The organism is Prosthecobacter gellanilyticus, from assembly GCF_007992435.1.
Lineage (GTDB): Bacteria > Verrucomicrobiota > Verrucomicrobiia > Verrucomicrobiales > Verrucomicrobiaceae > Prosthecobacter > Prosthecobacter gellanilyticus.
On record NZ_BKAG01000006.1, the window covers coordinates 114681 to 217320 of the forward strand.

Genomic DNA, 102640 nt, shown 5'->3' on the forward strand with positions numbered 1-102640 from the left:
TGTGCCCGCGAAGGCGCCGAAGCTGGATGATCCCGAGCTGCCCGGCCTGAGCGTAGAGCGCACGACCTGGAGTGTGTGGACGCCGAAGGGCATGGTCGTCCATGACTTCGACGGCAACATGGAGGAGGTGGACGAGGAGGGCCGCGACCTGCAGAAGCTGGAGGGCATGCTCTCTGAACTGGGCGATGTGAACCGCGAGCTGGCCAGCGGCAAGCTGAGCTATGATGACGCCAAGGATGCCTACTCGCGCGCCAACAGGCTGGCGGACCAAGTGTCCAGGGCCAAGGAGGCGGTGATCAACCGGGCCTCGAAGTTCGGCTCTGCCCTGCTGGGCAAGGATCGTTATGAAAAGAAGCCCTCCGCCAGCCGCAAAGACTATGCCGAGGACGAGATGGACCAGGAAGTCACCAAGCAGCGCGATCTGCTGGATAAGAACTGGTCAGGCTATGTGGGGAAGACTTCCAAGTCCGAGCCTAGTGCCAAACCAACTTTGAAACCGAAGACGGACTGGAATGCGAACTATGCCATCAAGGGTGACGAAGGCACGCTGAAGTTTAACAACACCTTTACCGGCAACACCATCGTGGCGAACGGTGGTGCGGTGCTGAATGACAACGTGATCGTGAGCAACGGTTTCTTCGGCAACGGGACCGCGCAGCAGTCGATCGCCGGGAACGGGGGCTTTGTGGCGAACAATGCCCAGAGCAGCCTGGTGCAGAACGGGTCGAACACCATCGCCCTGGGCAATGCGCGTGCGAACAACCTGAGCAGTCCGAGGTATGTTGACATGAATGAGCCTGCTCTGGGAGTGGGGAACAAGGGGGAGAAGAAAAGCCAGCGGGAGATGCAGCAAGGAACTCTTTCAGGAACGGGCGCTGTTTCGAGCGCTGGCAGCACAGCAACACTCGGTGGCATTGCCGTGCCGGTGCCGCCTGAGGGATTGCAGCATCTGCGGAACGAGAAGAGGAGGATCCTGGCAGAGGAGTTTCCCAAGGCGGCCCCGGCCCCGGCGCCTGCAACTTCTCCTGCGGCAGGCGTTGCTCCTATGGAAGGCTTTGCGTATAACGGCGCGGCGATGTCGTCGAGCGGTCGGCTCCAGGTTGTGCCTCCACCGCCTCCTGGAGTCATCAATGTCGATCCTTTTGGTTCGGCGCCTGCTCCAGCGCTTGCGCCCGCTGCTGCTGCGGATCCTTTTGCGGCGCCTGCTTTGCGTTCACCTTCATTGCCTGATGCTCCTGCCAGTGAACTGGCCAGCAGGACTCGCGCCCGAGCGGACAGCGCGCTCGACAAGAGTTCACTCTCAGAAGATGACATGCGCCGCCTCCAGGCACAGACGGCGGAGTTTCTGCGCCCCACGGGCCGCCGCTCCCTCCTGGTGGAGATTCCTGAGGACGGGGAGGTGCGCCACTTCACGAAGCTGAAGGACCACGCCGTGCTGGACCTGGATCTGCGCCGCACCTGGAAGCCTGGCACGGCCTCTCATCTCATCTGGCTTGCCTTCGCGCTGGCCGCGTGGGCTGTCTCCATGCGGTGGAAGAGGGTGGCGTGAAGGTGAGTTCTAACCTTGAAACGATGTTCAATGCGCCATCTCATTTTGTGCTTTTCAAGGCTGGGGCGATTCCTGCATCTTGAGGCTTTATGAGAAATTTGTTCCCCGTTTTCATTGCCCTTCTGCTGCTCACCTCTGCTTCCGAACTGCGTGCCGAGGATTTTGATCTCGGGAAGAACGGGCAGCTCTCGGTGGCGGTGCCGGAGGGATGGGAGGGGAAGGCCAAGGAAATTCCGGGAGTGGGTGTGGACATCACGGTGCGGCCGAAGACTCCGCGGAACATGGCCTGCAAACTGACCGTGCTGTTCATTCCCGCCGAACAAGAATTGACGCCTGAGCAGGTGATCGAGCGCTGGAAAGGCACGCTGGGGCAGTTCGCGGAAGGGTCCGTGGAAAAAGAGGCGAAGGTGGAGAAGCTGAATCTGAAATCAGGCGTGGGTGTGTATGCGTCTTTCACGGATCCCTCCCTGGTGGGCAAGCCCTCCGAGCCGGGGAACTACAAGGTCATGTCTCCCGGCATGATCCATCTGAAGAAGGAGCTGGTGATCGCCACGACGATTTTCGCGGATGACAAGGCAGCGCCTGAGTTTGCGGTCCTGGTGAAGATGCTGGAGTCTGTGACTCTGAAGGAAGCGGGTGAGAAGTCGATTTGAGGCCGGCCTACATCGCGAGTTCTTCTGGCCACTCGATCTCGGTCTCGCCGTGCATGATCTCGGCGAGGACGGGGACGTCTAGAAAGTTCTCGAGCACCATGCGGTTGGAGATGCTGGCGGCGTCACGCTCGTCATGGGCGTAGTTCAGCAGCACACCGGCGCAGGTGAGGCCGCGCTGCTGGATGTTTCGCACGGTGAGCAGAGTGTGGTTCAGGCAGCCTAACTTATTATTCACCACGACGATCACAGGCAGCTCGAGCTTGGCGGCGAAGTCGGCCATGGTCTCTTTTCCTGCGAGCGGCACTTCCCAGCCTCCGGCGCCTTCGACGATGACATGCTGATGGCGTGCGGCGAGGGAGTAGAAGCCCTGGCGTCCGGCTTCGACATCGACGCTGCGGTTTTCCAGAAGGGCGGCGGCATAGGGTGATGCGGGCACCTTTAAAAACACGGGATTGATCTCCTCCACGCTCAAGACACCGCCGCTGGCCTGCTGGATGGCGATGGGGTCACGACGGTCCCCGCAGGCAAAGGGTTTGTAACCGACGGCATCCCGGCCGGCACGGCGCAGCGCATCGATAAGCAGGCAGGTGACGTAGGTTTTGCCTGAGTCGGTGTCAGTGCCGGTGATGAAGTAATGCATGGGGGGAAGGGAAGCCATCAAAAAGGGGGCAACGGGTCAGGAGGTCAAGGAGTGATGGAGTGGCCTGCGATTCCCAGAGCGGCTAAAGCCTGGACTCCAACGTGTGTGAGCGCAGCTGGTGGGAGGTGCGATGGCTGGTGTTGGAGTGAAGCCTTTAGGCGATCTGGGGCACTGGAGGTGGAGTGGCCGAGCCATCACAGATCACAGCGGCAGTTCCGAAGCGTGAACTTCGGACTCTTGACTCGTTGACCGCGCAGGATGGAGATCACGCCCAGCCCATCCATTCTTTCAGGACCTTGAAGTCGCGCAGGTGGGCTTCGCGGAAGCCTTTGAGCACGGCGGGGTCCTTGGGATCGCCGGTGAGATACTCGACGTGGAGGGAGATGGGGCCGGCGTATTTGTTTTTCTTCAGGAGCTTGGCGAAGTCCGGGCTGACCTGGCCCTGGCCGAGCGGGCAGCCTTCGGCTTTGCGGCCTTCCCACTTGAAGTCTTTGAAGTAGATGGCGCCCCAATGATCGGAAGTGAGCGCGGCGCTGAGCGGCCACTGCAGGCCGCCCTCGACGGTGGAGTGGAAGATGTCATAGCAGAAGCTGAACTGCTCCGCCTTGTATTCCTGCATGAGGCTGTAGATGTCCCAGATCGGCGCGCCAAAATAGTCCTTGCCGCTGTGGTTCTGGAAGAGGGGCTGGATGCCGATCTCCTGGCAGAGCTGGATGAGGTCTTTCAGTTTTGGCTTCACGGCCTGGAGCTGCGGCCAGATGGGCTGCGTGAGATCATACTTGTAATACAGCATGCGGAAGCGCTTCACGCCGAGCTTGGCGGCGGTGCGCAGCACGGCCTCCGTGCGCTGCTCCTGGCTGACTTCATTGATGCCGGAGGTGAGGATGGTCATCTCCAGGTTCTGCTTCTTCAGTGCCTCGATGTATTTCGGCAGTTCGTCCTCCACTTTCTCGGGCTCGATGTGGCCTTTCGGGCGGATGGGTGACTCGACACCGTCCACTCCCATTTCCGACGCGAGGCCGGCGATGTCGTCATAGCTCAAGCCCTGCAGATGCTTCGTGAAGAAGCAAAGTTTGTTCGTCTTGGCGTCAGCGGCGAAGGCCGGTGTGCTGGTGCTGGCGGCACCTGCGGCGATGGAGCCCGCGAGGAGGGAGGCATTTTGCAGGAAGCTGCGGCGTGAGGAGAGGGACATAGTGGAGGGGGTGGAGTGATGGGTTGGACGTGGATGCCGGTTGAAACTCTGGTAACTTACTCTTTCACACGCTTGGTCACATCGAGCTCGATCTCGCCATACTTCTTTTCATAAGCCTGCAGGGTCTGGGTGAGGTGGGCCCAGAGGCGCTTGGCTCCGTCATAGGAGCTGATGACGCGGCTGACGATGCGCGCGTCTTCCTCGATCATGGGGCCGAAGGCATTCAAGTTCAGCGCGAAGTCGATGACGATCTCGTTCGGCGTGGCGAAGATGCGGCTGACGTTCGAATACACGGCCTCGGGCGCAGGCGTGGCTTTGGTGGCAGGGGCGGAGGGAGCTTCCTCAGGGGCGACGATTTTGACGGTGTTGGACATGGTGCGCGGAGCATGAGTGCTCACGCGACCGCTGCCAAGACTCAAAATGTGTCCGTTATCCTTTTCGAAATCTCGCTCAGTTCGCGGCTAGGCCGCCGCTTTTGGCGCGGGCGAGGCCCCAGTTCATGAGGATGCGGCCGTCGGTCCAGATGTATTTGGTGCGGGTGCCGAGCTGGACGAGGATGACATTGCGACCGCCGCGGCTGGCGGTGGAGATGAGGCAGCGGCCGGCGGCATTGGTGTAGCCGGTTTTCATGCCGTTGCACTCGGGCATGGAGCCGAGGAGGTCGTTGGTGCTTTTCAGGGTAGTGGTGCGGCCGTCCTGACGGGTGAAGGTGTAGTATTTCCGGCGCACCACGTCACGAATGATGGGGTTCCGATAAGCGGCCATGGCGATGCGGGCCATATCGCGCGCGGTGGAATATTGTCCGGGGGCGCTGAGGCCGTGGGGATTCCGGAAGCTGCTGTTGGTGCAGCCTAGCGAACGCGCTTTGGCGGTCATTTTGGAGGCAAAGGCGCTGATGCTGCCGGCATTGTCGCGAGCAAGCACGTTGGCCACGTCGTTGCAGCTTTTCACCAGGAAGGCGTAGAGCAGGTGGCGGCGGGTGTAGCTTTCACCGGGGCGCAGGCCGAGCACGGTGGGCTCCACGCGCACGTCCGAGGCCTGCACGGTGACTTTTTTGTCCAGGTTTCCGGCATCCAGCACGACCAGGGCGGTGAGGATTTTCTGCGTGCTGGCGACTCCGCGCGGCACCTCGGCACCACGGCTGGCGAGGTGCTTGCCGGTGTTGGCATCGATCAAGATGTAAGACGCTGCGCGGATGGAAGGCACGCCCGAGGCGGCAAACATGGGCTCTGCACCGACCTCCGGGCCGCCATCATAGACCACGGGGGCGGCCACAGGGTAGGAGGCCACTGTGGCGGGGGCATAGTAGTCACCACTGGGGTTTCCGCCCATCCTCACACCGGTCGGCTGGGCGGCACAGGCGGAGAGCAGGGTGGCGCAGATGCAGAGGGGGAGGGAGAGGAGGCGATTCCAGGACAACATGATCGACAGCAGAATGGGGGGAGGGGTATCAGAACGCAGAAATCATGCCGCTCTGACAAACTCTCATCTAGACGGCTGAGAGTGAGGATGTCAACCCCGCCAGCCAGCCCGGCATACTCAAGAAGTCGTAGGTGAAAAAGTGGGCGTGGAGGTTGGCAAAGGGGGCCGTAGCAGCCATAGTCGCGCGCATGAACTACGCCTGGGCTCGTCTCGTCCTCCCCACCTTGCTGCTCGCGGCTGTCCTCATCACGGCCTGCAGTGCTCCCATCACGGCGGGTCGGTCCCGCATCGCCACCTGGGAGTCCCGGTATCATGATGCGGCTCTGCCGCGTGTGACCCCGGAGCAGCTCCTGCGGGAGGTCGGGGTGCGTCCGGACCTGATCAAGTCCGGCACGGCGGGACGGAAGATTTACCGGCCCATGAAGCCGAAATACATCACGATCCACAGCACGCAGAACTACACGGGCGATGCGTATAACCACGCGCTGGCGCTGAAGCGCGGAGCGCTGCGTGCCACGAAGCGGAAGGGTGGAAACCGCATCGGCTACCTGACCTGGCACTTCACGGTGCAGTCCAATGTGGCCATCCAGCACCTGCCCTGCCGTGAGCAGGGCGAGCACGCGGACTTTGACGGCCCGGGGAACAACTACAGCATCGGCATCGAGATGTGCGAGCACCACGGCAACGACCTCGGCCTGACGATCGACAAGACCGCGCGCCTGGCTGCCTACCTGATGTACACATATAACATCCCTCTCAGCGGTGTGGTGCCGCACTACCACTGGCCGCGCCGCAGCCCTTACATCAAGGATCCGCACAAAAACTGCCCGCATTTCCTGCTGGATGGCGGCCGCCCTGGTAGCACCTGGCGCTGGTTTCAGAACCGTGTGAACTTCCATTACAGCCGTCTCATTCCGGGTCCGGTGCGTAGTCTAGGATGACGTGAAGACAGCCGCTTTCATCTTCGGTCTCGCCCTCTCCCTTGTTTGCGTGGTGCACGCGCAGGAGACCGGGAAAACACAGGCTGAGCGTGTGGCCGTGCTGAAGGACAAGCGCATCAACGAAAGCTCCGGACTCGCCGTCAGTTTGCGCGAGCCCGGTGTCTTCTGGACCTTGAACGACTCCTCCGGCGAGCCCTGCGTCTACGCGATCGACCAGACTGGGAAGACGCGGGGCAAGATCCGCATCCCGAACGCGGTGAACTTTGACTGGGAGGACCTGGCCTCCGCGAAGGCAGAGGACGGCACGCCGCATCTCTACATCGCGGACATTGGCGACAACCTGGGCGTGCGCCCCACGATCACTGTCTATGAGATTGCCGAACCTTCTTTGCCGAAAGATGCTGGCAAGGAGGAGCTTTCTGCCGAACCGAAAGTTTGGCACGTAAAGTATCCGGACGGTCATCACAATGCGGAGACGCTGCTGGTGCATCCGCTGACGCACCGGATTTACGTGCTCACGAAGCGTGAAGATGGTCACAGCGCCCTCTATCTCTTTCCGGAGAAGCTGGTGAGTGGTGTGCCTGGGCTTCTGCAAAAGATCGCCGCGGTGGAGTTTCCGAACCGTCACCGGCTGGGCAAGCGGCCGCTGGATGCGAGCCAGACCACGGGCGGTGCGTTTTCACAGGATGGGCGGCGCATCGCAATCGCCACCTACAGTGACATCCATGAGTGGACTCTGAAGGCGGATGACAAGGTCGAGACAGTGTTGCCGACTGAGTCTCGGATCATTGAGGTGCCGCTGACCTCGCAGATGGAGGCAGTGTGCTATGACGCGGGCAACGAGACGCTCTGGTTCACCAGCGAGCGCCTGCCGACGCCGCTTTGGAGAATCAAACGTTAGGCGGGGAAACAGCAGAAACCGTTGACGGTTGTTTACAGTGGTTGACGATTGTTGACAGTCGTTTTTCAGAAGGGTTTGGAAGCGGTTTGGCAAACAACTGTCAACCACGGTCAACAACCGTAAACCATCGTCAACTTCAGGCGGTGCGGGATGTCGAAAACAAGGAAAGCCAAAGATTTTTGTTGCCAGTGTAACAATCGTGCTGTTACACTAATGACACCTAGCCCATGCTGCCCTTTTTCATCCAGCTCCAAGATGGCACGCCTGTGTCCGACCAGATCCTTCTGGCCGTGCGCAAGGCGCTCCTCACGGGGCAGATGAAGGCGGGGGACAGCTTTCCCAGTGTGCGCACGCTCAGCCAGGAGCTGCGCATCAGCCCCACCACCGCGCACAAGGTGGTGCTGCAACTGAAGGACGCGGGCTGGCTGGCCTCACGCCCGGGCATTGGCATGGTGGTCACCATGCCGGAGCAGCCGGATGTGACGGAGCGGCTCGCGCAGATCACGCCGGAGTGCCAGGCGCTGCTGAAGGAAGCCGCAGATCTGAATCTCACGCTGAACCAAGTCATCCAGCATCTCAAAAGCCTCACCAAACCATGATCACCATCACCGATCTGCATAAACGCTTTCGCAAGACTGAAGCCGTGGCGGGCCTGAGCCTGCAGGTGCCGGAAGGGCAGGTGACTGCCTTCCTGGGACCGAATGGCGCGGGCAAGAGCACGACCATCAAATGTCTCCTAAACCTGCATCGCCCAGACAGCGGTCATGCCGAAGTGCTGGGCTGTGATTCACGCAAGCTCGGCCCCGCGCAGTTCACTCAAATGGGGTATGTCTCCGAGAACATGGAGCTGCCGCTGTGGATGACGGTGGCGCAGTTTCTGGACTACTGCCGCCCGCTGTATCCAAACTGGGACCGCGCCTTTGAGAAGCAGCTGCTCACGCAGTTTGACATTCCCCTGACCACGAAGCTGAAGGATCTCTCACGCGGCATGCGCATGAAGGCGGCGCTGCTCAGCAGCCTGGCCTATCGCCCGAAGCTGGTGGTGCTGGATGAACCTTTCAGCGGCCTGGATCCGCTGGTGCGTGATGAGTTCATCCGCGGCCTGCTGGAGCTCACCGAACAAGAAGGATGGACGGTTTTTGTGTCCTCGCATGACATCGAGGAAGTGCAGCGGCTGGCTGACCGCATCGCCATCATCAACCGTGGCAAGCTGGCGCTGGATGAGACGAGCGAGAGCCTGCAAAGCCGCTTCCGGGCGATTGAGGCGGTGCTGCCTGATGAGGTCCGCATGCCTGCGAATCTTCCCGTGGACTGGCTGCACGCGGAGCAGGCGGGACGCACCCTGCGCTTTACGGCGAGCCGCTTCGCCGATGACGAGTCCATGGCCGCGATGCTGCGCAACGCGATCCCCGGGAGCCAGGCTCCGCAGATCCGCCCGATGAGTTTGCGGGAGATCTTTGTGGCGCTGGCGAGAGCGTATCGGCTGGAAGGGAAGTGAACCTAACCAATTTATGATTTACGATTTATGATTTATGATTTGGGGGGCCGGAAGCGAGCGCGAGGTCTCCCTTATGCCTGATCAAGTGCTTCTGCTCTATGAGGGCTCCATGGGATGCCTCAATCACGAGCATGAGCTTCCCGAAAGATATGCGGTCTACTCATTCACGTCACGACCTGACCCAGCACACCCGAGCCACGGCAAATCATAAATCGTAAATCATCCATCATAAATGCTCCGGCCATGAACCTCATCCTGCATCATTTCCAAAAGGAGTTCCGCTACCTGCGGGCGCGCTGGTTTGGGTTTCTGGCGCTGCTGGTCCTGGACCTGGCGGTGAACCTGGAGTGGCTGTTTCCGCTGACGGCGGGCTATGTGGATCCTGTCTGGCTTGGCTGGATCCCTCGTGTGCTGCTGCTGGCGGGGCTTTCACTGCTCATTTCCTGTCCTGAGGACAGCCCGGGGAGTGATCGCAGCTTCATCAGCACGCGGCCGCTCTCTTGGAAGCAATATTGGTTGGCGAAAGGGCTGCTCTGGCTGGTGCTGGTGGTGCTGCCGGCGGTGCTGCAGGGCACGCTGTATCTGCTGCTTTCCGGGAGCCCCTGGCAGGATGTGCTGCGCGGCACGTTTGAGCGCGGGTTCATGGTCGTGGCACTCTCCGCCTGGCTGCTGCCGGCGTCCGTGCTGTGGCGGCGCGGGGAGCGCTGGTGGGTCATCATCAGCGTGGCGGGCATTGTGTTCCTGTTTTCCTGGATCATGAACGTGATCGTGATGACGCATCCTGTGGCCGAGTGGCTCTGGCCGCTCTCCTGGAGAGCTTTCGCGACAGGGTGGCTGCTCTTCAGCCTGCTCACGGCCCTCCTGGCCTGGTGGCATCTGCGCGCGCCCCAGACTCTGCGCCGCCGCTTCATCCTCGCGGCTGTGTTTGGCTGCCTGTCCCTGGCGGGAGCACGGCACGCGCCATGGGGAGGTGCCGGGGCACGCCCGGCCGACCCTGCCTGGGTGCGGAAGAATGCTCCCCAGGCGAAGGTCAGCCTGGATCTGGATGGAACGAACTTCGGCGGTTTTGAGCGCGAAAGCGGCCGCCGCTTTTGGGCCAAGGCCGACATCAAAACAGGGCAACCCAGCGTGAATGCCGCCTTGCGACAGCTTGGCTCGAAGGTGACCCAGGAAGGCAAGACTTTCGGCAGTCATGTCCCGGTCACTCATGAGACCATGATCTCCGCGCAGACGCTGGACATGCATCTCCATGGTGCGGACACGGTGCTGCGGGACTTCTTCCCTCCAGGCACGCTTTTTGTCATCGGCGGGGAGCGCAATTTCCAGTGGCAGGTCATGAGCGATAACGAAGTGCGGCTCGCGACCTTCGAGGTCCCTTTTCCCGACCCGGCCAAGCCGCTGCAGATCAAGTCTGACTACGCGCTGGACTGGTTTCAGCGGGAGGTTGCGATCAATCTGCCGCTGGTGGAGGGAAGCGGTGGCCGGTGTGACAGCCATTCGTGGAGGGTCACCCGTGTTTTCAGGCCTGCGGAGGGCAATCACAAGCCTGGAGACGCAGCGCTGGGCAGCCTCTCCGTGAGCCTGCATGTCGAGTCACGGAATCACTGGGATGCGCGGCCTGCCACGCTGGTGCTCCTGCACTCCCCGCAGCGCCGCATGGCATGGCTGCAGCCTCTGGAGCAGGTGGTCACTGCCTATCGCGGCGGTCACACCGGCGTGATGCGGCACACTGTGGATCTTCAGTGGCAGGGTGTCTTCAATCACGCGGATGGCGAGAGCACGGGTGTGGAGGCATCACAGCTCCGGCTCATCCTGCTGCGTAACCAATATTTAGGCAGCAGCGACTGGTCCTGGCAGTCTCCGGACATCCGTCTGGCGGACTATCCCAGCCCGTATGCCCCCAGCCGCCTGGAGAGTGCCCAGGCGCTGTATGCAGGTCGTGAGCAAAAGGCCTTCCAGGAGCGCTTGGCCACCCTCACCGTGCCCACGGCAGACAGCCCGGAGCCTGTGGCGCGGCGCTACCTCTATGATCTGCTCGCCACCGCCACCGCCACCTATGTGGCCTACAAACCGGCTGCTTTTGATGACATCACCAAGGCCTTTGCGCCGCTGGGAGAGCACCATCTGCCGCTGCTGCTGGACCTTCAGTCTGGTCTTTGGCCCGGCTGGTCCAACAGGCCTCCGCGCACCGTGCTGGACAAATACCTCACGTCAGAGCATCGCGAAGCGGTCATCGACCGCGTGATGACGAACGAGACCCTGGCCTCCGTGGTCATGCGCAAAGGCTGGACGGAGGATGCGAAGCGCCTGCGGCCCAAGCTGCTCTCCATGCCCAGCCTTCCGCGCGGAACGGAGAACCTTCTGCTGGCCTGGGGAGATGAGGCCTCGATCCAAAAACTCTTCCAGCAGATGCCGCGCAATCCGCATGATGACATGATCGAGCAGATGGGCGGCATGCCTGCCTATCAGGAGCGGGTCAAGGCCATCATCATGCAGCAGTATGAGCAGAGCGTGCCCCTGATGGCTGAGAACTTTATTGATACCTCCTCCTGGGTGACCCACGCCTGCAACATGGGTTCCAGGGAGGCGCTGGATCTCTGCCTGCGCTGGCAGGCCCTGCGGGCGGAGCCGGAGGGAGAGCGCGCCTCCACGCCCTATCCAAATATGCTCAATGCCGAGGGCAAGGAACTCTGGGACCGGAATGTGGACGTGGTCACCAATGCCGTGCGCGTCCGCCATCTGAAGGCGGACCAGTTTGACTACCTGCCTGAAAAACGCGCCTGGAAACTACGCCAGCCATGAGAGCCACCCCCTTCATCTCACGTGTCCTGCACCAGCTCCGCACGGAGTGGATGCATCAATCTTGGTTAGTCATTGGCTGGCTGGTCTGGCTGGGCATGCGGCACTGGCTGTTCCATGCCTCCGTGAGCGAGGGGCTGATGTCCGGCATTTACATCGGCCAGCTGACCGGCCCTGTCACGGCGCTGCTGGCCGCCCTCCTCGCCTGGCGCTGCATCAGCGCGGACTCGCCCTCCAACACGGACAGCTTCAGCCTGGCGCGGCCTGTGGGCCAGCAGGCGCTTTTCTTTGGGAAGCTGCTTTACCTAACAATGAGTGTGTTTATTCCTCTGTGGCTGCTGAAGAGCAGAGGGTGGACGGGCTTCGGCCTCGGGGCCGGGCAGTGGCTGGCGCTCTCCGGGGGTGTCATGCTTTCGGTGGGGCTGGGCATCGGGCTGCTCGCGGGCATCACCGCTCTGGCGGCCAGCCCGAGGCAGGTCATCGCCATCGCCATTCTCGGCGCGGTGGCTGGTGGAGCCTGGCTGGTGGTCAGCGAGGCGCTGCGGGGGCTGGTGGATCCCCAGCACAGGCCTGCGCTGGAGCAGGTGAACCAGCAGATCTGCGGAAGCTTTGTCGGCAGTGTGGTGGTGTTTGCCGGCTCATGGGCTGCCTGGTGGAGCGCCACGGTGCTGCGTCGACGTGGCAGGGCGCTCGGACTTCTGCTCGGCGCCCTGGCATTCGCGCCGCTGCTGAGTGCCATGTCACGCCTGGACTGGATCACGCCGCCTAACCAACACTATGCAAACTCGGCGAAGCTGAGCCTGAAGACGGGCAGGGCGGATCCTGAGGACAAGACGCCGGGGCGCGGCCTGTGGCCCACGCTGCGGATCGTGGGACTGGGCAGGGATGAGGTGGCGAGCATCATCGACTTCGCCCCGATCAAGGAGGAGGCCGAGTGGCCGCCGCTGGGCAGCTACACGGATCTCCCGGCGAACACGCGCGGCTGGACGAGCTGGATCCATCACGAGCATACGAAGGCGCTCTTTAAACACAGCCCTCCCACCACGCTGTGGAATGATTCAATCAACTCCGGCGCTCTCTACAATGGCCGCAAGGCTTTGAAGGAGGCCATCAAGCCTCTCCGCCTGACCCGCGAGAGCGCCGTCTCCACGCGCTGGCGCTTGCGCCTGGCGATCCATGAGATGAAGCGCCTTGCCACCATGCCCTTCCGCCAGCTCTGGACGCAGCCTAACCAATACCTCGTCCGTCCCGGTCTGCGCCTGGAGATGAAGCCCTTTGCCTGGAAGCAGGATGCCTGGGTGCTGGGTGGAGGCATGCACAGCATGTCCGCCATGCTGCTGCCAGAGCGGCCGCAGCGCGCGGCTCATGCCCGCGGACGTGACCTGGAGGACAATTTCTTCCTGGTGCTGGAGGATCCCGAGCTGCGTGAGAACAAGGCCCAGGACCTGGCCGTCTCCGCTTATCGCTTTGATCTGAGTGACAGTCCCCTCACCGCCTCCTGGGAGCGAGAGCAGGTCTGGAGGCGCGAGACCCGCCTGTGGACTCCGCAGGTACAGCACGAGATGCTGAAGACCACGCATGAGCAGTGGGTGGACCGCCTGAACGCCAGCCTCTGGCATGCCGAGGAGCGCGGGACGGTGGAGTTTGAGCTCAGCACCGAGCAGATGGCCCAGGTGCTGCCTGAGGAAACCCCGGTCGCGAAAAAGCCATGAACCTCACCCTCCATCAGTTTAACAAAGAGTTTCGCTACCTCAGGCCGCGCTGGCTGGTGTTCCTGGCGGCGCTTTTGGTCGATCTGGCTTTCAACATGGAGTGGATCCTGGCGCTGAACACGGAAGGCGTGACGATGATCGCAGACATGCTGTTCAGCGCGGGACTGTGGATCATCGGCTGGTGGCTGGCGCTCAGCACGGCACCGGAGGATGAGGCGGAAGGTGGAGCGGCCTTTGTGCGCACTCGTCCGTTGCCGCGCCATGCCTTTGTGGCCTCTCGTGGACTGGTCTGGCTGCTGCTCATCATGCTGCCGATGACGCTTGAGGTAGGCCTGTATCTGACGCTGCAGCATCGTCCGTGGTCGGACGTGGGCCTGGGCATGGCGGAGGAGCTCTGGGCCACGTCATCCATGGCGTTCTGGGTGATCTCCGCCGCGCTTCTTTTTCGCGGCTGGGAGATCTACCTGGCGCTCGTCGTCTTCCTCGCCGTGTGGGGCGCGAACTATGGCCGCACCGTGGTGGACTTTGTGTTTGAGCACCTTTCCATCGAGTCCTCCTGGCGCACGCTGCCGGTGCTGGAGCCGGCGCGTTTCATCCAGGCCGCCTGGTGGATCGGGCCTGCGATGGTCCTGCTGCTCCTCTGGCATCAGCGCCATCACTGGCATGTGGTGAAAAGGCTGTCCGCATTCGCGCTGCTGCTGCTCATCACGTATGGGCTGGCTGCCTCCCCGCTGGTGAAGAACCCGTTTGATGAGCCTTTGGAACAGGCGCAGATCCAGCAGCTGGCGCAGGCGCAGCCAGTGGTGATGCGCGCGGATAGCTTCCGCTTCACGGAAGGCGTGGATGACCAGCTCCGGAGCCTCCTGAATGTGTCTGCCGTTGCTGAGATGGATGGACTGCCCCGGGATGTGATGCCGTTTTGGACCAGCAACAAGACGGTCATCAGACAGAACGGGCATGAGCTCCCCATGCTGCCGCCAGAGAGGACACGGACCAGCGGGCCTGGCATGATCAACCTTTGGTTATTCGAGCATTCGCTGTCAGGCGCGCTGAATGCAGGCGGGCCGGAGAAGATTCTTGCCATGAATTCGGCGCCCGAGCACGGACGCTTCCCGTTTTCCAGGATGCAGATTCCTCAAGATCTGAAGACGCCGGTGGATGTGGACATGCACCTGACCGCCGTGTGGGCGCGGCTGCGCGAACTGGGGCGCGCGCCTCTGCAGGCGGGTGCGCGCATCCATTCCCCCGAGGCTGAGCTGGAGGTGCTGGAGGTGAGGAAGAATGTGGGAGCAAGGGGAGAGCCAGCGCCCGGTCAGGTGACCCTGCTCGTCCGCCAGTCTTTGCGCACGCTCAGCGACCGTCATGCCATGTGGCCTGCGCAGCCGCTGCTCTCCCTCCATGCTCCGGGGAAAAAGCTGCTCTGGCAGAACTCAATGCAGGGTGGGAATGACTGGCGTGCCATGCGCCTGGGCTGGGTGCAGATGATCATGGAGATGACTTTCGGAGAGGTGATGAATGCCGGCACGGGAGTGACGGAGCAGAACCTGGGAAGCCAGCAGCTTGTCTGGATCAAGCCGGACTACCTGGGCACCTCCCGGCATCATGTGCAGGTGAGGGACGTGAGCCTGCAAGGGAATGGTTCCATCTCCCTGGGCGGTCTTCACAGCGTCACGGCCCTGCATCAGCGGGAGAATCCGCGCACCCGCTTTCTGGCTGCGGTGAGGCAAGGCCGGGTGCCCTTAGCCGATGCACCGATCGAGGAGGCCGCGCGCTATGTGGCCTCTGTCTACACTGCCTCAGCCGCCTATGAGCAGCGCCGGCAGCAGGATCCTCCGGGCCAGCTCGTGTGGCCGGGAGATGACCGCGAGGTGGCGGATCTCGTGGCGCCGTTTCTTTTGAAGCATCCTGAGTTAGTCCAGCGGCTCAATTTCGTCACGGAAAGCGCCCTTAGCTATGAGATCATGAACTCCGCGCTGGTGCAGGCTGGTGTGCCTGGTTTTGAGCGGCGGCCGGGGCAGCCCATCTACCGGCGCACTGTGTCGCTGCCGGAATGGCCGGGCGCGACTCAGAAGTTCGAGTCGGATCTCTGGCTCACGGATGTGGGGAATGAGCGGATCACCAGCGCCGTGGTGCAGATGCTGAAGACACGATCTGATGATCCCATGCGCGCGCTGCTGGCATCCCGGGTGCCGTCTTTGGGAAAGGCCTGGCGCGATTTCTCTGCGCGGCCTGCCGGGAAAGCTCTCCGCTATCTTTGCAAGGATCCCGCGTATCGTGAAAAAGCCGGGGCGGAGGTGAGCCGCCAATATGGCGGGCTCGGTCTCACCGTCCGCTTTTCGGATCGTGAGCTGCGCATCATCATCGCACAGGCTTTGATGGGAGACAGCGCTGCCTTGAGCTGGGCTCTGCGCGCCATCGGCCTGAGCCGTGAGGTAAATCCCTGGGAGGCCCACGCGCTGCTGGAGTCTCACGAAAGCCTCTTTGGTCAGAAGATCACGCACCGCCAGCTTGCCCAGTTCATCCGCGACTGCCGTGTCTGGACTGCTGAGAGCTTCCGCTATGACGCGGAGAAGATGCTCTGGGTGCCGCAGGCTAACCAATAATCATTTCATCCACTTCCTGCCATGATCTCCGACACTCCAGCCATGACAGCCGGTGGCATGCACGGCCTGAGCTCAGTGCGTGAGCGCACAGCCCGCGCCCTTTTAGGCGAGAGGCCCCTGGCACGCCTCTGGCATCAGATCAGGCACGAGTGGCAGTTTCAGCGCTGGCTTGTGCTGGTGGAATGGCTGCTGCTGGGTGGTGCCGCGCTGGCATCCCTGGAGGAAAAGCCCGGAACGCTGGCAGATCTCACCCTCACGCCTGCGTTTTTTCTGGCGCTGCTCATCACCGGCCGCTCTGTGCGCGCAGATGCACCGTGCAACACCGACGTCATGTCCCACACACGTCCGGTGGGGCGGGCCACGGTGTGGGGCGCGAAAGTGCTTTTCTTCACCTTCACGCTGCTGCTGCCTTTTGTGGTCCAGGCACTGCCGCAGTTCCGGGGCTTCAGCTTTGGCGCGGTGGAGTGGTTCGGCGTGGTCATGGGCACGCTGCTTCCTGCGGCGGTGCTGGGCACGCTCACCGCAGTGCTGCTCAGCCATGCTCGGAGCATGCGCGAGAGCACGGCGCTGGGCTTCCTGGCACTGGTCCTGATCACCGGCCTGGTGGTGGCGATGGCAAATCTGAGCGACGACAATGACAAGATGCTCTGCGGTGCCGGCGTGGCCGCGGTGATGCTGATCTTCTCAGCCCTGACTTCGTGGTGGCTGCTGAGTGTGCGGACAAGCCGCTGCCTTTCGTTGGCATGTCTTTTGTTAGGCGGCGCGACGGCGTGTGCACTGCCGTTTGCCTGGGGCTGGGGCTGGGACTGGCGGCAGGTGCCGAGGCTGGCTTACACGGCCACACCCCTTTCCCTGCACATCGGCAGCGCGCCCGCGTCCGGCGGGCAGGTGCTGTGGCCCTCGCTGCATCTCGTGGGCCTGCCTCCGGATCATGTGGCCTCCGTCATTGCCCTGGCACCGGTCAGCCTGGAAAAAGCCCCGTGGCCTCCCAAGGGCGTGATCTCCTCTGACTACACCTCGGTCAACACCACCACGGGCATGGAGTCCCAGCTCCCACGCTGGATGACGGAGAACCACACCGAGGCGCTGGCCGCACACTACCCGCCTGGGAGCCTCTGGCTGGGCTATCCTGTGGATGATCCGCGCGGTCCGAGCCTGGCTGGAGTCCTCAAGCACACCCTGAAGACTGAGCCCAAGGCCGCCGAAAAGCCCTGGCGGCTCAGAGTGGCCATCTCACGCATGCATCGTGTCTTCTCCAGGCCCCTGGGAGAGGCCATCCGCGAACCGATGCGAGTCGCGTCTCCGACACCGGGATGCCGGTTGGACTTTCGGTTAGGCATGCTGGATGTGCCGTCCTACGGCGGGCAGATCCTTTTCGCAGGCAGGCTGGAGCATCGTTTCCCGCTGCTGGTGCCGGAGGGCAGCCATGCGCGGATTCGTCCACTGGGTTATCTGCCGCAGCAAAACTTCATGGCCGTGCTCCACAGTCCAGCCTTGGGGGAGGTGCGCGTGGGCCAGGAGACGGAGGATCCAAGCTCCCCTGATGAGCCCGCTGTTTTCTTCAGTGGCCATTCTCGCCGTGCCAACTTCACCCTGCCGCACCCCCGGGCGCAGATGGACATGACAGGCCTCACTTTGGAGAAATGGGTGGCGGAATCCACCCTGGACCTCTGGTGGCCGGAGGAGAAAGGCACCCTCGACCTTGAAATCACCGCTGAACAGATGGCTGAAGCTCTGGCTGCTGAAAATAAATTGCGGCCTATATCTCGTTGATAATGAGTTTGTTACTTGGGGTGGGTGATTGTTTGTGACAAAAAAACTTCCAATTGTTTGAACCGTTTTTCCGCCCAGGGGTCTGACATTTCAGGTCGCTTTTCACAAAGATTTGTTTTGAGCCATCTGCCTCCTCTTGCCGGGAGCCTGAGGAGGCAGAACTCAAGACTAAACCGCAGCGGGCCGGGATGACGGAATCCCGGCCCGTTCTGTTTTTACAGGGGACGGTTTTTGGGGGCGAACGCGGGTTGTGGGAGGTTCGGGGGTGTTTTTTGACAGGATTAACACGATTCCAGGATTTCAGGATTGGATCCCTCTCAGACACAAAGCCTTCTGGAATCCTGTCATCCTGAAATCCTGTGAATCTTGTCTAAAAAAGCCCGCTTCACAGGAGTGAGCCGAGCCCTGCACACAGACCTTTGATTGCGGCGGACCCAAAATGATGCCAAGTCCGCCCTTCCCATGATGTACCGACTGCTTTCCCTGTTCCTGCTTTCCCTCACCCTCGCCGCTTGCGGCCCGGTGGACCGGGAGGGGCATTCGCTGGCGGATTACGAGACGGCAGGGACGGAAGCCCTGGTGCGTGAGGTGATCCGCACCCTGCCAGACCCCAATCCCGGCGTGCAGAAGAGCTACTCGATTACTCTGGGAGAGATCGTGCGAGGACGTGACTTCTCGCCGGCCAGCGTGCCTTTCATGCAGCGCTTCGCCGACACGAAGCTGCGTATCATCAGCCCGACCGTGATCACCACGGCTCCGCCCGAGGGAACGCTGATCGATCCGGACCTGCGCGTGCCCATTTATCTGCTCCAGATCCGCGGGATGACGCAGACCAGCGGCAGCACCTGGGATTACGAAGTGGGCTGGGGCTACAAAAAGCATTTCCAGCGCCAGAAGTGGAAGGTCACCAGCGATAACGGCGCCTGGAAAGTCGAACCTGGAGCCGTGATCGAGGGAAACTGGCCGCCTGAAGCACCCGCACCCGCAGCCGCACCTGCCGCCCCGAACCAATGATGTGGAAAGATTAGGCGCAGAAAAATGCCAGAAGTCCGGCTGCCCTCCTTTTTCCCATAATCTCCTCTTTGCTCCTTGCTCCAGGCCTCTGGCCTGCTTGAACTGAAGCCCTTCCTCACTTTTCCATTCCCGTCCAATGTCCAAAGGTCTCGGCGAAACCAGCACCCAGTTTTTTCATCTCGGCAGCGCTGCTGAGCCGTTTGTGTTTGCCAACGGCCAGTCCCTCCCGGGAGTGACCGTGGCCTACGAGACCTATGGCAAGCTGAACGCGAAGAAGACGAACGCCATCCTGCTCTTCCACGCGCTCTCCGGCAGTCAGCACGCAGCCGGCCACACCCCCGAGGTTCCAGGGCTCTTCGGCCGTTGGACGGATGATGTGAAGCACGGCTGGTGGGACCTTTTCATCGGCCCCGGCAAGGCGCTGGACACGAACCGCTACTTCATCATCTGCGCGAACTACCTGGGCGGCTGCTATGGCAGCAGCGGACCTGCGTCCCTGGATCCTGAGACCGGCAAACCCTATGGCGCGGACTTCCCGCCCGTGCTCAGCATTGACGTGGTGCGCAGCCAGGCCGCCTTATTGGATCATCTGGGCATCAAGACGCTTCACGCCATCATTGGTTCGTCTGTGGGCGGCCTGCTGGCCATCAACTTTGCCACCCTCTACCCGGAACGCGTGAAGATCATCATGCCCGTGGCCACCGGCCTGCGCACGACGGTGCTCACCCGCCTGACCTTGTTTGAGCAGGTGCTGGCGATCGAGAACGATCCGCACTTTCACGGCGGCCAGTATTATGATGGACCTGCGCCTGAATACGGCCTGGCCCTGGCGCGCATGATCTCGCACAAGACCTTTGTGCATCTGGACGCCATCGAGACCCGCGCGCGCCAGACCGTGTCCCAGCCAAACGGCCAGCTCTCCTGGTATAAGGTGGGTCACAATGTGGAGAGCTACATGCTGCATCAGGGGAAGAAGTTCGTGAAGCGTTTTGATGCGAACGCCTACCTCCGCATCATCAACATGTGGCTGCGCTATGACCCGCTGGCAGACGCCGGTGTGGACAGCTATGACGAACTCTTTGCCCGCAGCAAGGCCGCCGGTCATCACTACCTCGTCTTCAGCATCGACAGTGACTTCTGCTTTTACCCTGAGGAGCAGGCGGAGATGGTGTCCGCGCTCGAGCGCTCCGGCGTCTCCAGCATGCACATCACCGTGCATTCGGACAAAGGGCACGACTCCTTCCTCCTCGAGCCGCAGCTCTACACCCCGCATCTCGTCTACACTCTCGAAGGCCGCTGGCAAAAGCTCTCCTTCGACGAGCCGGTGAATGATGTGGAGTGAGTCTTCGAAGGTTGAGCGAACTTTGGCTTTCCACTGATGGGCAAAACATCCGTCCTTGGATCGACGTTAATGGCCTCTCCATGAGGTTCTTTTGTCCTGCTCTATTATTCGCGACCGCATTGAATGCTGCGGACATCCACGTCGGCAAGGATGCAAATGCGCCCACCATTGCGCATGCGATCAAGGCGGCGCTGCCAGGGGACACCATCCATCTGGAGCCAAAAGTGTATGAAGACTATGTGGGCTTCTACGGGAAGAAGGGTGAGCCGGGGAAGCCGATCACGGTGGATGGACATGGGGCCACGCTGGATGGGAGTGATGCGCTGGATCCGGCGAAGTGGAAGGCGGTCTCGCCAGGGCTCTTTGCGGCGGAGGAGTTGCTGCCGCGGCTGGATGACGCGATGATCGGACGATGGTTCTTCCTCTTTGATGGAAAGATGCAGCTCATGGGGCGCACGTCCAAAGGCCGCAGCGCGGCGCTGAAGAAGCCTGAGGAGCTGCAGCCGGGTGAGTGGACCTTTATTAAAGACCCGTCCCGGGAGAAACCGCCGTCCAAGAACATCTACGGGACCTTTTACATCAAGCTTGAAGCCGGGAGGACTCTGGCACACGCCAACATCCGTGTGCCGGTGCGTAGCGCAGGTGTGCAGATGAGCGGAGACAATGTGCATCTTGTGATCAAGAACGTGACCGCCACTCACCCATACAATGACGGGTTTAACATCCATGGGGACTGCCGTGATGTGGTGTTTGAAAACATCCGCGCCATCGAGTGCGGGGATGATGGCATCAGCGCGCATGAGTCGGCGCAGTATCGCGTGGACGGGTTTGTGAGCATCGGCAACAGCACGGGCATTTGTGACACGGGTACGGCGCAGACGAGCTATAACCGTGTGTTCATCGCGGGGTGTGTGGGTTTCGACCTCTACTTCCTGGATGCGGGTCGGTATAAGGTGACAAACGCAATCGTGCTTTCATCTTCCTACAATCCGTTCTTCGTCACCAACCGGGCGAATGACACCGTGGAGATGGACATCGACAACGTCTTGATCGAGCGCATCGGGCCACCCACGAAGGCTTTCATTGCGGCAGGCTCCACGGTGCGGGCGAAGCGCTTCACCACGAAGGGGCTGGAGTTCACGACGCGCGGGACGTTCACGCGCGATGGAGAAGCGGACGATGAAAAGATCATCAGTTTGTTAGGCGAGGATGTGCGCAAGATGGTGGTAGAGAGGAAGAAGTAGTTCCCTGTTCGAGGTGGTGTGACGGGTAGCAGCGATTTGGCAGAAAAATTAGGGCAGAAAGATTTCTGCGCCTTGGGCTTCTGAAATTTTTCTGCCATAATCTTTCTGCCCAAACTTCTTTGGGGCATCCCCATCTCTCATCCCTGATCTCATTTCTCATGTCCACAATACCTCGCATCCTTGTGTTTGGCGGCAGCCTTCGCCGCGGCTCTTTCAATCAGCAACTGGCTCAGCTGGCCGCAGAAGGCGCTCGTGAGGCTGGGGCGGAGGTCACGCTCATCGCGCTGCGGGATTTTCCCATGCCGGTCTATGATGGCGATTTGGAGGAGGCCGAGGGCAAGCCGGAGCATGCGGCTCGGCTGAAGAAGCTTTTCAGCGAGTATCATGGGCTCATCATCGCCTCACCGGAATACAACAGCAGCATCTCAGCAGCGCTGAAGAATGCCATCGACTGGGTTTCGCGTGCGGACAGTGATGATGAGAAGCCTCTGTCGGCGATGAGCGGCAAAACCGCGGTGCTTTGCGCGGCCTCGCCAGGTGCGCTGGGTGGTTTGCGCGGGCTGGTGCACCTGCGCGCCATTTTGGGGAACATCGGCATCAATGTGCTGCCGCCGCAGGTGGCAGTTTCGAAGGCGCATGAGTTCTTCAAGGCGGATGGCACGCACTCAGATGAGAAGCAGGCGAATGCAGTGAAGGAACTGGGGCGGACGCTGGCGGGGCATTTGAAGAAGGTGCTGTAGTCGTAGCCTAGCGAGCTGCGCGACTTCCACACCTCTGGTCCTCAAACCGAACCAGGAGACAGCGCTGGTCGGCGGGTTTTGTGCCTTCAGAATTTGGGGCATGAGCTCGCTCACCCATTGCCTCTCCCTTGCTGTTGCTTTGACGATGACTCTGCCTCTTCAGGCGGCGGAGCAGGTGCTGTTCTCCTTTGATGATCACAGCATCCCCTGGCATCACAATCTGAAGCTGACGCTGGAGACGGTGCAGAAGCATCCGGACAATCCCGTGCTTCGTCGCGGGCCTCCAGGATCTGCCGATCATGGGCATGCCATTCTCTACGGCACCGTGATGAAGCAGGGGGACACCTTCCGCATGTGGTATCTGGGCATGCATGAGACAGAGATCAAGGCCGGGCAGGCACCGGGCTGGTGGCGGCCGATGTGCTACGCGGAAAGCAAAGACGGTGTGCACTGGACGAAGCCGGACCTGGGTCTGGTGGAACTGAATGGCAACACGAAGAACAATGTCTGCCTCATCGAGGGCGAGGTCTTCTCCTCCACGCGCGTGAATGACTTCCTGTCCGTGCTGCATGAGCCGGAGGACCCGGATCCGGAGAGGCGATACAAGTGCGCCTACATCGCCCACATGCCGTTTGACGAGGTGAAGGGCGGTCGCACCAAGATTGGGCCTAACGAAAAGCGATGGGGCGCGATGGTATGCGCGACGAGCGCGGATGGCCTCAAATGGAAGGTGGTGGGGGATCACCCGGCGAACGCGGGTGGCGAGCGCTTTGAAGTCAGCAGCTTGTACAAGTTTGGTGATTTCTACTATGGCACGGGCCAGCTCATCAGCCCGTGGTCTTGGCGGCCGGATGGCAGTGACATCGGTCGAGACATGCTGGCGTATCGTTCATCCGATTTCGTCAACTGGTCGAAGGCGAAGGCCTTCTCCTTTGCGCGTGCGGGGCAGATGGCGAACCCGCCGGTGAAGGGGCAGCAGATGCACATGGGCGCGGGGATTTGGAACCGGGGCAATGTGCTGGTGGGCCTGCATGGCATGTGGCAGGACGCGGAGCAGACGCCGCCGAAGGGCGAGAGCTGGAACTACGGCGTGCGGGTCGATCTCGGCCTGCTGGTGAGCAATGACGGCATTCATTTTCGCGAGCCGGTGTCCGGTTTCAAAGTGATCCCGCGCGGCAAGGATGGCGAATGGGATGACATCGCCATCCTTCAGGGGCATGCCTTTGTGAATGAAGGTGACAAGACCATGATCTGGTATTCGCACTGGGACACCGGCAGCAAGCTCAAGGGCATGGAGATCGGCTTGGCCACGCTACGTCGCGATGGTTTTGGTTATCTCAGCCGGAAGGTGCCGGAAAATGACGGGCACTTTGTGACGAGCAACTTTGATGGATCCCAGGAGATCGCGCTAAATGTGGATGGCGTGACGGCGGAGGTTCCTTTGAAGGTGCAGCTCATGGATCATCTGGACAAGCCGCTGGAAGGCTATGAAGTGGCGATCACGAAGAACGGGCTGGATGAGGTGATCGCCTGGCCGAAGCCACTGCCGCAGGGGAAGAAACTGGCGCTGCGGGTGTTCTTCCCGGAGAAGTGCGAGGCGAAGGTTTATGCGGTGTATGTGCGATGACAGGTGATGTTACACTCTGATCCAAACCATCGCCTGAAGGCTTGACTCCAACATGTGCAGACGCGGCATCTCACGTTGGAGTGAAGGCTTTAGCCGATCTGGGATGGTGGACAAAATCTAACGTGCCCAGATCGCCTAAAGGCTAGACTCCAACATTTGTATTCAACATGTCTCTTACCCTCGTCACGGAACTCAATGACACGGACCGTCGTTTGCGGGACCGTGTGCTGAACGGCTTCGTTCCCGATGAAGTCTACGACATTCACACCCACCTCTTCCACACGCGCAGCTTCGCGGAGGGAAGGCGGCCGACGTTCCTGGATGAAGATCGCGGTTATGGCATGGCGGATTTCCAAGCGGCGATGCAGCTGTGGATGCCGGACCGGAAGGTGGAAGGTCTCTTTTTTGGTTATCCCAGCGCCGGGAATGATCGTGTGGGTGAGAACGCGTGGGTGGGCTCTCAGATCGACGCGAGCAGGAACTCGCGGGCGCTGGTGCTTGTGGCACCCACGGATGATCCGGCGGAGGTGCGGCGGCTGATGAGCACGGGCGTGTTCATCGGCATCAAGCCGTATCGGCTGTATGCGGATGTGCCGGACACGAAGGAGGCGGAGATCGAGTCCTACACTCCGGAGTGGATGTGGGAGATCTGCCACGAGCATGATGGCATCCTGATGCTGCACATCATGCTGGCGGATGGCATCACGGATCCGCGCAATGTGGAGGCGATCCGCCGGCTGTGCCGCCGCTATCCGCGCTGCCGGCTGGTGCTGGCGCATGTGGCGCGGTCGTTTAACTACCGCCATGCTCGTGAAGGTCTGCAGGCGCTAGTGGATGTGGATAATGTGGTGGTGGACACTTCCGCAGTCACGCAAGCGGGCGCCTTTCGCGCCGCGCTGGAGATCCTGGGGCCGCGCCGTGTGCTCTGGGGCAGTGACTACATGGTCAGTGAGTTTCGCGGGTCATGCATCTCGCAGGGCGATGGGTTCTCCTGGATTCATCCGGAGCTGGCGAGCGGCCTAACGACTTTTGGTCAATACACCACGGTGGGGATTGAGTCGCTCATGTGCCTGCGAGAAGCCTGTGAGGACACGGGAATGACTCAAGGAGATCTGGCCGATGTGTTTCGGGAGAATGCGCTGAGGTTGATTCGTAGACCGAACTTTCCAGTTCGGTCCTTGGACGAAAATGAGAGCCCCAATTTGGAAACTCGGACCACGGGGAAACCGAACTGGAAAGTTCGGTCTACGACAGGCCCCAACCTCTGGGAAGTCGCCAAGACGAAGATCTCGTGTGGCACGGGGCTGCTTTCGAAGCGAGCGCATCTGTTTGATCCGCAGACCTGGCCTTCGTATTTCTCGCGGGCGAAGGGCGCGAATGTCTGGGATCTGGATGACCGGCGCTACACGGACTTCACCGGAGGTGTGGGGGCAATCTTGCTCGGCCATGCGGATGATGAGGTGAACGCGGCGGTGAAGCGACGCGTGAACCTGGGCAGCTACAGCACGCTAGCCTCGCCAGACGAGGTGATCTTGGCGGATGTCTTGTTAGGCCTGCATCCCTGGGCAGGGAAGGTGCGTTATGCGCGTGGAGGTGGCGAGGCGCTGAACCTGGCAGTGCGGATCGCGAGAGCGGCCACGGGGAAGAGCGGTGTGGCATTCTGCGGGTATCATGGCTGGAGTGACTGGTATCTCGCCGCGAACCTCGGTGATGATGCGGCGCTGGATGGTCATCTGCTGCCGGGCCTGCAACCGCTGGGTGTGCCGCGTGAGCTGGCGGGGACCGCGGTACCGTTTCGCTACAATGATCCAGACTCATTCCATGCCGCGACGCAGAGGCTGGAGGGCAGGCTCGCGGCGGTCGTGATGGAGCCGATGAGGTCGGAGCATCCGCGTGATGGTTTTCTGCAAACTGTGATCAGCGCCACGCATGAGGCAGGTGCGGTGTTTGTGCTGGATGAGGTGACGAGCGGCTGGCGCTATGGGTTTCCGGGCGCGGCGCAGGTGCTAGGCATCCAGCCAGATCTGGCGGTGTATGCGAAGGCGATGTCCAACGGCTTTCCGTGCGGAGCTATCGTGGGTGGGGAGGCCGTGATGAGCGCGGCAAATGACAGTTTCATTTCCAGCAGCTACTGGACAGATGGCGTGGGCACGGCGGCGGCGCTGGCCTGCATCAGCAAGATGCAGCGTGAAGGCGTGCAGCAGCACGTGTGGGAGCTGGGAGGCAGGCTGCAGGCCGGTTTGCGTGAGGTGGCGCAGAGGCACGAATCTCTGCAGGTGAAGGTGGGGGGCATGCCGTGTGCTCCCTCACTTGCTTTCGGGCTTGGTGGTGATGCTGCGGCAGCGAAGGCGCTGATGATCCGGCACATGCTGGAGCGCGGCTTTTTGATATCGAGCCAGCTCTATGTCACATGGAGCCATACACCAGGGATGGTGGATGACATGCTGAGTGCGCTGGATGCTTCACTGGCGCTAGTGGTGGCTTCTCAGGAACGTGGGGGATTGAAGTCGGAGTCTGGGGTGGGGGATGTGCAGCAGGGGTTCGCGAGGCTAGTCTAAGCCAAGATCATTTTAACCGCTGATTAGACGCTCATGGGACGCTAATATCAGAAGGATTTATTAGCGTCTGATTAGCGTCCTATTAGCGGTTAGAAATGGTTCAAGGAGCGGTGGCAAGGTGGCGTGATTGTAAGAAGTTTTTCATGAACAGGCAGATGTCACTGCGGGAAGGGCGAGAAGTCAGCGGAAGTTAAAGAATGAGGCTGGAAATGGGGGCGGGGACGTAGAGACTGCTGACGATTCCGCCAGCCTCCCTCCCAGCCACGCATGAAGCTTCTGACCTCCCGTTTTCCATTTCCGATCTGTTTGTTAGCCGCCCTGACCATGGGCAGCGCCCGCTCTAAAGCGGCGGTTTATGAGGTGGGGCCGGGGAAGGAGCATCCGAGCATCGGCTCGGTGCCTTGGGAGGCGCTGGGGGCGGGGGACACGGTGCGCATTCACTGGCGGTCGAAGCCTTATCAGGAGAAGTTCATCGTGTTTGGCCGTGGGACGGCGGAGAAGCCGATCACGATCAGCGGTGTGCCGGGGCCGAAGGGGCAGTTGCCGGTGATCGACGGGCGGGATGCGAGCACGCGGCCGCAGCTCAAGTACTGGGGGCAGGAGCGTGGTGTGTTTAAGATCGGTGGGTCCAACCACAGCACCACCACGCCGGGGCACATCATCGTGGAGAATCTGGAGATCCGTAGCGCGCGGCGGCCCTACACGTTTAGCGGACGTCGTGGAGCCGAGGTGTATAAGAAGGACGCGGCGAGCCTGAATGTGGAGATCGTGGAGCATCTGGTGCTGCGCAATCTAACGCTGCACGACAGCAGCAACGGGCTGATGGTAAGCCCGCAGTCCAAGGATGTGCGCGTGGAAGGCTGCCACATCTATGACAACGGGAATCCGGACAGCATCAGCGAGCACAACGCGTACAGCGAGGCGATCGGCATGGTGTATGAGGGGAATCACTTTGGCCCGCTGCGTGAAGGCTGCCGGGGCAACAATTTGAAGGACCGCTCCGCCGGCCTGGTGGTGAAGAACAACTGGATCGAGGGAGGGAATCGCCAGCTCGATCTGGTGGAGGCGATGGGGAACTCGGCGATCCTGTATGCGCCGGAGTATCGCCTAACCAAGGTTTACGGAAATGTGCTGATCGAGCTGGAGGGGCCGGGCAACAATCAGGTGGTGCATTACGGCGGGGACATGGGAGATGCGAGCCAGTATCGCAAAGGGGTGCTGCAGTTTTATAACAACACGGTGGTGTCATATCGTGTGAAGCCGACGGCGCTTTTCCGCGTGTCCAGCGAGGATGAGACGGTGGAGTGCTGGAATAACATTGTGTATGCCAAATCAGGGAAGGGTGCGCTCTCGCTGATGGTGACGGTGGGCACACTGAAGCTCGGGAAGAACTGGCTGAGCAGCGGCTGGGCGAAGAGTCATGAGGACTTTAAAGGCAGCGTGGATGTGCTGGAGCCTGCGCTGGAGGGTGAGGAGCCCGGATTTGTGGACCTGGAGCAGCGGGACTTCTTACTGAAGCCTGGTTCACCCTGTCTAAATGCCGCCGCCACCCTGCCAAAGGGCTGGACGCTGCCTGACAGCCGTTATCTGAAGCATCAGAAGGTGGAGAAGCTGCCTGAGGGGGCTCCACGCAGCCTCGGTGCGCCTTGAGTCTGGCCGGTTGATTCCGTTTGTCTTTTTATTGGTTAGCCCATGCATTCCCCCCGCGTCATGCGCACACGCCTTCTCTCCACACTTTCCCTCCTGATGCTGGCTGGCATCAGCCATGCCGCGCCACCTTTGCAAGACGGCTGGGAGGAGGGGTATGTGAATGGGGGTGCCACGGGCGCGCATGTGCTGGGCTGCTGGAAGTTTGATGACATGCCGCTGGTGGATGCCTCCGGACATGGGGCGCAGCTCATGATCGCCGGAGCGGCGCCCAATGCGAAGGGGCGCTTTGGTGGCGGGCTCTCATGCCGGATCTCGCCAGTGGCCACGCGCTACTCCGTGGTCACGGCGCCTTCACTGGCGAGGCTTTCGCCAGCGGGTGCCTTCTCCGCCGATCTGTGGGCGCGTGTGACGATGGACCAGTTTCCACAGGATCCGGCGCATCTGCTGGACAAGATGGACAAGACGCAGAATGACTACAAATGGAGCTTGCAGCCGGTGGATGCAGGTGGGCGTCGGCGCATGGTGGTGACGCTGGGCTTCGGCACGTTTGTGAAAGAGTTTCGCTCTGAGCCGGTGCTGCTGCCGGTGGGTGAATGGCGGCATCTGGCCTTCAGCTATGACGGGACAGGGCGCGTGGAGTTCTTCATCGGCTCAGACTCGGCAGGTGGCGAGCTGGCGGAGCGCTGCGGTCCGGTCACGGCAGGCGCGCTGCCGCTGAGCATCGGGGATGGATTGTACAACCACTACGGGTTTCCGGGCGAGATCGATGAAGTGCGGCTTTGTGATGGTGTGCGCGGCTTCGCGGCCTTTGCACTGGAGGTCATCGGGCCGCGCAAGATCTGGGAGCGCTATGAGCGCGGCACGCCACTGAAGGTGGTGTGCACGAACCTCATGCCTAACAAACTTAAGGGAGCAGGTCTGAGCTACTCGCTCGGCGGCGGGACGCAGTCCTTCATCCTGCCTGATCTGGCGCCCGGAGAAAAATACGGGACTGAGTACGGGCCGGACACGGGGTTGAAGCCTGGAGACTACCTGCTGGAGGTGGTGATGAGCAGCGGCGGGAGGAAGCTGAGCCAGAAGACGACTCTGAAGATCATGCCGCGCCAGCCTGCGGTGATGCCGGTGATCCTGCGTGAGGCCAAGGCGGAGGATCTGCCGCGTCTGCGCGAGCTGGGTGCCACGCACTGGACAGGCCTGACCAATGAGAATGACACGCTGGTGGGTTTGTATGGGCGGCGCACGGCGGAGGTTTCCCAGCCGCTTCTGGAGGCCGGAGTGGCCTCGGGGCTGCATGCTGTGGCAGCGCTGGAACTCTGGCGCCATGCGGATGAGAAAGTGCACGTCTGGCGCATGGACCGGGACGGCAAGCCCCATGAGCCGCATGTGGTGGATGCCGCGAGTTCGATCATGCTCGCGCTGAACGTGAACTCCGCACAGCGTTTCACCACAGCCTTTCGTGAATGCATGACCTGGTCCGGCACCTGGCTGAACGCGGAGCCGGTGAGCAGGGCGCGCCCAGGCTTCAGCAGGGAGGAGCGTGAGTCCTATCGAAAAGCATCGCAACGAGAGATCCCGGACGAGGTGCAGGATGGCGGCGGTGTGGACTGGAGGAAGCTGGCGGGCTTCCCGCAGAATCGTGTGGTGCCGGATGATCATCCTGTCCTCGGTTACTACCGCTGGTTCTGGAGCGGCGGGCATGGCTGGAAGGCTGCGAACGACGGCTGGTGTCAGGGGCTGGAGAAGAAGCGCCAGGAACGGACGGATGTGTGGACGCTGAGCGAGCCTGCGGTGCGCCAGCCATCCGTCGGCGGAGCCCTTGGCCGTGTGACCTATCTCGCGGACCGGGCGCTGGACAACCGTCAGCCTCTCCAGTCGGGATTGTGCGTGGACCAGCTGCTGGCGATGAGCCATGCGAGCGGCCTGGGGCAGGGGGTGTTTGGCATGGTGCCGCTGAGCTGGGAACGCGGCGCTGTATCTCCCCCGGGCGCGAAGGGCACCGCGGCGGAGATTCATGTGCAGGAGAATGGCGGCGGACCGGTGGCACGGGTGACGCTCTCGCCCTCCATCTTGAAGGAGTCATTGTGGATGACGCTCGCGCGGCCGGTGAAGGGCATGATCTTTCCTGGCTGGCAGGCACTGATTCCAGCGCAGGGTGGATCAAGCGCGGAGCGGCCTACCCATTTGTATGCTTACACTGCGTTTCGTGATCTTGCAGATCGCGTGATGCGGCCTCTCGGCCCCATGCTGACGAAACGGGAGCCGCTGCGCTCGCAGGTGGCCTTTCTGGAGAGCTTCACCTCGCAGGTGTTCGCCGGGCGCGGGCTGTATCGGGGGGCATCACCGCGCTCGCTGGAGATCTGGCAGGCTCTGCAACGCGGGCATGTGCAGACGGATATTGTTTACGAGGAGATGCTGGGCAATGGCGGTCTCGATGGCCGCAAGGTGCTGGTCATGACGGAGTGTGATGTGCTGCCTGCCAGTGTGGTGGAGCATTTGATCAAGTGGCAGCAAGGGGGAGGCAAGATCCTGGCAGATGAGAATCTGTGTCCGGGACTGAAGGCGGACGCGCTGCTCTCCAAGACAGGAGAAATCAGCGCGCAAGACACTGGCCTAACAAGGAGGGCGGAAGAACCGAAGGTGCGCAGGGATGCTCCCGCAGGCGCGGCGGAGAACGCCGGGCAGGCTGTCTTCCAGGATTTGGACAAAAAAGCGGAGCTCGAGGCCGTGAAAGCGGCGGCATCTGCGGCGACTTCCGCGGATTCACTGCCCAAGGCACTGGCACGGCTGTGCGAAGGGCTCGGCTGGGCACCGCAGTTCCGCTGTGACAATGACGACATCATCCTGCATGCGAGCCGCAATGGCGAGGCGACCTGTCTCTTTGTGGTGAATGATCGCCGGGAGGCAGGGAACTATGTGGGTCAGCATGGGCTGGTTTTGGAGAATGGCGTGCCATCGCTCGGCACGCTGAATCTCGGCACAGAGACGGTGAATGTGTATGACCTCACGCGGGCTGCCTTCATGCTACCCAAGCGCGAGGACAGCGGGCTGACGATACCGCTGCGGCTCGGTCCCGGCGAAGGCCGTGTGTTCATGATCTCTCCCGCGCCGATTCTGGATGTGACGCTGGATCTGCCGGAGACCGCGATGTGTGGCAATGTGGCCGAGGCGGTGATCAAAGTCACGACCACCGGCGGCAAGCCCATGCCGGCCGCCATCCCGGTGCAGGTGCGCATTCGCGATGCCGAAGGCGCCACGGCTGAGTGGGATGGCGCGTATGTGGTGGAGAATGGATCTCTCACGTTGAAACTGCAGCTCGCCAGCAATGAGACACCGGGGACCTGGGAAGTGCATGTGCGTGACCTCGCGTCGGGGATCGAGACGGCGAAGTGGATGAAAGTCAGTAAGTGATTCCTGATTTTGGATTCCTGAATCCTGATTCATTCCCAGACCGGGTTAACCGCTGTAAACTCCATCTCATGTTTTGTGCTTCCCAGATGGAGAAGCGCTGGCAGAATGACGTTTCACTTTCTCCAGCCATGACCACTCTTTCCAGCCGCCGTCAGTTTCTTTCCACGTTTGCGATGGGGGCGCTCGGTGCGCGTGCCAGTGCGCAGGAGGAAGGCGTCCCGCTGCCGAAGTTTCCGCCGACGCGGATGATCACGAAGGGGCCGGGGTATCATTGGTTCGCTTACTATGACAAGCTGCAGTTCTCGCCAGACAATCGCTTTGTGCTCAGCCACAAGGTGAACTTCGAGCATCGCTCCCCGACGGCGGATGATGTGATCGAGGTGGGCATGGTGGACCTGCAGGAAAATGACAAATGGATCCCGCTGGGCAAGTCCAGCGCGTGGTGCTGGCAGCAGGGCTGCATGCTGCAGTGGATCCCGGGCACGGAGTCTAAAGTGATCTGGAATGACCGCGAGAAGGACAAGTTTGTGAGCCACATTCTGGATGTGAAGACGGGTGAGAAGCACACGCTGCCCGCGCCCATCTATGCACTGGCCCCGAATGGCAAGGAGGCGGTGAGCTGTGACTTCTCCCGCGTGGCGGACTGTCGTCCAGGGTATGGTTATGCAGGCATCCGGGATCGTTTCTTTGATGACATGGCTCCAGAGGGGAGCGGAGTCACGCATGTGAATCTGGAGACCGGGGCGGAGAAACTGATCGTGAGTCATGCGCTGCTGGCGAAGACGGGCACGGTGATGGACAATCATCCGGACTCGAAGCACCACGCCTATCATTTGCTCGTGGGCCCGGATGGGAAGCGCTTCATCATGCTGCACCGCTGGACCCAGCCGAAGGGCGGGCACCTCACCCGCCTCATCACGGCGAACATGGATGGCAGTGATCTGCGCATCGTGATTCCGAACGGCTACGCCTCCCACTTCATCTGGAGGGATGCCGCGCACATTCTATCCCAGGGTAAAAATTGGTTAGGCAATCCCGAGTGGGGTGATTTCCTCTTTGAGGACAAGGACAGCGGCATCGTGGCAGAGATCGGCCATGGTGTGCTGGATGGCAGCGGCCACCTCACCTACCTGAAGAACAACGAGTGGATCCTGAACGACACGTATCCCAAAGGCGTGCGTCGCATCCAGACGCCACATTTGTATCACATCGCCACGAACAAGCGGATTGATCTCGGTTACTTCCCGCAGCCGCCGGAGTATAAGGGTGAGTGGCGCTGCGACTGCCATCCGCGATCCAGCCGGGATGAGCGCTGGGTGTGCGTCGATGCCCCAGATGGGGCGAACGGGAGGCAGCTGCACCTCATCGATATTCAAGGGCTGATGGACGTGTGATGCGCGAAAGCGCGGAGCGTCCTGGTGTGCGCCGGTCCTCCGGCGCTTTCCGACGAAGCGAGTGATCAGCCAACTTCCAGTCGACGAAATAACCTCACCAGACGTTCGACGATAGCCTGCGCGAAGCTTCTCGCTAGGCCTTCAAGAGCGCCAGAGGAAAGGCGCAGTCCAGGACGCTGGAGCGATGTTCACGGTACCATCGTCATCAAGATTGAATGTTACTTCGTCACCTTGGCCACACCGGTTTCGGTGACTTCGACCACGCCTTTGTTGTAGAGCACGGAGCTCCAGGTTGAGCCGCTGTCAGAATGGGTTTCGGTGCTGAGCTGGTCGGTTTCGGAACGGACCATGTGCCTGGTCAGATCGATCCAGGCGATGGCGCGGGTGTCGGGGCAGCGGACGCCCTCGCGGTAGCCGCTGAGCTTGCCCTCCATGAGGAGGTATTTGCGGTAGCGCTGTGACTCCGGGTCAAACTCCACCACCATGGCAAACTTCTCCTCCTGGTCTTCGGCCTGCGCCTCGGAGACGATATACTTTCCAGCTACCCGTTTCTCCGTGGCCGTGGCTTTGGCGACGATGGTGCGGCCATCATGGGTGGTGCTGATGGTGATGTCATAGGCGCGTGCTTTGGGGTAAATCTCAAGCGCGGGCTCCTTGAGCTTGTCGTCATGCGGCATGGCGACGATCTGCTGGAGGCGCTTTTCGGAGAGGCGATCGCCAGCGGTGGCCAGGAGAGGAAGCAGCGGGATGGCGATGAGAAGAGGAAGCCGCAATTTCATGAGGGGGGAGGTGTTTCGTGATGTTGAATGAGCCTATCTGCGATGGCGAGCTTTTTGGTTGGCATCGACTTCGCGAGATTGCGAGAGATGCGGCGTTATAGGGGGACAAAATCTCTGGATGAAACGGCTCTTTCTCACTCTCCTGCCTCTGCCCCTGGGCCTTGCGACGCTGCATGCTGCGGAATCTGCGCGCGTTGGGGCGGTTCAGTTTAACCGGGATGTGAGGCCGATTTTGTCGGAGAACTGCTTTGCGTGTCATGGGTTTGATCCGAAGCATCGCGAGGGCGGCCTGCGGCTGGATACGTTTGATGGAGCGACGGAGGATCGCGATGGAGCGCGTGGGCTGGTGCCCGGAGACTTGGCGAAGTCGGATGCGTGGCAGCGGATCATCAGTGATGACAAGGATGAGGTGATGCCTCCGCCGAAGTCGCACAAGGCTCCGCTCACGGTGGCTCAACGAGAAGTGTTGAAAAAGTGGATCGAGCAGGGGGCGAAGTATGAGAAACACTGGTCCTTCATTCCGCCAAAGGTGAGCGCTTTGCCGGTTGCTCCTGCGGGGGAAGACAGGGGCAAGCTTTCGCCGATTGATCAGTTCATCCTGGCGCGGCTGGATGAGGAGGGGCTAAAGCCTTCGCCGCAAGCCGAGGCGACGACGCTGATCCGCCGTGTGTCCCTGGATCTCACGGGGCTGCCGCCGACGACGAAAGAGGTGGATGAGTTTATGAAGGCTTTCGCGAAGAATGAAGAAGCGGCGTACCGTGCGCTGGTTGAACGTTTGTTAGGTAGCAAGCACTATGGCGAGCGCTGGGGACGGTGGTGGCTGGACCAGGCGCGGTATGCTGACTCAAACGGCTACTCTATTGATGCGCCGCGGCAGATCTGGAAGTTTCGTGACTGGGTGATCAGCGCTCTGAACGCTGACATGCCATTTGATGAGTTCACGATCGAGCAGATGGCCGGGGATCTTTTGCCCAAGGCCACGGAGGCGCAGAAGATCGCCACCGGGTTTCATCGGAACACGCAAATCAATCAAGAGGGCGGGATTGATAAGGAGCAGTTCCGGATCGACAGCGTGTTTGACCGTGTAGCCACAACGGGGACGGTGTGGCTGGGGCTGAGCATCGGCTGCGCGCAGTGCCATGACCACAAGTTCGACCCGATCGAGCAGAAGGAGTATTACCAGATGTTTGCCTTCCTGAACAACCAGGATGAGCCGACGCTGAAGGTCTTTGACCCCAATGTGGATGTAGGTGCGATGACGGCGGAGTTTAAAGAGATCACGGCGAAGCTCGAGGCGATGGTGAAGGCCCGCCAGGATGAGGTGGCGGCGTGGGAGAAGGAGATGTCTGCCGAGTTCCGCGAGAAGCTGACGGGCAGTGTGAAGAAGGCGGTGGCCAAGCCTGTGGTGAAGCGCACGCTGGCAGAGAATCTGGCGCTGTTTGCCATCATCGCCCCGCCGAGTGATGAGCTGCGGATCCTGAGCGACCGGCACAAGGAGCTAGACACGCTGCTGAATCAAGGCACGACGACCCTCGTGATGAAAGAGTTGGCGCAGCCGCGCAAGACGACTGTTTTCATCAAAGGGGACTTCACACGTCCGGCGGATGAAGTGAAGCCTGGCACGCCGAAGGTGCTGCATGCGATGAAGGCGGGATCTGCGCAGCCTAACCGAATGGATCTGGCGAAGTGGATCGTGAGTCCGGAGAATCCACTGACGGTACGGGTGATGGTGAACCGTCTCTGGCAGCAGTATTTCGGGCGTGGGATCGTGGAGACGGAGAATGACTTTGGCATGCAGGGCACGGTGCCATCGCACCCGGAGCTGCTGGACTGGCTGGCGGTGGAGTTCATGGCGAAGAAATGGAGCCTGAAGGAGATGCACCGGCTCATCGTGAGCTCACGCACCTACAAGCAGAGCAGCAGCGCCACGCCGCAGCTGGCCGAGGCGGACCCGCAAAACTATCTGTTAGGTCGTCAATCGAGACTGCGCCTGGATGCGGAGGTGGTGCGGGATGTGTGTCTCGCGGCCAGCGGGCTGCTTTCGCCCAAGGTGGGCGGGCCGCCGGTGTATCCGCCGATTCCGGATGGTGTGATGGGCCAGGGGCAGGTGAAGCGTGTGTGGACGGTGAGCAAGGGCGCGGACCGGTATCGGCGCGGGCTCTATACCTTTGTGTACAGGGCATCTCCACCGCCCTCCCTGACGGTGTTTGATGCGCCGGAGGGATTCAGCACCTGCACGCGCCGGATCCGCAGCAACACGCCACTGCAGGCGCTGACGCTGATGAATGACGGGGGCTTCTTTGAGTTCGCGACGGCGCTGGCGAAGATCATTCAGAAGGAGGGGCTGGAGGTTGCTTTCCGCCGCTGCACCACGCGGGCTCCGAAGGCGGATGAGCTGGCGGTTTTGCAGAAGCTGGATGCGCTGAACGCGGCGCGGGTCTTGTTGAACCTGGATGAGACGGTGACGCGCGAATGAGTTCGGAGTTGTAGGCCAGAGGCCGGAGTTGGGCGTTCGGCCTTGTGGCGGCATTTTCACCCTTAATCCTTCTACCGAAACCGCTGTGGCGAAGGCCGATGGCAGAGGAGGCTTGCCATGGGGGCGGGGTGCGGCTCAAATGGGCATTATGTCTGACAATGTGACCGTGACCGAGCCAACCGCTGCCGCTGAACCTTTCCGCATTCTTTTCCTGGGTGATGTGGTGGGGGAGCCTGGACGCAAGGGGGTGGCGACGCTGCTGCCGCTGCTGAAGGAGGAACTGAAGGTGGACTTCGCGATCGTGAATGGTGAGAACGCGGCGGGTGGACGTGGCATTACGCCGAAGATCGCCATCGGGCTGATGCGCGCGGGTGCGGCGGTGATCACCACCGGAGATCATATCTGGGACCAGAAGGAGATCCTGCCTTTCATGCAAGATGAGCCGCGACTGCTGCGGCCGATCAACTACCCCTCCAATGCGCCAGGGCAGGGAACGGTGGTGCTGGAGACGAAGCGCGGGAAGGTGGGTGTGATCAATCTGCAGGGCCGTGTGTTCATGAAGGAGGGCATGGAAAACCCCTTCACGGCCATCACCGAAGCGGTGACGGAGATGCGCAAGGAGACGCCGATCATCTTTGTGGATTTCCACGCTGAGGCCACCAGTGAGAAGGTGGCCATGGGCTGGCATCTGGATGGGCTTGTGAGCGCGGTGGTGGGTACGCACACGCATGTACCGACGGCGGATGAGCGCGTGCTTCCAAAGGGCACGGCGTATCAAAGTGATGCCGGGATGTGCGGGCCGATGGAGTCAGTGATCGGCAGTGAGATCCAGCCGGTGCTGGAGAGATTTCACACCGCCATGCCAGCTCGGTTTGGCATCGGCAAAGGTGCGGTGAGGCTGAACGGCGTGCTGGTGACCGTGGACCCGACGACGGGGAAGGCCATGGCGATCGAGCGCGTGGCGCGGACGTGGCATGAATGAGTGAGGTGTGACCTCACTCATTGAGCAAGTGCATGCTTATGCCTTTGGCTTGATGTCCAGACCGTTGAGCCAAGGGGCTGTGATGGGTGGCGGCATGCCACCAAAGGGCTGATAGGCCGGGAGCTGGATGACGCTCATGCTGTGCGCCTGAGATGCAATGAAGAAGAGCGTGTCCGCGCAGTCGCCGGTGGAGATCATCTTGGCCTTGTGCTCTTCCGTGGGCTGCACGGGGCGCAGCTTGACAAGCGGTGTCAGGGCCTCGCCAGGCGCATACTCAGAAAGGACAATGTTGTGCGCATTGAGTTGCATGCGCGCGGTGAGCAGCAGGCCATGCACGGCCCATTTGCTGGCGGTGTAAGGCACGCCAGCATAGGAGTCGTAGCCATGACCAGCGGTGGATGAGACGACCACGATCTTGCCGCCGCCATTTTCGGCCATGGGGCCGGAGACAGCCTGGATCATGTTCACCACGCCGAGCACATTGATGTCGATCACTTTGCGCCAGCTTTCCTCAGAGGCAATGCGTGCAGGATCTGCATGCGCCATGAAGCGGTCCGGGGTGTTGATGCCGGCGGTGTGGATGAGCACGTCAGGCGTGCCGTGCTTCAGCACCTCGGCCATCGCAGCGGCAATGCTGCCGGTGTCCGCCACATCACAGACGATGGGCACGATGCGAGACGAGAGGGCTGTGGTTTCCTGGAGAGATGCCAGCGTGCGGCCGAAGATGAATGTGCGCGCTCCGGCCTCGGCGAAGCGCTTCGCCGCTGCCTGTCCCATGCCGCCGCCACCGCCGGTGACGATGACGCTCTTGTCTGTCCAGTTTTGTTCCATGCGCCGATGGCTAGCGAGCATGCGCGCCGCGTCCAGAGCGTGAACGATAAAATCATCTTCGGGCTCATCTGCCTCCATTTTCCTGCTTGAGATGCGGCGGGTTGAGCGTTGGCTCCCTCTCATGCGTATTCTTCTGCCCCTTCTCTTTCTTCCGTGCCTTGCCCTGGCTCAAAACTCCGTCAATCCACCGAAGGGTGAGCCGACGAATGCTGCCGAGGCTGCCGTGCAAAAAGCGAAGGCGGATGCCGAAGTGGATGCAAAGTATCAAGAGCTGGTGGCCAAGCTGCCGCCGGACCAGCAGGCTTGGGAAAAGGTGCTGCAGGACCAACTCGGCGGCTTCTACCTGCCTATCCACAAGCGTGAAAAGATCATGGGGCGCTCCAGCGCCTGGGATTTTGTTCAGGATGATCCGAAACTGCCGCGCGTGCTCTTGATCGGCGACTCGGTATCGCGTGGTTACACGCAGGCCGTGCGCAAAGCGCTGGCTGGGAAGGTGAACGTGCATCGTGCTCCGGCGAACTGCGGGCCGACGGCCACGGGCCTGAAGAACATTGATGTCTGGCTCGGCGATGGGAAGTGGGACCTCATTCATTTTAACTTCGGCATCCATGATCGGAACACGCCGATCCCCGATTATGAGCAGCGCCTCACGCAACTGGTCGAGCGGTTGCAGAAGACCGGTGCGAAGCTCATGTGGGCCAGCAGCACGCCCTGCCCGGACACGAAGGACGGTAAATACAAAGCCGCGCCGATCCCGGAGCGCAATACCGCGGCGGCTGAGGTGATGAAAAAGCATGAGATTCCGGTCGATGACCTCTTCACGGCCATCACCCCGCACCTCGCCGCGATGCAGAATCCTGATGATGTGCACTTCAATGCCAAGGGGTATGATTTCCTTGGCGAGAACGTGGCGAAGGCTATTGAGGCGCAACTGAAGTAAGCAAGACTCCAATACTCCATCACTCCGCTGCCATGCGCTCCATTCTCTCCACGCTTCTTCTGTTCGCCACAGCAGCCTTCGCGGCTGACGACGGTTTCACACCTCTCTTCAATGGCAAGGACCTCACGGGTTGGGATGGGGATCCGAGGCTGTGGAAGGTGGAGAATGGCATTGTCATCGGCACCTGTGCGGGGCCGGAGGATCTGCCTAACAACACGTTTCTCATCTGGCGAGGTGGCAAGGTGAAGGATTTTGAGCTGCGTGCGACGGTGCGCGTGATTGGCGATAACAACAGCGGCATCCAGTACCGCAGCCGTGAGGTTCCTGAGGTCGCGCCGTGGGTGATCACGGGTTATCAGTCGGACATTCATCCTGCGATCGAGCACACGGGCATGACGTATGAGGAACGTGGGCGTGGGATCTTCGGGCTCAATGGTAAGAACGTCCTGCTGGATCCTGAGGGCGTGCTCTGGCAGCTCAGCGAGCACCCGCCGGTGAAGGTGGATGTGAGCCAATGGAATGAGTATGTCATCATCGCAAAAGGCAACCATCTGTCGCATCAGATCAACGGGCTGACGACGTCTGAGCTGATCGATCACGATGCGAAGAAGCGGGCTCTTGAGGGGCTGCTTGCCATCCAGCTTCATCGTGGCAATGCGAACCGGGTGGAGATCAAGGACCTGCGTCTGAAGGTGCTGCCGGAGGCGCCGCTGATCCCCTTTGATGCTGCGAAGCTGAGCGGTGCCACGAAGATTGAGAAGCCGAAGACGAGTCGCCCTCAAGGGACTGGGCCGGTGGTGCCAGCGAAGAAGTGATTTGGTAGAAAGATTTCAATCTTTTACCCTTCGGTTTTGTTCTGACTCAGGCGGAAGCGTGCTCCTTGGCCGGGCCACGTGAGCATGCCAGGCCCACGATCATGGTGAGCAGGCAGCCGAGGAGGGTGAACCAGAGGAAGGAGACAAGCTGCTCGGGCTTCTGGGCGGTGAAGATGCCGTTTTGATAGAGGTAGAGGCTGAGGATGCCGACAAAGCCGGCGAAGCAGCCGGTGAGGGCTCCTCTTGTGGTGGCGCGTTTCGTGAACATGCCGAGGAAGAAGAGTCCGAGGAGCGGGCCACCGATGAGGCCGATGATGGTGTTCACGGACTCGACGAGATTTCCAGGCATCTTGGCGACGGCAAAGGCGAGGAGCATGACCAGGATGCCATAACCCACGGTGATGCGGCGCGCATTGCTGACCTGGGTGCTGGCGGAGCCGTCCTTCACGCCGGAGAGGCGCTGCTGGAAATCGACGACGGTGGCGGAGGCGAGGGAGTTCAAGCCAGAGGAGATGACGGACATGCTGGCCGCGTAGATGGCTGCGATGAGCAGGCCTGGTAGGCCCGCTGGAAGCTGGGTGACGACGAAGTAGGGAAGGATCTGATCGGGCTTCTCGATCAAGCCTGCAGCGATTGGATCGCCATGCACTTTGTAGAAGGCGTAGAGCACGAGGCCGGTGCCGTAAAAGAGTGCGAGCACGACGGGGACAGACCAGAGTTTGATCCAAAGGGAGCGCTGGGAGTCCTTCAGGCTGCCTGCGGTGAGATAGCGCTGCACGCTGACTTGGTCCGTGGCCATCTGCACCAGATGCAGGAACCCTGCAGCAATGAGCACGCCGCCAAGGTTCACGCGTTCGGAAAGGGAGAAGGACAGGCTGAGGTCCATGCGGCCGTCTGCTACAACGGTTTCCCACATGCCGCCGAAGCCGCCGGGGATCTTTCCGAGAGCGACAATGACGATGATGAGTTGGCCGCCGAAGAGCACACAGAGCTGCATGAGGTCCGTCCAGATCACGGCGCGCATGCCGCCAAGCGCGGTGTAGGTGGTGGTGATGGCGCCGAAACTGAGGATGGTGACCCAGAGCGGGAGCCCGGTGACCTTCTCCAACGCCAGTGCCGGAGCATAGGTGGCGGCTGCGAGCCATAGCACCACGCGGAAGATGAAGAGCCCGGAGGCCAGCAGGCGTGCGGACAGGGAGAAGCGTTCCTCTAAAATTTGGTAGGCCGTGAAGTAGCGCGACTGGTAGAACTTCGGCAGCATCCAAATCGCGGTGAAGGGTGTGGCGATGAAGAAGGCCAGCATGGCATAGGCAAAGCCGAAGCCGTTCCGGTAGACCTCCGCAGGTCCGGCCAGATAACTGATGCCGGAGAAGAGGGCTGCCAGGATGGACATGGCCACGAGCACGCTGTTCATGCCGCGTCCCGCGAGGAAGTATTCGCCTAACGATGTTTTAGGGCCGCGAGCGGCGAACAGTCCCACCCCCACGGAGATTGCGAGGTAGACGCCGAAGATCGTGTAGTCGATCCAGGAGAAGTGATTCATCGGCGTCGGGAGTTGGAGGTGCGTCTATTTGGCCGTGTAGCCACCATCCACCGGCAAATTGGCGCCCGTGATGTAGCGTGAGGCATCGCTGAGCAGGAAGATTACGGAGCCGCCGAGATCATCATCATCCGCCATGCGGCCGAGCATGGTGTGCTCACAGTAGCGCTCGAGGAAGGGCTCCGGCTGGTTGTTGAAGAAACCGCCGGGAGAGAGGCAGTTCACGCGCACGCTCTGCGGGCCATAGAGCGAGGCGTAGAAGCGGGTGAGGTTCAGCATGCCGCCTTTGTGGAAGAAGTAGTCCGGCGGCATGTCACCCATGTTCGTGCCGGTGTAGAGCTCATAGCTCGGGCCGATCATGCCCTGGATGCTGCCGATGTTCACGATGCTGCCGCGTCCGGCATCTGCCATGGGTTTGCCGAAGTGGCGGTGCATGAGCATGAGGCCGGTGGCATTCACGCGCATGGAATCCGCGAACTGCTCTGCACTGCCGTTCGCGCCTTTCATCGGGCGCAGCACGGCGTTGTTCACGAGGCCGTCCAAGGGACCGAAGCGTTCATGCACGCGTGCTGCGAGCGCGGTGATGGAGGCTTCGTCGCCTTGATCGAGCTGCTCGGCGAAGACGGTGTTTCCTTTGGCGGTCTCTTCCTCGGCCACGATCTGGAGTTTTGCTAGATCACGGGCGGCGAGGATGAGCTTCGCACCTGTGCTGGCGAGCATGGCTGCGAGTCCGCGGCCATAGAGGCCAGCGCCTCCGGTGAGGAGGATGGTCTTGTCCTTGAGTGAGAATAGATCGTTAGGCATGCCGGGATTCTTTTTGACAGGATTCACAAGATTTCAGGATGACAGTATTTCAGAGACCAGGAGCTCAGTCCTGGAGCCATCATTCTGTCATTTCTTATTGGCATACACGGAGTCACTCGCTGCGGAGGCGTTGGTGCCGGTGAAGTCGTTGACGAGCTTTTTGAAGGCCCCACCGAGTTCGAGGACGTCGGCGCCGAGGGTGAACACTTTGGTGCCTTCGGCGATGACCTCGTCTTTTTGGCCATAGAGGGAGGCGACGGCGACGTGCTTGCCATGCTTCAGGGCGGCGGCGGCGACTTTCTTGCGAGCGGCGACGACTTCTGGATGGGTGGCCTGGCCGAGCTTGCCGATGCGGTGGCTGAAGTCGCCAGCGCCGAAGAGCAGCATGTCATAACCAGGGACGGCGGCGATCTGGTCGACGATCTCCAGGGCTTCAGGGGACTCGATCTGCAGGATCACGAACTTCTCGGTGTTGCAGTGTTCCGCATACACGGTGAGCGGCACTTGGCAGAAGAGACCGTCCATGTTGCCCGCGTCGAGCGCCTTGCGGCCGAGGGGATGGCAGCGGACCATGTCGACGACATTGCGGGCCTCATCCACACTGGTGATGTGGGGAACCATGATGCCGGTGGCGTCGCACTCGAAGGGCTTCACATACTCGCTGTAGCCGCCTTTGTTCACGCGGACGATGGTGTCCATGTCATAGAGTTTTGCGGCACGGATCTGGTGCTCCATGTTCATCCAGTCATTCGGTACGTGCTCATTGCAGAGCCACACGCCGCTTGCTCCGGAGAGGCCGGCGAGCTCCACGATGCGTGGATCGCTCATGTTGAGCTTGAGGATGGTGCTGGTCTGGCCGGCACGGATTTCACGGAGGATGCGGGATGGGCGGAGCTGGGGCATGGTGGGGAAATGACGAATTGAGAATGACGAATGACTAACAAAAGATGAATCAAAGATGGGGCTACCACTCTCCCTGGCGCTGGAATTTGGATTTCACGTTGGCGCTGAACTGGGTGATGGAGGCTTCGATCAGGGTCATGAGCTGCTCCTGGCTGAGGCCGGCATTGCTGCGGGAGGCGGCGATCACGGTCTCGCACTCGTTGGCATCCATGAAGCGGGCGGCATCGAGGAGCTTGGGCTGGTCTTCGGGAGGAATGACGAGAAAGCCGTGCTTGTCCGCGTGGATGAGATCGCCGGGGCGCACTTTGCGGCCAAAGACCTCGACCTCGCAGCCCCAGCGCACGGGATGCACATGAGCATGACCGACGCAGAGACGACGTGCCAGTGCTTTGAAGCCTGCGTTGGTCATTTCATCCAGATCGCGGATGGCGCCGTCGGTGATGGTGCCGACGCAGCCGAGGGCGCGAAACATGTTGGCACTGACCTCACCCCAGGCGGAGCCGAGCACGTGAGGTTTATCCAGGTCCTGTACGACGATGATCTTTGGGCCTGGCATGCTGGCGATGTAGCTGCGGTATTGCTCGCCAGCCTGTGGGTTGGTGGTGCGATGTGACTTGTTACCGGGCTCGATGACGAGCGTGACTGCATAACCCACCATGGGGCCCATCTGTGGCATGAAGTCGCGGGTTTCCTCGACATTGAAGCCCTCCGCACCGGTATCGCACTTGGTGATTTGTTCCCAGCCATTGTAGATGGTGGGGGTGTTCCAGCGCTTGAGCTGGAGGAGGTCGGCGTGAGAGATGGCAGGCATGGTGGGAACAGCGGCGAGTCTGCGAATGGGATACGGCAGCGGCAAGACGGCGTTTCTGGTAACTGGGAGTTACCATTTCAGTTTCCAGGCTGAAAGACTCCCACGAGCTTCGGATTTCGCTGATAGGCGAAGTCCTCGCGTTGAAGTGGAGGCTTCAGCTGACGCTGGTTGTGAGGAGAGGGCGAAGTCCGGCGTGCCCAGATCGCCTAAAGGCTTCACTCCAACATTTGGCTGCGCAGGTCATGGGCAGGACGCAAGCAGCCCGATCGATCGAAATTCGCTGCGGACATACAAAATCCAAAGGCGGTGACGTTGCGCTTCGTGGAGCGCCATTCCTGTCGTGGGAGTGAGCGTGTTCTCTCAAGCCATGAAACTTACCTCCAACCCCCGCTTGATGCTGCTCGGCCTTTGCGCCCTCGGCATCACCGCGCTTCCTGCCCAGGAAGCCCCCAAGCCGGCGCCTTCACCCGCACCGGAAGCCCGTCGTGATGGCGACCAGCCACCCGGCCCCCGCCCTGAAGCCCGCCGTGAGGGGGATCAACCCGGAGCGCGTCCTGAGGCTCGTCGCGATGGCGATCGCCCAGGTCCTCGTCCCGATGCACAACGCGAGGGAGACAAGCCTGGACCTCGCCCGGAGGCGCGTGGTGAGGGTGATCAGCGCGGTCCGCGTCCTGAAGCACAGCGTGATGGTGACAAGCCGGGGCCACGTCCAGAGGCGCGTGGTGAGGGTGACCAGCGTGGTCCTCGTCCAGAGGCTCAACGCGATGGTGAAAAACCTGGTCCTCGTCCCGAAGCGCGCCGTGAGGGCGAGCAGCGCGGCCCAGGTCCTGATGCGCGCCGTGATGAGCATCGGAATGGTCCACGTCCTGAAGCGCAACGCAACGGTCCGCGATCTGAAGCTCGCCGCGACGGAGATCAGCAGAGGCATGCACATCGTCCCGATGGAGATCGTGGACCTCGTGATCAGAAGCAGGCGCATCGTGGCCCGTCACATGGTCGTGATGGTCAGCGTCATCAGCATGGGGATATGCATCGCCGTCATGAGCATCGCGGTCCTGGACCGCGTGAGTTTGCGGCTCGTGGAGATGGACGCGGACACGGACATCGGCATGGCCCGCCGCAGATGAAGCATGATCATCGTGAGCATCGCCCCGGTCCACCGTCGCATGATCGTGCGGAAGGCCGCATGCCGGAGCAGCGTTTCTCTGCGCCACGTCCTCCGAAACATCATCGTCCGCAGGGCCGCCGTCCTGATCATGGTGCTGATGCACAGAAGCAACCTTTGGCAGGCCGTGGAGATGAAGGCCGCCGCCATTCCGGGCCTTCGCAGATGGGAAGAGAAGGTCATCGTCCAGAAGCAGGACGTGCGGATGCACATCGCCGTCCTGAAGGTCCGCCGATGAACAGGCCTGATCATGGTCAGCGTCCTGAGGCGCGTCGCGATGGGGATCGTGGGCCTTCCGGACCACGTCCTGAAGGTCAACGTTTCGAAGGCGGGCGCCCTGAAGGTGGACGGCCGGATCATGGTCCGGGTCCTGGGCCTGGCAGACCTGGTGATGGTGGGCGCGATGACCAGCGTCCGCGAGATGGCCGGGATCGTGCGGCTTGATGGCCTGATGATTAGATCGGGAAAAAAGGCAGATGCATGGTGCATCTGCCTTTTTTGTTAGGTTGGTGAATGAGGTGACCTTGCGAAAGCGCCGGAGGGCCGGCGCAGTCCAGGACGCTTCGCGACTTCCTCGCTATGAGTTTTTACTTCACGGGCAGGTGCTCGTGGAGGTACGCGGTCATCAGCTCGTAGAGATGGCGGGAGATGCCTTTGCCGGTGTTGATGGCGTGGTCGCGGTTCGGGTAGGGCATGACGGTGAAGCGCTTGTTCTGGGCGATGAGCTCGTTCATGAGCTTTTCGGTGCCCTGGTAGTGCACGTTGTCGTCACCGGTGCCGTGGATGATGAGGAGATTGCCTTTGAGGTCTTTCACGTGTGCGAGCGGTGAGCCGAGGCGGTAGCCATCGGCATTGTCTTTGGGCAGGCCCATGTAGCGCTCCTCGTAGATGGAATCATAGAGCGCACGATCTCCGACCGGGGCGACGGCGATGGCGGTGCTGTAGAGATCGGGATAACGAAAAATAGCGTCAAGGCTGCTGCTGCCGCCACCGCTCCAGCCCCAGATGCCGACGCGTTTCGGATCGAGATGGGCGAAGCGCTGCAGGAGTGCGCGCACGGCCTTTGCTTCTTCCGCTGAATTCAAGATGCCGAGCTGGCGGTAGATGGCTTTGCGCCAGTCGCGACCACGCGGGCTGGGGGTGCCGCGTGTGTCCACGCTGGCGACGATGTAACCCTGCTGCGCGAGCATGCTGTGCCAGAGAATGCGCTGACCGCCCCACGAATCCTTCACGGTCTGTCCGGCGGGCTCCCCATAGACATGCATGAGCAGCGGATATTTGCGGGAGGCATCGAAGTCGGGAGGTCTGATGCACCAGCCATCGAGGGCGATGCCATCGCCAATGTCGACGCGGAGGAACTCTGTCTTTGGAAGCGTTACCTTGGCGAGCTTCTCGCGGAGCTTGGCTTGATCCTTTAACACACGGATGGTCTTATGATCGGGCAGGGAGACGAGCTGGATCACCGGTGGTGTGGTGAAGGTGGAGTGGGTGTGCACGGCCCAGCGGGCATCTTCGGAGATGTCATAGCTGTGGGTGCCGGATTGGTCGGCAGGTGAGAGGCGCCTTGAATCATCTCCGGTTAGGTTGACACGATACAGGTAGCGCTGCGTGCCGTTTTCGGGGGAGGCGATGTAGTCCAGCGTGCCGCCTTTCTCATCGAGGTGGGCGATATCGATGACATCAAACTCACCCTGGGTGAGTGGTTTAATCTCTCCTTTCAAGGTGACGCGATAGGCGTGACGCCAGCCGCTGCGCTCGCTGAGCCAGAGGAAGTCTTCGTTGATCCAGGAGATGGCATTGGTGTCCTCCACCCAGGCTTTGTCAGTCTCGGTGAGGATGGTCTTCACATCGCCCGTTTGTGGATCGGCGAGCATGACCTGCAGGGTGTTCTGGAGGCGGTTGAACTGATGCAGCAGCACCTGTTTGTCATCGGGAGTCCAGTCGGCCTGCGGTAGGTAGTGCTCGCGTGGATCTCCGGGGATCTTCAGCCAGGTGATGGCACCGCCCGTGGAAGGGATCACGCCGAGGCGGGTGGAGGAGTTTTTTTGTCCTGCTTTTGGATAGGGGAAGGTGGTGAAGCTCTGGTAGGCTCTCTTGGTTTGATCGACCAGCCAGAAGCGTTTCACGTCGGTGGTGTCAAACTGCCAGAAGAGCAGATGCGCGCCGTCCTTGCTCCAGCGGAAGGCATCGCGCAGGCTGAGCTCTTCCTCGTTCACCCAGTCGGAGGTGCCGTTGATGATCTTGTCCGAGCCGTCCTTGGTGAGGGCGGTGATCTTCATGTCTGCGAGGTTCTGCACGTGCAGGTTGTTTTTCTGCACGTAGGCCACACGCGTGCCATCCGGGGAGAACTTGGCAAACATGAGCGTGGAGGCCGGGGCATCGCCGCCGATCTTGACGAGCTTTTGGTTGGCTAGATTCAGCAGCCAGTAGTCGCCGCGGGTGTTTCGTCTCCAGACTTTGCGGGTGTTGGCAAAGAGAAGCACCTGGGATTCATCGGGAGAGAACTCGAAGCTGTCGACCTTGAGCGGACCTTTCGCGCCTTCTGGTGTCATGACCTTGGCGGTGGCGAGGATGGTTCTCTCGCCGGTGGCAGCGTCATGGCGCACGAGGTTCTTGCCTTCGTCCTTCTTCTTGACGGTGGGCTTTGCTTTGGCCTTGTCCTTCGCATCTTTGGCTTCTTGGGGCTGTTCCTTGTCTTCTGGCTCTTTCTTGGCTTCGGGTGGGGCTTCGAGCGTGAAGTAGGAGGCGGTCTTCTTGCTCCAGCGGATGGCTTCGAGCTTCTCGTCCTTGAACTCTTCATCCGTGAAGATGCGGGAGAGGGTGAGCTTGCTGGGATCAGCGCTGGCTGTGGCAGCACCCCAGACCTTGCCGAGGACGGCGAACATCTTGGGGTCGTGCGCCTTGAGCTCTTCGCGGGTGAAGGGGAAGAAGTCGTTGCGGGTGAAGAAGGCTTCGGAGGTTTCGGCGAAGTATTCTTTCGCATTCGTCATGGCGTAGGCTTTGTCGAGACGCTTGCGACCCTCGCTGTCCTGACGCTGGACGTTGTCGTATTTGCCGGCGGTCGTGGCGGTCTCGAAAGCAGAGATGATTTCGGCGTTTTGGAAGCTAAGGACGCGATCGTGAAAGGCATGGGCGAGCTCGTGCAGGGCAAAGTTGGGCATGCGGCGAGTCTCGGCCTCGAAGATGCGGACGTTGCTGAACTCGACGGCCTTTTCCATGACGGGATCGCGGCCGTTATCGCGGAGCCAGCTGGCACCGGCATGATACTCGGCACGGGGATGCGAGTTGGCATACTCGGGATTGATCCACAGCGGGACCTTCTGCAGTTCGGTCACGGCGGGTGCAGGGACGACACGGACGATTTCCTCGAGCTGGGTTTGGAGAAGCTTCAGCGCTTTGTCGAGCAGGGCGGCATCATCCTTCGCGAGCTGGCGGTTCACGTGCACGGTCCAGCCGTTGATCTGGCGCGTGTCATGAGTCTCGCTGGCGATGAGGAGTGCCGGTGTGACCAGCGTGAAGGCGATGAGCAGGGCTTTGATCATGGGAGCAGGGGTTCCAACGGGCAGCTGGAGGTTTTCTTTTATGGCTTCAGGTGTCTCACCAGAAAGTCCGTGCGCGCCTTGGTGCCAAAAGGAGTTTCGGCGGCGCCGTGGCCGGTGCCGATGATGGGCATGTAGTCGAAGGTCTTGCCAGCTCTTTGCAAGGCACCGACGACCTGAGTGGTGGTGGCGGGATCGACGTTGGTGTCGAGTTCGCCGACGATGAGGAGCAGATGACCTTCGAGGTTGTGAGCGTCTTCCATGTTGGAGCTGAGCTTGTAGCTTTCATCGACGGGCCATCCCATCCATTGTTCGTTCCACCAGATCTTGTCCATGCGGTTGTCATGGCAGCCGCAGTCGGCGACGGCGACCTTGTAGAAGTCATGATGATCCAGTAGGGCGCGCATGGCGTTTTGACCTCCGGCGCTGCCGCCGTAGATGCCGACGCGGGTGAGGTCCATCCAAGGGCGTGTGCTGGCGGCGCTTTTGATCCAGGCGATGCGGTCCGGGAAGCCTGCGTCTTTAATGTTCTTCCAGCAGACATCGTGAAAAGCTTTGCCGCGATGGTTGGTGCCCATGCCGTCCATCTTCACGATGATGAAGCCGAGCTCGGCGAGCTGATGCATGCGGAGCTGGCGATCAAATTCCTTCGGCGCGAAGGCGGCATGCGGTCCGGCATAGATGTCCTCGATGACTGGATATTTCGTTGTCGGGTCGAGATGCGAGGGCTTGATGAGGATGCCGTGGATGTCGGTTTTGCCATCGCGACCTTTGGCGATGAAGCGCTCGGGCATGGTCCAACCGGCGGCGAGGAGTTTTGATGCGTCAGCCTTCTCCATGACGCAGACAAGGGTTCCATCGGCACTGCGGCGCAGCTCGTGCACGGGTGGATGATCGGCGCGTGACCAGGAGGCGGTGAGGTATTCTCGGTTAGGTGAGAATTCGATGCGGTGGTTGCCATCGCTCTCGGTGAGCTGTTTGAAGCCGCTGCCGTCCAGGTTGATGCGGCAGAGGTGGAGATGGTAAGGGTCTTCGTCTTTCCGAAGACCGGAGGCGAGGAACCAGACTTCGCGCTTGGCTTCATCGATATGCAGGACCTCGCGCACGGGCCAGGTGCCCTTGGTGATCTGGTGCTTCACCTGGCCGGAGGTGATATCGTAGAGATAGAGATGGCACCAGCCATCACGCTCGCTCATCCAGATAAGTTCGTTGGTTTTGTGCAGCCAGTGGCGCCAGGTCTTTTTGGTGTAGTCGATGAAGGTCTTGGAGGTTTCTTCGACGACGATGCGCGCCTCGGCGGTCTTTGGATCGACGGCGAGGATGCGGTAGAGCTGGTGGCCGCGCTGATTGTAGTCGAAGTAGAACTCGCGGCTGTTTGGGGACCAGGTGGCATCGAGCTTGCCGCTGGTGTTGAAGGGGTTTTCGTAGAGGTCGCGAGGCACATTGGTTTGAGTGCCATCGGGCTTTTCGATGATCCATTGCGGTTTGGGCAGGGGATCACCGGGCTTGAGGTATTCGAGGGTCTTGAGCTGCGGCTGAAGGCCGCCTTTGGGCGTGGAGTCGACGATGGTGATCTTACGGCGCGGGATGTCTTCGGACTCGGTGCGGATGGTGAATGCTCCGTCGGGTGAGGTGTTGCCGCGCTTGGGCTTGTCCTGCTTCTCGGGCTTGGGGCGAGAGGTGGTGATGCCTTTGCCGTCGATGATGAGTGACTGCACCTGGGGTTCGGCTTCGATGACAGCGAGAGGTTCACCGGTGCGGCTGGTGATGAGCCAGACGTGACCGTCAAAGGTGTGCTGCTCGCGCTCCTGACCGGCGCGGATGTTGCCGTAGCGGACGCGCTCGCCTTCCTGATTAATCCAGAAGAGGTCGACATCCTCCTCGAGCTTGTTGATGAATTTGAAGCCGGATTCCTCGCCCGTGCGCGTGGTCTTGCGCATGTCGATTTTGGCGGTGGAGGTCTTCGCGGCTTCTTTGTCGGGCAGGCCGAGCTCCTTCAGCGTAGCGGCGGTCTTGCGGGTGCCGGTGGTGGCATCGATGAGGACGAACTCATGCGTGCCCGGACCTGTTTGCACGCGATACCAAAGGGTCTTGTTGTCTGATAACCAGTTAGGTTTGACGGAGGCGCGGAAGACTTTGTTCTCGGTGCGCTTGGAGTAGTCTTCGGGGGTGGGCTTGGAGACCTGAGCTTGGGCGAGGGTCGCGAACAAGCAAAGGGAGAAGAGAGAGGGCAGTCTCATGAAAGGGCTGTCGCTGGGGTGAAACCAATCCCGTGCAGAAAGGGGTCTTCGGGATCGAAGAGGAGGGTGGTTTCGGCGGTGATGAAGGCGCGGCCAGTGATGATGGGGGTGATGGCGCCCTCACCCTGCTCGTAGCTGGCTTCGAAGGCCGAACCAATGATGCTTTCTTGGTGCCAGGTCTGGCCGGGGGCTAGCTTGCGATCGGCGGCGAGGCAGGCGAGCTTGGCGCTGGTGCCGGTGCCGCAGGGGGAGCGGTCGTATTCGCCACCGGGGCAGAGGACGAAGTTGCGGCTATCGTTCGCGGGATCGTGGGGCGGGCCGAAAAGCTCGACGTGATCGACTTCGGGATAGCCGGCGGCGCGGATGGCGTCGCGCATGGCGAGGGAGGCGCGCGTGAGCTGCGGGATGTTTTGCAGGGTGAGGTCCATCCCGTGATCGGAGACGAGGAAGAACCAGTTGCCGCCATAAGCGACATCGCCGGTGACGCCGCCAGCACTCACGGCGCGGGCTTTGCGGTAGGATGGAACGTTGCGGATGCTGACGCGGTCGTCTTCATGCAAAGTGGCGGTGATGATGCCGACGGGGGTCTCGATGTGGTGCTCGCCCTCGGTGATGCCGCCGAGGTATCTCAGGGTGGCGATGACGCCGATCATGCCGTGGCCGCACATGCCGAGGAGGCCGACGTTGTTGAAGAAGGTGACGCGAGAGATGCAGGTGGGATCATGCGGCTCCTCGAGGAGGGCGCCGACGATGACCTCGTGGCCGCGGGGCTCGCAGAGGATGGCTCGGCGCCAGGTTTCGAGGTCAGCGGCCTTGATGCCGTTCAGCACGACGCGGGTGGGCTCGCCGCCGGTGTGGGAGTCGATGATGGAGATGCGCCGGGTCGGATTCATCAGCGGGGAAGCAAGCACATCCGCAGGGAGGGTCTTGGATGGTTTCCTGATGGGGGCTGGCAAATCAGTCAAAGAGGCGGAGGCTCTTTGTGAAGGATGGATGCAGGGTGTTTGCGGCTGCTTCCAGCGTCCTTTCAGGACGCATTTGTTGTTAGGTGTGACTTGTCTCGCTACCGGTGGTTCTCGCTGCATCGCTCCGCGATTCCGCTTCACCACCGGCTACACGCCGCCAGGCCTCCGGCCTGAAGAATCACACTTTGGCCAACGGCTCACGCTTCTTCCATGAGCTTGCCAGCGAGGCGGCGCATGGTGTGGCGGAGGGGGAGGTTCTCGGTGCGCTCGAAGGCTTCGTCGAGATTGCGCAGGATGCGGAGCAGGGTCTGGTCAACGCTGGCGGGCTGGCGGATCACATCCTCCAGCGCGGGATTGGCGGCGGGATGATGGCGGGCGACATCGCTGGCGAGCATGAAGCGGCCGCGATTGAAGCAGTCGACCAGCCACTCGCGGTTATTCATCTCCACACGGGCGAGGAAGTGGCCGGGGAAGTTGCAGCCCTGGATATCGAGTCCGAAGCGATGACCGAGCAGGCGGTAGAGGCAGCAGAGGCTGATGGGGTTTCCGAGACCGGTGTCCAGGACCCAGAAGAGGTTGCTGTTGCTCGCTTGATAGTAGGCTTTGCTGTTGCCGCGGAAGCGGACCACGCCGTCCTTCATGGCAAAGAGCCACTCGCTGAGCTCGCGGGCATCCATGCGGCCGCCATCGCGGAAGGCTTCCTCGGCGAGGGCATCGAGACGCTGGGCGAGATCTCCGGGCTGGGTGCGCCAGCCATTGAGATAGGCGGAGATTTGTGCGAGGCCCTCCTCTAGCTGGGCGTGGGGATTTTCCAGCCAGCGCCAGCGCATCCAGGTTTCCTCGAGCTCGGTCTTGCGGATGGGCTCGAGCAGGCGGCCCACATGCTGGTCCTCTTCGGCGGTGAGGGAGCGCTGCAAGTGCTTCAGCCGCTCCGGAAGATCCCGGCGGATGCTGGTGAACTCCCGCTGCAGGGCCTCCTGCACGACGGGAGACTCATCATCAAGCAAGGTGATCAGGTGATCGAGCTGGGCGAGCGCTGGCATGTCCTTTGCAATACCGAAAGCTTCGTGCCTTTCCAAGTGCAAAGTTCATGGTCGCGCTTCATGTTGGGGGGAAGAATGCGCATTGCCATCCTGCACTACACCCTGCCGCCCGTCATCGGAGGGGTGGAGCGCGTGATCCGGGATCAGGCGGCGGCTTTGAGAAAGCTGGGGCATGAGGTGACCTTGATGGTCCGGAAGGATGAACTGATCGTGGAAGGCTATGACGCCGTGATCGTGCACAATGTGTTCACCATGCCTTTTGACCTGGAGTGGACGCGGGAGCTGACGCGGCTGGCGCTGACGCATGCGAAAGTGCGGTGGATCAACTGGGTGCATGATGTGTGCGCGGTGAATCCGGCGTATGCGCATGTGACGTGGGTCGAGCCGGTGCCGCAGGCCATGCATGTGGCGGTGTCTGAGGTGCGGCGGACGGACTATGCACGGGCCACGGGTCTGGCTTTGGAGGGCATCCGGGTGATTCCGAACGGGCTGGATCTCACCTCCGTGCTGGGTTTGACGGAGCGCATAGCCGATCTGGCGCTGGCCTATGGCGAGCGTGATCTGGTGCTGGTGCATCCCACGCGGCTGGTGAGGCGGAAGAACATCGAGCTCGGGCTGCGGGTGATCGCGGCGCTGCGTGAGGCGGGCTGTGATGCGGTGTATGCCATCACGGGCGCGCCGGATCCGCATCAGGCGGACGGGGTGGCGTATCATCGTGAGCTGAAAGCCCTGGCTGTGGGGCTTGGCATCATGCAGCATGTGTGCTTCCTCGGTGAGGATGGAGCGCTGACGGATGATGATGTGCGCGGGCTGTATGCCGTGGCGGATGCCTTGTTCTTTCCCAGTACGGGAGAGGGCTTTGGGCTGCCTTTGTTAGAGGCGGTGGCGCATCGCCTGCCTGTATTTTGCTCGGCTCTGCCTGTGCATGAGGAGGTGCTGGGGAGTTTGGGGCACTATTTCGAAAGTGAGGAAGACCCAAAAACAATCTCGGCACGAATCATGCGATGGCTGACTGATGCCCAACCGACCCACCATAGGAAGTTCCTAAGGCGGCGCTTTGACATTGTCAAAATATGCCAGGAACACCTTGAGCCTCTGCTGCTTACCGCTATCGAATAACCAGTCACATGACCGACCCAACCATCCCGAACGCTGAGATCCAATCCATCCTCGAAGCGCGCCATGGCGACCCCTTTGGCTTTCTAGGCCGCCACACCCGGGCCGATGGCGCGATGGTGGTGCGCACGTTTCAGCCAGAGGCGCACACCGTGAAGGTGGTGGCGCGTGATGGCAGCATCGAGTGTCCTTTGGAGAAGGTCCATTCCCAAGGTTTCTTTGAAGGTGTGGTGTCAGGTGCTGCGGCCAGCGGTGAGTATGACATCGATGTGCGGACGATGGGTGGCAAAAGCAGCCGCTTTGCGGACCCTTATTCCTTTGGCACGCTGCTGAGCGACCAGGACATCTACTTTTTCAAAGAGGGCACCCACCAGAAGCTGTGGCACAGCCTGGGGGCGCATCTGAAAAGCTACAGCGGCATCAGCGGTGTGCAGTTTGCCGTGTGGGCGCCGAATGCGACGCGCGTGTCCGTGGTGGGTGACTTCAATGACTGGGACGGCCGTATGAATCCGATGCGCAACCGCGAGGGTGTGTGGGAGCTCTTCATCCCCGGCATCACCGAGCTGGCGCACTACAAGTTTGAACTGGTGGGTGCGGATGGCGGCCTGCATGTGAAAGCAGATCCCTTTGCCTTCTTCGGCCAGCATGGTCTGCAGACGGCCAGCCTGGTCTTCAATCTGGACCGCTATGGCTGGCATGATGCGGAGTGGATGCAGCAGCGCGAGGCCAAGAACCTGTACAAGACGCCGATGAGCATCTATGAGGTGCATCTTGGCTCGTGGAAGCGCATTCCGGAGCAGAAGAACCGGCCGAAGTCGTATCGCGAGCTGGCGGACGATCTCATTCCCTATGTGAAGAGCCTGAACTTCACGCACATCGAGCTCATGCCGGTGTCTGAGTTCCCCTTTGATGGCTCGTGGGGCTATCAGGTCACGGGTTACTTCGCGGCCACGAGCCGCTTTGGCAATCCGGACGAGTTCCGTGAGTTCGTGGACCGCTGCCATCAGGCGGGGATTGGTGTGATCCTGGACTGGGTGCCAGGGCACTTCCCGAAAGATGCTTTTGGTCTGGCCAAGTTTGACGGCTCAGCGCTCTATGAGCATGCGGATCCGCGCCAGGGCGAGCACCAGGACTGGGGCACGCTGATCTTCAACTACGGCCGCTCTGAGGTGAAGGGCTTCCTCATCGCCAACGCGCTGTACTGGCTGGAGGAGTTCCACATCGACGGCCTGCGCGTGGATGCGGTGGCCTCCATGCTGTATCTGGACTACAGCCGCAAGCCCTGGGCCTGGGTGCCTAACAAATACGGTGGTCGCGAGAATCTCGATGCGATCGACTTCATGCGGGAGCTGAACAAACTTTGCTACGAGAAGCATCCCGGCACCACGATCATCGCGGAGGAAAGCACCGCGTGGCCGGGTGTGTCCAAGCCCACGGACACCGGCGGGCTGGGCTTTGGCTTCAAGTGGAACATGGGCTGGATGAACGACACCCTGCACTACATGGAGGAGGATCCGGTGCACCGGAAGTATCACCATGGCGAGGCCACCTTCTCCATGCTGTATGCCTATGATGAGAACTTCATCCTCGTGCTGAGCCATGATGAGGTGGTGCACGGCAAGGGCAGCCTGATCAACAAGATGCCGGGTGACCGCTGGCAGAAGTTTGCGAACCTGCGCATGCTGTATGCATGGATGTGGGCTCACCCCGGCAAGAAGCTGCTCTTCATGGGCGGTGAGTTCGGCCAGTGGCAGGAGTGGAATCATGAGCGCAGCCTGGACTGGCATCTCTTCCTCGGTGAGGAACATGCGGCGCTGCAGCATCTGCTGAGGGATCTGAACCATCTCTACATCACGCGGCCTGCGCTGCATCAGATGGACCATGAGCCGGGCGGCTTCCAGTGGCTGGATGCGAGTGATGGTGATCACAGCATCTTTGCCTTCATGCGCATCGCTGCGGACGGTGACAAGGTCTACTGCGTGATCAATGCCACGCCGGTGCCGCGCAAAGGCTATCGCGTGGGTGTGACGGAGCCGGGCAGCTATCTCGAGCTCGTGAACACGGATGCTCCTGGCTATGCTGGAAGCGGCATGGTGAACCCTCTGCCAATGCCTGCGACTGAGACGGAGTGGCAAGGGCAGCCGTGGAGTATCGTCATCGATCTGCCGCCACTGGGCGTGGTGTGGCTGGGGAGGTGATTGGCGGGGGCTGTGTTGATTCGCGGCCTTTTTACAGGATTCACAAGAGGGACAGGATTCACAGGATGGATCCTGTTCTGGTGATGTGATTTTTGGTTAGGGTATTGAGGCTGCCACCGCACAAGGAGACGCTACAGCGACTGCTGGAAATATGAGCGAAGGCGAGTCGGAGAGAGCCATGGGGAGACGCCAGGGGACTGGCGCACTACGGGCTGCCGCGACTTCGGTGCGAAGCATGAAAAAGCCCAAACCCCTGATGGACAAGGATTTGGGCTGGTGAAGTGGACTTGTGATGAAAATCAGCCGCCGTAGAAGCTGGCGATTTTCTCGTTCACGGAACGGAGGCGGCGGGCGATGGTCTTGCCGACGCCAATGAGCAGCCAGGCGGCGGGACGGGGATACTGGTTGATGTAAGCCTCGAGGCTCTTGGAGTCGATGCGCCAGACCTGGCTGAACTCCACGGCGGTGACGGTGGCGCTGGCGGCGGAGGGATCCAGCAGGTTGATCTCGCCCACGGTCTCGCCGGTGCCAACGCTGCCGAGGAGGACCTTGTGGCCGCCGCGCATGGCAGTGGCGTGGAGCTTGCCGCTGATGATGAAATAGAGACCGGTCTGGACGCTGCCTTCCTCAATCAAATGACTGCCAGGCTGCACGGGTTTGAACTCGCCGTAGCCGCTGAGGATGTCGCGGTCTTCATCGCCGAGAGGCTCCATGATGCCGAGGGCGGGAATTTGGGGGGTAGAGAAGTCTGCGCTCATATTTAAAGGGAAGAACGCGATTTTGTAGGTGACGGCCCGAACGATGGCAAGCCTCGGAAAAAGATTTGCCGAAAAGTTTCCGCCACCGAAAGAGGCTCTGCTACGACCGTTCTGACCTCTGAAGACCATGTTTTCCGCCCTTCGAACCGCCCTTTTTGTCCTCCTGACCGCCACCTGCCTCCCGGCCGCGGAGGCGGAGTTTCCTCTGGTGCCTGCGCAGGAATGCCACCCGCGCGCGGGCTTGCCGAATTTCCTGCACAAGGTGAGCCAGCCAGGGGCGGAGCTGAAGGTGGGCTACTTCGGCGGGTCCATCACGGCACAGCCGGGCTGGCGGGTGAAGACGCTGGCGCATTTCCAGAAGACCTGGCCGCAGGCGAAGATCAGCGAGATCAATGCGGCAATCGGTGGCACGGGCTCTGACCTGGGTGTCTATCGTCTGCAGCAGGACATGCTCTCGCAGAAGCCGGACCTGCTGTTTGTGGAGTTCGCGGTCAATGACGGCGGCGCGCAGCCGGAGCAGATCATCCGCTGCATGGAGGGCATTGTGCGGCAGACGTGGCGCGCCCTTCCAGAGTGTGACATCTGCTTTGTCTATACTTTGACGGAAGGTCTGGCCCCGGATCTGATGAAGGGGAGCTTCCAGCGCTCCGCGAGTGCGATGGAGAAGGTGGCGGATCACTACAGCATCCCGACGATCCACATGGGCATGGAGGTGGCAAAGCTGGCGAAGGAAGGCAAGCTGCTGTGGAAGGCGAAGCTGCCGAAGACGGATGAGGAAAAGAAAATCGTTGGGGACAAGTTTGTCTTCGCTCCGGACAGCGTGCATCCGCATGTGGAGACGGGGCATGAACTGTATCTGCAGGCCATCCTGCGCTCCTGGCCGGCGGTCACGAAGGCGAGCGGCAAGCCCGCTGCGCATGTGCTGGCGGCACCGCTGAATGAGAACAACTATGAGAAGGCGAAGCTGGTGCCGATCACAGCGGCGAAGCTGAGCAGCGGCATCACGGCGGTAGATGTGAAGACGGATGACTTTGGCAAGCGCTGGGCGAACCGTCTGCCGAATCTGCACACGGGATCGAAGCCGGGCGAGACGATCACCTTCAAGTTCAAGGGTGTGCGCTGTGCCATCTATGACCTGGTGGGCCCTGACTGCGGCCAGGTGACCGTCAAAGTTGATGACGGCCGGGCGAAGATTGTTCCGCGTTTTGATGCGTATTGCACGTATCATCGCCTCTCCACGATGACGATTGGTGATGGTCTGCCTGATGAAGTGCACACGGTGAAAATTGAGATCTATCCCGACCAGCCTGACAAGGCGGCGATCCTGGCGAAGAACGGCAACAAGATCGACAAGCCTGAGCGCTTTGACGGCACGAAGATCTTCCCCGGAGCGATCTTGCTGGTGGGTGAGATTGTGGAGTGAAGATCAAATGCAGTGTTGTTTCGAAGACCTTCATCACCTGCATGTCTGACCGTCTCTCCATCGCTCTCGTCAACACACGTGCGCAGCTTCTGGCGCTGCGGAATGAGGCGGGGCATTGGGAGGGGGAGCTGAGCAGCAGCGCACTGAGCACGGCGACGGCGATCGTGGCGCTGCATGGGGTGGATGCGATCCGGCATTCGGGGATGATTCATGCGGGTGTGCGCTGGCTGGTGGCGAACCAGAATGTGGATGGTGGCTGGGGGGACACGACAATCAGCAAGAGCAATCTCTCCACGACGCTGCTGTGCTGGAGCGCGCTGTATCTTTGTGGTGAAGGGGCGGAGGATGTGAAGTCTTCGAGGCAGCGTGCGGATTCGTGGATTTTGAAGCAGGCGGGATCGCTGGATCCGTCGTTGATTGCGAAGGCGGTGACGGCGCGGTATGGGAAGGACAAGACGTTCTCCGTGCCGATCCTGATGCTGTGTACGATTTGCGGGACGATGGGCGAGGGCGCCTGGAGGCGGGTGCTGCCACTGCCGTTTGAGCTGGCGGCGATGCCACGCAGTTGGTTCGGCGCCATCGGGCTGCCGGTGGTGAGCTATGCGCTGCCGGCTCTGATCGCGATTGGTTACACGCGGTTTGTGAATGCCCCGCCTGCATGGTGGAACCCCATGCGCTGGCTGCGAGCTGCCTTGTGGTGGCGGATTTCGCCGATGCTAAAGGCGCTGCAACCAAGCAGCGGCGGCTATCTGGAGGCCACACCGCTGACGAGCTTTGTGACGATGGCATTGGCAGCCGGTGGTGAGAAGACGCATGCCTGCGTGCCTCTGGCGGTCGAATTTCTCCAGAGGTCGATGCGCGCAGATGGAAGCTGGCCGATCGACACGAACCTGGCCACGTGGGGCACGACGCTGTCGGTGAAAGCGCTGGGCGTGCTCGAACCTGTGGTGAAGGAATGGTTGTTAGGTCAGCAGTATCGAGAGGTGCATCCTTTCACGAATGCGGCACCGGGTGGCTGGGCTTGGACGGATTTGCCTGGAGGTGTGCCGGATGCGGATGACACTTCGGGGGCACTGATTGCCTTGGCCAAGGCAGAGAAGGCAGAAGACACGGAGACGCGGAGACACGGAGACGCGGAGAGAAAGAGGGAAGAAGACACCAAGACTCTGAAGGCGGTGGAAGCTGGGATCACTTGGTTGCTGGATCTGCAGAACCGGGATGGGGGGATGCCGACGTTTTGTCGCGGATGGGGGGCGCTGCCGTTTGACCGGAGCACGCCGGAGATCACAGCGCATGCGCTGCTGGCGTGGTGGCTGTGGGAGCCGGAGGCTTTAGATGAGCGCATTGAAGAAGGCACGAAGGCGGCGCTGGGATATCTGCGGAGGGTGCAGAGCCAGGAGGGTGCATGGACACCTCTTTGGTTCGGCAATGAACATGCAAAGGAGGAGGAGAATCCTGTGTATGGTACCGCCATGGTGGTGGGGTATCTCACGGGCACACCGAAACTGGCGGATCAGACGCAGGGACTGATCCAGAGCGGTGCGCGCTATCTGATGAGGATGCAGAAGGCTGATGGCGGCTTCGGTGGAGATGCGAATGCTCCGGCGATAATCGAGGAGACGGCGGTGGCGGCCTATGCGCTGCTACAAGCGGGCGGCGCTGAGGCCAAGACGGCGGCACTGCGCGCGGTGCAGTGGCTGCTACGCGAAACGAAGGACGGGACGAGTTTTCCGTCAGCGCCCATCGGGCTGTATTTCGCACGGTTGTGGTATCATGAGAAGCTGTACCCGGTGATCTGGACGATGCAGGCCCTGAGAGCGGTGAGCAGTGGGCCGTAAGCGGTGGGCGGTGGATGCCTAACCGAGAATGCTTAACTGCTGACCGACTACGGTTTACAGCCAACCAGTGTTAGACCTGCGGTTCCCATTCTTCCATGGCAAGGCTGACGGCGCCGAGGGCACCGGCATCATCGCCGAGGGCGGAGGGGACGAGCTGGATGTTCATGTTTGGCAGCACGGGGGGCAGGGTGGAGACGAGGGCGGAGATCTCCTCACAGAAACGCGGGCCGAGGGAGGTCAGGGGGCCGTGGAGGAAGATCTTTTTCGGATCGACCAGGAGCTGCACGCTGCGGATGACGCGGGCGAGATCGAGCACGATCTTTTTCCATTCTTCGGACTCGGGATTGGCGACTTGCTCGAGGGCGGAGCGAAGATCCGCGGGCAGGGGAGCATCTGCAGGGAGGCCGGCGAGGCGGCGGTAGATGGCGGTGGCCGAGAGCAGGTCATGCATGGCCTGGGTGCCTTCCGGCTGCGGCCAGGTCCATAGACCGACCTCGCCTGCCATCTCATGTGCGCCGCGCATGAGCTCGCCATTGTGCATGATGCTCATGCCAAAACCGCTGCGTGGGCCGAGGACGACGTAGTCATCAAGGTCAGCACCATCGCCGAACCAACGTTCTGCCAAAGCGATGACGCGGAGGTTGTTTTCCAGGGTGGCTGGCACGCGGAAGCGCTGGCGGAGGACATCCACGATGGGCACGTCCTTCCACTGGCGGACGAAGGAGAAGTAGCGGGCGATGCCGTGCTTCCGGTCCACGATGCCGGGAGCGCCGATGCCGATGCCCAGCAGGGGCTCGGTGCGGTTGACGCTGATCTTTTCCAGCACCTCCACAAGCGCGCGCAGGACAGTGGGCATGTCCGGATTTTCAGGCAGGTCACGCTTTTCGGTGGCCTGGACCTTGCCGGAGAAGTCCACGCAGGCGGCCTGGACACGCTGCGCATTGAACTCGATGCCCGCGAACCAGCCTGCGGAGGGGCGGAGGCCGAGCAGACGCTGCGGGCGGCCGACATTGGCACGACCGAGACCGAGCTCTTCCACGAGGTTCATGGCTATGAGCTGGTCCACATACAGACCCAGCGTGGAGGCGGAGGCGCCGAGAGCCTTGGCCAGGGCCGTGCGCGAGGTGGCCCGACGACTGCGCAGATGCAGGATAGTAGTGGCGAGCAGGGCGCGGTGATCGGAAGGCTTGCGACGCATGAGGTGGGGAAAGTCACTCTTTTGCCCAATGTGTGACCATCTTGCCAGAATATATTAGAAGTTTTCTCAAATGGAGGATGCCGAAAATCGGTAGTGGCGTGACGCGAGGCCTACGGGGTCAGGGATTTTTAACCGCAGATGACGCAGTGGGCTCAGATGTTCTGAGGCAAGGTCTGGGGCGGTGGCTGACCCTCTTTTTTGCGGAACGGGTGGAGGAAGTTTCTGCCTGTTTGTGGCAGGCTGTGGCATGCATGCTGTTTTGTCTCTGCTTTTGGTGGTGCTGCTGGTGCCGGGCCTGGTGGGTTGTCGCCCATCTGCCTCTGCACCTGTGCCAGCCTCCGTGCCTCAGCGCTGGAATTTGCTGGATGAGAAACATGCGCCGCTCTGGCTGCCGGCGGGCATTCCGGATGAGGGGAAGGTGATGGTGGAGAAGGCAGAGATCACGCTGGTGACGGGGCTGCCGATGACGGGCTGCAAGTTCGCGGCGTGGTCAGAGCTGGGGCTGCCAGGCACAAGCTACCGCATCACCTATGAGGCGCTGCGTGTGGAGGGTGAGGACAGCTTTGGCATGTGCACGTTTCCGGTCAGCAGTCATGAGGCGCATGCGACTTTCGTGATCGGCGGCTGGGGAGGCACGCTGACGGGGATCTCAAGCATCGACTTCAAGGACGCGAGCGAGAACTCCACGCGGGCTGAGCAGCGGTTCGAGAACGGCGTGTGGCAGCGGGTGCGGATCGAGGTGCGGCCGGAGGACATGCAGGCCTGGGTGAATGACAAGCTGGTGGTGAATGTGAGCATCAAGGGGCGGAAAGTGGGGCTGCGGCCTGGCTTCATTGACCATTGCGTGCCCTTTGGGTTCGCCACCTGGAACACCACGGGGAAGGTGAGAAGTGTTGTGGTGGAAAATTTGAAATGATAGGGCTGGCACAGCCGATGCGTGACAAACCAGTCGCACCCCCTATTTTGCACACTGTTCATGGATCTGCATCTCGCCACGCCCATCGTCTATCGCCCCAATGTCGCCGCCATCCTTCTCAATGACCGTGGCCAGATTTTCGTGGCAGAGAGGCTGAACATCCGCGGCGCGTGGCAGTTTCCTCAAGGCGGCATCGATGAAGGTGAGGACGCTGAAACGGCGCTCTTCCGCGAGCTGGAGGAGGAGATCGGCGTGAAGCGCGAGCAGCTGGAGGTGCTGGAGAAGCGCGAGGGGTATCGCTACGCTTTCTCCAAGAACCGGCTGAAGTACGGGATCTATGGCGGGCAGGAGCAGGCCTACTTCCGCTGCCGGTTCCTCGGCCAGGACAGTGATGTGAACCTGGCGGCCACGCACCAGGAGTTTTCCCAATGGCGGTGGATCGAGCCGCGCGAGTTTCAGATGAGCTGGGTCCCACGCTTCAAGCGCGGGGTGTACCGGGCGGTGTTCATGGACTTCTTCGGCATCACTCTGGAGATGCCGCGCGACTGATGATGGCCTAACTTATTTTCAATCTATCCTTCATGCCGCCCCGCCCTGACACACCTCATGACCGCCCTGTGAAAGGGCCGAAGTGGGTGTCGCCATGGGGCTTTGATGATGAGTGGGAGGACGAGCAGCGGCGCTATGAGAAGGCGAGCCGTCCGCCTGAGCCGCCTCCGGCACCAGCGGCGAAAGCGCCCCCGAAAAAGGCGGTCCAGGAGACAGCTCCACCCGTGCGGGGTGGTCCGCCTGTGGAGGCTGCACCTGCTGCATCAACGCCAGATGCATCTGATCAAGCGGCAGCACCGCCGAAGGCCTCAGACGGGCGGCAGGTTTCCGCAAAGCCGCTGAGCGCGCCTGCGATCGTGAGTTTGCGTGAGGAGGTGTCTTCCGTGCTGGAGAAGGTGGAGGCTCAGGAGTCTGCGCCGGCTATGGTATCTGGGGAACCCGTGAGGAAGGCGACGCCTGCCGAGTTGAGGCTGGATGAGCGCTTTCGCCCGCCGGCAGATTTGCTGCTTCATCATGCGTCCGCTGCTGCGCCAGGTTCCGCATCTGCGCCACCTCCTGTGGCAGTGCCGGTGCTGGCTTCGAAGCCTGCTGCATCTGCATCTGCAGCTGCTGCCACGTCAGCCGCTGCGCTGGTGGCCGTGCCTGCGCCGAAGACTGCTGCAGCGCCAGTGGCAGCGCCTCAGACAGAGATGAGCAGGAAGACATCTGCGGCTGAGATGCCGCAGGATCCACCCACGCAGAAACGACCCGCGCCGGTGCCGAACAGTGTGCGGCGGCAGAAGCCCGAGTCTGTTTTCCCATGGAGCACGGTGCTCACGGCGCTGCTAGGGTTGGCAGGCATCTTTTTGTTAGGCTCGATCTACTTCGTCGACGTGACCCCGGCTCCTGATGATGACCTGGCGCTGAATGTGGCCGCGGACACCGCGCCGAAGATCGCCGGGCCGGAACGGCTGGGGATGTTTTTACAAGCGGTGAACCGGCTGCCGGACACCCAGCTGGCTCTGAAACCTGCGTGGCTGTGGGAGGAGCGCATGCTGCAGAGTTTCATGCAGGGAAACAGCGCCGCGGTGGATGCGCTGCGTGACCTGCTGGGTGACTTTGACTGGCATCCGCATCACGCCGCGTGGCATGCGGAGGATCTGAGCGAGCACGCCTCCTGGCCGCATGCGCGCCTCCTGCTGCAGGCACGGGTGGTGCACCTCATCCGCACCGGGCGGGAGCAGGCGGCGCTGGATGCCGCGCTGGATCTGGGCAGGCTGGCGCGTCGGCTGCAGGAGATGTGGTCCTGGCCCGGGTATGCGCAGCGTGCGCAGGAGCTGCACATGGCCTGTGTGCAGACCACGGCCCTGGTGCTGAAGGACACACGGCTGTCCTCTGCCGAACTGAAAGTGTGTCAGGATGATTTCATCACGCTCCTACCGTCTGACGAGCTGCTGCAAGGTGCGCTGAACGGCCTGTATCTGCATGAGAAGAAGCTGCTCTTCGGCGAGAACAGCGGCGAGCCGCTGGACACGATGCCGAATGGTGTGCTGGGTGAGCGGCCGGGACGCCTCTTTTTCAAAAAGCAGGAGACGCTGGGCCTCTTCGCCGAGGCATGCCGGCAGCTGCGTGACAAGGTGGTGGAGGTGCCTTTCTCCGCCAGGAGCGCTGCCAGGCCTCTGGCGCGGAACCTGGCCTCGCTGTGGTTTCAGCCGAATGGCGCTGGCCAAACCTACTTTGCTCAAAAAATCGATGCTACCCGTGAGCTGCCGGAGCGGCATCACCTGGGCCACGCGCGGCATGCGCTGGTGCTCTCTCTCTTCGCCATCCGCCGCTCTCTGGCAGATCATCAGAAGCTGCCCTCAGGTCTCTCTGAGCTGCGTCCCCATTATCTGGCGGAGGTGCCGCTGGACCCTTACTCCGGCGAGCTGCCGCACTATGATCCACTGAACGGCGTGCTGTTTTCCGTGGGCGATGATTTCCGCGCCGAAGGAGGTCACATCACCGACCCGCCGATGATGGATCCCGCGGAACCGACACTGGAGCTGGGGATCGCCGTGGCGGTGCCCGTGCAGGCGGGGAAGTAGAAAGTGGCCTGCAGTGTGTTGTGTTGTGGGACGAAAGAGAAAGGCCTTTGATTTGGTGGCTTTTCCAAAGTGGCTACCCCTCAAGGACTCGAACCTTGAACAACAGAGTCAGAATCTGTTATGTTACCATTACACTAAGGGGTAGTGTTTTTCGGCGGATGGCTATCCTGGCATGCTTCCAGCATAGTGCAAGGGCTGTGTTTGAGCGGAAGGATGGAAAAATGTGCCTGAATGGACAGTCGATGGGGGACCTGAGACGAGCCCGCTGGCTATCCCTCGAGGACTCGAACCTTGAACAACAGAGGCAGAATCTGTTGATGCTTCGCTTCTCGTGATCGCTCCCTATCAGAGGCGTTCATTCAACAAGCCACGATGTCGAAGCGTCAGGAAGCGGCGAGCTCTTTCCGGCAGGGCGGCGGCAGTCCGGTCAGAACGGCCTTCTCTTTGCCCCGTGTGGAGAGTGGGAACAGGCGCTGCTGATCGAGCTGGCCGTCTTCCGTGTAGATGCACAGGTAGCTACCGCTTCCTTCCAAAGACCGTGCTGCGGCGTGGATGGCCTGGGCACGGGTGCTGCCCACATAGATCTGGGTGGCAGTCTCCTCGGCAGGACGGAAGAGCACCCAAGCCTTGATGCCTGGGTGGTAACCCAGATGGTATTCCGTAAGCTGGACCATGGCCGTTCAGGTTAGGGAGAGGACTGCGGTGTCCACGGCCTCCGCGTGTTCCGTGGACATGTGGATTTCAAAGGCAGTCCGGGCCTGCTGGATGGCGGCTTCCTCAGCCTGTCTTACCGGGATGCCTTCGAAGCGGGTGTGGCAGATAGGGCAGCACCAGGAGGCCATGCCTTCTTTTCCGGGTTCGCTCAACAGGACAACCATGATGTTCTCCTTCCATTCCTCCAGCGTTTGGGGATCACTCTTCATGTGGTGGGATCGCTCACTCGGGAAAGATTGGACGTCATGAGGAGTGCTTATCGGGGGCTCAGGCACCGCCAGCATCGGTGAACTTTTCCTTCATAACCTGGGTTTGATCCCCAACGGCACCTTGCTGGAGGAAGCGAGTCCGCTGGTCGCAGGGCTTGCACCTCAAAGATGCGTTTTGAACTTAGAATCGAGTCAGGAAAACACTACAGATATGTCAGGTGAATTTGGGTGGTCTGATGGGCGATGGGATAAAATACTCCCTCCTGATTATAGACGCCTAGGCATCCAAGTTTTATTATAACGCGAATATTAGATATGACTCTTGTTAGCCAACGTGATCAGTATGCCTGTGCTGCAGCCTGCGTTGAGTCCATCCAAAGGGATTGGGGTGGTCCCGCTCACAGGGTTTCACTGGTCAGCAGGAGTGAGGCTACCTTCCCTGTCGGTCGTTATGGCGGGAAAGTGGATGATCATAAATATCTCCGAGGCCTCTGCGCACGCTGCGGGCTGAAGTCGGGTGTGATGGACGATCCCAGTTTGTATTTTGATCCCGAGAAGGAGGCGCTCCTGGCTTATGTGCACTGGTATGCGGATGAGGATCAGAAGCAGTGTGTCCGCATCATGAAAGCCAAAGGTGACCAGGTGCTGGTGATGACTCCCCTGGATGCTGCGCTCCAGCTCATTCCTCGTGAATGGATTCAGGAAACGTTTCTGGTCTGGCGGTGAGCAAACAATCTATTTCGAGTATCCGATCCAGATGACATCTCTGGGCCGGACTTCGAAGCGGGATCTGAGGGCTTTGTCCATCGCGACATTGCAGGCTCCATCATAGGGGGCTTCCGCCCGGTAGACGATGACGAAGAGGTTCTTGGGGTAGTCTTTGGGGCAAGAACCTTTCATGGTCTGCATCACCTCGGCGAGTGTCTTGGCAGCGGTAGGCTGGAGGATCTTTGCCAGGGCATCTGGCTGACCACTCGCAGGCGCAGACCTCATGATCACATAGATGCGGTCTTTCAGAGGGATGGGGCTCTCTGCTTTGTCACCCACAGCGATCCCGCTGCGTGTACATACCAAGGACCTGCGAAAGTGTGTTGATGCAGAGCCAGACTGCAAAGGAGGATGAGGAATGGTTTCATGGCAATGGGGGGCGAGGATGGTAATCGCGGCTCAGAATGAATGCATGATCTGCAGGTCACTAGGCTGGTTGGTTTAAAAATGGTTAGGTCAGCTCCTGCGTAATCGGCTTCACAGCCTTCACGGCCTCCGCATACTTCACACCGCTGGCGAGGCCGCGGTAGCGTGCCAGGATGGTCTTGGTGTCGGTGGCGGCGTCTTTCTGCGGATCAAAGGGGGCATTGCGCACGAATGCCATGAGGCCGCCTAACCATTCGGTGACGGCGGGCCATTCGGCGGTGACATCGAAATACGTGTCGGGGGCGAAGTCGATGGTGTGGCCGGGGCCGTTGTCATACCAGTAGACTTCGCCAGGGCTGCGGACCTGGTCTTGGCCAAGCAGGCGCGCGGGCTGAAACAAAGCCGCGTGGCAGATGGCGCTCGTGGCTTCGTGATCGGGATGGCGATCCTTCGGCCAGAGCATGAAGGCGATGTCTGGCTGCACATCCGCCACGACCTGCGCCACGGCACGCTTGGCCTCCAGCGTGGCCTCGAAGCCCATGGAGGAGTAGTTCAGGAAACGCATCTCGATGCCGCGCTCCTTCGCCATGTCGATGGTCTTTTGCTTCAAGGCTTCCTCGCGACCTTTCACAGGCGGCCAGTTCGTGTAATCACCGATGAGGCTGAGAATGACCACGCGGTGATGTTGCTTCACCGCTTTCAAAAGTGTGCCAGGCAGTCCGAAGGGGCAGTCGTCATAATGGGCACCGAGGGCGAGGATGGTCTTGGGCATGGGAGTAAAACGGAAAATTTAGATGTCTTCCTTCGGCCAGGCGAGGAACTCGGAGAGGTGATTGGCGATCTTCTCGGGCTTTGCTTCGGCAGCTCGAGGGAGGTCGTCGCCGCCTCTATTGTAGACGGGAGGATCGTCGCTGCCGGGGAGGATCCAGTACTCATCATACTCGCCCTGGGCAAAGCACACGTAGCGCTGCGAGTCGCCTGGTGGCTGGCGGATGGCGTCCAGCGTGGCAGGGACGCGGTCCAAGATCATGTGCAGCTCTTCGTCATTCTCCAGACCTTTGGGGTAGAGCATCCAGGGGCCCGGCTCATACCATTCAGAATCAGGGAAGTGCATGGCTTTGTAGGCGGCGGGCAAGGTCACGCCCAGCGTGGATTCGAGCGCCTCAAACTCAGGGTGTAAAAGGGCGTGCTCCCATTTCTCACGGGCTGCCTTGTCCTGCGCCTCGGTGGTGGTGGACATGCGCTTGAAGGGTAGCTGCAGGAGCTTCCAGCCCATGTAGATGAAGCCGAGGGAAAGGAAGACTCCCAGGAGACCAACAAAGAAGTCCTTGGGTGTCATCTCAGTATGATCGCCGAACAAGAGATTCATCAAAACAAGGATGCCCGTGCCCGCGCTGATCAGGCCGAAGAGCCAGCTTCCGATGAAGATGATGATCCTGTAGAGCCAGGAAGAAGCTCCGTTTTGACTCTTCCAGTCCAGGTAGCTTTTCAGCTCGATGGCCTGCAGGATGCCGAGCGCGGGGCCGACTAGCAGAAAGAGGATGTAGGCGATGGTCGTGATGACACCCTGGATGTTGGCGCCGATGTCTGACGGCCTAACCACAAAGATCCAAATGAGCGCCGCGCACCAGGCGAGGAAGTTGATCAAGCAGCCGCGTTGCGCGCGCCTGCCTTCGCAGTGCAGATGCTTGAAGGGTTGCTGGTCCTGATTATTCATGAGGAGCTTTTGTTGAGTCACAACCTGTCGGCCGCAGCAAACGTGAGAATAGTCTTGGCCCTGAGCAATGCGGTGAACAGTCTTTTTTCCTGCCAAACTCCTTGCCCCGGTAGAAAAGTGGAAGCCAGAATAGCAGACATGAAGTTGTTGCCCGTATCTCGTCCTGAACTGATCAAGCGCTTTCGCGCTCTAGGGTGGCACGGGCCTGTTCCGGGTGGAAAACATCAGCACATGGTCAAGGGCGCGATACAGCTATCGATACCGAATCCCCATGGGGGCAAGGAGATCGGAGTTCATTTGCTCAAGATCATCCTGGCTGAGGCAGGAATCTCTCGGGAGCAGTGGCTCAGGCTGTGACTTCTTCCGGAAGTTTGAGCTTGGGCAAACCCATGCCACGACGAAGCGCCAGGAGAACCCATGCCTCCAAGGCTCCTGCGAGTTCCTTGAGAACCTCCCGCTTGTTCTCACCTGTGGCCAGCAGGCCGCGAAAACCAGGGATCTTGGCCACATAGCCTTCATCACCATCCAACTTCACCACTCGGGCGAGTTTGATGGCAAGTTGGCAATAGCGGCGAAGGTCGTTCATGAAGGAAAGTATGATCGTGGAGGATCAAAAGGCAATCTTGAAACACCACACATCACTTCTTCGCCCGCACCTTGATCTCCACACGGCGGTTCAGGCCTTGCTCTTCCACTGTGCCGCTGGTGCTGACGATCGGCTTGGTCTTGCCCATGCCGGCGGCCTGCACGCGATCCGTGCCCAGACGGAGGGAGTTTTGCAGCCACTGCACCACCGCGTTTGCTCGGCGGAGAGAGAGGTCCAGGTTAAACTGCTCACCACCAAAGCTGTCCGTGTGACCTTCCACGATGAAAAGGCTGTCCGGGTTCTTTTGAATCAGGAAGCCTAGCTTCATGAGGCTGAGGCGCGCGCCTTCAGCGAGCTGGTCACTGCCATACTCAAAGAGCAGATCCGTTGGCATCAGGATGGGGGCGGTGCTGCCGCCGAGAGCGCCACCACCGCCGCTGAGCAGGTCGTCGAGATTGCTGAAGCCTTTGACACGGGTGCCGGCGGCATCGCCCACGCCTTGTTTCTTCAGTTCGCCGACGAGATCGGTATCGATGGAGCCCGAGGCGTCCTTGGGTTCGAGAGCACCGGCATCCAGCAGCATCTGTTTCTCTGAGACGGGCTTGGAGAGGATGTCCCGCCGCACTTCGGCCATCGCGCTGCTGAGATCCGGGGCGGCCATGGCAGACTGCGGGGCCAGCAGAGCGGCCATGTCCATGTTACTGCCACGTGGGTTGCGGCCTTCACCAGGATCACTCTGGCGGAGAAAATTCGTGACCTCCTTCACGTTAGGCGTCAGGTCGATCTCCTGGTTCTCAGGGATCATCTGAGCCTTGTCGAAGTTATCCAGATTGGCCTCAAAGGACTTGATGTCCGGCTGCGTGCCCGGGGCAATCATTTCCGGGATCTCCTGGATGGCCTTTTGCTCCTGGAGCAGACGCGGGTCGATCTTGATGCGGTCCGGCACCTTCTTTTCCGGCACCGCGCGCATGGAGCTGCTGCCCATCACCATGCTGATTTTATCGATGCTCACATACAGCAGGCCGTGAAACCCGAAGGACAGGATGACCGCGAACATGATCCACCATTTCAGGCTCCAATCCTCGCGCGAGCGGAAGGCGGCGCGTGGGGTGCCATTCCAATTCGTGGTGGAGGAGAGCTGGGACATTGCGGGGCAGGGACGGGGTCGTGGTCGGGCTGGAGCTAGCGGGTAACATAGCACGCTACGCGCCAGCGGCATCTTCCATTCTCGGGAAAAAGGGGCGGCTTTCCCCTGGCCGCCCCCAGGATCAGCCCGGCTCATGCCAGCCATGAGGAAAATCCCCTTTGCCAAAGGCCCCGAGGGGGGTAAGGCTCGCGCCCCCAAATATGAGCAAAAAAAGTGACTTCGGATTGATCGGCCTCGCAGTGATGGGCCAGAACCTCGTTCTCAACGTGGAAAGCCGCGGCTTCCAGGTTTCCGTCTACAACCGCACCACCAGCGTGACGGATGAGTTCGTCGCCAAACACCCCGGCAAGGCCCTCGTCGCCGCCCATACCCTTGAAGAGTTCGTCCAGAGCCTGGCCACTCCCCGCAAGATCCACATCATGGTGAAGTCCACCGCCGTGAAGGACACCGATCGCGACGCCGTGGACGCCGTGATCGAGCAGCTCATCCCCCTCCTCGACCAGGGTGACATCGTCATCGACGGCGGCAACAGCTTCTACCAGACCACCGAGCGCCGTGACACCTACCTCGCCGAAAAAGGCCTCCGCTTCATCGGCGCTGGCGTCTCCGGCGGTGAAGAAGGCGCCCGCAAAGGCCCCTCCATCATGCCTGGCGGCCCTGCCAGCACCTGGGAAGTCATGAAGCCCATCTTTGAAAGCATCGCCGCTAAAGTGGATGGCGAGCCTTGCGTGATCCACATCGGCCCTGGCGGCGCAGGTCACTACGTGAAGATGATCCACAACGGCATCGAATACGGTGACATGCAGCTCATCTGCGAAGCCTACAACATCTTCAAGGCCGCTGGCTTCACCACGGACGAGATGGCCAAGGTCTTCAACGACTGGAACGAAGGCGACATGCAGAGCTACCTCATCCAGATCACCGGCAAGGCCCTGGAGCAGAAGGACGCTGAAACCGGCAAGTCCATCGTCGAGCTCATCGTCGACAAAGCCGGCCAGAAAGGCACCGGCCAGTGGACCCTTCTCAACGCCGCTGAAAACGCCGTCGTGATCTCCACCATCAACGCCGCTGTCGAAGCCCGCATCCTTTCCTCCAAGAAGAAAGCCCGCGTCGCCGCCAGCAAGGAACTCACCGGCCCGACCGTCAACATCACCGGTGACAAGGCCGAGCTCGTCAAGAAGGTGCACGACGCCCTCTACGCCTCCAAAGTCATCTCCTACGCCCAGGGCCTCGACCTCATCAAGACCACCGGCGAAAGCAAGAAGTGGAACCTCGACCTCGGTCGCATCGCCGCCATCTGGCGTGGGGGTTGCATCATCCGCGCCCGCTTCCTCAACAAGATCACCGAAGCCTACCGTGAGAACGCTGAACTCAGCAACCTCATGCTCGCCCCCTTCTTCAAGGATCTCCTCAGCAAGACCCAGCAGAACTGGCGTGAAGTGGTGTCCCTCGCCACCCTGAACGGCATCCCCGTCCCGGCCTTCTCCGCCTCCCTGGGTTACTACGACAGCTACCGCGCCGAGCGCCTGCCAGCGAACCTGCTCCAGGCCCAGCGCGACTTCTTCGGTGCTCACACCTATGAGCGCACCGACAAGCCCGAAGGCCAGTTCTTCCACACCGAGTGGCCAGAAGTGATCGGCTGATGACGTAAAGCGAGTTTTCCAACTCGCTTAGAAAAATCGTTCCACCCCCAAGGCGGCTGAGGCAACTCAGCCGCCTTTTTTCATGCAAAGTACTCATGCGCTTCAGCGCGTGACCACCCAGCGAACCCACGATCAGCGGCGGCCCCTCAACCTTGATCCACCTGGATCTGGCTAGATTGACCTTCCTGGCTCCTCCCCCCCTCTCCCCATCTCCTGTGAAAAAGAGGCCGGATCTGGTCGGATCCACTCGGATTGCCCAAAGCGGAGCGCGAGTGTCCTCACGCGCAGCCCCCCTCAGACTCTCTTCACCTTGATCCACTCGGATCAGGTCGGATCCACTCGGATCGCCTCCTTCTGAAACCACCGTTAACAACCGTAAACGGCTCCCCGGTTCCCGCCCCCCCTTTCCGCGTCTTCCGTGTATTCCGTGTATTCCGTAGGCCCACCCTCCGGCTCTGACTCCCCTCGGAAAAACCACCGCAAACAATCGTAAACCACTGCAAACGACCGCAAACGGCCTTGGTCATGGGTTCCTGGTCCTTGATGATTCCACACATAGCCCTTCACTGTCCACGATCTACCTCCGCGCTACAACGGACCCAAGCGGACCCTTTGGACATCATCCGTCCTCCTTCAAACTTTCGCGAACCCGCCTAACAACTATTTCAATCTTCCATTCTTCCTCGGCTTCTCATACGGACTCTCAAAAATCTGGTCGATCGGCAGGTCAAACACCGCCGCGATGCGGTAGGCCAGATCGAGTGAAGGCGAATGCTTCTCCGTCTCCAGCGCATTCACCGCCTGGCGTGACACACCGAGCTGCTGGCTGAGGTCTTCCTGCGTCATGCCGTGCTGGGCGCGCAGCACCTTGAGTTGGTTCTTCATCGGAAAAGGAAAGAGGTCAGCTCAGTTCGAACTGCGGATGAAGGGAGACACCGCGCCATGCACCAGCCAGAACAGCGGATACATGAGAAAGCCCGGCGCATGCCAGGCCTGCGCATAGCTCTCCATGAAGCCCCAGGCGCAGGTGAGCGCCATCGTGATGCCGCTGCTCACAATGAACCTCCGCGCCATCACCGCGCGCATAAATTCATCCGCATCCCGCATATAAGCCAGCAGCGCCCAGATATGCCCCGCCAGCGGCGCCGCCACCACCAGCGCCAGCGCGATCGCCCCGCGCGGCTTTGCATCATCAAAAGCCCCAAAGATCGCCGCCATGTTCACCGCCACATAGCCCGCCAGAAACAGCGAGGAGCGGATCACATACTGACGACGAATCTGATCCTGCGAAAGATGGGAAGGCGATAGTGCAGTCATAAGATCTTCAGAGTTGAGTTAACTGGATTGACTTGATTGTTAGGCGAACCGTTTCGCCTGTGTAAGGTTATCTTGACATAAACGCCGTGTTAAGTCAACATGACTTTGTGTAAAGGTAACGCGACATTCTGAATCGCGGTAAAAAACGGTCCAGGCGGACATTGCCTCCATCCAAGAGAACCCGCGTGACACCAACCGATGCAGAAGCTCACAGCGCCAAAGGAGCGCGGCGATTCACCCCGCAGCAGTGTGTTTCGCCCCCATGTATCGAGCAACCCTTATGACTGCTTCAAACCCGAGACGCTATGTCATTGAGATTAGCGTAATAGAGTGACTAAGGGCACAAGCAGCATGTTGTGTTGCCATCCACATCTGGTTTGAAGGCCAAAGGCCTTCCGCATCATAGCGAAGGGTTGGCGAGCCTTAGCGAGCCTACCCTGGAAGCCTACCCTGGTCATGAGCCAGTCGCCATCACCTCAAAGCGCGAACCCGGAACGGGTTCCGCATCTTTAGACACGGCCCCGCGTCTCCCCCGATCCAGCGCTTTCAAGAGACGCGGCTTGCACGCGCCTCAATAGCCAGTTGCGCAGACATCCCCATCACCCTCCTCCCAGTGCTATCGCTGGCTCTGCATCCATTGCGTGACCTTCTCCAGCACCTCATCCGCACGGTGAAAAAAGAGAAAATGATCTTCGCCTTCAAAACGGTGCTTGGTCACCTGCATGCCAGCACCCTCCATGCGAACGGCGTAGTCATCCACGCTGGTCCATGGCACACGATCATCGCTGCCACCAGACAGAACAAGCGCGGGTCGCGCGCCAAGACGTTTGGCGAGTTCTTCGGGTTCGATGCGATGGTGGAAGACCCCGGAGAGAAAAATGAGGGATCTAAAGCGTTGTCCGGGAAGTGATTCAGCCAGGCAGACACCTTTGCCACCATTGGAAAGACCCATCAGATGAATCTGATCCGGATCGATGGCAGCATGTCGGCCTGCATCCTGGATCGCCGCAGTGATGGCTTCATAGGCACCCGCTTTCTCCCAGTTTCCCAAGCCGAAGCTGGGTGCAATGATCGTGCATCCAATGCGGTCGGCAATCTTGGAGAGCAGCCAAACGTAAGCTTTGAAGTTGCCACCGCTACCATGCAGAAACACAAGAGTTCGTGAAGGCTTCGTCCGGTCAAGATTCGCCGGGATGTAGTGGTAGTAATGGCCGTTCCGAAACGACAAGCCAGCCATCTCGTTGTAGATGGAGGAGAGTGCCGAACCACAGACCTCAAACTCCGGATTCTGCTTCATCTCAGCATAGATGGCGTTGGTCATGGCCGAGAGCTCGCGGAACTGCGCACGATTGAAATACGGGTCCGTCATCAAGGCCGCATAAAAGCCGAGATTGATCTGGTCGATCTCTGGCACTGCACTGCCAGGGTGGATGCGCGGATAATGCCACCCACCATTTGAATAGCGGCTGTGAAGCCGCGCACTTTCTGAAGTGTGCCCATCAGGCGCGAGCGGTGCCATGACAAGCAGCGCAGCGACCCCAAATGCCAGAAAGCCCTGGCTCATACGAACCTGAACCTTGGATTTGCGCTCAGCTCCAATGCACCAAAGCCACGGCCCAATGCCCACGAGCAACGCGAAGCCTCCGATCCACCGCCCCGTGCCTTCGGAGGCCACCATCATGAGAATCATTGAACCGACCACCAGCATGAGCGCCAGCGCCAGGATGAAAGCTTTCAGCAGAGTTTTCAGGAAGGACATTCGGGAAGGTGTGTCAGTGTCTGAAGCAGTAACAAGTGTTCGATCTTGAACGGCGGTGGCGGAATGAACCCAATACATGCCGGGTCCTGCACATGACATCGATGCGCCCACAAGCCCCCTGAGATCCGATTCATAATCGAGCACGGTGATGAAGCCGTGAACTCCCTATGATCGCCAGTCCTGCACCAGCTTCACGTTATTTGATCGTCTCGAACCGGTTGCCGGTGACGGTGAGCCAGAAGGAAGGGAAGATCGAGTTGAAGGCCTCAGCAGGCGGATTGGCGACAGCGCTTTCGCATGTGCATGGCACGGAAGGCAGCCGCTGGATCGGTTGGCCTGGCGAGACAGGGCAGATGGACAAGAGCGCACGAGCGGAACTGGACAGGCGGCTGAACGCAGACGGCATGATCCCGGTGCATCTGACCACGAAGCAGGTGGAGCGCTTCTATGAGGGCTTCTGCAACGGCGTTCTATGGCCGTTGTTCCACTACTTGTTAGACAAGGTGCGGCTGGATGCCTGGGTGGACTGGCAGGCGTATCGGGAGGCGAATGAACTCTTCGCAGACGCTGTGGCGCGGCATTACCAGCCGGGGGACCGTATCTGGGTGCATGACTATCATCTCATGCTGCTGCCGGCGTTGTTGAGGAAGCGGCTGCCACATGCCTCGATCTCCTTCTTCCTGCACATTCCGTTCCCTGCGTCCGGGGTGTTTCGCATCCTCCCGTGGCGTCGGGAGATTCTGGAAGGCTTGCTCGGCTGTGACTTGATTGGCTTTCACACGCACTCGTATCAGCGGCAGTTCCTGTCATCGCTACTGCGCCTACTGGGACTGGAAACCCAGGTGGATTCCGTGACCTATGACGGCCGCATGGTGAGAGTCGGAGCGTTCCCGATCAGCATCGATACCGAGCATTTCATCAAGGAGTCCTCGACACCGCGAGTGGAGGAAGCCGCAGCCAAGATGCGCGAACAGAACACAGAATGCAAAATCCTGTTCGGCGTGGACCGGCTGGACTACACCAAAGGCATGCGCCGCCGCGTGCTCGCCATCGAGCGCCTGCTCGAGCGCTCACCAGGACTCGCCGGGAAGTTCAGATTGATCCAGGTGGCATCACCCTCGCGCACAAAAGTGGAGGCCTATGCACAGCTTCGTCGATCTCTGGACGAGCTTGTGGGAAGAGTGAATGGCCGCTTCTCCACCGTGAACTGGTCGCCCGTGCAGTATCTGTATCAGACCATGAGCCTGGAGGATCTGATGCCCCTGTATCGCGCCGCAGATGTCATGGTGGTCACACCGACACGAGATGGCATGAACCTCGTGGCAAAAGAGTTCGTGGCCTGTCGCAATGACAACGACGGCGTGCTGGTGCTCAGCGAGTTCACCGGCGCCGCCTGGGAGCTCGGCGAGGCCGTGCTGGTGAATCCGTATGATATTGATGGCATTGCCCGCGCACTGCAGCAGGCCATCACCATGCCCGAGGAGGAGCGTCATTTCCGCATGACTCGTCTTCGGCAGCGCATCCAGCGCTGGACCGTGCATGACTGGGTGAAATCCTTTGATGCCGCCTTTGCGCAGGTCACATCTGAAAATGAGCGCCTGCGTCAGAGCACCGTGCTGCCTCCTGAGGAAGTGCTGCGCATGAAGAACGCGGAACATCTGGTCCTGGTGCTCGACTATGACGGCACCCTGGTGCCTTATGCCGGCCTGCCAGAGCTCGCCGCGCCGGACAAAGAGCTCTACGAGCTGCTGGAGGCATTGATCGCCAAACCTAACATTGAATTGCACATCGCCAGCGGCCGCCCGCGTGAGACCATGGAGCGCTGGTTTGGCGGGCTTGACGCGGCCCTGCATGCCGATCACGGCTTCTGGAAGCGCGCTCGCGGAGCCACAGAGTGGACCACCATGGGATCCCTGGAGGCTGGCTGGAAGGAGAAAGCCAAGGTGATCATGGAGGAGTTCGCTGCACGCACGCCAGGCTCATTCGTCGAGGAGAAGACCGTCGCGCTGTGCTGGCACTTCCGGCTGTGCGAGTCGCAATTCGCCGAACTTCAGGAAAGAGAGCTGCGCCTGCATCTCGCGGATCTTTTCAAGAACCATCCCGTGGAGGTCATGCGCGGAAACAAGATCGTGGAGCTGCGCCAACTTGGTATTCACAAAGGCCTCATCGTTTCAGCCTTGAGTGCCGCAGGACCGGAAGATGCGCTGCTCGTCGCCGTCGGAGATGACACCACAGATGAAGACATGTTCCGCCAGATGCCTCCGGACGGCATCAGCATTCACTCCGGCTCACTCGCGAGCCGCGCGAGGTATCGGCTGGCCGGGCCGGCCGCGGTGAGAGCCGTGCTGAGACAGCTGGTGGAGGGATGATGAGGAGTGGCTCTCGGCTGACACTTTCTTTTTTACTGAGTTCAGCTCTCTCATGGGTCCTGCTTGCTGGCACGGACGTAACCTGACGATGCATGCCTGAACGTCATTTCATCATCGTACTCAATGAAGAGGCAGGCACCGTCGTGCGCCTGGGAAGGAAGCAGGTGATCGAGACGGTGACGCAGGCCTTTCGCGAATCCGAAGTGCGCATCACGCTGCACGCCGTGCCGGGCCGCGAGGTCGAGCGCCATCTCAAAGACGCCGCCGCCAGTGAGGCAGATGCGGTGATCGTCGGTGGAGGTGACGGCACCGTGGCCAGCGCGGCCACACTGCTCGCAGGCCGCAATAAGACGATGGGCGTGCTTCCGCTCGGGACCTTCAATCTTGCCGCGCGTGATCTCGGCATGCCGCTGGATCTGGAGGAAGCTGGGAAAGCCCTGGTCACGGCACCCGTCGTGCCCATGGATGCCATGGAGTTGAATGGAAAACTGTATCTCTGCCTCATGGTGCTGGGCTTTTATCCCGCGCTCAAAATGGCTGCGCCAGAGTATCACGGCTGGTGGATATTCCGCGCCCTGCGCACGCTGCGTGACTCGCTGCGCCAGGCAGCCACCTTTCCCTCCCTGGGCTTGACGCTGGTGCATGAGGGAAAGGCCATCGAGTGCCGCACACGCGCCGTGATCATCGCAAACAACGACTATGAGGATGTCTTCGGCGTGCTGCCGAAACGCGAGAGCCTGGATGGCGGCTTCTTCACCGTGCATCTCTCCACCCATCGCTCACGCTATGGCATGATGAAGTCCTTCTTCGCCTGGCTCTTCGGCCGCTGGAAGGAAGATCGCGAGGTCAAACGCCTGCGCACCACCGAGCTCGAAATCCACGCCCGCAAAAAACGCCACCTCCCCGTCATGATGGACGGCGAGGTCGACCGCCTTCCCCTCCCTCTGAAGATCACCCTCAAACCAAAAGCCCTGAACGTCCTGGCTCCGAGGAAGGCAGAGGAAAAGGAGAAGGAATGAACTTGAAGCAAGTGATAGAGCACAAAAAAGCGGAGCCCGCCCCAAAGAGACAGACTCCGCCATGATATCACTATTCGTTATCCCTTGAGCAGCGCCGGCAGCGCCGAAACCGGTACAGCTTCGTAGCTGGAGGGGCTCATGGAGTAGCTGGCGCGGCCTCGTGAGAGGCTGCGGATGGCGCCGGCATAACCAAAAAGCTCCGCCAGCGGCACCTCGGCAAGCACGCCTGCCTCGGCACCACGCTGGTCGATGCCCACGATGCGGGCGCGACGGCGGTTCAGATCACCCAGGATGTCTCCTTGATGATCCTCCGGCACGGTGCACTCCACGCGCATCACAGGCTCCAGCAGCACAGGGGCTGCGGCACGCACGGCCTCGCGCAGGGCCTCGGCAGCAGCCAGGCGGAAGGCTTGGTCGTTGGAGTCCTTGGCATGGCTGGCGCCATCCACAATGCGGACCTGCAGATCCACCAGCGGACTGCCCGCCAGGGGGCCGGCCAGCGCCGCATCCTCGATGCCGCGATGCACGGAGTTCATGAAGGCGGCAGGAATGGTGCCACCGACGACAGCGTCCTCGATGACCACGCCTGAGCCGCGCTCCAGAGGGCGCAAAGCGAGCTTCACACGCGCATACATGCCGCTGCCGCCATTTTGCTTTTTCAGCAGATGATCGGCTTCAGATGTGCAGGTGATCGTCTCACGACACGCGATTTCAGGGGCACCTGCGATCGTCTCCAGGCTGTGTTCGAGCCGGAGCTTTTCGCGGATGACCTCGAGATGCAGCTCACCCATGCCGGAGATGAGGCACTGACCCGTCTCCTCATGCGTGCGCACGCGGAAGGTCGGGTCCTCATCACTGAGGCGCGAGAGCGCGGTGGCCAGTCGTGATTGATCCACCGAACGCGCAGGCTCGATGGCCATGCTCACCACAGGCTCCGGAAACACCGGAGGCTCCAGCGAGACAGGATGCTCAGGCAGACAAAGAGTATCGCCCGTGCTGAAATCTCGCAGGCCGGAGATGGCGCAGATATCGCCAGCATCCACCTGCTCAAGTTCATCACGTCGATCCGCGAAGACGCGAAGGAGTCGGCCACAGCGCTCGGTTTTGCCGAGGCGTGGATTCACCAGCGTCAGACCTTTCTCAAGGCTGCCGGAATACACACGCACATAGACGAGACGGCCCGCCTGCGGATGACGCACGACTTTGAAGGCCAGCGCTGCCAATGGCGCAGTAATGGGGCTTTCACGCCGCACCTCTTCAGGCGCAGGCAGAAAGTCCACCACAGCATCCACCAGCGACTGCACGCCGATGTGCTTGTAAGCACTGCCGCCAAGGACGGGAATGAGCTTCCCGGCAATGGTCTGACGACGCACAGCCTCACGCAAGGTGAGAGCAGGTACGGGGCGCTCCTCGAGCCAGAGTGTGGCGATCTCGTCATCGAGATCTGCCACGGCCTGGATGAGGGCACGACGGGCCTCATTCGCCGCGTCACGCCAGTCTTCAGGAATGGCTTCCACGGTGAATCCAGTGGGCGATGTGCTGTCGGCACGCAGCGCCCGCTCATCGATGAGATCAATCTGACCGATGAGGTCCGCTTCCGCTCCCCAAGGAAGCATCACGGGCCAGGCGTTGGCACGTAGTTTGTGACGCAGCTCATGCACCACGCGGGTGAAGTCCGCGCCGAGGCGGTCCATCTTGTTGATGAAGGCGATGCGGGGCACGCGATAGCGGTCCGCCTGTCTCCAGACGGTCTCGCTCTGCGGCTGCACGCCGCCCACGCCGCAGAACACGGCGATGGCGCCATCGAGCACGCGCAGAGAGCGCTCCACCTCGGCCGTGAAGTCCACGTGGCCGGGTGTGTCGATGATGTTCAGCCGGTGCTGCTGGCCTGCAAACAGGCGCGTGAGCGCCTCCACAGGACGTGGTGTCCAGATGCAAGGAGCTGCGGCGGAGGAGATGGTGATGCCCTTGTCCTTCTCGATCGGGGAGAAGTCCGTGGCCGTATTGCCGTCATGCACGTCTCCGCAGGTATGAATGGCGCCTGCGTAATAGAGAATGCGTTCGGTGAGCGTGGTCTTGCCCGCGTCAATATGCGCCGCGATGCCGATGTTTCGGATGCGTGCGGTGGAGTTTGTCAGATGAAGTTTCATAGAGTCAGATTTCCTGTGTTTCGGAACGTGCTGCTCCCCGGCTGGATATGAAAAGGCCCTGATGCGGCATTCAGCATTCAGGGCTCCCGGGGATAGCAGCAAAATCTGACCAATGTCCTTATGACAACGTCATCCCGAGCCCTGGCCGAAGCCGGGCTGACGAAACTATTTTGAGGACGCGTGGTGTCATGAGCGTAAAGTTAGTTATGCCACGCTTGGATGATTTGTCAATGAGGCGGACAAAATGTGCTTTTCACGAAGATGAGTTCATGAAGAATGCCGCGGCATGAAATACACGCCTCTCCTCTGCTTTGCTGGCATCGCCTTTGCTGGATCGCTTTCTGCCGAGACGGATACTCCGGAGATGACCGAGGCGCGTGTCATGGGAGTGACCGTGCTGCAGTTGATGCACGAGAATTTGAAGGATCGAGACCCGGAGAGCGCACCGGGTGTCAATGCCTGGATGGCCAAGGAGGGGAAGACTCTCGCTGCACTGGACAAGGAGAAGCCTGACAAATCCTGGCGTGATCTGGACAGCGCGAAACTGGTGACGAAGAGCAAGAGCTTCTGGCAGCTCTACTACGAAGTGGTGCCTGGAGATCCGGGATTGGCGATGCTCCATGCTGGCTCATTGCTGGCAGCGGGAGATGCGGAGCGCGCGCAAAATATCCTGAGGCTCACGCTGCATCGTGGAGACTTGGAAGAGGAGACGCAGAAAATCCTGATCAGCGTCATGATGCAGTGCGGCGCTTTCATGAAGCCATCCCATGCACTGGTGGCGAAAGGGATCCCGCTGCATGACAAGGGCGACTATGAAGGTGCGCTGGCCCAGTATGACGCGGCCCTCCGCCTCTGGCCGAGAAATGGCTGGGCAGCCTATGAGCGCGGCACGACCTTCCTCTTTCAAGACAAAGGTGCCAGTGCCCGTGTCGACGAGGCCTTCGCCAAGGCTCGTGAACTGCAGCCGTTTCAGTTTCGAGCCTGGCAGGGCAAGACAGCGGACATCCCAGGCATGACGGAAATGCTCACCGGGTTGCCTGATCTCTGGGAGCCTTCGCTCAAGGACATCGACTTCGTCATGAAGCCGCTCGATTTGCTCAAACTGTCTGAGATCCTGCAACTGGCGGAGGTGGATGATCTGGCGCTGGTGGCGCGGCAGATCTACATCGTGCGGCGCGGACGCTACACGCCGGAGGATCATCCCTTCATCTCGAAATCACTTCGTCGGTTGGTGCCAGGCAAGGAAGCTGAGACGACGATCGAGAAACTCGGAGGTCCTAATTTCACAGCGATCCAGATCTTTGGCGCGCCAGTTCCTGGAAAGGCGAAATAACAAAAAAGATGGTCGAGAGATGATTGACAGCACGCAGAGTTGAGTGAGAATCGCGGCCCCACTAACTCAACCAGGAGGGCCCTAACCATATGAAGAATATTGATCAGCACGAGCAGGCCGCCTTTTTTCGAGCGCACTAGCAAGCGCCGCAAAGGCTACCCGAGCGAAACACGCGTGAAGCGCGGCATCCGCATTGTCCATGGAGACAAATGGCTGGAGGAAAAACTAGGACGGCAAGATCTATGCCCGTGCGGCTCCAACCGCCGGTTTCAAGAACTGCTGCCTCAGTGAAGGCCGCTACGAAGGCGCGGAACGCCACCGCTTTTTTCCGAGAGTGAGAAGAGCGGATACCCGAACGCACATACCACCAAGGCAGCATGAAGCGCACGGATTCTCTTTGAGGGGATCTGTGCCTTCAGCGGTCTGTGGTGCACATCGCCATCACTCTCACACATCATCACTTTTTCCAATTCGCACGCTTATGGGTGCATCACACGACAGTTTTATCAAATACCCGCGCACCCCGCACCTCTTTGGTTCGAAGGGCACGGACGACGACAGGCATATGGGAGCCAAGGACTCGCAGAAGTTCATCGCGGACCCGTCACTCATCGCGGAGGAAAAGGTGGATGGCACGAATGTGGGCATCCATTTTGACAGCAAAGGGCGCATGGTACTGCAGTGCCGTGGTCATGAGATCACGGAGGGCATGCATCCGCAGTATGATCTCTTCAAGCAATGGACCGCGGTGAAGCGGCCCGTGCTGGAGGCCATGCTGGCGGACCGCTTCATCCTTTTTGGCGAGTGGTTGTATGCGAAGCACAGCGTTTTCTATCGCTCGCTGCCGCACTACTTCTTCGAGTTCGACATCTATGACAAAGTGGAGTCCTGCTTCCTCACGCTGGAGCGTCGGTTGGCCATGCTGGAAGGCACCGGCATCCACACCGTGCCCGTAGTGCATCAAGGCGCGCTGAAGCATGAGCAACTGCTAAAGCTCATCACCGAGTCCGTCTTTGACTCGCAGTTCGACAACCCGCTCACAGGCACCATGGATGCGCGCATGGAAGGTCTGTACCTGCGTACCGAGGCGGGAGGCAAGGTCACGGGCCGCGCGAAGATCGTGCGACCGGAATTCGTGGAGCGCGTGAAACTCTCCGAGCACTGGCAGCATCAGCAGATGGTGCCTAACCAACTGGTGGAAGGAGCGGACATCTGGTCATGAGAACCTGGAAAGACATGCTGAAAGCCGCGGACGCGGACATTCTGGCCTGGGCTGCCGAGCAGCCCTGGGCGGAGCCCATGCGCCGCTGCGGCCAGGATGCCGAATGGCATGCCGAGGGAGACGTGTGGACACACACTGGCATGGTCTATAATCAAGTGACGCGTCTGGAGGGCTATGCGGATCTCACCCGTGTGGAGCAGGTGATCCTGCTCTTCGTGGCCCTCCTGCATGATGCCGGAAAGCCTGACACCACCGTGCTGGATCCCGAGACGGGGCGCACAAGATCGCCCAAGCACTCCATGGTCGGCGCGGCCATGGCGCGTGAGATTCTGCGCGCGCTGAAGTGTGATCTTCAGACACGCGAGCACATCGTGAACCTCGTGCGCTATCACGGCAGGCCGCCCTATCTTTTGGAGAAACAGGAACCTGAGCTGGAGGTGGTGAAGCTTTCCTGCCTGCTTTCCAACCGGCTCCTATATCTCTTTGCCCTTGCGGATACACGCGGACGGCATACGAAGGAGATGTCACGCCCAGAGGACACGCTGCATCTGTGGCGTGACACGGCCACGGAACTGGGCTGCTTCACGCACATGTATCCTTTCGCGAATGAGCAGGCGCGGTTCTTGTTTCATCGCGGTGAGCTGACCAGCCTGCACTACACTCCGCATGTGGATTACCGCTGCACCGTCACCATGATGAGTGCCCTGCCAGGCGCTGGCAAAGACACCTGGCTGGCCCGCGAGCGACCCGATCTGCCGGTGGTCTCTCTGGATGCCGTGCGCGAGGATCTGGACGTGGAAGCCACGGACAACCAAGGCACCGTGATCCAGGCCGCGCGCGAGCAGTGCCGCGAGCATCTGCGCGTGCATCGTGACTTCGCCTTCAATGCCACCAGCATCACCGCGCAACTCCGCAAACGCTGGATTGATCTCTTTGCGGACTACGGCGCGCGCGTGGAGATCATCTACCTCGAGCCCGAGCTCAGCACCATCCTCCGGCAGAACAAGCAGCGCCAGAAAGATGTCCCCGAAACCGTTATCCGCCGCCTGAGTGAAAAGGTAGAAATCCCCACCCTGGCCGAGGCACATGCGGTGTCCTGGATCGTGCCTGGGTGAATGAAGCTGATGATGGCGCAAGACGCGAGGTGGTAGGGACGATTGATTTGTCCGCTCATGAATCGCCTCATCCGCCTTGCTGTCCTGCTTTTGCCCATCTTTGCCACCGTGTTGTGCGCTGAGTTGCCTCAACCCACGCTGGAGCCGGTTCGACGCGCCGTGGACCTGAATCTTGGTGAGGCCGCAGAGGTGAAGATGGCAGACGGAGCCGTGGTGAAGGTGAAGCTGCTGGACCTGCAAGAGAAGGTGGACGCCATGGCAAAGGCCGTGCGCGAGGCGAAGGTGACCATTGAGGTGAATGGCGAGAAGGCCGTGCTCTCCAGCGCGAACTATCACCTGCCGCGAGTTGTCGGTGGCGTGCAGGTGGACTGTCCGATCACCAAAGGCTACAACGCCAACAGCACTGCCGACTCCTGGGGGCTGGAAAAGGATGCACGTTTGCGGATCTGGCCTTCTGGAAAGCCCTGGATCGAGCCCGGGACGTTTGTGTATCCGCTGAAGCAACGTTGGTTCGCCACGATGACACAGTTCTCCAATGAGCCAACCTATGTGGATGGTGGCGACAAGCCTGACCGGAAGAAGATTTACTATCACAACGATCTCGATTTTGGCGGATGCGAGGGATTGACCGAGGTCATCGCCGCGACGGACGGACTCGTGGTCAGTGTGGCGGACAAGCTCCTGGACGGCTATGCACTGACTCCCGCCAAGCCACGCTATGATGTGGTGTATGTGGTCGATGCACGCGGCTGGTTTTACCGCTACAGCCATCTCCACACCATCGATCCTGCGATCCAGCTTGGAGCGAAGGTGACCATGGGACAGAAAATCGGCATCCTGGGCAAGGAAGGCGCGAGCGGTGGCTGGACGCATCTGCACTTCGGCATCAAGAGCCGCCAGCCCTCAGGTAAGTGGGGCACGGAGGAAGCTTATGCCTTTGCCTGGGAGGCTTATGTGAAAGAGCAGAAGCCGGCGATCATCGCCGTGGCGAGACCTCATCACTTCATCCGTGCCGGCGAGACAATCACGCTGGACGGTAGCAAGTCTTGGGCAGCTTCCGGCAGCATCACGAAACACGAGTGGACCTTCACCGACGGCGGTAAATCAGATCAAAGCACCGTCACACGCACTTACACCAAGCCCGGCAGCTACAGTGAAATCCTGAATGTCACAGATGCCTCAGGGCACGTGAGCTATGACTTCGCAGTCGTGCAGGTGATCGGTGAGGATGAAAAGAACATCCCGCCTGCCATTCATCCGAGTTACTGGCCCACGATGAATCTGAAGCCCGGGCAGCCCATCACCTTCAAGGTGCGCACCTTCCGGGATCGCGGAGGTGAGACCTGGGACTTTGGCGATGGCACTCCGCCAGTGAAGGTGACCTCCGACGGCAGTGCCAAGCCTCTCGCAAAGGATGGTTATGCAGTCACCGAGCATGCCTTCGCAAAGCCTGGCGATTACATCGTGACCGTCGATCACTCCAATGACCGCGGCGAGCGCGCCGTGGCACACCTGTGGGTGCATGTGGAGGATTGATTCGGATCACAGCCTTCGTTTAAGCTTTCACCATGCGCCCCGCCATTTTGCTCTATCTTGCCGCCGTTGTCCTCTCCACCTCGATGGTGATGGCCGCAGGTGCGCCGTTCGACGTTCCAGGTCTAAAGAAGGACATCGAGTTCACCAAGGCGGGTGACATCTCACTGACTCTCGATGCCTATGTCCCGGAAGGTGAAGGTCCCTTTGCCGCCTGCATCCTTGTGCATGGCGGTGGCTTCACGAAGGGAGACAAGCACACCTTCATCACGCCGTTGTTTGAGCCGCTGACGAAGGCGGGCTTTGTGTGGTTCACGATCGACTACCGGCTCGCGCCACAGCATCAGTGGCCAGCTTGTGCCGACGATGTGAATGCAGCCATCAAGTGGGTGAAAGCACACGCCTCTGAGTACAAGGTGGATGTGAAGCGCATCGCGATCATCGGTGAATCCGCAGGTGGCCATTTGGTTTCCTGGGCCGGTGTGACCGCCACGGACGAAACGAAGGTGGCTGCCGTGGTGCCCTTTTATGCGCCGCATGATCTCGTGACCCATGTGAAGCGCCGGAACGAGATGCGCGGTCTGGGAGACCTGATCGGCAGCAGCGAGATGAACGAGGCAAATTTCAAGAAGCTCGAGGAGATCTCCCCCAGCCAGTTTGTGAAGCCAGGTTTGCCTCCCTTCCTCCAGATCCACGGCGATACCGACACCACCGTTGCGCATGAGCAGAGCGTACAGTTTGAAGCGAAGATGAAAGCCGCAGGAAACTCCTGCGAGACCATCACCGTCCCTGGTGGCGGTCACGGCATGGGCGGCTGGAGCAAGCTGAACTCCAACTACGCCGAACAAATGATTGCGTGGCTGAGGAAGGCCCTGAAGTGAGGCCTGCTGAGTCGGGATCTACGCAATCCACTCCTTGATCACCCTCCCCGAAACATCCGTCAGGCGGAAGTCTCGTCCAGAGAAGCGATGAGTGAGTTTCAAATGATCAAAACCAAACTGATGCAGCATGGTGGCGTGGAAGTCGTGGAGGTCCACGGGATCACGCACAATGCCCCAGCCGATCTCGTCCGTCTCACCATAGGTTAGGCCGCCTTTGAGGCCGCCCCCTGCGGCGAGCATGGTGAAGGCGAAGGGGTGGTGATCGCGGCCGGTCGTGTTCGGATTGCCACCCCGGTTCTCGCCAAGCGGCGTGCGGCCGAACTCGCTGCCGAAGACCACCATGGTATCATCCAGCAGACCACGCTGCTTGAGATCGGTAAGAAGCGCCGCAACGGGTTGATCCGCCATGCCGGCGTTGTAGGCGAGCTCGTTGTCGAGGTTTGAGTGATGATCCCACGAGGCATGCATGATGCTGACGAAGCGCACGCCGCGCTCCACCAGACGCCGCGCGAGCAGGCAGTTCGTGGCGAAGGACTTGTACTGGCCAGGACCACCACCACGCGAGGCCTTGATGGGCGGATCGGCGCGATCCACGCCGTACATCTCCAGCGTCTTCGCGGACTCGTCCTTGAGATCGATCAGCTCCGGCGCAGCCGCCTGCATGCGGAAGGCGAGCTCATACGCGGCGATGCGGCTGGCGATCTCCGGATCGCGGAACTGATCATAGCGGCTTTGATTCAGTTCCATCAGCGCATCCAGACCCTTGCGCTGCAAGGCCATGGGCACTCCAGGCGGATTCTTCAGATTCAAAACGGGCTCTCCCTGATTGCGGAACAGCACACCCGCATACGAGGATCGAAGGAAGCCGCTCTGCCAAAGCGAAGCGCCACCGCTGGTTCCACGACCCGCGCTGAGCACGACATAGCCGGGCAGGTTTTTCGACATGCTGCCGAGACCATAGTTCAGCCACGACCCAATCGTGGGCAGGCCAAACGCAGCACGCCCGCAGTGCAGCACAAGCTGGCCCGGATGGTGATTGAACTGGTCCGTGTGCAGGCTGCGGATCATGAGCCAGTCGTCCGCGTGCTTCGCCATGTGCGGGAGGTAGTCGCTGAACTCCATGCCGCTCTGCCCGTGCTTCTTGAAGACACGCTTGCTGCCCATGATGCGCGCCGTTTCCTTGCGGATGAAGGCAAAGCGCACGTTCTTCGTCATGCTGTCCGGCAGCGGCTGGCCATGCAGCTCGTTGAGCTTCGGCTTCGGATCAAAGAGGTCCATCTGGCTCGGCCCGCCTTCTAGGAAGATGAAGATGCAGTTCTTCGCCTTCGCTGGAAAATGCGGCTCACGTGGCCGCAGCGGATCCGTGCTAGCCACGGTGTCCGCGCGCAGGATTCCCTCCTGGGAAAGCAGCGCGCCCAGGCCCATCATGCCAAGGCCGTTCGCGCTCGTGGCGAGGAACTCACGACGTGTCTGCAGGATCTGATGTTCGACGGGGTTCATGGTGAGTTACTCGCGGGTGATGAATTCATCCATGTTCAGGATGATGCGGGCGGTGGCGATCCAGGCGGCATTTTCTTCGGGCTTCACGCCAGAGGCAGCATGGGTGCCGAGGGTAAGCTTGGCCTCGTCTGCGTGAGCTTGGTAATAAGCACGAGATTCGGCGAGGAGGTCCCGCAGCACTTGGATTTCCTTGGGGGTGGCTGGCCGGGTGAGGCAAAAGCGGAGGGCTTGGGCAAGGCGGGAGGTGTCATCACCGGGAGCGCGAAGCACACGCTCGGCGAGAGCTTGCGAGGCTTCGGCATAGGCCTCAGCGTTGAGAGTGGTCAGCGCTTGAAGCGGAGTGTTGGAGACCGTGCGCTTGACGTTGGTGATGTTCGCGTCCGGGCAATCAAATGTAGTTAGGTCAGGATGTGGGGCGGTGCGCTTGAAGAAAGTGTAAAGTCCACGGCGATAGCGATCCGGTCCGGCGCTCGTCTTCCAGGAAAAATTCCCCGCGTAACTGAGCGCGGCGACATCCGCCGGCATCGGCGGGAAGACGCTGGGGCCACCCATGGTGGGGGCGAGCAGGCCGGAAGCGGCGAGGCAGAGATCGCGCACGATCTCGCCCTCCACTCGGAGGCGGTTCTGACGCCAGAGGAGCTCGTTCTTGGGATCGATCTCCAGCATCTCGGCACGGTGTTTGGACTCCTGCTTGTAAGTGGCGGAGGTGAGGATGAGGCGGAGGAAGGCCTTGCGGCTCCAGTCTTGCTTGATGAACTCAGCAGAGAGCCACTCGAGCAGTTCGGGATGCGTGGGCTTGGCGCCGCGAACGCCGAAATCCGTGGTGGTGCTGACGATGCCTTCACCGAAAAGCTTGGCCCAGATGTGATTCACGGTGACGCGAGGTGTGAGCGGGTTTTCCGCGCTGACGAGCCAGCGGGCGAAGTCGAGCCGCGAGGTGTCTTTGACCTTCGGCAGCACGGCAAGCACACCGGGCTGCACCTCATCCGCAGGTTGGAGGAAATCACCACGATACAAGACATGGGACTTGCGAACGCCGGAGGTGCGCTGCGCGATGACGCGCGCATCCATGAGCGGCGGCTTCGGCAGTCTGGCTTTCGCGGTTTCAAAGGCCCGTGCGGCGGCAATCACATCAGCATCAACCTTTTCCATCCAAGCCCAGAGCGGCAGGATGACAACGGGGTTCCGGCGCTTCGGCTCCTCACTGAGAATTTTGACGACTTCCGCAGGGGCGATGCTGTCTTCCGTCACATCACTGCTGCCGAGCACACGGAAGCGGCCCAGGGTGTGCTCGGTGCTTTTGAGGTATTCCTGCTCGATGCGCAGGAAGAGCTTCTCCCCTGCCGGAGGCGTGGCGATTTGCCATGTTATTTGTTGGGCCTTGCCAGTGCCGCCCTTGATGGCCCAGCCAGTTTGTGGATCAGCATCCAGAGTCATGGCGGCGGTGAAACCTTTTTGCTCGATGCTGGCCTTGGGAGTGTGCAGCGGAACTTCACGGGCTTCGGAGAGGCTTTTGCCATGCAGCAAAGTGATGGTGCCGAGGACGAAGTTGCCATTCTTGCTGCGGCCAGGACCTTTGGAGGGCAGGGAATCATCCGGCAGCACTTCGATCTGGATCGCGGTGAGTGGCTTCGATGATGATGTGAGCTCGATCGTATAGGTGTCCGTCGCTACAGGCTTGCCGATGGCGAGTTGAGAGCCATCGGGAAGAGCTTTGAACTTGGTTTTCGACTTCGCGGCGATGCTTGCGATCTCTAGCGGGGCAAAGGTGGCCTTGGTGGCCTGCTTGCGAGCTTCCGCGAGCCTTGCCTGCACGACCTTTTCCCACTCGGGGAGCTTGGCGGGAAGCTGAGCCTTGGCGGCATCGAGCTGCTTTTGCAGTGGCACGAGCTTCTTCGCGGCATCGCCATTCGTCTTCTCATACGTGTTCCAGGCCTCGGGGCTGGTGGGGACCTGGCGGGTCACTTCATCGCCATTGTTATAGAAGGCGAAGAGCTGGTAATACTCCTTCTGCGTGATCTGGTCATACTTGTGGGTGTGGCATCTTGCGCAACCCACGGTTAGGCCAAGCCAGACGGTGCCAGTGGTCTCGGTGCGGTCCATGACGGCCTCGATGCGAAACTGCTCCTGATCCGTGCCGCCCTCGGTGTTGGTGAGAGTCTGACGATGGAAAGCGGTGGCCACGATCTGCTCAGGCGTGGGGTCTGGCAAAAGATCTCCGGCGACCTGCTGGATGGTGAACTGATCGAAGGGCAGGTCTTCATTCACAGCGCGGATGACCCAGTCGCGATAACGCCAGGCATCGAGACGAGCGCGATCCTTCTCATAGCCATCAGAGTCGGCATAGCGCGCGGCATCCAGCCAGTGGCGGCCCCAGCGCTCGCCATAGTGCGGGCTGGAAAGCGCACGGTCCACCATGGCTTCATAGGCCCGAGGAGATTGATCGGCGATGAAGCTGTCCACCTCCTCCGGTGTCGGTGGTAGGCCTAACAAATCATAGTGCACTCGCTTGATCAGCGTGTAGCGGTCAGCCTCGGGGGATGGGGCGATCTTCTTCTCCGCGAGTTTTGAGCGCACAAAGGCATCGATAGGATGCCCTGCGGCGGGTGGCTTGGGCTGCGTGATGGGTTTGTAGGCCCAGTGCTGGTCAAACTTCGCGCCTTCTTTGACCCAGGCTTTCAGCAGCTCGATCTCGGCGGGCTTGAGCGGCTTTTTGTCCTTCGGCGGCATGCGGTCATCAGGATCGTTGGTGAGGAGGCGCTCGATGACGGCGCTGCTGGCGATGTCGCCAGGGACGATGCCTTTGGTACCGCTCTTGAGCTCCTTCATGGCCCCTTGCTGCGTGGTGAGCACGAGACCGCCCTTGGAGCCGTCCGGCCCGTGGCACTCCAGGCAGTGCTCAGCGAAGAGGGGCTGGATATCGCGCGTGTAGTCCGCAGCTCCGGCAGGGAGGGCGGAGATCAGGCAAACCAGGGATGATGCGAGGCGGAGGTCCATCATCGGGAATAACGGTGGGGAAGGAGTGGTCCTGTCTTGGAGAGGGATGATGATCGAAGCAGAGTTGTTCAAGAGCGGGATAGTCCTGGTTCGCCACAGAGGACACGGAGGAGCACAGAGGTCTCAGAAGGGGAACTCTGTGTTCCTCTGTGCTCTTTGTGGTAGTCAGATTGGTGGCGGCCAGGAGGTGCTGAGCAGAAATGACTGCAACCTTTGAGCGGGCGGGGCGTTCAGAGGGTCGATTCCAACTCATGAGATCCCTTCGCCTGCTCTGTCTCCTGTCACTCCTGCCTGTGCTCGGTCATGCCCAGCTCACGTCCCAGACGGATGAGCGCTTGAAGCAGGGGCTCAAAATGTATCCGGAGGCGGACACGGACAAGGACGGCATCCTCACCATGCCGGAGGCCCTGGCGCATCTGCAGAAGATGAAAAAGGGCGGAGCTGGGGCTGGCAAGAAAGGCAAGACGGAGGAAGGGAAGCCGGGCGCGCTGAAGCCAGACCATGCGGATGTGGCTTATGACAAGCATGAGCGCTGCAAGCTGGACCTTTACCTAGCCAAAAATGCAACCACGTCGACTCCGCTGGTGATCATGATCCATGGCGGCGGCTTCCGCGCGGGTGACAAGGCGCAGTGGGGCAGCAACAAGACCACCAAGGACCTTTTGGACAAAGGCATTTCCTGCGCGGCGCTGAACTATCCTTTTCTGGATAGCATGCCGATTCAGGACATCCTGCGTGAATGCGGCCGCGCGGTGCAGTATCTGCGCTCCCGCTCCGGTGAGTGGAACCTGGACAAGACACGCTTTGCCTCCATGGGCGGCTCGGCGGGGGCGGGCACATCCCTCTGGCTGGCCACGCATGATGATCTGGCGGATCCGAAGGCGGAAGATCCGGTGCTCCGCGAGTCCACACGCCTGACCTGCGCCGTGTGCAATGGCACACAGGCGACGTATGATGTCACCCGCTGGGAGTCTTTCCTGGGCAAGGCCGGCCCCGAGGTGCGCACGAGCGAGGCTGAGGCAGCTCTTTTCTATCATCTGCCGTCGGTCGAGGCCTTTGGCACGGACTCTGGCAAGGCCATCCTGCGTGAGTGTGACATGCTGAGCTGGATCACGAAAGATGATCCGCCGCTGCTGGTGAGCAACTCGCAGGTGGTGGACACGCCCAAGAACCGTGGCGAGTGGCTGCACTGCATCCATCATGCGCGCGAGGTGTCTAAAGAATGTGCCGCAGATGGCGTGCCATGCATCGTGGTGCAGGACCAGCCGGAGCCGAAAACAGACACGCTGGACTTTCTGGTATCTCACCTGCTGAAGACCAAGGCCTGAAAGAGCTGTTTCCGCAGGGCCGTTTGCCGTCTTCACCCCCTGCATGAAGAAGCCTTTCCTGGTCACCTGTTTGTTTGCCCCCGTTCTTGCGTCCGGGGCTGTGGTGGATCAGGCCGGGACGGAGGAGTTTTTTGAGAAACGCATCCGCCCGCTCTTCATGGAGCACTGCGTGGACTGCCATGGTGCGGACAAGCAGAAGGGCAGCCTGCGGCTCGACCATCAGGCAGGCTGGCAAAACGGCGGCGACTCCGGCCCAGCGCTGGTGCCGGGGAAGATTGATGAGAGCCTGCTATGGAAGGCCGTGAGCTATGAGGATCGTGACCTCAAGATGCCGCCGAAGAAGAAGCTTTCGGAAGCGCAGATGGCAGATTTGAAGTCCTGGATCGCCGCCGGTGCGCATGACCCGCGCACGGAGGTGCCTGGAGGTGAGAAGCATGGCACTCAGTTGAAGGCAGACGGTTCCTTCTGGTCCTTCCAGACTCCGGTGAAGCCGGAGGTGCCAGCGGTGAAAAAGTCTGACTGGGCCGCGAATGACATTGATCGTTTTATTTTGGCGAAGCTGGAGGCTTCTGGCCTAACTCCGAGTGTGGAGGCGGATGCTGCCGTCCTGGCGAGAAGGCTGGCTTTTGATCTGACAGGCTTGCCGCCTGCTTCGGGAGGTGCGCAGAGTCTTGAAGCCAAGGTGGATGCGATGCTCGCCTCACCGGCCTTCGCGGAACGCTGGGCTTCGCATTTCATGGACATGTCGCGGTTCGCGGAGTCCTCGGGTGGCGGGAGGTCGCTGCCGTTCAAGGATGCGTGGAGGTTCCGTGACTACTTGATTGAGTCGATCCGCGACAACGCTCCGCTGGACCGGATGGTCACGGAGATGATCGCCGGGGATCTCTTGACGGCGAAGAATTCGGAGGAAAGGCGCAGACAGCTCACGGCCACGGGTTTCCTGGCGCTTGGCCCAACCAACTATGAGGAGCAGGATAAGGGCATGCTGCGCATGGACATCGTCGACGAGCAGCTTGATACCATCGGCAAATCGTTCCTCGGGATGACCATCGGCTGCGCGCGCTGCCACGATCACAAGTTTGATCCCATCCCGACGCGGGACTACTACGCGCTGGCGGGCATCATGCGCAGCACGAAGACGCTGAAGAACTACACGGACAACGTCGCGCACTGGATCGACACCCCCCTGCCGTTTGAAGGCGATCAGGAGGCGCAGCTCGTAAAGTATGAGGCAGTCGTGGGCGCGCTGGAGAAAGAGGTGGCGATGCTGAAGGACCAGCTGCGTGACGCGGGAAGCCTGAGCCTGCGGAAAAAGAAGTCGCTTTTGCCCACGGACCTGCCGGGCATTGTGGTGGATGACAGCGAGGCGCAGAAGGTGGGTGAATGGCGCACATCAAACCGCTATCCTCCCTTTGTGGGCGGTGGCTATCAGCATGATGACAACAAGGGCAAGGGAGAGAAGACGCTGACCTTCACGCCGAAGCTGCCGGTGGCGGGTCGCTATGAGGTGCGTGTGGCCTACAGCGGTGGTCCGGATCGGCCCGAGCGCCTGCCTGCGACCGTGCTGCATGCGGACGGCGAGGACCTGGTTTACTTCAAGCAGGCCACGGAGGCGTTGGACGGGCTGCAGTTTGCCACCATCGGCACATGGCGCTTTGAGGCCAATGGACAGAATTTTGTCATGATCTCCAATGCGGGCGCGGAAGGCTTCGTGACGGTGGACGCAGTGCAGTTCATCCCGGCGGATGCAGATATGCCGGACATGCCTGCGGCGAAGGTTTCGACTGAAGAGAAAGATCTCACCAAGCGGCTCGAAGAACTGGGAAAAGAACTCAAGAAGGTGAAGAAAACCTCACCGGGCCGCCCGGAAGCCATGAGCGTGGCGGACGATCCGGTGCCCGAAGATGCACGCGTGCACATCCGTGGTAGCACGCGCAATCTTGGTGCCCCAGTTCCACGCGGGTTCATCCAGGTGGCGATGAAGACGAACACGCCGGTCGTGCCTGCGGATCAGAGCGGGCGCTTGCAGCTCGCGCAGTGGATGACGAGCCGCGAGCATCCGCTGACCTCACGCGTTCTCGTGAACCGTGTTTGGCATTGGTTGTTCGGCGCGGGCATCGTGCGCACGACGGATAATTTTGGGGTGACCGGCGAACTGCCTTCGCATCCTGAGCTGTTAGATTACCTCGCCGTGAAGTTCATGGAGGAAGGCTGGAGCCTCAAAAAGCTGGTGAAGGAGATGGTGATGAGCCGCACCTACCAGCAGAGCAGCGAAGTCGCTCAGAGCGTGGATGTTTCGAAGGATCCTGACAATCGCTTACTCTCGCGCATGAACCGCAAGCGCATGGATGCGGAGTGTCTCCGTGATGCGATGCTTTCAGCAGCAGGCACGATGGACGGCGCTTTCGGCGGACCGAATGTGAGCGCGACGAAGGTGGACGCTAACGATCAGAAGATTCAGAACCTGGAGTATGGCTTCACCTTTGAGGACACCCGCCGCAGTGTTTACACCGCCGCTTTCCGTAATGTGCGGCACCCGCTGTTTGAGGTGTTTGATTTCGCGGATATCAACCAGCCGATCGGCCAGCGCACGACGAGCACCGTGGCCACGCAGGCCTTGTTCATGATGAACAACCCGAAGGTCATTGAGCAGGCTCGGGCTGCGGCGACGAAGGTGCTGGGTGAGACTCACCAGATGTCGGATCGCATCGGGCTCGCTTATCAGCATTCATTGAGCCGCGAGCCTTCGGTGAAAGAGCTGGAGCTGGCGCGGGATTATCTGGAGGCTTCGGTTTCCGGAAACGCGACGGAGGATGAGGTGAGGGATGTTTGGGCGCGGTTGATCCAGACGCTGTGGGCGACTCCGGAGTTCCGCTATTTGAGGTGAAGGCGTGGGTTTTGAGGAGCGCGGACTTTAGTCCGCTGCAGGCGTTCAACTGCATACGCAGGTTGATTCGCTAAACAGGTCTTCGACTCGAAGACCCTCAGCGTGTTGAAGCATGCTTGAGGTTTGATCGACCTGCTGCGGACTGACGTCCGCGCTCCTTGGGCCTTGGATGCGTGCGAAGTTAGTTAGACTTTTGCGGGTCTGGTGTGCGCACAAGCGGTGTCGACGAGGCACGGATTGCTCCGTGCCTCTCTGCCACCGCACTCCGGGACGCTATCGCGACTTCAGCGCTTGGCGTGCCTTCGCAGGATCAATGCTTCGCGAGGGACTCGAGGTAGTCGAGGAGGCTGGCGAATTCTTTGACGGTGAAGTTCATCATGAGGCCGGGAGGCATCATGCTCATGGGGAGCTTTTGGCGCTCTTTGATGTCGGCGGTTTTGAAGGTGAACTCCTGGGCGGCAATGTTGCGCAGCTTGACCTCGCTGGCGCCTTCGAGGGTGATGAAGCCCATCTGCTGGGTGCCGTCCTTGGCGGTGATCATCTCGCTGGCGAAGCCCTGGGCGATGGTCTTGTTCGGATCCAGGATGTTCTGGGCGAGATCAGGGCGCTTATAGGTCTGGGCGATGTTGCCGAGATAGGGGCCCTTCTGCGCCTGGCTTTCATTCGTGGTATGGCAGGCGATGCAGGTGGCTTTGGTGAAAATTTGTTCGCCGAGGGCGATGTCGCCTTTCTCTTTGAGCACGGCGGCGAGAGCTTCCTCGGGCTTCAGCGTCATGACCTTCGGCGTCTTGTCCTCGATCTTCTGAATCTTCATGGCTTTGGCAGCACGTTCAGCGGCGCCTTTGACCTGGGCATCAGCATCATCGAGGGCGGCGAGCACTTTGGAGGCGCTGGCCATGTGCTTGGTGGCACTGATGGCATCGATGATCTGCTTGCGGCGCTTTGGCTCGGCCCAGCCGGTTTCCTGGGCTTTGGCGGAGAGCTGGATGGACTCGGGGCTGCCGGTCTTGCGGCTGGCGAGGTTCAGCAAAGCAGCGTCTGCATACATGGACACGGGCCACTCGAGTTTTTCGGCGATCTGCTCGACGAGCTGGTGATGGTTCTCGAGCTTCGGTGAGTTCAGGAAGGCATTCAACGCAGCCTCGAAGTCCTTGCCGGACTCGGGGAGTTTCTTCAGCGCATCAAAGGTGGCGAGCGTGGTGCTCACGCCTTCGGCGCTGTCGGTTTTGGCGAGGGCGATGATGGCCTGGGAAAGCAAAGTAGTGCTGGGCTTTAGCCCGTCACCGGTTGGCGCAGTCGCTGCGGGCTGAAGCCCGGCAGTACTTTTCAGAGCCTTCACGAGCAGCGGCACGGTGTCGGCGGGGACTTCATCGGCCACGGCGAGCTGGGAGACGGCCTCGGGGATCATTTTGTCATCCTGCTTGGCGAGTGCGAGGATGCGCTTCAGGGCATCGTCAGAGCGGATGCGGTTGCGGTTCATCTCCTTCACGAGGAAGGCGGCTTCCTCAGGGCCTGCTTTCTCCAAAGTGTCACGCAGGGTGGCGAGGATCTTGTCCGTGGCGGCCCAGGCTTCAGGCTGGTAATACGGGCCACGGGTATCGGGACGGGTGCCCCAGGAGTCGCCCTTCCATTCACCTTCATGGAAGTGCAGGCGGCAGAGGGCGGCGAGGATGCCTTGACGCAATGTTGGTTCGGCAGCTTTGCCGAGACGGTCGATGAGGGCATCGACGACATCCGTCTGATGGATCATGGCCAGGGAGCGCAGAAGGCCTGCGCGATCACTGCTGCCACCATCCAGAGCGGCGAAGAGCTGCTTGCTGAGCTTGCGAGAGGCCGCGATGCGAATGGCGGTGTGAGTGATAACGGGATCGGAATTGGCGATGGCGGCGACGACTTCATCATCCGAGGCTTTCTCCTTCAGCGAGGCGACCAGGTTACGCTCGGCGGTGCGGAGGGTGGTATACTGGGCGAGGTAGCTGTCAGCCTGTTTGCTGGTTCGACGTGCGAGCTCGCGCTGGGCTTCGATGCGGCGGCGGTAGCTCTGGGGTGTTTTGAGGTCCAGAAGTTTAACCAATTCTGCGTCATTGAGTTTCTTGAAGTCAGGCAGGGCCTCAGCTTTGAAGCCCTTCGGCTTCACCTGGACGATGTAACCGACATCCGGGCCTTCCCAGTTGAAGGTGGCGCCGCGCCAACTGGAGGCGTAGACGCGGCTCATGGCGTCCACATCCGCATCGGTGGGGCGGGTCATTTTGATGAAGGGCTCGGGCTTGCGGGTTTCTTCAAACGTCGCGCCTTTGGGCTTCACCTGATGATGCCAGAGAGCGCCGGTGCCCCAGTCGGCGGTGAAGGGGGCGTTGTTCCAGTCGCCAAAGCCCGGTTCATCAATGTAGACAGCGCCGCAACCGCTGCCGCCGCCGTAGTCCGCGAGAGGCTGGATGCACTCGTCATTGAAGTTTTTGTAGAGGCGCGGGTAGCCGTGGTCCTCGCCGCCGGTGAAATGGTGGAAGCGCACATTCCAGCCGCCGCCGTCATTGGTGTTGTCGCGCGCGAAGATGTCCATGAGCGGGCTGATGGCGACCTCGAGGATGTTACGCGTGCCGGTGGAGTAGACTTCGAGTCCGCTGCCATCTGGACGGAAGCGGATCACGCCACCACCGCGATGCTGCAGCGTTTTCCCATCGGTGCCGGTGGCCTTCATGAAGCCGAAGTCACCGCCGGCGATGTAGAGCCAGCCATCAATGCCGAGGCTGAGGCCGTTTGTGGTATGGTCCGCAGGACGATCTTTGAATCCGAAGGCGATGTCCTTGATGAGGATGTTCTGCTTCTCAGCGACGCCATCATGGTCGGCATCGACGAACTCGCTGACGTGCGGAGGATGCACAAGGTAGAGGCGGTCGTTGTCCCAGACGAGACCGCGAGGGCTGTCCACCTCACAGAAGACCTTGGTTTCATCCGCGCGGCCATCGCCATCGAGATCGCGCAAACGAATGATGCGACCACGGTGAGGATTGCGGCCGAGGGAGCCGTTGCCATCCGAGGAAACGTAAAGCGTGCCATCCGGAGCAGCGGCGACATAGACCGGGTAGTTCGCGGCGGCGCTGTTGGCGAAGAGGGTGACTTCAAAACCATCCGCGACCTTCACGTCCTTGAGGATGGCGGCTTCCTGCTCGGCGGTGAGCTTGACGATTTTCGGGACGATGTTGCCTTCCGTTTTGTAGGCGTCCGCGCCATTTTTAACCGCAGATGGCGCAGAAGGCACAGATGGCTTGAGAGCGGTGATTCCGGGGCCTTTGAGCTTCACTTCACGGATGCTGGCCCAGCCGCCGCCTTTTTTGCCAAGGGCATGGACTTTGACAAAGCGGATGTTTTCAGCCTTGGCGAAATCGTTGGAGTAAGGCGCGCCTTTTTCGTTGGTGCTGCCATCGACGAGAGTGGTCCAGGCTTTGCCATCGGTGCTGGCTTCGACCTTGAACTGATACACGCCGTTGTTCTCCCAGGTGGTCTCGATGCCGGTGAGGGTCTGCGGCTTTTCGAGCTCGAGCTGGAGCCACTGCGGATACGAAGAACCATTGGCACACCAGCGGGTCTTTTCATCGCCATCCACGGCGCACCAGGCGAAGTTGTCTTTGCCGCTCTCCTCACTGCTGGCGGTGGCTTTGATGCCGGTGGCATTGGCGGGTGGTGCTGGCTTGGGCTTTGGGGCTTCAGCGGGCTTCGCGGCCACGTGGGTGACTTTGTTTTCACCTTTGAAGGCGGTCAGATACTCGGGCGTGAGCTTGTTGCAGGCCCAGAGCACGCCGCGGCTGAGGAGATCGAGGTAGCGGGCATCGGACACGGTGTCGTTGTTATGACCGATGGTGGTGCTGAAGCTGCGCGCACCGGCTTTTTCATTCGTCCAGGCGACGATGTATTCCACGTCCTTGGTGCTACCGTCTTTGTTTTTGACCGTCTGCTTGCCCATCGCGAGAGGATGCGCATCAAAGACATTCACGTTGTTATACAGCTCCTCTTTGATCGTGGTCCAGTCGGCGAGTGATTTGGTCACCGGGTGCTCTTTGTCGACAAAGGTGATGGCGATGGGCTCCTGCGGGCCGTGGGAGTTGGACTGGAGGCCGAGGTGCTTGAACCAGCGGTCCTCGCCGGTGCGGAAGCTGTGCATGGCGCAGTGCAGATGCACGGCGGGGATGGTCTTGTGCGCATCCAGGATGCGGGTAAGCGTGTCCTTGTTGTTCATGCTGGCCGCGCATTCATCGTGGATGATGATGTCGTAGCCCTTGGCCCAATCCGCCTTTTCATAGAGGGGCAGGGGAGGGTTCGTGGATTTGTCGTCCGTCCAGATCACGTCCACCTGCACATTCGCGCGGGCCTGGATGCCCTTGCTGAGGATCTCATGCTGCTTGGCATAATCATGGCAGCAGCCACCGGCGATGAGGAGCGCTTTGAGGGGCTCGGCGGCGAGGGCCGAGGCGGTGAGCAGAGGGCTGAGGGTGAGGAGCAGGAGGTGGCGAAGCATGAGAGAAAGAGGGCGCAGAAGCCGCACAAAAGGCGGGGTTTCTATCAGAAAAGTAGAAAGAAAAGGGTGGTAAATTCCATCCGCAGGGGACGGGGCAGGTGCCGCAAACTCTAGTTGGAGTGAAGGCTTTAGCCGATCTGGGCGTGTGGGAGGTGGCGAGATCGTTGGAGCCAGAGGCGCCTAAAGGCTGGACTCCAACGTGTGCTGGCGCGGATGATGGAACTCACTGTGCTCTTTGCGGAAACAAAAAGCCCCCAGGGGCTCTGGGGACTTGGATTGTTAGGTGGCAGCGCTGGAGAGCACATTGCATCATGCCCTGCATCGAATGAATCAGGAATCAGGACTCCTGATTCAGGAATCAAGAATGCCCTATTGTTTCTCAGGCTTGTCGAGCGTGAGGTAGGTGCGGCCTTTGGGGGCGCCGTCGCCGGGGTTGAAGGACTCGATGCGCATCTCTTTGAGCACGGTGGCGCCGTCCACCTTCTGCACCTTGGTGACCTGGAAGCGTTTGACCATCTTGCTGCGGGTGTCGTAGGCCTCCATTTTGGCCACGCCACCGCTCTCTTTCTCCACCCAGAGGTCCACCGTGTAGTAAGGGCCCTTCTGGTCCGGGGCGGTGACACGGATGAGCCAGCACTTCACGCGGGCAGCGGTGAGCCGGGCGGTGGAGTCCATCATTTTCACGTTTTTCCAGTAGGTGAAGCGCAGGGAGAGGTCTTCGTAATTGAAGTCCATGCCACGCACGGGCTCGGCGGCGTTCGCCAGAGGCACGGGGGAACTGCCGCCTGCCTTCACCTGCCAGAGGGTGGCGGGGGCGGTGGTGAGGTCCAGGTGGACGATCTCAGGCGGGGGATTTTTAAAGCGGAAGCGCATCACCTTCCCCGTCAGGGTCAGCTCCAGGGGCTCCACCTTGCCGGTGTCATCGTCACGGAGCTGGCCGTTCATCCGGTGATTTTGCAGGGCATAGCTGCGGCGCACGAGTTCCAGGACCTGCTCGGCATTGAGTTCCGGCGGGTCCTCAGCCAGGACGGGGGCAGGGACGAGGGGGGCGGCGGCCAGGGGGGCGAGGGCGGCAGCGGTGAGGAGTTGGCGGCGGTTCATGAGGGAGTAGAGGGAAAAAGAGGTCGCCAGGGCAAGGCCAATGGCGAGGGCGGTCATCGCGCGGTGGTGCTCCAGGACGAAAAAAGGGGCGCGCATAAGACAGCTCAGGTGGTCTACGCATTCAATCCAGTCTCCGGTCGGGTGCCAAAGAAATCTGTGGCAAGGTGGCCCGGACAAGGTTACGTGCTGTTTGAGTGCCCTCCGTGGGGGCGCTGTCTAAAGATCCCAGTAATGCAAGGCATGTCATCCCTCCAGGCTATCCGCGATGCCCTTGAGCAGTCGCCGGACAATGTGTCGCTCCTCCTTTTGTTTGGGCACGCCTCTCTCGATCAGCTGCATCTGGAAGATGCGCGGGAGAGTTTTGAGCGTGTCCTGGAGCTGGACCCCGATCACGGAGATGCCCAGCTGGGCGTCGCGAAAGTGCTCTTCATGCACGGAGAAACCTCCGGCGCCGCCGTGCGCGCGGAGCGTGTCCTCCTGCAGAATCCCATGAATGCGCAGGCGCATCTGCTTTTGAGCCGTGTGCATCTGGCCGAGGGCGACCGCGCCAAGGCGATCGAGCATTTTGAAAGTGCCGCGCAGATCGATGGCACGCTGAGTGATCCTCCCCTGGAGCGTGAGCTGGGCCAGACGATCCGTGATGCCCGCCGGACCTCTCCTTCCGCGATGATGCCAGAACCGCCGATGGGCATGGGTGGCGACACGATGGAAGAAGGCGAGACGCCGACGGAGTTCGCTGAAGACCCCTTTGACGATCCGCCCTATGACTGGCGGCCGGAGACCTTTTACGCCCCGGGAGATCCTGCCCGCTTTGGCGTGACCTTCAGTGACGTGGGCGGCATGGAAGAGCTGAAGGAGGAGATCCGCCTGAAGATCACCTACCCGCTGCAGTATCCGGACCTCTACAAGGCCTATGGCAAGCGCACGGGTGGTGGCATCTTGATCTATGGACCTCCAGGCTGCGGCAAGACCATGATGCTGCGCGCGGTGGCCGGTGAAGTGCCGTGCAATTACCTCTCCGTGGGCCTGCATGAGATCTTTGACCCTTACTTCGGCAGCACGGAGCGGAACCTGCACCAGATCTTCGAGACGGCGCGGGCGAACGCACCCTGTGTGCTCATTTTTGATGATCTGGATTCCCTGGCCCAGGACCGCCGCAATGTGCGGGAAAGCCAGCTCCGCAATCTGGTGAACCAGTTCCTCCATGAGATGGACGGCATGCGTGGCGAGAACAATCGCGTGCTCGTGATCGGTGCCACGAACCAGCCCTGGGCGCTGGATCCGGCGTTCCGTCGTCCGGGCCGCTTTGACCAGGCCATCTTCGTGCCGCCGCCGGATGCTCCCGCGCGTGAACAAATCGTTTCCCTGCTGGCGAAGGACAAGCCCATCTCGAATCTGGACGCCGCCGCTTTGGTGGAGGCCACCTCGGGCTTCTCGGGTGCGGATCTGAAGTTTGTGTTTGATCGCGCGGCTGAGATGACGCTCTCCGCCGCCATCCACAGCGGTCAGCCCGTGCCGATCAGCATGGACACCCTGCTGGCCGTGGCCCGTGCGCATCAGCCGAGCACCCACACCTGGTTTGAAGGAGCACGCGAGCATGCCCAGCATGCGCCGCCAGACACCTATGCCAGCGAAGTGCGGAAGTCTCTGAATGCGCCGACGCAGCAGCAGCGGGAACCGTGAGGGTGAGGTGATCCGTCCATCAATCCGACTGAATCCGACTGAATCCGACCTGATCAGGGTGGGTTTGATGGAGCGCGGATCTCCGAATCCGCAGCAGGGCGGAGCGCACTCGACGTGTGGAGTTTCACTGCGGGCAGACGTCACACGGCGGGCAAAATGTATCATTCTCGCTGAACTCCTCCGAAGGATGTTTCGAGGAGGGTTCAGCACGTTCTCTTCGTTCCACCC

General features: G+C 60.7%; 77 protein-coding genes and 1 tRNA gene (1 of these 78 running past the window's edge). 46 read left to right on the forward strand and 32 right to left on the reverse strand.

Annotated elements, in window-relative coordinates; translation table 11 throughout:
- Together BGE01nite_RS06050 and BGE01nite_RS06055 are read left to right on the forward strand one after the other, a co-directional pair.
- Window positions 1–1549: the end of an S-layer family protein gene (locus BGE01nite_RS06050; RefSeq protein ID WP_146849470.1), read on the forward strand. Its footprint begins 2963 nt before the window's first position; the window shows 1549 of its 4512 coding nt (coding positions 2964–4512); its start codon lies off the left edge, out of view; its stop codon occupies window positions 1547–1549.
- A gap of 89 nt (window positions 1550–1638) precedes the next feature.
- Window positions 1639–2202, forward strand: a complete 564-nt coding sequence (locus BGE01nite_RS06055; RefSeq protein ID WP_146849473.1) for a hypothetical protein — start codon at window positions 1639–1641, stop codon at window positions 2200–2202.
- A 7-nt stretch (window positions 2203–2209) separates the two neighbouring features.
- Here BGE01nite_RS06055 and bioD read toward each other — a convergent pair whose 3' ends face one another.
- From bioD to BGE01nite_RS06075, 4 genes are all read right to left on the reverse strand, one after another.
- Window positions 2210–2860: a dethiobiotin synthase gene (gene bioD, locus BGE01nite_RS06060; RefSeq protein ID WP_246145671.1), complete on the reverse strand. Its 651-nt coding sequence runs from the start codon at window positions 2858–2860 to the stop codon at window positions 2210–2212.
- A gap of 247 nt (window positions 2861–3107) precedes the next feature.
- Complete coding sequence (locus BGE01nite_RS06065) at window positions 3108–4034, reverse strand: sugar phosphate isomerase/epimerase family protein (RefSeq protein WP_146849476.1); 927 nt, start codon at window positions 4032–4034, stop codon at window positions 3108–3110.
- Between the two features lie 56 nt (window positions 4035–4090).
- Window positions 4091–4408 carry a DUF3467 domain-containing protein gene (locus tag BGE01nite_RS06070; protein WP_146849478.1) on the reverse strand — a complete coding sequence of 106 codons (318 nt, stop codon included), beginning with the start codon at window positions 4406–4408 and terminating at the stop codon, window positions 4091–4093.
- 76 nt (window positions 4409–4484) lie between these two features.
- Window positions 4485–5456 (reverse strand): D-alanyl-D-alanine carboxypeptidase family protein, encoded by a 972-nt coding sequence (locus tag BGE01nite_RS06075; RefSeq protein WP_146849481.1) that lies wholly within the window; start codon window positions 5454–5456, stop codon window positions 4485–4487.
- A 188-nt stretch (window positions 5457–5644) separates the two neighbouring features.
- Between BGE01nite_RS06075 and BGE01nite_RS06080 the strand changes: the two genes are divergently transcribed.
- The 17 genes from BGE01nite_RS06080 (at window position 5645) to BGE01nite_RS06160 (ending at window position 32660) form a co-directional block, all read left to right on the forward strand.
- Window positions 5645–6397, forward strand: coding sequence for a peptidoglycan recognition protein family protein (locus tag BGE01nite_RS06080; protein ID WP_146849483.1), 753 nt, complete (start codon window positions 5645–5647; stop codon window positions 6395–6397).
- Between the two features lies 1 nt (window position 6398).
- A complete protein-coding gene (locus BGE01nite_RS06085) occupies window positions 6399–7298 on the forward strand; it encodes a hypothetical protein (RefSeq protein WP_146849485.1) in 900 nt (299 codons plus the stop codon).
- A 227-nt stretch (window positions 7299–7525) separates the two neighbouring features.
- Entirely contained in the window at window positions 7526–7897 is a 372-nt protein-coding gene (locus tag BGE01nite_RS06090) for a GntR family transcriptional regulator (RefSeq protein WP_146849487.1), read from the forward strand.
- A complete protein-coding gene (locus BGE01nite_RS06095) occupies window positions 7894–8796 on the forward strand; it encodes an ABC transporter ATP-binding protein (protein ID WP_146849489.1) in 903 nt (300 codons plus the stop codon). Before BGE01nite_RS06090 ends, BGE01nite_RS06095 begins: the two co-directional genes overlap by 4 nt.
- A gap of 243 nt (window positions 8797–9039) precedes the next feature.
- Window positions 9040–11598 (forward strand): hypothetical protein, encoded by a 2559-nt coding sequence (locus tag BGE01nite_RS06100; RefSeq protein WP_146849490.1) that lies wholly within the window; start codon window positions 9040–9042, stop codon window positions 11596–11598.
- Window positions 11595–13307 carry a hypothetical protein gene (locus BGE01nite_RS06105; protein ID WP_146849492.1) on the forward strand — a complete coding sequence of 571 codons (1713 nt, stop codon included), beginning with the start codon at window positions 11595–11597 and terminating at the stop codon, window positions 13305–13307. Before BGE01nite_RS06100 ends, BGE01nite_RS06105 begins: the two co-directional genes overlap by 4 nt.
- The gene (locus tag BGE01nite_RS06110; RefSeq protein WP_146849494.1) at window positions 13304–15910 is read left to right on the forward strand and encodes a DUF2339 domain-containing protein; all 2607 of its coding nucleotides are present in this window, start codon (window positions 13304–13306) and stop codon (window positions 15908–15910) included. The genes BGE01nite_RS06105 and BGE01nite_RS06110 overlap by 4 nt, the downstream gene beginning before the upstream one ends.
- 21 nt (window positions 15911–15931) lie before the next feature.
- Window positions 15932–17683: a hypothetical protein gene (locus BGE01nite_RS06115; RefSeq protein ID WP_146849496.1), complete on the forward strand. Its 1752-nt coding sequence runs from the start codon at window positions 15932–15934 to the stop codon at window positions 17681–17683.
- 462 nt (window positions 17684–18145) lie between these two features.
- Entirely contained in the window at window positions 18146–18697 is a 552-nt protein-coding gene (locus tag BGE01nite_RS06120; RefSeq protein ID WP_146849498.1) for a hypothetical protein, read from the forward strand.
- A gap of 136 nt (window positions 18698–18833) precedes the next feature.
- Window positions 18834–20039, forward strand: a complete 1206-nt coding sequence (gene metX, locus BGE01nite_RS06125; RefSeq protein WP_146849500.1) for a homoserine O-acetyltransferase MetX — start codon at window positions 18834–18836, stop codon at window positions 20037–20039.
- An 80-nt stretch (window positions 20040–20119) separates the two neighbouring features.
- Entirely contained in the window at window positions 20120–21283 is a 1164-nt protein-coding gene (locus BGE01nite_RS06130) for a right-handed parallel beta-helix repeat-containing protein (protein WP_146849502.1), read from the forward strand.
- Window positions 21284–21441: 158 nt separating this feature from the next.
- Window positions 21442–22023: an NADPH-dependent FMN reductase gene (locus tag BGE01nite_RS06135; RefSeq protein WP_146849504.1), complete on the forward strand. Its 582-nt coding sequence runs from the start codon at window positions 21442–21444 to the stop codon at window positions 22021–22023.
- Between the two features lie 100 nt (window positions 22024–22123).
- Entirely contained in the window at window positions 22124–23650 is a 1527-nt protein-coding gene (locus tag BGE01nite_RS06140) for a glycoside hydrolase family protein (RefSeq protein WP_146849506.1), read from the forward strand.
- 167 nt (window positions 23651–23817) lie between these two features.
- Complete coding sequence (locus BGE01nite_RS06145) at window positions 23818–26208, forward strand: aminotransferase class III-fold pyridoxal phosphate-dependent enzyme (protein WP_146849508.1); 2391 nt, start codon at window positions 23818–23820, stop codon at window positions 26206–26208.
- A 267-nt stretch (window positions 26209–26475) separates the two neighbouring features.
- Window positions 26476–27858, forward strand: a complete 1383-nt coding sequence (locus BGE01nite_RS06150; protein ID WP_146849510.1) for a right-handed parallel beta-helix repeat-containing protein — start codon at window positions 26476–26478, stop codon at window positions 27856–27858.
- A gap of 60 nt (window positions 27859–27918) precedes the next feature.
- A complete protein-coding gene (locus tag BGE01nite_RS06155; protein WP_170266628.1) occupies window positions 27919–31266 on the forward strand; it encodes a LamG-like jellyroll fold domain-containing protein in 3348 nt (1115 codons plus the stop codon).
- A 128-nt stretch (window positions 31267–31394) separates the two neighbouring features.
- Entirely contained in the window at window positions 31395–32660 is a 1266-nt protein-coding gene (locus tag BGE01nite_RS06160; RefSeq protein ID WP_146849514.1) for a hypothetical protein, read from the forward strand.
- 218 nt (window positions 32661–32878) lie between these two features.
- Here the strand turns inward: BGE01nite_RS06160 and BGE01nite_RS06165 are convergent, their stop codons facing one another.
- Window positions 32879–33439: a hypothetical protein gene (locus BGE01nite_RS06165; protein WP_146849516.1), complete on the reverse strand. Its 561-nt coding sequence runs from the start codon at window positions 33437–33439 to the stop codon at window positions 32879–32881.
- 118 nt (window positions 33440–33557) lie between these two features.
- On the opposite strand from BGE01nite_RS06165, the gene BGE01nite_RS06170 reads away from it, so the two are divergent.
- Together BGE01nite_RS06170 and BGE01nite_RS06175 are read left to right on the forward strand one after the other, a co-directional pair.
- Window positions 33558–35915 (forward strand): PSD1 and planctomycete cytochrome C domain-containing protein, encoded by a 2358-nt coding sequence (locus BGE01nite_RS06170; RefSeq protein ID WP_146849518.1) that lies wholly within the window; start codon window positions 33558–33560, stop codon window positions 35913–35915.
- A gap of 148 nt (window positions 35916–36063) precedes the next feature.
- Window positions 36064–36897: a TIGR00282 family metallophosphoesterase gene (locus tag BGE01nite_RS06175; protein WP_146849519.1), complete on the forward strand. Its 834-nt coding sequence runs from the start codon at window positions 36064–36066 to the stop codon at window positions 36895–36897.
- Window positions 36898–36933: 36 nt separating this feature from the next.
- Here BGE01nite_RS06175 and BGE01nite_RS06180 read toward each other — a convergent pair whose 3' ends face one another.
- Entirely contained in the window at window positions 36934–37749 is an 816-nt protein-coding gene (locus tag BGE01nite_RS06180) for an SDR family oxidoreductase (protein ID WP_170266629.1), read from the reverse strand.
- A 100-nt stretch (window positions 37750–37849) separates the two neighbouring features.
- Here BGE01nite_RS06180 and BGE01nite_RS06185 point away from each other — a divergent pair, with 100 nt between their 5' ends.
- Together BGE01nite_RS06185 and BGE01nite_RS06190 are read left to right on the forward strand one after the other, a co-directional pair.
- Window positions 37850–38668: an SGNH/GDSL hydrolase family protein gene (locus BGE01nite_RS06185; RefSeq protein WP_146849523.1), complete on the forward strand. Its 819-nt coding sequence runs from the start codon at window positions 37850–37852 to the stop codon at window positions 38666–38668.
- 32 nt (window positions 38669–38700) lie between these two features.
- Complete coding sequence (locus tag BGE01nite_RS06190; protein ID WP_146849525.1) at window positions 38701–39483, forward strand: 3-keto-disaccharide hydrolase; 783 nt, start codon at window positions 38701–38703, stop codon at window positions 39481–39483.
- 46 nt (window positions 39484–39529) lie between these two features.
- Here BGE01nite_RS06190 and BGE01nite_RS06195 read toward each other — a convergent pair whose 3' ends face one another.
- From BGE01nite_RS06195 to BGE01nite_RS06210, 4 genes are all read right to left on the reverse strand, one after another.
- Window positions 39530–41026, reverse strand: coding sequence for a sodium:solute symporter family transporter (locus BGE01nite_RS06195; RefSeq protein ID WP_146849527.1), 1497 nt, complete (start codon window positions 41024–41026; stop codon window positions 39530–39532).
- Between the two features lie 24 nt (window positions 41027–41050).
- Window positions 41051–41854 (reverse strand): SDR family oxidoreductase, encoded by an 804-nt coding sequence (locus BGE01nite_RS06200; RefSeq protein ID WP_246145672.1) that lies wholly within the window; start codon window positions 41852–41854, stop codon window positions 41051–41053.
- A gap of 60 nt (window positions 41855–41914) precedes the next feature.
- Window positions 41915–42730: an HpcH/HpaI aldolase family protein gene (locus BGE01nite_RS06205; protein WP_146849529.1), complete on the reverse strand. Its 816-nt coding sequence runs from the start codon at window positions 42728–42730 to the stop codon at window positions 41915–41917.
- 61 nt (window positions 42731–42791) lie between these two features.
- The gene (locus BGE01nite_RS06210; RefSeq protein ID WP_146849530.1) at window positions 42792–43541 is read right to left on the reverse strand and encodes an RraA family protein; all 750 of its coding nucleotides are present in this window, start codon (window positions 43539–43541) and stop codon (window positions 42792–42794) included.
- A gap of 488 nt (window positions 43542–44029) precedes the next feature.
- On the opposite strand from BGE01nite_RS06210, the gene BGE01nite_RS28905 reads away from it, so the two are divergent.
- The 3 genes from BGE01nite_RS28905 to BGE01nite_RS06230 are packed head-to-tail and all read left to right on the forward strand — an operon-like array spanning window position 44030 to window position 45211.
- Window positions 44030–44668 carry a hypothetical protein gene (locus BGE01nite_RS28905; protein ID WP_170266630.1) on the forward strand — a complete coding sequence of 213 codons (639 nt, stop codon included), beginning with the start codon at window positions 44030–44032 and terminating at the stop codon, window positions 44666–44668.
- Between the two features lie 3 nt (window positions 44669–44671).
- A complete protein-coding gene (locus BGE01nite_RS06225) occupies window positions 44672–44944 on the forward strand; it encodes a hypothetical protein (RefSeq protein ID WP_146849536.1) in 273 nt (90 codons plus the stop codon).
- A gap of 12 nt (window positions 44945–44956) precedes the next feature.
- On the forward strand, window positions 44957–45211 hold the full coding sequence (locus BGE01nite_RS06230; RefSeq protein WP_146849538.1) for a hypothetical protein: 255 nt from the start codon (window positions 44957–44959) through the stop codon (window positions 45209–45211).
- A gap of 82 nt (window positions 45212–45293) precedes the next feature.
- Here BGE01nite_RS06230 and BGE01nite_RS06235 read toward each other — a convergent pair whose 3' ends face one another.
- From BGE01nite_RS06235 to BGE01nite_RS06250, 4 genes are all read right to left on the reverse strand, one after another.
- Window positions 45294–48248 carry a DPP IV N-terminal domain-containing protein gene (locus BGE01nite_RS06235; RefSeq protein WP_146849540.1) on the reverse strand — a complete coding sequence of 985 codons (2955 nt, stop codon included), beginning with the start codon at window positions 48246–48248 and terminating at the stop codon, window positions 45294–45296.
- 38 nt (window positions 48249–48286) lie between these two features.
- The gene (locus tag BGE01nite_RS06240) at window positions 48287–50485 is read right to left on the reverse strand and encodes a prolyl oligopeptidase family serine peptidase (RefSeq protein WP_146849542.1); all 2199 of its coding nucleotides are present in this window, start codon (window positions 50483–50485) and stop codon (window positions 48287–48289) included.
- Window positions 50482–51378, reverse strand: a complete 897-nt coding sequence (locus BGE01nite_RS06245) for a proline racemase family protein (RefSeq protein WP_146849608.1) — start codon at window positions 51376–51378, stop codon at window positions 50482–50484. The genes BGE01nite_RS06240 and BGE01nite_RS06245 overlap by 4 nt, the downstream gene beginning before the upstream one ends.
- Before the next feature lie 269 nt (window positions 51379–51647).
- Window positions 51648–52493, reverse strand: coding sequence for a transglutaminase-like domain-containing protein (locus tag BGE01nite_RS06250; protein WP_146849544.1), 846 nt, complete (start codon window positions 52491–52493; stop codon window positions 51648–51650).
- A gap of 75 nt (window positions 52494–52568) precedes the next feature.
- Between BGE01nite_RS06250 and BGE01nite_RS06255 the strand changes: the two genes are divergently transcribed.
- The gene (locus tag BGE01nite_RS06255; RefSeq protein WP_170266631.1) at window positions 52569–53612 is read left to right on the forward strand and encodes a glycosyltransferase family 4 protein; all 1044 of its coding nucleotides are present in this window, start codon (window positions 52569–52571) and stop codon (window positions 53610–53612) included.
- Window positions 53613–53620: 8 nt separating this feature from the next.
- Window positions 53621–55807 (forward strand): 1,4-alpha-glucan branching protein GlgB, encoded by a 2187-nt coding sequence (gene glgB / locus BGE01nite_RS06260; RefSeq protein ID WP_170266632.1) that lies wholly within the window; start codon window positions 53621–53623, stop codon window positions 55805–55807.
- A 299-nt stretch (window positions 55808–56106) separates the two neighbouring features.
- Here glgB and BGE01nite_RS06265 read toward each other — a convergent pair whose 3' ends face one another.
- Window positions 56107–56565 carry a Crp/Fnr family transcriptional regulator gene (locus BGE01nite_RS06265; RefSeq protein WP_218032916.1) on the reverse strand — a complete coding sequence of 153 codons (459 nt, stop codon included), beginning with the start codon at window positions 56563–56565 and terminating at the stop codon, window positions 56107–56109.
- A 127-nt stretch (window positions 56566–56692) separates the two neighbouring features.
- Between BGE01nite_RS06265 and BGE01nite_RS06270 the strand changes: the two genes are divergently transcribed.
- Window positions 56693–57988, forward strand: a complete 1296-nt coding sequence (locus BGE01nite_RS06270) for an SGNH/GDSL hydrolase family protein (protein ID WP_146849550.1) — start codon at window positions 56693–56695, stop codon at window positions 57986–57988.
- Between the two features lie 41 nt (window positions 57989–58029).
- Window positions 58030–59826: a prenyltransferase/squalene oxidase repeat-containing protein gene (locus tag BGE01nite_RS06275; protein WP_146849552.1), complete on the forward strand. Its 1797-nt coding sequence runs from the start codon at window positions 58030–58032 to the stop codon at window positions 59824–59826.
- Window positions 59827–59896: 70 nt separating this feature from the next.
- On the opposite strand, the gene BGE01nite_RS06280 is transcribed toward BGE01nite_RS06275, so the two are convergent.
- Window positions 59897–61024, reverse strand: a complete 1128-nt coding sequence (locus BGE01nite_RS06280) for an ROK family protein (RefSeq protein ID WP_146849554.1) — start codon at window positions 61022–61024, stop codon at window positions 59897–59899.
- A gap of 247 nt (window positions 61025–61271) precedes the next feature.
- Here BGE01nite_RS06280 and BGE01nite_RS06285 point away from each other — a divergent pair, with 247 nt between their 5' ends.
- Genes BGE01nite_RS06285 through BGE01nite_RS06295 form a run of 3 tightly spaced genes read left to right on the forward strand, consistent with a single transcriptional unit; the run spans window position 61272 to window position 64555 of the window.
- The gene (locus BGE01nite_RS06285) at window positions 61272–61940 is read left to right on the forward strand and encodes a 3-keto-alpha-glucoside-1,2-lyase-like domain-containing protein (RefSeq protein WP_146849555.1); all 669 of its coding nucleotides are present in this window, start codon (window positions 61272–61274) and stop codon (window positions 61938–61940) included.
- Window positions 61941–62000: 60 nt separating this feature from the next.
- Entirely contained in the window at window positions 62001–62489 is a 489-nt protein-coding gene (locus tag BGE01nite_RS06290) for an RNA pyrophosphohydrolase (protein WP_146849557.1), read from the forward strand.
- Window positions 62490–62521: 32 nt separating this feature from the next.
- Window positions 62522–64555 (forward strand): hypothetical protein, encoded by a 2034-nt coding sequence (locus tag BGE01nite_RS06295; protein ID WP_146849559.1) that lies wholly within the window; start codon window positions 62522–62524, stop codon window positions 64553–64555.
- Between the two features lie 70 nt (window positions 64556–64625).
- Here BGE01nite_RS06295 and BGE01nite_RS06300 read toward each other — a convergent pair.
- The 3 genes from BGE01nite_RS06300 to BGE01nite_RS06310 form a co-directional block, all read right to left on the reverse strand.
- Window positions 64626–64699 (reverse strand) — tRNA-Gln (locus BGE01nite_RS06300).
- 239 nt (window positions 64700–64938) lie between these two features.
- On the reverse strand, window positions 64939–65229 hold the full coding sequence (locus BGE01nite_RS06305) for a DUF2188 domain-containing protein (RefSeq protein ID WP_146849561.1): 291 nt from the start codon (window positions 65227–65229) through the stop codon (window positions 64939–64941).
- Between the two features lie 6 nt (window positions 65230–65235).
- Window positions 65236–65478 carry a hypothetical protein gene (locus BGE01nite_RS06310; protein ID WP_146849563.1) on the reverse strand — a complete coding sequence of 81 codons (243 nt, stop codon included), beginning with the start codon at window positions 65476–65478 and terminating at the stop codon, window positions 65236–65238.
- A gap of 522 nt (window positions 65479–66000) precedes the next feature.
- Here BGE01nite_RS06310 and BGE01nite_RS06315 point away from each other — a divergent pair.
- The gene (locus BGE01nite_RS06315; protein WP_170266634.1) at window positions 66001–66204 is read left to right on the forward strand and encodes a hypothetical protein; all 204 of its coding nucleotides are present in this window, start codon (window positions 66001–66003) and stop codon (window positions 66202–66204) included.
- 9 nt (window positions 66205–66213) lie between these two features.
- On the opposite strand, the gene BGE01nite_RS06320 is transcribed toward BGE01nite_RS06315, so the two are convergent.
- The 3 genes from BGE01nite_RS06320 to BGE01nite_RS06330 form a co-directional block, all read right to left on the reverse strand.
- Window positions 66214–66471: a hypothetical protein gene (locus BGE01nite_RS06320; RefSeq protein ID WP_146849566.1), complete on the reverse strand. Its 258-nt coding sequence runs from the start codon at window positions 66469–66471 to the stop codon at window positions 66214–66216.
- 226 nt (window positions 66472–66697) lie between these two features.
- Window positions 66698–67384: a PIG-L deacetylase family protein gene (locus tag BGE01nite_RS06325; RefSeq protein WP_146849568.1), complete on the reverse strand. Its 687-nt coding sequence runs from the start codon at window positions 67382–67384 to the stop codon at window positions 66698–66700.
- An 18-nt stretch (window positions 67385–67402) separates the two neighbouring features.
- Window positions 67403–68329, reverse strand: a complete 927-nt coding sequence (locus BGE01nite_RS06330; RefSeq protein WP_146849570.1) for an SMI1/KNR4 family protein — start codon at window positions 68327–68329, stop codon at window positions 67403–67405.
- A 138-nt stretch (window positions 68330–68467) separates the two neighbouring features.
- On the opposite strand from BGE01nite_RS06330, the gene BGE01nite_RS29800 reads away from it, so the two are divergent.
- Window positions 68468–68686: a type II toxin-antitoxin system HicA family toxin gene (locus tag BGE01nite_RS29800; protein ID WP_146849609.1), complete on the forward strand. Its 219-nt coding sequence runs from the start codon at window positions 68468–68470 to the stop codon at window positions 68684–68686.
- On the opposite strand, the gene BGE01nite_RS06340 is transcribed toward BGE01nite_RS29800, so the two are convergent.
- Together BGE01nite_RS06340 and BGE01nite_RS06345 are read right to left on the reverse strand one after the other, a co-directional pair.
- Window positions 68676–68915 carry a type II toxin-antitoxin system HicB family antitoxin gene (locus BGE01nite_RS06340; RefSeq protein WP_146849572.1) on the reverse strand — a complete coding sequence of 80 codons (240 nt, stop codon included), beginning with the start codon at window positions 68913–68915 and terminating at the stop codon, window positions 68676–68678. The two genes, BGE01nite_RS29800 and BGE01nite_RS06340, sit on opposite strands and share 11 nt — an antisense overlap.
- A gap of 52 nt (window positions 68916–68967) precedes the next feature.
- Window positions 68968–70062 (reverse strand): OmpA family protein, encoded by a 1095-nt coding sequence (locus tag BGE01nite_RS06345; RefSeq protein WP_170266635.1) that lies wholly within the window; start codon window positions 70060–70062, stop codon window positions 68968–68970.
- A gap of 200 nt (window positions 70063–70262) precedes the next feature.
- Between BGE01nite_RS06345 and gnd the strand changes: the two genes are divergently transcribed.
- The gene (gnd, locus tag BGE01nite_RS06350; protein ID WP_146849576.1) at window positions 70263–71705 is read left to right on the forward strand and encodes a decarboxylating NADP(+)-dependent phosphogluconate dehydrogenase; all 1443 of its coding nucleotides are present in this window, start codon (window positions 70263–70265) and stop codon (window positions 71703–71705) included.
- 660 nt (window positions 71706–72365) lie between these two features.
- Here gnd and BGE01nite_RS06355 read toward each other — a convergent pair.
- The 3 genes from BGE01nite_RS06355 to BGE01nite_RS06365 form a co-directional block, all read right to left on the reverse strand.
- The gene (locus BGE01nite_RS06355) at window positions 72366–72590 is read right to left on the reverse strand and encodes a helix-turn-helix transcriptional regulator (protein WP_146849578.1); all 225 of its coding nucleotides are present in this window, start codon (window positions 72588–72590) and stop codon (window positions 72366–72368) included.
- A 21-nt stretch (window positions 72591–72611) separates the two neighbouring features.
- Window positions 72612–73022, reverse strand: coding sequence for a hypothetical protein (locus BGE01nite_RS06360; RefSeq protein WP_146849580.1), 411 nt, complete (start codon window positions 73020–73022; stop codon window positions 72612–72614).
- Between the two features lie 616 nt (window positions 73023–73638).
- A complete protein-coding gene (locus BGE01nite_RS06365) occupies window positions 73639–74781 on the reverse strand; it encodes an alpha/beta hydrolase family protein (RefSeq protein ID WP_146849582.1) in 1143 nt (380 codons plus the stop codon).
- Between the two features lie 167 nt (window positions 74782–74948).
- Between BGE01nite_RS06365 and BGE01nite_RS06370 the strand changes: the two genes are divergently transcribed.
- Together BGE01nite_RS06370 and BGE01nite_RS06375 are read left to right on the forward strand one after the other, a co-directional pair.
- Window positions 74949–77150, forward strand: coding sequence for a bifunctional alpha,alpha-trehalose-phosphate synthase (UDP-forming)/trehalose-phosphatase (locus BGE01nite_RS06370; RefSeq protein ID WP_146849584.1), 2202 nt, complete (start codon window positions 74949–74951; stop codon window positions 77148–77150).
- A 92-nt stretch (window positions 77151–77242) separates the two neighbouring features.
- Window positions 77243–78169 carry a diacylglycerol/lipid kinase family protein gene (locus BGE01nite_RS06375; protein WP_146849586.1) on the forward strand — a complete coding sequence of 309 codons (927 nt, stop codon included), beginning with the start codon at window positions 77243–77245 and terminating at the stop codon, window positions 78167–78169.
- A gap of 77 nt (window positions 78170–78246) precedes the next feature.
- Here BGE01nite_RS06375 and fusA read toward each other — a convergent pair whose 3' ends face one another.
- A complete protein-coding gene (gene fusA / locus BGE01nite_RS06380) occupies window positions 78247–80319 on the reverse strand; it encodes an elongation factor G (protein WP_146849588.1) in 2073 nt (690 codons plus the stop codon).
- Window positions 80320–80605: 286 nt separating this feature from the next.
- Between fusA and BGE01nite_RS06385 the strand changes: the two genes are divergently transcribed.
- The 5 genes from BGE01nite_RS06385 (at window position 80606) to BGE01nite_RS06410 (ending at window position 86403) form a co-directional block, all read left to right on the forward strand.
- On the forward strand, window positions 80606–81652 hold the full coding sequence (locus BGE01nite_RS06385; RefSeq protein WP_146849590.1) for a tetratricopeptide repeat protein: 1047 nt from the start codon (window positions 80606–80608) through the stop codon (window positions 81650–81652).
- Between the two features lie 481 nt (window positions 81653–82133).
- Entirely contained in the window at window positions 82134–82874 is a 741-nt protein-coding gene (locus BGE01nite_RS06395; RefSeq protein WP_146849593.1) for an RNA ligase family protein, read from the forward strand.
- On the forward strand, window positions 82871–83989 hold the full coding sequence (locus BGE01nite_RS06400; protein WP_146849594.1) for an AAA family ATPase: 1119 nt from the start codon (window positions 82871–82873) through the stop codon (window positions 83987–83989). Before BGE01nite_RS06395 ends, BGE01nite_RS06400 begins: the two co-directional genes overlap by 4 nt.
- Window positions 83990–84046: 57 nt before the next feature.
- Window positions 84047–85525: a PKD domain-containing protein gene (locus tag BGE01nite_RS06405; RefSeq protein WP_146849595.1), complete on the forward strand. Its 1479-nt coding sequence runs from the start codon at window positions 84047–84049 to the stop codon at window positions 85523–85525.
- Window positions 85526–85557: 32 nt separating this feature from the next.
- The gene (locus BGE01nite_RS06410; RefSeq protein WP_146849596.1) at window positions 85558–86403 is read left to right on the forward strand and encodes an alpha/beta hydrolase; all 846 of its coding nucleotides are present in this window, start codon (window positions 85558–85560) and stop codon (window positions 86401–86403) included.
- 18 nt (window positions 86404–86421) lie between these two features.
- Here BGE01nite_RS06410 and BGE01nite_RS06415 read toward each other — a convergent pair whose 3' ends face one another.
- Together BGE01nite_RS06415 and BGE01nite_RS06420 are read right to left on the reverse strand one after the other, a co-directional pair.
- On the reverse strand, window positions 86422–87903 hold the full coding sequence (locus BGE01nite_RS06415) for a DUF1501 domain-containing protein (RefSeq protein ID WP_146849597.1): 1482 nt from the start codon (window positions 87901–87903) through the stop codon (window positions 86422–86424).
- A 6-nt stretch (window positions 87904–87909) separates the two neighbouring features.
- Window positions 87910–90903 (reverse strand): DUF1553 domain-containing protein, encoded by a 2994-nt coding sequence (locus BGE01nite_RS06420; protein ID WP_146849598.1) that lies wholly within the window; start codon window positions 90901–90903, stop codon window positions 87910–87912.
- Window positions 90904–91151: 248 nt separating this feature from the next.
- On the opposite strand from BGE01nite_RS06420, the gene BGE01nite_RS06425 reads away from it, so the two are divergent.
- Together BGE01nite_RS06425 and BGE01nite_RS06430 are read left to right on the forward strand one after the other, a co-directional pair.
- The gene (locus BGE01nite_RS06425) at window positions 91152–92228 is read left to right on the forward strand and encodes an alpha/beta hydrolase (protein WP_146849599.1); all 1077 of its coding nucleotides are present in this window, start codon (window positions 91152–91154) and stop codon (window positions 92226–92228) included.
- A gap of 43 nt (window positions 92229–92271) precedes the next feature.
- Window positions 92272–95115: a DUF1553 domain-containing protein gene (locus BGE01nite_RS06430; protein WP_146849600.1), complete on the forward strand. Its 2844-nt coding sequence runs from the start codon at window positions 92272–92274 to the stop codon at window positions 95113–95115.
- A gap of 310 nt (window positions 95116–95425) precedes the next feature.
- Here the strand turns inward: BGE01nite_RS06430 and BGE01nite_RS29545 are convergent, their stop codons facing one another.
- Window positions 95426–99628: a DUF7133 domain-containing protein gene (locus BGE01nite_RS29545; RefSeq protein ID WP_246145673.1), complete on the reverse strand. Its 4203-nt coding sequence runs from the start codon at window positions 99626–99628 to the stop codon at window positions 95426–95428.
- A gap of 369 nt (window positions 99629–99997) precedes the next feature.
- Entirely contained in the window at window positions 99998–100825 is an 828-nt protein-coding gene (locus BGE01nite_RS06445; protein WP_146849601.1) for an outer membrane lipoprotein-sorting protein, read from the reverse strand.
- A 144-nt stretch (window positions 100826–100969) separates the two neighbouring features.
- Between BGE01nite_RS06445 and BGE01nite_RS06450 the strand changes: the two genes are divergently transcribed.
- Window positions 100970–102412, forward strand: a complete 1443-nt coding sequence (locus BGE01nite_RS06450) for an ATP-binding protein (RefSeq protein WP_146849602.1) — start codon at window positions 100970–100972, stop codon at window positions 102410–102412.
- Window positions 102413–102640: the final 228 nt, after the last annotated feature.

Coding starts and splice junctions, on each gene's coding strand:
- BGE01nite_RS06055 (WP_146849473.1), top strand. CDS start 1,639: ATGAGAAATTTGTTCCCCGTTTTCATTGCCCTTCTGCTGCTCACCTCT.
- bioD (WP_246145671.1), bottom strand. CDS start 2,860: ATGGCTTCCCTTCCCCCCATGCATTACTTCATCACCGGCACTGACACC.
- BGE01nite_RS06065 (WP_146849476.1), bottom strand. CDS start 4,034: ATGTCCCTCTCCTCACGCCGCAGCTTCCTGCAAAATGCCTCCCTCCTC.
- BGE01nite_RS06070 (WP_146849478.1), bottom strand. CDS start 4,408: ATGTCCAACACCGTCAAAATCGTCGCCCCTGAGGAAGCTCCCTCCGCC.
- BGE01nite_RS06075 (WP_146849481.1), bottom strand. CDS start 5,456: ATGTTGTCCTGGAATCGCCTCCTCTCCCTCCCCCTCTGCATCTGCGCC.
- BGE01nite_RS06080 (WP_146849483.1), top strand. CDS start 5,645: ATGAACTACGCCTGGGCTCGTCTCGTCCTCCCCACCTTGCTGCTCGCG.
- BGE01nite_RS06090 (WP_146849487.1), top strand. CDS start 7,526: ATGCTGCCCTTTTTCATCCAGCTCCAAGATGGCACGCCTGTGTCCGAC.
- BGE01nite_RS06095 (WP_146849489.1), top strand. CDS start 7,894: ATGATCACCATCACCGATCTGCATAAACGCTTTCGCAAGACTGAAGCC.
- BGE01nite_RS06100 (WP_146849490.1), top strand. CDS start 9,040: ATGAACCTCATCCTGCATCATTTCCAAAAGGAGTTCCGCTACCTGCGG.
- BGE01nite_RS06105 (WP_146849492.1), top strand. CDS start 11,595: ATGAGAGCCACCCCCTTCATCTCACGTGTCCTGCACCAGCTCCGCACG.
- BGE01nite_RS06110 (WP_146849494.1), top strand. CDS start 13,304: ATGAACCTCACCCTCCATCAGTTTAACAAAGAGTTTCGCTACCTCAGG.
- BGE01nite_RS06115 (WP_146849496.1), top strand. CDS start 15,932: ATGATCTCCGACACTCCAGCCATGACAGCCGGTGGCATGCACGGCCTG.
- BGE01nite_RS06120 (WP_146849498.1), top strand. CDS start 18,146: ATGATGTACCGACTGCTTTCCCTGTTCCTGCTTTCCCTCACCCTCGCC.
- metX (WP_146849500.1), top strand. CDS start 18,834: ATGTCCAAAGGTCTCGGCGAAACCAGCACCCAGTTTTTTCATCTCGGC.
- BGE01nite_RS06130 (WP_146849502.1), top strand. CDS start 20,120: ATGAGGTTCTTTTGTCCTGCTCTATTATTCGCGACCGCATTGAATGCT.
- BGE01nite_RS06135 (WP_146849504.1), top strand. CDS start 21,442: ATGTCCACAATACCTCGCATCCTTGTGTTTGGCGGCAGCCTTCGCCGC.
- BGE01nite_RS06140 (WP_146849506.1), top strand. CDS start 22,124: ATGAGCTCGCTCACCCATTGCCTCTCCCTTGCTGTTGCTTTGACGATG.
- BGE01nite_RS06145 (WP_146849508.1), top strand. CDS start 23,818: ATGTCTCTTACCCTCGTCACGGAACTCAATGACACGGACCGTCGTTTG.
- BGE01nite_RS06150 (WP_146849510.1), top strand. CDS start 26,476: ATGAAGCTTCTGACCTCCCGTTTTCCATTTCCGATCTGTTTGTTAGCC.
- BGE01nite_RS06155 (WP_170266628.1), top strand. CDS start 27,919: ATGCGCACACGCCTTCTCTCCACACTTTCCCTCCTGATGCTGGCTGGC.
- BGE01nite_RS06160 (WP_146849514.1), top strand. CDS start 31,395: ATGACCACTCTTTCCAGCCGCCGTCAGTTTCTTTCCACGTTTGCGATG.
- BGE01nite_RS06165 (WP_146849516.1), bottom strand. CDS start 33,439: ATGAAATTGCGGCTTCCTCTTCTCATCGCCATCCCGCTGCTTCCTCTC.
- BGE01nite_RS06170 (WP_146849518.1), top strand. CDS start 33,558: ATGAAACGGCTCTTTCTCACTCTCCTGCCTCTGCCCCTGGGCCTTGCG.
- BGE01nite_RS06175 (WP_146849519.1), top strand. CDS start 36,064: ATGTCTGACAATGTGACCGTGACCGAGCCAACCGCTGCCGCTGAACCT.
- BGE01nite_RS06180 (WP_170266629.1), bottom strand. CDS start 37,749: ATGCTCGCTAGCCATCGGCGCATGGAACAAAACTGGACAGACAAGAGC.
- BGE01nite_RS06185 (WP_146849523.1), top strand. CDS start 37,850: ATGCGTATTCTTCTGCCCCTTCTCTTTCTTCCGTGCCTTGCCCTGGCT.
- BGE01nite_RS06190 (WP_146849525.1), top strand. CDS start 38,701: ATGCGCTCCATTCTCTCCACGCTTCTTCTGTTCGCCACAGCAGCCTTC.
- BGE01nite_RS06195 (WP_146849527.1), bottom strand. CDS start 41,026: ATGAATCACTTCTCCTGGATCGACTACACGATCTTCGGCGTCTACCTC.
- BGE01nite_RS06205 (WP_146849529.1), bottom strand. CDS start 42,730: ATGCCCCAGCTCCGCCCATCCCGCATCCTCCGTGAAATCCGTGCCGGC.
- BGE01nite_RS06210 (WP_146849530.1), bottom strand. CDS start 43,541: ATGCCTGCCATCTCTCACGCCGACCTCCTCCAGCTCAAGCGCTGGAAC.
- BGE01nite_RS28905 (WP_170266630.1), top strand. CDS start 44,030: ATGGCGACCAGCCACCCGGCCCCCGCCCTGAAGCCCGCCGTGAGGGGG.
- BGE01nite_RS06225 (WP_146849536.1), top strand. CDS start 44,672: ATGATCATCGTGAGCATCGCCCCGGTCCACCGTCGCATGATCGTGCGG.
- BGE01nite_RS06230 (WP_146849538.1), top strand. CDS start 44,957: ATGGTCAGCGTCCTGAGGCGCGTCGCGATGGGGATCGTGGGCCTTCCG.
- BGE01nite_RS06235 (WP_146849540.1), bottom strand. CDS start 48,248: ATGATCAAAGCCCTGCTCATCGCCTTCACGCTGGTCACACCGGCACTC.
- BGE01nite_RS06240 (WP_146849542.1), bottom strand. CDS start 50,485: ATGAGACTGCCCTCTCTCTTCTCCCTTTGCTTGTTCGCGACCCTCGCC.
- BGE01nite_RS06245 (WP_146849608.1), bottom strand. CDS start 51,378: ATGAATCCGACCCGGCGCATCTCCATCATCGACTCCCACACCGGCGGC.
- BGE01nite_RS06250 (WP_146849544.1), bottom strand. CDS start 52,493: ATGCCAGCGCTCGCCCAGCTCGATCACCTGATCACCTTGCTTGATGAT.
- BGE01nite_RS06255 (WP_170266631.1), top strand. CDS start 52,569: ATGCGCATTGCCATCCTGCACTACACCCTGCCGCCCGTCATCGGAGGG.
- glgB (WP_170266632.1), top strand. CDS start 53,621: ATGACCGACCCAACCATCCCGAACGCTGAGATCCAATCCATCCTCGAA.
- BGE01nite_RS06265 (WP_218032916.1), bottom strand. CDS start 56,565: ATGAGCGCAGACTTCTCTACCCCCCAAATTCCCGCCCTCGGCATCATG.
- BGE01nite_RS06270 (WP_146849550.1), top strand. CDS start 56,693: ATGTTTTCCGCCCTTCGAACCGCCCTTTTTGTCCTCCTGACCGCCACC.
- BGE01nite_RS06275 (WP_146849552.1), top strand. CDS start 58,030: ATGTCTGACCGTCTCTCCATCGCTCTCGTCAACACACGTGCGCAGCTT.
- BGE01nite_RS06280 (WP_146849554.1), bottom strand. CDS start 61,024: ATGCGTCGCAAGCCTTCCGATCACCGCGCCCTGCTCGCCACTACTATC.
- BGE01nite_RS06285 (WP_146849555.1), top strand. CDS start 61,272: ATGCATGCTGTTTTGTCTCTGCTTTTGGTGGTGCTGCTGGTGCCGGGC.
- BGE01nite_RS06290 (WP_146849557.1), top strand. CDS start 62,001: ATGGATCTGCATCTCGCCACGCCCATCGTCTATCGCCCCAATGTCGCC.
- BGE01nite_RS06295 (WP_146849559.1), top strand. CDS start 62,522: ATGCCGCCCCGCCCTGACACACCTCATGACCGCCCTGTGAAAGGGCCG.
- BGE01nite_RS06305 (WP_146849561.1), bottom strand. CDS start 65,229: ATGGTCCAGCTTACGGAATACCATCTGGGTTACCACCCAGGCATCAAG.
- BGE01nite_RS06310 (WP_146849563.1), bottom strand. CDS start 65,478: ATGAAGAGTGATCCCCAAACGCTGGAGGAATGGAAGGAGAACATCATG.
- BGE01nite_RS06315 (WP_170266634.1), top strand. CDS start 66,001: ATGGACGATCCCAGTTTGTATTTTGATCCCGAGAAGGAGGCGCTCCTG.
- BGE01nite_RS06320 (WP_146849566.1), bottom strand. CDS start 66,471: ATGAGGTCTGCGCCTGCGAGTGGTCAGCCAGATGCCCTGGCAAAGATC.
- BGE01nite_RS06325 (WP_146849568.1), bottom strand. CDS start 67,384: ATGCCCAAGACCATCCTCGCCCTCGGTGCCCATTATGACGACTGCCCC.
- BGE01nite_RS06330 (WP_146849570.1), bottom strand. CDS start 68,329: ATGAATAATCAGGACCAGCAACCCTTCAAGCATCTGCACTGCGAAGGC.
- BGE01nite_RS29800 (WP_146849609.1), top strand. CDS start 68,468: ATGAAGTTGTTGCCCGTATCTCGTCCTGAACTGATCAAGCGCTTTCGC.
- BGE01nite_RS06340 (WP_146849572.1), bottom strand. CDS start 68,915: ATGAACGACCTTCGCCGCTATTGCCAACTTGCCATCAAACTCGCCCGA.
- BGE01nite_RS06345 (WP_170266635.1), bottom strand. CDS start 70,062: ATGTCCCAGCTCTCCTCCACCACGAATTGGAATGGCACCCCACGCGCC.
- gnd (WP_146849576.1), top strand. CDS start 70,263: ATGAGCAAAAAAAGTGACTTCGGATTGATCGGCCTCGCAGTGATGGGC.
- BGE01nite_RS06355 (WP_146849578.1), bottom strand. CDS start 72,590: ATGAAGAACCAACTCAAGGTGCTGCGCGCCCAGCACGGCATGACGCAG.
- BGE01nite_RS06360 (WP_146849580.1), bottom strand. CDS start 73,022: ATGACTGCACTATCGCCTTCCCATCTTTCGCAGGATCAGATTCGTCGT.
- BGE01nite_RS06365 (WP_146849582.1), bottom strand. CDS start 74,781: ATGTCCTTCCTGAAAACTCTGCTGAAAGCTTTCATCCTGGCGCTGGCG.
- BGE01nite_RS06370 (WP_146849584.1), top strand. CDS start 74,949: ATGATCGCCAGTCCTGCACCAGCTTCACGTTATTTGATCGTCTCGAAC.
- BGE01nite_RS06375 (WP_146849586.1), top strand. CDS start 77,243: ATGCCTGAACGTCATTTCATCATCGTACTCAATGAAGAGGCAGGCACC.
- fusA (WP_146849588.1), bottom strand. CDS start 80,319: ATGAAACTTCATCTGACAAACTCCACCGCACGCATCCGAAACATCGGC.
- BGE01nite_RS06385 (WP_146849590.1), top strand. CDS start 80,606: ATGAAATACACGCCTCTCCTCTGCTTTGCTGGCATCGCCTTTGCTGGA.
- BGE01nite_RS06395 (WP_146849593.1), top strand. CDS start 82,134: ATGGGTGCATCACACGACAGTTTTATCAAATACCCGCGCACCCCGCAC.
- BGE01nite_RS06400 (WP_146849594.1), top strand. CDS start 82,871: ATGAGAACCTGGAAAGACATGCTGAAAGCCGCGGACGCGGACATTCTG.
- BGE01nite_RS06405 (WP_146849595.1), top strand. CDS start 84,047: ATGAATCGCCTCATCCGCCTTGCTGTCCTGCTTTTGCCCATCTTTGCC.
- BGE01nite_RS06410 (WP_146849596.1), top strand. CDS start 85,558: ATGCGCCCCGCCATTTTGCTCTATCTTGCCGCCGTTGTCCTCTCCACC.
- BGE01nite_RS06415 (WP_146849597.1), bottom strand. CDS start 87,903: ATGAACCCCGTCGAACATCAGATCCTGCAGACACGTCGTGAGTTCCTC.
- BGE01nite_RS06420 (WP_146849598.1), bottom strand. CDS start 90,903: ATGATGGACCTCCGCCTCGCATCATCCCTGGTTTGCCTGATCTCCGCC.
- BGE01nite_RS06425 (WP_146849599.1), top strand. CDS start 91,152: ATGAGATCCCTTCGCCTGCTCTGTCTCCTGTCACTCCTGCCTGTGCTC.
- BGE01nite_RS06430 (WP_146849600.1), top strand. CDS start 92,272: ATGAAGAAGCCTTTCCTGGTCACCTGTTTGTTTGCCCCCGTTCTTGCG.
- BGE01nite_RS29545 (WP_246145673.1), bottom strand. CDS start 99,628: ATGCTTCGCCACCTCCTGCTCCTCACCCTCAGCCCTCTGCTCACCGCC.
- BGE01nite_RS06445 (WP_146849601.1), bottom strand. CDS start 100,825: ATGCGCGCCCCTTTTTTCGTCCTGGAGCACCACCGCGCGATGACCGCC.
- BGE01nite_RS06450 (WP_146849602.1), top strand. CDS start 100,970: ATGTCATCCCTCCAGGCTATCCGCGATGCCCTTGAGCAGTCGCCGGAC.